Source organism: bacterium, assembly GCA_023382385.1.
In the GTDB taxonomy this organism is placed as follows: domain Bacteria; phylum Electryoneota; class RPQS01; order RPQS01; family RPQS01; genus JABWCQ01.
The window spans coordinates 57672-173014 of the sequence record JAHDVH010000003.1; the positions used below are offsets into that span (position 1 = coordinate 57672).

The 115343-nt window shown below is 53.3% G+C and carries 100 protein-coding genes, 2 tRNA genes and 1 other RNA gene (2 of these 103 cut by a window edge); 29 read left to right on the forward strand and 74 right to left on the reverse strand.

Annotated elements, in window-relative coordinates; all coding sequences use genetic code 11:
* The 22 genes from KJZ99_08500 to KJZ99_08605 all read right to left on the reverse strand — a co-directional run.
* Nucleotides 1-126, reverse strand: the start of a protein-coding gene (locus KJZ99_08500) for an aquaporin (protein ID MCL4305941.1). The gene continues 558 nt to the left of window position 1, outside the view; only the first 126 of its 684 coding nucleotides appear in the window; it begins with the start codon at nt 124-126; its stop codon lies off the left edge, out of view.
* Complete coding sequence (locus KJZ99_08505; GenBank protein MCL4305942.1) at nt 123-995, reverse strand: MBL fold metallo-hydrolase; 873 nt, start codon at nt 993-995, stop codon at nt 123-125. Before KJZ99_08505 ends, KJZ99_08500 begins: the two co-directional genes overlap by 4 nt.
* Nucleotides 995-1732, reverse strand: coding sequence for a hypothetical protein (locus KJZ99_08510; protein ID MCL4305943.1), 738 nt, complete (start codon nt 1730-1732; stop codon nt 995-997). Before KJZ99_08510 ends, KJZ99_08505 begins: the two co-directional genes overlap by 1 nt.
* Nucleotides 1733-1737: 5 nt before the next feature.
* Complete coding sequence (locus KJZ99_08515) at nt 1738-3411, reverse strand: 4Fe-4S dicluster domain-containing protein (protein ID MCL4305944.1); 1674 nt, start codon at nt 3409-3411, stop codon at nt 1738-1740.
* A gap of 1 nt (nt 3412) precedes the next feature.
* Nucleotides 3413-4894 (reverse strand): leucyl aminopeptidase, encoded by a 1482-nt coding sequence (locus KJZ99_08520; GenBank protein ID MCL4305945.1) that lies wholly within the window; start codon nt 4892-4894, stop codon nt 3413-3415.
* Nucleotides 4891-5271: an aspartate 1-decarboxylase gene (locus KJZ99_08525; protein MCL4305946.1), complete on the reverse strand. Its 381-nt coding sequence runs from the start codon at nt 5269-5271 to the stop codon at nt 4891-4893. The genes KJZ99_08520 and KJZ99_08525 overlap by 4 nt, the downstream gene beginning before the upstream one ends.
* Nucleotides 5272-5276: 5 nt before the next feature.
* Entirely contained in the window at nt 5277-6254 is a 978-nt protein-coding gene (locus tag KJZ99_08530) for a nitronate monooxygenase (protein ID MCL4305947.1), read from the reverse strand.
* Nucleotides 6255-6338: 84 nt separating this feature from the next.
* Nucleotides 6339-6890, reverse strand: coding sequence for an NADH-quinone oxidoreductase subunit I (locus KJZ99_08535; GenBank protein MCL4305948.1), 552 nt, complete (start codon nt 6888-6890; stop codon nt 6339-6341).
* 54 nt (nt 6891-6944) lie between these two features.
* On the reverse strand, nt 6945-8051 hold the full coding sequence (locus tag KJZ99_08540; protein ID MCL4305949.1) for an NADH-quinone oxidoreductase subunit H: 1107 nt from the start codon (nt 8049-8051) through the stop codon (nt 6945-6947).
* A 3-nt stretch (nt 8052-8054) separates the two neighbouring features.
* A complete protein-coding gene (locus tag KJZ99_08545) occupies nt 8055-9731 on the reverse strand; it encodes a (2Fe-2S)-binding protein (protein ID MCL4305950.1) in 1677 nt (558 codons plus the stop codon).
* 27 nt (nt 9732-9758) lie between these two features.
* A complete protein-coding gene (locus tag KJZ99_08550; GenBank protein ID MCL4305951.1) occupies nt 9759-11363 on the reverse strand; it encodes a DUF2142 domain-containing protein in 1605 nt (534 codons plus the stop codon).
* Nucleotides 11320-12579, reverse strand: a complete 1260-nt coding sequence (gene nuoF / locus KJZ99_08555) for an NADH-quinone oxidoreductase subunit NuoF (protein ID MCL4305952.1) — start codon at nt 12577-12579, stop codon at nt 11320-11322. Before nuoF ends, KJZ99_08550 begins: the two co-directional genes overlap by 44 nt.
* Nucleotides 12576-13118: an NADH-quinone oxidoreductase subunit NuoE gene (gene nuoE / locus KJZ99_08560; protein MCL4305953.1), complete on the reverse strand. Its 543-nt coding sequence runs from the start codon at nt 13116-13118 to the stop codon at nt 12576-12578. The genes nuoF and nuoE overlap by 4 nt, the downstream gene beginning before the upstream one ends.
* Nucleotides 13119-13123: 5 nt before the next feature.
* A complete protein-coding gene (locus KJZ99_08565) occupies nt 13124-14383 on the reverse strand; it encodes an NADH-quinone oxidoreductase subunit D (GenBank protein ID MCL4305954.1) in 1260 nt (419 codons plus the stop codon).
* A 3-nt stretch (nt 14384-14386) separates the two neighbouring features.
* Nucleotides 14387-14863, reverse strand: a complete 477-nt coding sequence (locus tag KJZ99_08570; protein ID MCL4305955.1) for an NADH-quinone oxidoreductase subunit C — start codon at nt 14861-14863, stop codon at nt 14387-14389.
* Nucleotides 14864-14866: 3 nt separating this feature from the next.
* The gene (locus KJZ99_08575) at nt 14867-15793 is read right to left on the reverse strand and encodes a hypothetical protein (GenBank protein MCL4305956.1); all 927 of its coding nucleotides are present in this window, start codon (nt 15791-15793) and stop codon (nt 14867-14869) included.
* Between the two features lie 5 nt (nt 15794-15798).
* Nucleotides 15799-18018, reverse strand: coding sequence for a hypothetical protein (locus tag KJZ99_08580; GenBank protein ID MCL4305957.1), 2220 nt, complete (start codon nt 18016-18018; stop codon nt 15799-15801).
* Between the two features lie 241 nt (nt 18019-18259).
* Nucleotides 18260-18730: an NADH-quinone oxidoreductase subunit NuoB gene (nuoB, locus tag KJZ99_08585; protein MCL4305958.1), complete on the reverse strand. Its 471-nt coding sequence runs from the start codon at nt 18728-18730 to the stop codon at nt 18260-18262.
* A gap of 34 nt (nt 18731-18764) precedes the next feature.
* Complete coding sequence (gene ndhC, locus KJZ99_08590; protein MCL4305959.1) at nt 18765-19136, reverse strand: NADH-quinone oxidoreductase subunit A; 372 nt, start codon at nt 19134-19136, stop codon at nt 18765-18767.
* A 219-nt stretch (nt 19137-19355) separates the two neighbouring features.
* Entirely contained in the window at nt 19356-21284 is a 1929-nt protein-coding gene (locus tag KJZ99_08595) for a DUF3857 domain-containing protein (GenBank protein MCL4305960.1), read from the reverse strand.
* A 37-nt stretch (nt 21285-21321) separates the two neighbouring features.
* Nucleotides 21322-22110, reverse strand: coding sequence for a hypothetical protein (locus KJZ99_08600; protein MCL4305961.1), 789 nt, complete (start codon nt 22108-22110; stop codon nt 21322-21324).
* Nucleotides 22111-22130: 20 nt separating this feature from the next.
* On the reverse strand, nt 22131-24023 hold the full coding sequence (locus KJZ99_08605; protein MCL4305962.1) for a transglutaminase domain-containing protein: 1893 nt from the start codon (nt 24021-24023) through the stop codon (nt 22131-22133).
* A gap of 766 nt (nt 24024-24789) precedes the next feature.
* On the opposite strand from KJZ99_08605, the gene KJZ99_08610 reads away from it, so the two are divergent.
* The 16 genes from KJZ99_08610 (at nt 24790) to KJZ99_08685 (ending at nt 39570) form a co-directional block, all read left to right on the forward strand.
* Nucleotides 24790-24862 (forward strand) — tRNA-Ala (locus KJZ99_08610).
* A 35-nt stretch (nt 24863-24897) separates the two neighbouring features.
* An RNA gene (ffs, locus tag KJZ99_08615) (signal recognition particle sRNA small type) lies at nt 24898-24995 on the forward strand.
* A 558-nt stretch (nt 24996-25553) separates the two neighbouring features.
* The gene (gene dnaX / locus KJZ99_08620) at nt 25554-27233 is read left to right on the forward strand and encodes a DNA polymerase III subunit gamma/tau (GenBank protein ID MCL4305963.1); all 1680 of its coding nucleotides are present in this window, start codon (nt 25554-25556) and stop codon (nt 27231-27233) included.
* Between the two features lie 10 nt (nt 27234-27243).
* Complete coding sequence (gene recR / locus KJZ99_08625) at nt 27244-27840, forward strand: recombination mediator RecR (GenBank protein MCL4305964.1); 597 nt, start codon at nt 27244-27246, stop codon at nt 27838-27840.
* A 3-nt stretch (nt 27841-27843) separates the two neighbouring features.
* Nucleotides 27844-28431, forward strand: a complete 588-nt coding sequence (locus KJZ99_08630) for a CDP-alcohol phosphatidyltransferase family protein (GenBank protein MCL4305965.1) — start codon at nt 27844-27846, stop codon at nt 28429-28431.
* Nucleotides 28432-28434: 3 nt separating this feature from the next.
* Nucleotides 28435-28950 carry a phosphatidylglycerophosphatase A gene (locus tag KJZ99_08635; protein ID MCL4305966.1) on the forward strand — a complete coding sequence of 172 codons (516 nt, stop codon included), beginning with the start codon at nt 28435-28437 and terminating at the stop codon, nt 28948-28950.
* Complete coding sequence (locus tag KJZ99_08640; protein ID MCL4305967.1) at nt 28950-30206, forward strand: competence/damage-inducible protein A; 1257 nt, start codon at nt 28950-28952, stop codon at nt 30204-30206. The genes KJZ99_08635 and KJZ99_08640 overlap by 1 nt, the downstream gene beginning before the upstream one ends.
* Before the next feature lie 3 nt (nt 30207-30209).
* Nucleotides 30210-30767: an RNA 2',3'-cyclic phosphodiesterase gene (gene thpR, locus KJZ99_08645; GenBank protein ID MCL4305968.1), complete on the forward strand. Its 558-nt coding sequence runs from the start codon at nt 30210-30212 to the stop codon at nt 30765-30767.
* 30 nt (nt 30768-30797) lie between these two features.
* A complete protein-coding gene (locus tag KJZ99_08650) occupies nt 30798-31268 on the forward strand; it encodes an SRPBCC family protein (protein ID MCL4305969.1) in 471 nt (156 codons plus the stop codon).
* Between the two features lie 37 nt (nt 31269-31305).
* On the forward strand, nt 31306-32367 hold the full coding sequence (recA, locus tag KJZ99_08655) for a recombinase RecA (GenBank protein ID MCL4305970.1): 1062 nt from the start codon (nt 31306-31308) through the stop codon (nt 32365-32367).
* A 25-nt stretch (nt 32368-32392) separates the two neighbouring features.
* Nucleotides 32393-32968 (forward strand): hypothetical protein, encoded by a 576-nt coding sequence (locus KJZ99_08660; protein ID MCL4305971.1) that lies wholly within the window; start codon nt 32393-32395, stop codon nt 32966-32968.
* A complete protein-coding gene (locus tag KJZ99_08665) occupies nt 32965-33468 on the forward strand; it encodes a recombination regulator RecX (protein MCL4305972.1) in 504 nt (167 codons plus the stop codon). The genes KJZ99_08660 and KJZ99_08665 overlap by 4 nt, the downstream gene beginning before the upstream one ends.
* A 55-nt stretch (nt 33469-33523) precedes the next feature.
* Nucleotides 33524-34159: a hypothetical protein gene (locus KJZ99_08670; protein ID MCL4305973.1), complete on the forward strand. Its 636-nt coding sequence runs from the start codon at nt 33524-33526 to the stop codon at nt 34157-34159.
* Between the two features lie 22 nt (nt 34160-34181).
* The gene (gene alaS / locus KJZ99_08675; protein MCL4305974.1) at nt 34182-36845 is read left to right on the forward strand and encodes an alanine--tRNA ligase; all 2664 of its coding nucleotides are present in this window, start codon (nt 34182-34184) and stop codon (nt 36843-36845) included.
* Nucleotides 36842-37492 (forward strand): SIS domain-containing protein, encoded by a 651-nt coding sequence (locus KJZ99_08680; GenBank protein ID MCL4305975.1) that lies wholly within the window; start codon nt 36842-36844, stop codon nt 37490-37492. The genes alaS and KJZ99_08680 overlap by 4 nt, the downstream gene beginning before the upstream one ends.
* A complete protein-coding gene (locus tag KJZ99_08685) occupies nt 37489-39570 on the forward strand; it encodes a BatA domain-containing protein (protein MCL4305976.1) in 2082 nt (693 codons plus the stop codon). The genes KJZ99_08680 and KJZ99_08685 overlap by 4 nt, the downstream gene beginning before the upstream one ends.
* 67 nt (nt 39571-39637) lie before the next feature.
* Here the strand turns inward: KJZ99_08685 and KJZ99_08690 are convergent, their stop codons facing one another.
* The 4 genes from KJZ99_08690 to KJZ99_08705 form a co-directional block, all read right to left on the reverse strand.
* Entirely contained in the window at nt 39638-41110 is a 1473-nt protein-coding gene (locus KJZ99_08690; protein MCL4305977.1) for a T9SS type A sorting domain-containing protein, read from the reverse strand.
* On the reverse strand, nt 41073-42050 hold the full coding sequence (locus KJZ99_08695) for an aspartate-semialdehyde dehydrogenase (GenBank protein MCL4305978.1): 978 nt from the start codon (nt 42048-42050) through the stop codon (nt 41073-41075). Before KJZ99_08695 ends, KJZ99_08690 begins: the two co-directional genes overlap by 38 nt.
* Nucleotides 42050-43015 carry a selenide, water dikinase SelD gene (gene selD, locus KJZ99_08700; protein ID MCL4305979.1) on the reverse strand — a complete coding sequence of 322 codons (966 nt, stop codon included), beginning with the start codon at nt 43013-43015 and terminating at the stop codon, nt 42050-42052. The genes KJZ99_08695 and selD overlap by 1 nt, the downstream gene beginning before the upstream one ends.
* Before the next feature lie 83 nt (nt 43016-43098).
* Nucleotides 43099-45297, reverse strand: a complete 2199-nt coding sequence (locus KJZ99_08705) for a lytic transglycosylase domain-containing protein (GenBank protein ID MCL4305980.1) — start codon at nt 45295-45297, stop codon at nt 43099-43101.
* Nucleotides 45298-45441: 144 nt separating this feature from the next.
* On the opposite strand from KJZ99_08705, the gene KJZ99_08710 reads away from it, so the two are divergent.
* The 7 genes from KJZ99_08710 to KJZ99_08740 are packed head-to-tail and all read left to right on the forward strand — an operon-like array spanning nt 45442 to nt 55549.
* Entirely contained in the window at nt 45442-48327 is a 2886-nt protein-coding gene (locus KJZ99_08710) for a hypothetical protein (GenBank protein MCL4305981.1), read from the forward strand.
* Nucleotides 48327-49247: a hypothetical protein gene (locus KJZ99_08715; GenBank protein MCL4305982.1), complete on the forward strand. Its 921-nt coding sequence runs from the start codon at nt 48327-48329 to the stop codon at nt 49245-49247. The genes KJZ99_08710 and KJZ99_08715 overlap by 1 nt, the downstream gene beginning before the upstream one ends.
* Complete coding sequence (locus tag KJZ99_08720; GenBank protein MCL4305983.1) at nt 49229-51805, forward strand: hypothetical protein; 2577 nt, start codon at nt 49229-49231, stop codon at nt 51803-51805. The genes KJZ99_08715 and KJZ99_08720 overlap by 19 nt, the downstream gene beginning before the upstream one ends.
* A complete protein-coding gene (gene rsmA, locus KJZ99_08725; protein ID MCL4305984.1) occupies nt 51802-52623 on the forward strand; it encodes a ribosomal RNA small subunit methyltransferase A in 822 nt (273 codons plus the stop codon). The genes KJZ99_08720 and rsmA overlap by 4 nt, the downstream gene beginning before the upstream one ends.
* 8 nt (nt 52624-52631) lie before the next feature.
* Nucleotides 52632-53324 carry a DNA repair protein RecO gene (gene recO, locus KJZ99_08730; GenBank protein MCL4305985.1) on the forward strand — a complete coding sequence of 231 codons (693 nt, stop codon included), beginning with the start codon at nt 52632-52634 and terminating at the stop codon, nt 53322-53324.
* A gap of 18 nt (nt 53325-53342) precedes the next feature.
* Entirely contained in the window at nt 53343-54758 is a 1416-nt protein-coding gene (locus KJZ99_08735) for a glycine--tRNA ligase (GenBank protein MCL4305986.1), read from the forward strand.
* Nucleotides 54759-54793: 35 nt separating this feature from the next.
* Nucleotides 54794-55549: a DUF1295 domain-containing protein gene (locus KJZ99_08740; protein ID MCL4305987.1), complete on the forward strand. Its 756-nt coding sequence runs from the start codon at nt 54794-54796 to the stop codon at nt 55547-55549.
* 79 nt (nt 55550-55628) lie between these two features.
* On the opposite strand, the gene rplI is transcribed toward KJZ99_08740, so the two are convergent.
* The 44 genes from rplI to KJZ99_08960 all read right to left on the reverse strand — a co-directional run bounded on the left by rplI (nt 55629) and on the right by KJZ99_08960 (nt 102098).
* Nucleotides 55629-56075: a 50S ribosomal protein L9 gene (gene rplI, locus KJZ99_08745; protein MCL4305988.1), complete on the reverse strand. Its 447-nt coding sequence runs from the start codon at nt 56073-56075 to the stop codon at nt 55629-55631.
* A gap of 13 nt (nt 56076-56088) precedes the next feature.
* On the reverse strand, nt 56089-56568 hold the full coding sequence (locus tag KJZ99_08750) for a single-stranded DNA-binding protein (GenBank protein ID MCL4305989.1): 480 nt from the start codon (nt 56566-56568) through the stop codon (nt 56089-56091).
* 76 nt (nt 56569-56644) lie between these two features.
* A complete protein-coding gene (rpsF, locus tag KJZ99_08755; GenBank protein MCL4305990.1) occupies nt 56645-57139 on the reverse strand; it encodes a 30S ribosomal protein S6 in 495 nt (164 codons plus the stop codon).
* A 58-nt stretch (nt 57140-57197) separates the two neighbouring features.
* Nucleotides 57198-57764: an aminoacyl-tRNA hydrolase gene (gene pth, locus KJZ99_08760; protein ID MCL4305991.1), complete on the reverse strand. Its 567-nt coding sequence runs from the start codon at nt 57762-57764 to the stop codon at nt 57198-57200.
* Nucleotides 57765-57795: 31 nt separating this feature from the next.
* The gene (locus KJZ99_08765) at nt 57796-58428 is read right to left on the reverse strand and encodes a 50S ribosomal protein L25 (GenBank protein MCL4305992.1); all 633 of its coding nucleotides are present in this window, start codon (nt 58426-58428) and stop codon (nt 57796-57798) included.
* 26 nt (nt 58429-58454) lie between these two features.
* The gene (locus KJZ99_08770) at nt 58455-59474 is read right to left on the reverse strand and encodes a ribose-phosphate pyrophosphokinase (GenBank protein ID MCL4305993.1); all 1020 of its coding nucleotides are present in this window, start codon (nt 59472-59474) and stop codon (nt 58455-58457) included.
* Nucleotides 59475-59539: 65 nt separating this feature from the next.
* Nucleotides 59540-59612: transfer RNA gene (locus tag KJZ99_08775), tRNA-Gln, on the reverse strand.
* Between the two features lie 16 nt (nt 59613-59628).
* Entirely contained in the window at nt 59629-59937 is a 309-nt protein-coding gene (locus KJZ99_08780; GenBank protein MCL4305994.1) for a septation protein SpoVG family protein, read from the reverse strand.
* Between the two features lie 33 nt (nt 59938-59970).
* Entirely contained in the window at nt 59971-60888 is a 918-nt protein-coding gene (gene ispE, locus KJZ99_08785) for a 4-(cytidine 5'-diphospho)-2-C-methyl-D-erythritol kinase (GenBank protein ID MCL4305995.1), read from the reverse strand.
* Nucleotides 60889-60961: 73 nt separating this feature from the next.
* Nucleotides 60962-63256, reverse strand: coding sequence for a polysaccharide biosynthesis tyrosine autokinase (locus KJZ99_08790; GenBank protein ID MCL4305996.1), 2295 nt, complete (start codon nt 63254-63256; stop codon nt 60962-60964).
* Between the two features lie 14 nt (nt 63257-63270).
* The gene (locus KJZ99_08795) at nt 63271-64392 is read right to left on the reverse strand and encodes a flippase-like domain-containing protein (protein MCL4305997.1); all 1122 of its coding nucleotides are present in this window, start codon (nt 64390-64392) and stop codon (nt 63271-63273) included.
* A 14-nt stretch (nt 64393-64406) separates the two neighbouring features.
* The gene (locus KJZ99_08800; GenBank protein ID MCL4305998.1) at nt 64407-65021 is read right to left on the reverse strand and encodes a hypothetical protein; all 615 of its coding nucleotides are present in this window, start codon (nt 65019-65021) and stop codon (nt 64407-64409) included.
* Nucleotides 65005-67356, reverse strand: coding sequence for a DNA translocase FtsK (locus tag KJZ99_08805; protein MCL4305999.1), 2352 nt, complete (start codon nt 67354-67356; stop codon nt 65005-65007). The genes KJZ99_08800 and KJZ99_08805 overlap by 17 nt, the downstream gene beginning before the upstream one ends.
* Nucleotides 67343-68080 carry a 2-phosphosulfolactate phosphatase gene (locus KJZ99_08810; GenBank protein MCL4306000.1) on the reverse strand — a complete coding sequence of 246 codons (738 nt, stop codon included), beginning with the start codon at nt 68078-68080 and terminating at the stop codon, nt 67343-67345. The genes KJZ99_08805 and KJZ99_08810 overlap by 14 nt, the downstream gene beginning before the upstream one ends.
* A 13-nt stretch (nt 68081-68093) precedes the next feature.
* A complete protein-coding gene (gene gcvT / locus KJZ99_08815; protein ID MCL4306001.1) occupies nt 68094-69179 on the reverse strand; it encodes a glycine cleavage system aminomethyltransferase GcvT in 1086 nt (361 codons plus the stop codon).
* Between the two features lie 63 nt (nt 69180-69242).
* Nucleotides 69243-70166, reverse strand: coding sequence for a substrate-binding domain-containing protein (locus KJZ99_08820; protein ID MCL4306002.1), 924 nt, complete (start codon nt 70164-70166; stop codon nt 69243-69245).
* Entirely contained in the window at nt 70166-70390 is a 225-nt protein-coding gene (locus tag KJZ99_08825) for a hypothetical protein (GenBank protein ID MCL4306003.1), read from the reverse strand. Before KJZ99_08825 ends, KJZ99_08820 begins: the two co-directional genes overlap by 1 nt.
* A gap of 184 nt (nt 70391-70574) precedes the next feature.
* Nucleotides 70575-71324: an energy transducer TonB gene (locus tag KJZ99_08830; protein ID MCL4306004.1), complete on the reverse strand. Its 750-nt coding sequence runs from the start codon at nt 71322-71324 to the stop codon at nt 70575-70577.
* Between the two features lie 36 nt (nt 71325-71360).
* Complete coding sequence (locus tag KJZ99_08835) at nt 71361-71936, reverse strand: biopolymer transporter ExbD (protein ID MCL4306005.1); 576 nt, start codon at nt 71934-71936, stop codon at nt 71361-71363.
* 10 nt (nt 71937-71946) lie between these two features.
* A complete protein-coding gene (locus KJZ99_08840) occupies nt 71947-72417 on the reverse strand; it encodes a biopolymer transporter ExbD (protein ID MCL4306006.1) in 471 nt (156 codons plus the stop codon).
* Nucleotides 72418-72452: 35 nt separating this feature from the next.
* A complete protein-coding gene (locus KJZ99_08845; GenBank protein ID MCL4306007.1) occupies nt 72453-73211 on the reverse strand; it encodes a MotA/TolQ/ExbB proton channel family protein in 759 nt (252 codons plus the stop codon).
* 47 nt (nt 73212-73258) lie between these two features.
* Nucleotides 73259-75172: a tetratricopeptide repeat protein gene (locus tag KJZ99_08850; protein ID MCL4306008.1), complete on the reverse strand. Its 1914-nt coding sequence runs from the start codon at nt 75170-75172 to the stop codon at nt 73259-73261.
* A 181-nt stretch (nt 75173-75353) separates the two neighbouring features.
* Nucleotides 75354-76979, reverse strand: a complete 1626-nt coding sequence (locus KJZ99_08855; protein ID MCL4306009.1) for a S41 family peptidase — start codon at nt 76977-76979, stop codon at nt 75354-75356.
* 3 nt (nt 76980-76982) lie between these two features.
* Nucleotides 76983-78281, reverse strand: coding sequence for a hypothetical protein (locus KJZ99_08860; protein MCL4306010.1), 1299 nt, complete (start codon nt 78279-78281; stop codon nt 76983-76985).
* Nucleotides 78268-79374, reverse strand: coding sequence for a DNA-processing protein DprA (gene dprA, locus KJZ99_08865; protein MCL4306011.1), 1107 nt, complete (start codon nt 79372-79374; stop codon nt 78268-78270). The genes KJZ99_08860 and dprA overlap by 14 nt, the downstream gene beginning before the upstream one ends.
* Nucleotides 79365-80414, reverse strand: a complete 1050-nt coding sequence (obgE, locus tag KJZ99_08870) for a GTPase ObgE (GenBank protein MCL4306012.1) — start codon at nt 80412-80414, stop codon at nt 79365-79367. The genes dprA and obgE overlap by 10 nt, the downstream gene beginning before the upstream one ends.
* A 137-nt stretch (nt 80415-80551) precedes the next feature.
* Nucleotides 80552-82597 carry a T9SS type A sorting domain-containing protein gene (locus tag KJZ99_08875; protein MCL4306013.1) on the reverse strand — a complete coding sequence of 682 codons (2046 nt, stop codon included), beginning with the start codon at nt 82595-82597 and terminating at the stop codon, nt 80552-80554.
* 109 nt (nt 82598-82706) lie between these two features.
* Nucleotides 82707-83519, reverse strand: a complete 813-nt coding sequence (locus tag KJZ99_08880) for an A24 family peptidase (GenBank protein MCL4306014.1) — start codon at nt 83517-83519, stop codon at nt 82707-82709.
* Between the two features lie 77 nt (nt 83520-83596).
* Entirely contained in the window at nt 83597-84850 is a 1254-nt protein-coding gene (locus tag KJZ99_08885) for a type II secretion system F family protein (GenBank protein MCL4306015.1), read from the reverse strand.
* A gap of 20 nt (nt 84851-84870) precedes the next feature.
* The gene (gene tadA / locus KJZ99_08890) at nt 84871-86574 is read right to left on the reverse strand and encodes a Flp pilus assembly complex ATPase component TadA (protein ID MCL4306016.1); all 1704 of its coding nucleotides are present in this window, start codon (nt 86572-86574) and stop codon (nt 84871-84873) included.
* Nucleotides 86575-86673: 99 nt separating this feature from the next.
* Entirely contained in the window at nt 86674-89355 is a 2682-nt protein-coding gene (locus KJZ99_08895; GenBank protein ID MCL4306017.1) for a hypothetical protein, read from the reverse strand.
* 114 nt (nt 89356-89469) lie between these two features.
* Entirely contained in the window at nt 89470-91131 is a 1662-nt protein-coding gene (locus KJZ99_08900) for an SLBB domain-containing protein (protein ID MCL4306018.1), read from the reverse strand.
* On the reverse strand, nt 91115-92542 hold the full coding sequence (locus KJZ99_08905; GenBank protein MCL4306019.1) for a hypothetical protein: 1428 nt from the start codon (nt 92540-92542) through the stop codon (nt 91115-91117). Before KJZ99_08905 ends, KJZ99_08900 begins: the two co-directional genes overlap by 17 nt.
* Nucleotides 92543-92623: 81 nt before the next feature.
* On the reverse strand, nt 92624-93163 hold the full coding sequence (locus KJZ99_08910) for a hypothetical protein (protein MCL4306020.1): 540 nt from the start codon (nt 93161-93163) through the stop codon (nt 92624-92626).
* A gap of 21 nt (nt 93164-93184) precedes the next feature.
* On the reverse strand, nt 93185-93745 hold the full coding sequence (pilO, locus tag KJZ99_08915) for a type 4a pilus biogenesis protein PilO (protein MCL4306021.1): 561 nt from the start codon (nt 93743-93745) through the stop codon (nt 93185-93187).
* A 14-nt stretch (nt 93746-93759) separates the two neighbouring features.
* Nucleotides 93760-94401 carry a hypothetical protein gene (locus tag KJZ99_08920; protein ID MCL4306022.1) on the reverse strand — a complete coding sequence of 214 codons (642 nt, stop codon included), beginning with the start codon at nt 94399-94401 and terminating at the stop codon, nt 93760-93762.
* A gap of 32 nt (nt 94402-94433) precedes the next feature.
* Nucleotides 94434-95525 carry a type IV pilus assembly protein PilM gene (gene pilM / locus KJZ99_08925; protein ID MCL4306023.1) on the reverse strand — a complete coding sequence of 364 codons (1092 nt, stop codon included), beginning with the start codon at nt 95523-95525 and terminating at the stop codon, nt 94434-94436.
* Nucleotides 95526-95768: 243 nt separating this feature from the next.
* The gene (locus KJZ99_08930; GenBank protein ID MCL4306024.1) at nt 95769-97292 is read right to left on the reverse strand and encodes a hypothetical protein; all 1524 of its coding nucleotides are present in this window, start codon (nt 97290-97292) and stop codon (nt 95769-95771) included.
* Between the two features lie 244 nt (nt 97293-97536).
* Nucleotides 97537-98391 carry a hypothetical protein gene (locus KJZ99_08935; GenBank protein ID MCL4306025.1) on the reverse strand — a complete coding sequence of 285 codons (855 nt, stop codon included), beginning with the start codon at nt 98389-98391 and terminating at the stop codon, nt 97537-97539.
* Nucleotides 98392-98401: 10 nt separating this feature from the next.
* Nucleotides 98402-98911, reverse strand: a complete 510-nt coding sequence (locus KJZ99_08940) for a hypothetical protein (GenBank protein ID MCL4306026.1) — start codon at nt 98909-98911, stop codon at nt 98402-98404.
* Nucleotides 98912-98960: 49 nt separating this feature from the next.
* Entirely contained in the window at nt 98961-100016 is a 1056-nt protein-coding gene (locus tag KJZ99_08945) for a type IV pilus twitching motility protein PilT (protein MCL4306027.1), read from the reverse strand.
* A 124-nt stretch (nt 100017-100140) separates the two neighbouring features.
* Nucleotides 100141-100569, reverse strand: a complete 429-nt coding sequence (locus tag KJZ99_08950) for a prepilin-type N-terminal cleavage/methylation domain-containing protein (protein ID MCL4306028.1) — start codon at nt 100567-100569, stop codon at nt 100141-100143.
* Between the two features lie 444 nt (nt 100570-101013).
* Entirely contained in the window at nt 101014-101505 is a 492-nt protein-coding gene (locus KJZ99_08955) for a hypothetical protein (GenBank protein ID MCL4306029.1), read from the reverse strand.
* A complete protein-coding gene (locus tag KJZ99_08960) occupies nt 101502-102098 on the reverse strand; it encodes a sigma-70 family RNA polymerase sigma factor (GenBank protein ID MCL4306030.1) in 597 nt (198 codons plus the stop codon). Before KJZ99_08960 ends, KJZ99_08955 begins: the two co-directional genes overlap by 4 nt.
* A gap of 178 nt (nt 102099-102276) precedes the next feature.
* Here KJZ99_08960 and KJZ99_08965 point away from each other — a divergent pair, with 178 nt between their 5' ends.
* Complete coding sequence (locus KJZ99_08965) at nt 102277-102696, forward strand: hypothetical protein (GenBank protein ID MCL4306031.1); 420 nt, start codon at nt 102277-102279, stop codon at nt 102694-102696.
* Here the strand turns inward: KJZ99_08965 and nadB are convergent.
* The 4 genes from nadB to KJZ99_08985 all read right to left on the reverse strand — a co-directional run bounded on the left by nadB (nt 102620) and on the right by KJZ99_08985 (nt 109553).
* The gene (nadB, locus tag KJZ99_08970) at nt 102620-104287 is read right to left on the reverse strand and encodes an L-aspartate oxidase (protein ID MCL4306032.1); all 1668 of its coding nucleotides are present in this window, start codon (nt 104285-104287) and stop codon (nt 102620-102622) included. The genes KJZ99_08965 and nadB overlap by 77 nt on opposite strands.
* 54 nt (nt 104288-104341) lie before the next feature.
* The gene (locus tag KJZ99_08975; protein ID MCL4306033.1) at nt 104342-107440 is read right to left on the reverse strand and encodes a T9SS type A sorting domain-containing protein; all 3099 of its coding nucleotides are present in this window, start codon (nt 107438-107440) and stop codon (nt 104342-104344) included.
* Nucleotides 107441-107555: 115 nt separating this feature from the next.
* Entirely contained in the window at nt 107556-108650 is a 1095-nt protein-coding gene (locus KJZ99_08980) for a pyridoxal phosphate-dependent aminotransferase (GenBank protein MCL4306034.1), read from the reverse strand.
* 24 nt (nt 108651-108674) lie between these two features.
* Nucleotides 108675-109553 (reverse strand): T9SS type A sorting domain-containing protein, encoded by an 879-nt coding sequence (locus tag KJZ99_08985; GenBank protein MCL4306035.1) that lies wholly within the window; start codon nt 109551-109553, stop codon nt 108675-108677.
* 156 nt (nt 109554-109709) lie between these two features.
* Here KJZ99_08985 and KJZ99_08990 point away from each other — a divergent pair, with 156 nt between their 5' ends.
* The 5 genes in view from KJZ99_08990 to KJZ99_09010 are tightly spaced (at most 16 nt apart) and all read left to right on the forward strand, a layout consistent with a single transcriptional unit that may run on beyond the window.
* Nucleotides 109710-110282 (forward strand): hypothetical protein, encoded by a 573-nt coding sequence (locus KJZ99_08990; protein ID MCL4306036.1) that lies wholly within the window; start codon nt 109710-109712, stop codon nt 110280-110282.
* Nucleotides 110275-111264: a KpsF/GutQ family sugar-phosphate isomerase gene (locus KJZ99_08995; GenBank protein MCL4306037.1), complete on the forward strand. Its 990-nt coding sequence runs from the start codon at nt 110275-110277 to the stop codon at nt 111262-111264. Before KJZ99_08990 ends, KJZ99_08995 begins: the two co-directional genes overlap by 8 nt.
* A gap of 8 nt (nt 111265-111272) precedes the next feature.
* Entirely contained in the window at nt 111273-111833 is a 561-nt protein-coding gene (gene lptC, locus KJZ99_09000) for an LPS export ABC transporter periplasmic protein LptC (GenBank protein ID MCL4306038.1), read from the forward strand.
* Nucleotides 111830-112909, forward strand: a complete 1080-nt coding sequence (locus tag KJZ99_09005) for a hypothetical protein (GenBank protein MCL4306039.1) — start codon at nt 111830-111832, stop codon at nt 112907-112909. Before lptC ends, KJZ99_09005 begins: the two co-directional genes overlap by 4 nt.
* Nucleotides 112910-112925: 16 nt before the next feature.
* On the forward strand, nt 112926-115343 hold the 5' portion of the coding sequence (locus KJZ99_09010) for a hypothetical protein (GenBank protein MCL4306040.1). 84 nt of this gene lie beyond the right edge of the window; only the first 2418 of its 2502 coding nucleotides appear in the window; it begins with the start codon at nt 112926-112928; the stop codon falls past the right edge of the window.

The window sequence follows — 115343 nt, forward strand, 5'->3', positions numbered from 1 at the left end:
TGCCAAAGCGATGCCCGTCAGACCAAGAGCCCCGTTGGTAATGCTGTCAGCTGTAACCGCTCCTACGGCAATAAACACGATTGCAAAGGTTCCGACGAATTCGGCTAATAATGTACGATAATTCATTGTTCGCTTCCAGACCAGAGGTCATCCAACGACCCTGATTGATCAATGGTTATTCTGTCCTTTGCATCCTTGGTAACCGTGATTGCCTCAATCTTCGGATCGTGTTCGAGAATGATAATCCAACGTTCACGCGCTGCACGCTCCAGCCAACGCGTTTTGTCGTTAAGCGTGGTCAGCGGGAACAAGTCATAGCCCATGATATAGGGCAACGGCACATGTGCCGCCATCGGGATCAAATCGGAAGGATAGAACACCGTTCTTGCGCGGTCAGTGATTCGCAGCATTTGGAGTGCCGGAGTATGGCCCGACGTCAAATGCAGATGCAAACCCGGAAAAAGTTCAATGTCGCCTTCGAGAAACTCAAGAAGACCTGCTTCCCGAACCGGCTCATAATTCGCATCTATGTAACTGGCTCGATCGCGCGGATTGCGGGTGAGTCCGTGCTGATACTGCGCGCTCTGCACATAGTGCCTCGCATTGGGAAACAGCGGGTGGGCAGATCCGTCTCGCATCACTGTCGTTCCGCCGGCGTGATCGAAGTGAAGATGCGTATAAATTACGTCAGTCACTTGTTCCGGCGAAACATCGTGTCTGGCGAGTTCTTCAATCACACTTCCACGCGGAAAAGTCATCGCAAAAATTTCGCGAAACTTTTCATCATCTTTATCACCAATGCCGGCATCAACCAGAATGGTTCGTTTAGCGTCCCTAATCAATAGCACGCGTGTCGTCATCTCAATGCGATTACGCGCATCTGACGGGCATTGTTTCTCCCATAACGGCTTGGGTACGACACCAAACATCGCACCGCCGTCCAGTTTGAAGTCTCCCGCGTTCAACGCTATAATCTCGTATCCAGCCAGCTTCATTAAGACATTTCCTCCAACTGTGGCCACGCTTCTCCGTTCCAAATGCGTCTCGGAGCATCCAAAACCATTTGCCGCGCTTTTGCATGACCGCAGATAACTGAAGCAGCATCAAGACCGGCCGCGAGACAGAAGTTCTGCCTGTCGTCATCATGCGCGTCACTTGCCAGAATCTCGATGTGTCCGGTCGCGATGATCTCTCGAGAGAGCTTCTGGATTGCGCTTCCAAACTGGCCGACAAGCGACCCTGCATCCATGCTCAGGATTGCACCCTCGACCCTCAGCTGCCTAAGCTGCTGCTCGTTACGGCAGGCCAATGTATAACGTTCGTGGTGTGCGATCACGGGAATGACACCCCAGCGTTTCGCGGCTTTGACGACGTTCAGAATTACCTCGTAGGGGGTCTGCCGTGGAAATTCGAGCAAGAAGTACTTGCCTGTAGCGTTTAGCGTTGCGAATGGCAGCGCCAGTACTTCTCTTAAGCTTATGCCAAACATGATTTCAGCACCCAAACCAATCTCTACCGGTAACTGGAGCCGAGCAACTTCTGACTGCAGGTTGTTGAATCGCTGGTAAAACAGGTCATTGGCCTTTGAGTCGGACCGATCGTTGGCGTGAGGAGTACATAAGACGTGTGTGATGCCTTGAGAAACCGCACTCTCAAGCATGCGGATCGAAACGCGCAGGTCAGGCGCACCGTCGTCCACGGCAGGCAGAACGTGATTATGAATATCGTACACGCCGCTTAGAGATCCGAATACTCCGGCCCTCCGCCTCCTTCAGGCGGAACCCAGGTGATGATTTTGTACGGATCCATAATGTCGCATGTCTTACAGTGCACACAGTTCGATGCGTTAATCTGCAACTTCACGCCGCCGCGTTCTTCGTCGGCCACCATTTCGTAGACGTTCGCAGGACAGAAAAACTCGCAAGGATTTCCGAATTCTTCGCGGCACTTGGTGCGGCAGATTTCGGTATCCGCCACATGGAGATGGACAGGTTGATCCTCTTCGTGGAGCGTCTTGCTCTTGTAGACGTCTGAGAGTTTGTCGAATGTCAGTACGCGGTCAAACTCGCGAGCCCGTGAAGCAAGCACTTCATCGCGATTCTTTAAGCCGAGTTCCTTGACTTTCGACATATGTGTGTGCGTTTCATCGGAGAGCAGCTTGGCCTTGAAGCCGCGGCCACTCGAGACAAATTGCGCCGCAACTTGAAACATTCCGCCAAAGAAACCGCTTTCAAACGCCTGATGAAAGTTGCGCACTTGCCAGAGTTCTTCCCTCACCCAACTGGCGTCCACGAGGTCTTTATAGATTCTCAGCGATGCCGACGAAGTATCATCACGTTTGAGCGCATACAGAATTGATTCGGCGGCGAGCATTCCCGACTTGATGGCAAGGTGAATGCCCTTCAGGCGTTGAGAGTTCAGAAAACTTGCGCTGTCACCCGCGAGCAGCAGTCCGTCAGCATACAGCTTAGGCATTGAGAACCAGCCACCTTCGGGAATAGTTTTGGCACCGTAGCCCAACATTTTCCCGTCGCGAAGCAGCTCCTTTATCCACGGGTGCTGTTTGAATTTCTGGAAATTGTAGTGCGGATCGGTGTAAGGATTCCGATAGGCCAGATCGGTGACCAATCCAATCGAGATGAGATTGTCTCTCATCGAGTAGATCCAACTGCCTCCGAACAATTGACCCAGAGGATATCCCAATGTGTGATAGACCGTACCACGAGTCGAGAGTGATTTGGGAAGTTCCCAGACTTCCTTGACTCCGAGCACGTAGGTTTGCGGCATCTCGCCGTGCAGGTTCAGCCGAGTTGTGGCTTCTTTGGTTAGCGACCCGCGGGTTCCTTCCGTGAGAACCGTGACACGCGACTCAATCAAGGCTCCGGGTTCGAATGAATTCTTCTGTTCGCCCTGCTTGTTTACTCCCTTGTCGCCGGTCTGCACACCAGAGACTCGCGTGCCATCGTAGGTCAGATGCTGGCCGGGTGTTTCAGTCGCAATCAGAATCTCTTCCGCTTCGCACAGTTCGCCAAGCCACTTCACCAGTCGATTTACGGACACGATTGGAAAGCCGTGATTGCGCAATGGGGGCGGCGTCCACGGAGCCTTGAATTTGCCGGTCTGAGTGAGGTAGTAGATACCTTCGTCTTCGACAAATCGCTCCACGGGAAAGTCACGTTCGCGCCAATCAGGAAGAAGCTCGTTCAGTGCGCGCGGGTCCATTACGGCGCCACTCAAGTTGTGTGCGCCGAGTTCGCGAGCCTTTTCGATGACCATGATCTCGATCTCGCCGGGGCCATTTCCACTGGCATTGGCTTGCTTGACGAGCTGCTTAAGGTGGTACGCGCACGCAAGACCGGCCGGACCCGCACCGACAATCAGAACATCTACTGGAAGAGTTTCACGTTGCATCTTACACCCCCATCGCCAACTCAATAAGCGTTTTTGTCGCAGTCCCGCTGGCGGTCATTCGCGGCGAGAGCGACGACGGAACGGCAGGGAATGCCGTTGGCGCAATGTCAATGTGCGCCCAAGGAGTGTCACCGACAAACTCCTGTAGAAATGCGGCAGCGCGGCAGGCGCCACCCCAGCGATCTGATCCGGCGTTCTTCAAGACAGCCGTTGCTCCCTTCATTTCCTCGCCATACTCTTCATAAAGCGGCATCGGCCACATACGATCAAAAGCCGCGTCCGCAGCAGCAATGACCTGCTTTGAGACTTGCTCAGAATTTGAAAAGACCGCATCCGCGTGATTGCCAAGGGCGATCTTGGCCGCACCGGTCAGAGTCGCAATGTCCACAAGAAGATTCGGCTGATACTTGTCCACAACGTAGGACAACGTGTCGGCGAGCACTAAGCGGCCTTCGGCATCGGTGTTGCCAATTTCGACTGTCTTGCCGTTGTAGGCGGTGTAGATATCCGAGGGGCGATAGGCATTGCCGCCAATGGCATTTTCACACGCTCCAATGACCCCAAGCACGCGATGCTTCGGCTTGAGTCTGGCGATGCCATGCATCGCCGCAAGCACCGCAGCGGCTCCGCACATGTCGCTCTTCATCTCGTCCATCATCGTCACTTTGATGTTCAGTCCTCCGCTGTCGAAGACTAACCCTTTGCCGACAAAGGCAATGGTTTTTTTCGCGCCACGAGGATGATAGTCCATCACAATCACACGAGGAGGCATTGCGCTGGCTTGGCCCACAGCAAGCAGAAGATTCATCCCGAGCTTCTGGAGCTGCGACCGCTCGAGTGTCGAGACTTTGACTCCCATTCGCGCAAGTTTGCGCGCCTCCGTCCGCAGGTAGTCTGTATTCACCACGTTTGCTGGATGCGTGCCATAGTCGCGTGCAAGATTCTGAGATTCCGCGAGAATCTGAGCGAGCGCGATGGGTTTTACCGCCGCTTTCTGTCGCGCTGGCGTGGCAAAGTAGATACTGACTTGCGCGACCGAGTCCTGCTTCGACTTGGGCTTGTAATGATCAAAGCTCCAATGACCGAGGATCAAACCGTCCGTAATTGCGCGCGCAGTCTTCCCCGCGTCGAGATCTCCGCCGTAAGAGTTCGTACTGAAGAGCGCGAGATTCTTTGCCGAATTACTCTTTGCCGCGCGAATCACGGACCCAGCCGACAGTCGCAGGCGGCGCCACGTAAAGTCCTGTCGCGACCCAAGCCCTTGCAAAATGAGCAGCGGAGCCTGAGCACCATCACTAAAGTGCACGACTGTCTCTGTATGCTTGCCCGAAAACCTCGACGCAGAAATCAGTTTTGCGAACGCTGAGACCGTGCGCCTGTCCAGCCCTGTGAGTTTCGGAGCCTTCAGCTCGTCGTCGAACAGACAGACCGCGATGGCATCGGTACGGCCCTTAAGCGCACCGGTTACGGGAGTAATCTTCATCTGGGCAATGCTCCCTTGTGCTCAATAACTCTGGAAATTTGGTTTCGATTGTCCACGAGGACAACTTTGGATCGATGTTTGGGAAGCTCTTCATCACTCACCTGAACATACGAGACAATAATCACTTTGTCACCCTGTTGTCCGAGGCGCGCAGCCGCTCCGTTCAGGCCGACTTTGCCTGAACCGCGTTTTGCAGGTATTGCGTATGTATCCAGACGCGCCCCGCTGGTGATATTATAGACGTGAACGCGCTCATAGCAAGCGATGCCTGCCGCATCGAGCAAATCGCGGTCAATGGCACAACTGCCTTCGTAATCCAGCTTTGTTTCTGTCAGTGTTGCGGAGTGGATTTTTCCGCCGAGTATCTCGCGTAACATTTCACTCACCTACGATTTCCCGCCACACGTTCCCGTGCTGCGCGATATTCTGCCAACATGCGATTCACGAGCGTCTCCACAGTCGGGACGTCATGAATTAGACTTGCTCCCATTCCCGCCTCGAATTGTCCCTCTTCCCAGTCTCCTTCGAAGATTCCGCGCTGCTCTCGCTTGCGACCAAGAAGCTCTTGCAGTTCCTCAGGCGTCGCACAGCGCTGTTCATACTCGATGCACTTAAGCGCGAACGGAGTCTTAATCATTCTCGTCGGCCCAATCTTCTTAAGCGAGAGAATTGTGTCCGATTCTCCGGCATCCACGACAGCTTGTTTGTAGCGCTCACTTGACGAGGATTCCTTCGTAGCGGCGAAGCGTGTGCCGATCTGAACACCGTCCGCCCCTAAAGCAAGCGCAGAGAGGATTCCTCTGCCATCGACTATACCCCCGGCGGCAATCACCGGAATGTTCACCGCATCACGAACCTGCGGCACAAGTACGAACGTGGGGATTTCGTCCACTCCGTTATGACCGCCCGCCTCTGTTCCCTCGCAGACCACTGCATCCACGCCGCGCTCTTCGGACTTCCTCGCAAGCTTTGCCGTTGGGACAACGTGAACAACCGTTGCGCCGGATTTCTTCAGAGTCTCGGTGTACAGCGCCGGATTGCCCGCAGAAGTGAAGACTATTTTCACCTCTTCGTCAAGGCAGACTTGAATCAGTTCCTTTACATCTCCGCGCAAGAGCGGAACGTTCACCGCAAAGGGAGTGTCCGCCGAGAGTGCTCTGCGCGCTTCGTGAATATGTTGGCGCAACAACTCGGGTTTCATTGATCCCGCGCCGATCATGCCAAGACATCCGGTCTTGGCAACTGCTACGCAGAGCTTCCAGCCGGACGTCCAGACCATGCCTGCCTGAATAATTGGGTGTTCAATCCCGAACAAATCAGTTATTCGGGAAGACGGCCATTGCAAGGAAAAGTCGCTCATCGTACCAAATGTCACAATAGCATAAGCCGCACGAATTTTCCTTCGTACGGCCCGCAAATTTCCGATATGACCGTTGTCTTCAGCTTAGTGCTGTTTGGCTTGTGCCAATAGGTCAACGCGGGTTACCACCACTCCGTCCAGCTCTCCGCGATACTGTGCATGAGTGGTCAGTGCGGAATCTTTAAGCATGAAGTCGCGATCCATATAGAACTCTGCCCGACTGTAGCCGCCCAAGTCTATGTAACCGGAATCCATGCGAATCGCATCCTCAGGACAGGCCTCAACACACAGTCCGCAAAAGCAGCAGCGCAGAAGATCTATTTCGAACGCGACTGGATATTTTTCGACTCTCCCGTCCAGCGCCTCGCCCGCAGTAATATAGATACACTTGTCCGGACAAGCGGTCTCGCACATCATACAGGCTACACAGCGCGGTGCACCATCTGGACGCAACATCAGTCTATGACGGCCGCGCCAGCGCGGTGCGATCGGACGCCTTTCCTCGGGATACTGGAACGTCACGAGGGGACGCTTTACCTTCATCCCAAGAGCGCGACCTACAAAACGATTGAAGTTCTGGAAGAAATGGCGAGACGTGACCCACATCCCTCGCAAAAGCTCAGGATAGTAGGTCATCTGCCAGGCAGACAGTTTAACTTCGCGGACAGGTCTTACAGTGATCATCGTATGTTATTTTGCCAGCCACAAGACAAGCAAACCCGTAACGGCGATATTCAGAAGTGCGATGGGCATCATTTCGCGCCACGAGACACGCATCAATTGGTCGTAACGGAAACGTGGGAATGTCCAGCGGATTTGCATCTGCAGCCACATCAGCACACTTAGTTTGACACCGAAGGCAACCATTCTCAAGATGACCACGGTCCACTCGCCGAGCGGGAAGTAGGCACCCCATGGGAAATGGAAACCCGCTTGACCAAGCTTTTCCGTCGCGTCAAATAGGAAGGGGATGTGATAGCCGCCGAAAAAGACGGTAGTCATGACACCGGCGAGCACGACGATTTCCGCAAATTCGCCTAAGAAGAACATCCCCCAGCGCATCCCTGAGTACTCAGTGGCAAATCCGATGATTTCAGACTCGCCTTCAGGTAAGTCGAACGGCGCTCGCTTGGTTTCCGCCATTGCGGCAGGCAGGAAGAGCAGGAAGGCAACCGGCTGCATAATGACGCCCCACTGCGGCAGCCATCCCCACAGGTAATTATTCTGCGCGAAAACCATCCTACCCGGTTCAAGCGTACCAAAGACGAGGATAGGACCAATCAGGGACAGGCCAAGAATGATTTCATAGGAAATCATTTGAGCAGAGGCACGCATGCCGCCCAGCAACGCATATTTGCTGTTCGACGCCCAGCCGGCAAGCATTGTACCATAGACGGCCATCGATCCGAACGCAAGAATATACAGCATCCCAATGTCGAGATCGAGAATCTGCAGCTTGACCTCGCGTCCCCACAATTCAATTGGCGGACCAAACGGGATAATTGCCATCGTGAAGAAGACAGGTGCCATGGCAAAGACCGGCGCCAGAAAATGCAGAACGCGCACACCTCTGGGGGGAACAAAGTCTTCCTTGAAGATAAGCTTGAGCGCGTCGGCCAACGAATTAACCAAACCGAGCAATTTGATGCCCAGTATCGACGCGCGGTTCGCACCAATACGATCCGATATCAAAGCGCTCTGTTTGCGTTCGACCCATGTCAAGATGCCGGCGCCGTTCAAAATATTGACCAGCACAAAGGCAATTTTGCCGACGATTATTCCAAGGTCTATAAACATATTTTAGTACGCCGGAAGTGGTCTTGACGTCTGTACCCGCCTATACTGCGGCTCCGGGGCGTTACTCAGCATCTTGCCACCCGTGCCTAAAGAGTCCCAAGTCAGGCCTTTAAATCCTTCAAAAGTCTCACCGATCGCATTAAACACCTCTTGAGCCTTCACATACGAAAGACTCAAGCCGAGCTTCGCGCTCAAAGATTGCCAAAGTTCCCACTCTGCAACTGCGAGACCCTTGGGATCAAACGGCTTCTGTGTCTTCTGTACGCGGCCTTGAAAGTTTGTATAAGTCGCTTCGCGCTCCGCCCACATCGCCAACGGCAGGACGTCGTCCGCAACCTCGGTCAAACCGTTTTCATGTGAAGCGACATACAGAACATAGGCCGTGTTTTTGCGAAGCTTCGCCAAGTCGCGGGCTGAAAGCACTGCTGATAAATCGTGACGAATCACGATAACGACTTCGAACTCCCCTTCTACGGCGGCGGAAATCAGATCGTCACCACCCTGACCATCCCCCCAGGGCCGAACTTTCAGTTCGAGCGCTCCGCGACGGTTCGGACTAAGATCCGCCCGTTTCAGAATGTCATCTTCCTTACCCTTCTTTTCAAAGCCGAAGGTGACGTCGATGTTCTGAATCCCCAATCTCTCGATGAATAGCTTGTTCAGGAGAAAGAGGTCTTCGTTCGAAGATGCGGCCGAACCAATAACTGCAACTGAGTCTGCGCCGTGTTTCTCGATGGCTCGTTCCACTTGAGCCGCTGCGCGGGCCAGGACTTCATCGACTGAAGGCGAGTGTCCGTTTCCCTGAGAATTGACACGTGGTACGAGCACGCGATTGGGAGCATCCACCGCGTGATAGCTGTAGCGTCCCTGATCGCAAATCCACCACTCATTGACCAAGCGATTGTAGCGCGGCTTCAAACGCTGGATACGCCGGTCAGGGTCTTTGTAGCGACGGTCGATTTCCCAATCCATGAAGATATTGCAGCCACGCGAACAGCCTGTGCAAACAGATGCCGTGCGCTTCATGTACCAAACCCTGCGCTTGAAACGAAAATCCTTGTCTGTCAGCGCGCCGACGGGGCACAAGTCCACAACATTGCCCGAGTAGTCGTTGTCTAACTGCTTGCCCGGGACATTCAGCAACTCTGCGTCGCGACCATGCCCGAAAATTCCCAGTTCATCACTGCCCACAACTTCTCTGCAAAAGCGCACGCAGCGAGAACAGAGCACGCATCGTTCGCTGTCCAACACAACGGTCGGCCCGACATCCACAACTTTATGCTTATGCTTCTTCTCTGCCAGCGGCATTCGGCTGTCGTGCAGACCGTGTTCCATATAGTAATTCTGGAGGTCGCATTCGCCCGCATCATCGCAAATCGGACAATCGAGAGGATGATGCTGCAAATAGAACTCAAGTACTGAGCGGCGTAGCTTGAAGACCTCTTCGCTCTTTGTCGTGATCTTCATGCCGTCGGCGGCCTTCGTATTGCAGGCGATCGCGACACTCTTACGTCCGCCAGTTTCTACTTCGACCTGGCACATACGGCACGAGCCCACAACAGTCAGCCCGGCATGGTAACAATAATGCGGTATCTCCACATTAAGCAGCCTTGCCGCCTCGATGAGGTTTACTCCTGCCGGTACTTCAACCGGTTTGCCGTCTACTTCAAGCCAGGGCATAATAGTCGTTAGTGATACTACTCGTTCTTACAATACGAGAGCCGGTTCAACATAAGAAAAAAGCAACGCCAAATTTAGCAGTGCGCCAGCACAAGCAATCAGAATAACCCATCCGTGTCTGCCAACCCTAAACACCACAAGACGTTGCAAGAGTGGCCGCGTTAAGAGTATCATCAAACCGATAACTGCAAGTGCCTGCAGACCACGCCGAAACACCTCAGAATAGTATGAAGCGTCATGCCGTAAGTTCAGCGCGCTGCCAATAGATTCCGCAATGCCGTTCAGTAAGCTATTTGGCAAGGCCAACAGTACAACTGCTGCGGACGCAGTTATGGTCACACTCTTAGAGAAGCGTGGAAGTCCGGCTATCCTCTCTACCGACATGTCGCGCGCGAACAAGGCCAAGCCCGCGAGCAGGCCCGGAACATATCCCAAAAGCAACCGGGCGTTCATGGTTTCGCCCGAGGCACGAAAACGAGCCGTAGTCGCGACAAGCAGAATAAGTAATGCAAGAAGTGATGCCGCCACAACAGTGTGGCGAGCCACAATCTCTTGGCAACGCGACCGGACACCACCTTCCTGTGGTCTTGCATGATTCATCAGAGCAACCAGGAACCCGAAGAACAGCCCATATACCCAACCGGGTAACCATACAGTCTGCGCACCAAGCACACCAACTGACGTTGCGAGTGACCAGTACACCATCTTGGCAAACGTCAACGGCCATGAGAGAGCTTGCCAGAGCGGACTGCTGTTGATCCATGCCAGCCGGATGGGATCAGGATCCATTACCGGATGCAGCGACAAAGAACGATAGGCGGCGGCTCCCCCGAGAAGAAGCGGAACTGCGCCGAAGAGAACTCGGGATAGCGTTGGCTTGAATCTTGGGGACCGTAGCACCTCGAGAAGCAACAGCATTACCCAGAGAATCAGCACCGTGCTCTTCGTCATGATTCCGAACCCGAAAGCAAGTGCCGACCAAAGAACAGTTATCTGCGATCCCGTGTTGCGATATCGCTGGTAGTACCATATTCCGCACACCGATAGAAGCGCAGCGAGGATGTCATTGGTAATGGTCGCCGCAGAGAATAACGTCGCAGGAACAAAGCACCAGACGACGACCAGCAGATCCCCTACGCGCTCCGCCCGAATCTCTTGCATCAGCTTGAAGCAAGCAAGAATCAGCAAAGACCCAAATAACACGTTCAACATCCGAAACAGATATACGCCTCGAATTGACGCGGAGCTGCTTCTCTCTAAAATGGCTCGGTGATCGAAGAGATTCAATTCCCGATTGGATCCCAAGGACTCATACCGCTCGTTCTCAACGGGGACGACCCCTGTTTGAACGACACCAGAACGAATCAGCCCGGCCAAGAGCGCATAGTAGAGCGGCGGCTGAAACCCTTCCCACAAGTTCTTGACGTCTTCGCCGTCGGGGAGTTTGCCGTGAGCGGCGATAAACTCAGCGTATCTGTAATGTGAAAGCTCGTCCGGCGCTTCAAAGAGCGGTACCGTCCGGCTCCAAATCAGAGCCGTCACAAAGAACAAGAACGCGGCGACTAAGTGATGTCGCCGGAAAATCCACTCAGTTCCTGCAGGCCGCTTCGAATTCGTGGCGGAATTTGACAAGGTAGCTCTTGGTTGGCCAGGCTACTGCGGCACCGAGCGCGCAGATGGTTTTGCCATCTATGTTGTCCGCCAGTTCCCACATGTCATCTATATCGCGCCTGCGTGCCGTCCCGTCAAGGAATTTCTTGGATAAACGTAAGAGCCAGTCAGTACCTTCGCGGCAGGGAGTGCATTGCCCGCAACTCTCATGCGCGTAAAAACGAACCATCCAGTGCATCAACTTCGGAATCGACACCGTCTCATCGATCACCATCACGGCCGCACTGCCGAGCATCGAGCCGCGTGCAGCAACCGATTCGAAATCAAGCGGCAGGTTCTCGCATTCTTCGGCTGTAAGAATGTGCGAGGACGACCCGCCAGGAATCACTGCCTTGAGCTTCTTACCGTTGGGGATGCCGCCACCAAACTTATCAATCAAGTCCATAAGCGGCGTGCCCATGGGCAACTCATACACACCCGGCCGATTGACATGACCGGACAGGGAATAGAGTGCAGTACCTCCGTTCTTAGGCGATCCGAGCGAAGAGAACTTCTCAGCGCCGATTTCGAGAATTCGCGGAACAAATGCGAGTGTCTCGACGTTATTTACGATCGTCGGCTGCCCCCATAGGCCGATTGCCGCTGGATAGAAAGGCGGCTTTAAGCGCGGCCAACCCTTCTTCCCTTCCAAAGACTCAATCAGTCCAGTTTCTTCGCCGCAGATGTATGCGCCTGCACCATTGTGCATGTGAATTCCACATGACCAGCCGCTGTTCAGTATATTCTGTCCAGCGAAGCCTTTGGCATAGGCTTCTTGAACCGCTCGGGCGGTGACCATCGTGGGATAGAAATACTCGCCACGAATGTAAATGTAGATCCGCTCGGCCTGAACGGCATAGGCGCAGATCAACGCGCCTTCAATCAGGAGATGCGGATCGCGTTCAAGGATGAGTCGATCTTTGCAGGTGCCCGGTTCGGACTCGTCGCCATTCACGGTGACGTATCGCGGAAACTTATCCTTCGGAACAAAGCCCCATTTAGTGCCGGTCGAGAATCCCGCGCCACCATGACCTCGCAAACCGGATTCCTTGACAACCTGTGTTACTTCTTCGGGCTTCATCTTCAGCGCGCGCTTGAATTGCTCGTATGCGCCGTTCTTCATGGCCACGTCGATCGAGGCCATATTATCCACGGCAAAGTTGCGAGAAAGGAGCAATGTGGATCCGTTACCGATCATGACACCTTCTCTCCTGCCACGTTCCCGAGCAGTGGTGTCGGATTGTCGGCAGGAACAGGTTCACCTGCCCGTAATCCATTGATGATGCGATCAACTTTCTCCGTGGTCAGTTGGAAATACTGATCTTCATTCACGAGTAGCATCGGCCCCCAGGAACAACCTCCAAGGCACTCCACACACTTTAGCGTGAACAACCCGTCTTTGCTCGTCTCGCCGGGATGAAGACCAAGCTTCTCTTCGATGTGACGCTGGAGTTCCACCCCACCCATCAAACAACACGAGATATTCTGGCAGAATTGAATCAAGTATTTCCCGGAAGGTTCTGCGCGCATCATCGAATAAAACGTGATGATCTCACGCACCTTGATCGCTGACACACCCAATGTTTCGGCTACCCAAACTTCAGATTCAGGTGTAATCCACCCCAGCTCGCGCTGCACCTCAAAGAGCAACGGAATCAACGCAGACTGCCGTTTGTCCTCCGGATAACGGAAGACAAACTCTTCTGCCTTCTTCTTAAGTGTCTCGGGAATTTGCATGTAGATTATCTATCCAGCTCGCCGCCGATCATGTTGATCGAGCCGAATGTCGGGACAATATCAGCAACCATATAGCCATTGATCATCTCCTGAAGGCTGGCAACCGTCGTGAAGCACGGCGGACGGCAACGCACGCGCCACGCGCGATCATTGCATCCGTCCTTTGAATGCTCATCCGGATGACTGACAATGTAAAACCCTAACTCGCCATTGCCTCCCTCGACCGGGAAATACACTTCGCCTTCAGGAACGCGAATGCCGTGGCCGTACATGATCAACTTGAAGTGATTCATCAGGCCTTCGATATTGCCGTAAGTATCCTTCTTGTCCGGCAACACGACGCGCTTGTTATCACAACTTACCGGGCCGCCCGGGATTCTTGCGACACACTGTTCGATGATTCGACAGCTCTGCTCCATCTCAGCCATGCGCACAAGATAACGATCGAGATTGTCTCCACGGCGACCGACAGGTACTTCCCAATCAAGCTGATCGTAAACCAAATACGGAAAGTCCTTGCGCACATCGTAGGCTACGCCGCTGCCCCGCAAACACGGTCCGGTCCAGCCCCAGGCGATCGCTCGCTCCGCGGGCATGATGGCGATGTTTTCCATGCGCTCCACGAAAATCCGATTGTTTGTCAGCAGGATATCACACTCGTTCAAGATTTCGCGGATCTCCTTAACGACCCACAAGCACTTGTCGAGCCAGCCTTCGGGGAGATCATAGGGCATGCCGCCGACCCGCGTCGTCATCGTGGTCACACGTGCACCGCAATACTCTTCAATCAACTCCCAAAGATACTCGCGGCCTTTGATCATGTAGAGAAAGACCGTGAAGCCGCCAAGTTCCATTGCCGATGCGCCGACACAAGTCAGATGGTCGCTGATCCGCGCGATTTCGCAGAGCAAAGTACGGATGTACTGACCGCGCGGGGGAAGTTCAAGGCCGAGCAGCTTCTCGACCGCCATGCAATAGCCGACGTTGTTGATTGGCGAAGAAACGTAATTCAAGCGATCCGTATAGATGATCGCCTGATTCCACGTGCTCTCTTCGCAACTCTTCTCAAACGCGCGATGCAGATATCCGATCTCGACTTCCGACTCCACGACCAGCTCGCCTTCGAGTTTGGTCATAATGCGGATAATTCCGTGCATGGCAGGATGCGCGGGCCCGATGTTCAGCAGCATCTCTTTCTGCTGAAACTCAGGCTCGTCCGGCGGCACCGCGGCTTTGATTTCGGAAAGTGCGTCGAGTTCTGGCATATCTTAGTTCTGCGGTCCCATCAGAGGTTGGCGCTTGGTCTTGGGATAGTCCTTGCGCAACGGGTGGCCTTCGAATTCTTCATAGAGCATGATGCGCTTGAGATTCGTGTGACCTTCAAATTTGATACCAAACAGGTCCCAGACTTCGCGCTCAAACCAGTCGGCAATCGGATATAGTCCGGTCAGCGTCGGAATGCGAGCGTTCGACTCTTCCAACTGCGCCTTCACACGCAGCCGCGTCTTGCTCTCGACGTTGAGGAAATGATAGACCATCTCAAAACGCGGGCGGCGCGGCAGGTAATCCACGCACGTCAAGTCCACGAGCATGTCGTAGCCGAATGCATCTTTAAGAATGCGCACGATCTCGACGATCTGCTTGGCTTCAACGATCATCGTGCGATCCCCAAACCGCTCGTGCCAATCCAGCACGGCCGTCGGGTGCGCTTTTTCGATTGCAATATGTTCGGGGAATTTAGACATAAACTAAGGGCCAAGAACTTCACGATTGTGGTTCAGCATTACGTGAAGCCACTTCAAGTAATTTTGTTCAGCGCCTGACAGAGGCCCTGCGGTTGAATCAGGAAGAAGCGGGTCTGTATTATTTTCAAGCCTATCAATCGCTTTGTCATATGAGTTTATTGCATCTGATGTATCGCCTTGCGCAAGCGAGGATCTTGCCCTTAACGTCAAACCAACTACAGAGTTCTCGTCTAAAGCCAATATAGAGTCAGTCCAAAGTTCCGCAGCTGTAAAATTCGTGTCCTTCATCGCGCGAAGAAAACACGCCTCATATGCGTTTATTGTGTCGGAAACAGATTGAGCTTGATAAAACTCAAAAACGTATCCCCCTGAAATCCCGTAAAAGTCCGCTGGTACCCTATCAGTCGGGGCGAAGCAAATTTGATATCTACCCTCAGGCAAATCCCATATATCAAACTGCGCAATATAATCAATAGAGGCAACTGGAATTTCATTGGGAGGAGGAGTGGGACCGATTCGTGAATACCACCCTCTAAGTCGGTATCCCAATTGACTCGCATCCCTAAAAACTGGACCATCTGCATCCACTACAAAAAGCTGGAGAACACGAGGCGCGAACCATTCAGCTACATCCTTCCCATCCAAACTGTATGCTTTGTTTGGTTGATTGTTGACAAAATTTATAGAGACCTCAAGAGTATCATTCACACCTTTAATCAGCGATTTATGGTATGGATACCCAATGCCTGGTAAATCACCGGAAAAGTACACGTGGTTATAGATGCTTGTATCAGGATAAGGTTGATACCATCTACATCCGGGCGCATCTTGTGAATACTCTACCCATTGGCGTGAAGAGTAAAACAATCTATCAAGCTCACCATCAGCCCAAGCAAGCCTAATTGTGTTCAACTCAATCAGAGTGAACATAACAATTAAAGAGCAACTTCGAATGTCAATCCTCTTCGCTTTCTTTCTTTGATGCTGATTTGAGCTTTGCTTTCATCAGAATAGGTCGAGTCAGTCGAAGTAAGGAAAAACCTACGTGTGGAGAGAAACTTGTACTTTGACATTATTGTGCGAATCACAATATTGTCAGATTGATGAAGCATTCCTACTGTGTGCCCAAATTCATGAGCAATTGTTCGACTGTACGCGAAAGGGAAGTCAACTTGCCAAAGTGAATCAGACACATATAAGTCACGATAATTCGCATAGGCATTTAAGTTTACTATCGATCGTGCAGTGTTGTTCGGTATTGATGCACCGTTATCTGTGGTACCAAAGTCAGTAGCTCCTTGCCACGTAATTCCTAAATCTGTTTCAGGGTTCGCGTTTCCTCGAATCATCTCATCATATTCTACGTCACGTCGCCACGTCCAAAATGTGACAGCACGTACAGTATCTGTTTTTGACATCGGATATGGAGATGGATAACCAAGTCCAAAGTACCATAAACTCGCTCCAACACGGTTGAAGTTGATATCACGTCCATAAACGTCTGTATCACCAATCATAAGCCTTACGTTCTCGATTGTCGCCTGGTCATCGATGCGGTACTTCGTTGGACTAAATCTTATTGAGTCTGTGAACAAGATTTCGAGTGTATCTATGCGATTCACTGTATCAAATGCTGCAGTGTCAGTGAATGACTTATAAATGAAACCGGGCATAAGATCAAGAACTTCCCGATTATTAGGATCCTGGCCCATATCATTGCGAACATGTACAATGACCGATTTCTTACGCGGGTCCAGTCTTCTGTGGCTATTACCTGCCGAAGTATCCGTGCTATCGTCTGTTATCATCAATCCCCGATACTCAGCGAAATTGCAGAGACTATCGCCGTCGATTAATCGCCCTTGCGGTACTATGTCGTAATCGGTAATCCCCAAGAACGGCGTCACAAATGGCCTGAAATATCGAATATCTATTGGCACCCATGATGATCCTTGCCAGTATTTTGCAACTCTTGATTCCCACGCATCTGACATGCAGTCGCCATAGTTAACACCGGCATCATAATACCCATCATAGTCAAATGGAACAGTAATCGACCATAGAGAATCTACAATATATGCAGAATCCGGATGCCACATTTTCATTCTTCGGTCTTTGCCGGGACCAACCTCGGGAGTCACAATGGAGTGCGCGCCGTAATCGAGCGCCTTGAGCCACAACGTATCGTACTCAACATTTGCCTGAGCAATATAGGCAATAATATCGGTCTTGAATAGCTCTCTGCCGGCAGGGAATGGGTAGTTTGGTTGAGGATTGACCTGTATTGTATCACCGGGCAGGAACCAGTAGTTACCGGGAGCCGAGGCAATCGTCTGAACCGTGTCGAAGACATAGTATCCATACTTCTCGGGGTAGCCTACAGTGTAGTCCCAATACCGAAACTTATCCAGTGAATCCCAGGGCACAGGTCCGGAGAAGCCCATTGTATGCGGCTCAGTGTCGCGCTGACCAAACCGAGTTGAATCATCAAATCTCGGCGAATTCATACACTCGCCCTGCCACATCGACATATCCCAAATGTGGTATCGGATATCAAAAACGCCCAAGCTTGAGTCCGGAGAAAATTGGAACACAAGTCCTATAGAATCGCCGGGCGTTGGGAGCCAACTACGGCCGTCATTGCCCTGAGAGTCAATATAGCCAAGAAAATCCGTTTTCACTTCGCCTGCAAATGGTGGATATTCTTCACATTCGCCTAAGTTCACGTCAAGAGACATTTGCATCACTGTGACATTCTGAAGATATGCCACAAGATTAGTATCGATTCCAGCACAGTCGTCATCCTGTAAACGGGGCTGAAACATAAAACAGCGCATTGCTGTGACCCCGTACTCGGGATCATTGTTGCCGCCGCAAAACGTAAACCAAGGGTTACTATCTACAACATACCAAATCCGCCATCTTCCGCACGGACCCAACGGGGCCTTCAGTAAAAGCTCGCCACTCGCGGTAACTCGGACGATTGCCGAGTCACAGAATCCGGAAGGGTCGTCTTGATCTCTATAGCAGTTGAGAACTTCTTCACGATACCAATGCTGGCCAAGCCTTGGGTAATTATCCTCGTTTAGAACTGCTACACTTTCTTCCGTAAACGCACGCCCTTTGTCATCGGGATCGTCGAGGTTCTGAAACACTATGGGTCCCTCGCGAAACGCGGAGGGCCAAATTCCAACCCATCATTCACTCTGAAATTGTAAAACGTATCGGTATAGGAGTAGCTGTAAGTCAAGAGCAAGCGAACGCCATACCATCGGCCTCCGTCGTTCTCGTGAATCGGACCACCAGACATGCCGATTTGAAAGTCTGCGAAAGAGGCGGTTGTCGTGACGAGAAACAGTGCGAGACATACGGCTAATCGTCTTGACGTCTTGCCTTCTACTTCCACTCGTGCTTTTGGTTTTGAATCAGCTCTTGGAGCTTCAAGAGGCCATCCAGCACGGCTTCGGGACGGGGTGGACAGCCGGCAATATAGACGTCCACAGGGATGATGGTGTCTATGCCCTGCACGGTCGCATAGTTGTCATATGGCCCGCCGCAGCTTGCGCAGGCACCAAAACTCACCACCCACTTCGGATCCGCCATTTGCTCATAAATTGTTTTTAGAACCGGAGCGATCTTATGACTGATCGTTCCCACCACCCAGAGCACATCCGCCTGACGTGGTGAAAAGCGCGGAAACGCCGCGCCGAAGCGATCCAAGTCATAATGCGAACAGGCCGTCGACATGAACTCCATGCCGCAGCAAGCAGTCACGAACGGGTACTGAAACAGTGAATACTTGCGCGCCCAGCCCAGCAGCTTGTCAAACCTGGTGGTCATCACGTTGGCCGACAGCGAACGCGTCATATCCATGGCGGGGCTTTGCATCAATTCGCTCATCTTATTTCCACTCCAGCACGCGCTTTTTCACGGCGTAATACAGCCCAACGGCAAGGATGGCCAGAAAGACCGTCATGGAGATCAACCCCAGCATCCCGACTTCGCGGAAACTTACCGCCCAAGGATACAAAAAGGCCACCTCAATGTCGAACACGACAAACAAGATGGCCACGAGGTAATACTTGATGGGGAACGGCTGAGTCGCATCAGTCTTCGAGACGAACCCCGACTCAAATGGGGCGTTTTTGATTTCGTTCGGGCGCTTCGGACCCAGAAAAACGGTCAGAGCCACAAACAGTCCAACCACCGCGGCAACGCCGGCGGTCAGAACGAGGAAGACGATGAGATTATTATTGTGGAGGACGTCCGGCATGGCGGGCGAAGGACGGGACGCTTGCTACGTTTTTCACGAGATGGCAATATCTTGAGCCAAGCGTTGCATTATAGCATCCGGAATCACGGTCATCTCAAGTGAACATAACACTTTACGCTGACACGCTCGGAAGTTTGCTTCACTGCCCAATTGTGCGTTAAACTACGGAAAACTTTCGGCTTTGTCAATAAGCGAATCAGCGGCCCTGCGCCTTTCCCCCTACTTTTTTCGCTCAAGTACCAGCAGCCTGTTCTTGGTGTCGATTAGCTCTTCGAAGGCATCCCGCAGAGTCTGGTACTCTTCAACTGGCACAACATCCTGCTTAAATCGCAGACTTTGGCTCCATTCGATCCTATCCGATAGCTGCTTGGGGACCAGCGTCAGAGAGACAAACGGGTTCTCTACAATTAAGGGCGGAGGCAGATAGGACACACGATACTCTGCCGGGTAAGACAAGAGAACGGTGGTCGTAGTTGTTCCTTCAGTCGGCAAGTCGACCGGATACTTCACCTCAGGCATTGACGGGTAAAATCCCGAAACTGCGAAGGAAAACGGCGTCACTGGAAGTTCAACCAGAATCAAGTCATCTTGATGTACTGCGTAATCTTTGCACTCGAACTCGAGACTCACGCGCATCGGCTGCGTCAGAATCTCCGGACTTGAGACTTCACTATTGACGACCTTCGCGCCCTGGCCAATCCGCGACACAGCACGTTGGAAGTAGATGCTCCTTTCCTGCTCTTTCTGGTCAGCAAAGATATTGCGGGCACTTGCAGCATAGTCTCCAACGGCCTCGCAGTCAGCCCGGCCGGACAAAGTTCCTTCTCGGTCAAGCTGAACGGACATCCGCGTATCGACATGCCGATCCATGTGAACGAGATCTCTCGCCAGCGACACAAGCGGCGCACCGAGCACCATTTGACAGGCCATGCCCTGCGTTCGTGAATAGGAAATTTCGTGCGGAGGCAAGTACCGCGGCGTGGGATCCAGAAAGAGAGTGTCTTCGGCCATCGGAACGGCCAGTATCATGTGATTGAATTGCGCAAGCGCGGGCAGCATGCTGAACGGTGTGTTGGACGACTGCATCAGCACCGGATAAGAGTTAAGGCCGTATCCTCCCAACAGCGCGGAGAGTAGCACCAGCTTGTCCCGCACGTCGCCGTATCGATTCTTCCATACATTGTCCGCGTCATTCGGCTCATAGCCTACGGCTCCGAACGACAGCGGCACAGTGCGAATGTGCTGCTGCACCCAATAGGCAATGTTCTGGGCGATCGGACGCGCTGTTTGGCCCGGTACGGTTGCCACCTTGGAAAAGTCGCTTATTGCCTGATTGCCTGCTTCTACCGCCTTCCAAAACCGCTCGCCGACATACAGCCCGCAGTCACTCCACTCTTCGAACGACGTGTAAACCAGTCTCGGCATCAGGTGTGAACTTGGCACCATATTCGGTTCCTGCACAAGCTGCTCGAGATCATTGAACTGCCAGACAAGTCTCCTTCGCGAACCCTCGAAGCTTTCGTCGGGCACAGCAGCGGAATTCTGCATCTCGTATCGAATTCTTCGTGATGAACTATTCACAATCTCAAATCGTTGCTCCAAGACCGGCTCAAAGCCGCCAAACTCCATCGTCCCGTCTTGAAAGTCATCCGGCCAGGGCGTGCGGCCCGTCTTCGGCACAATCCGGTATTTCCAGAAAATCACAGCCCCCGCTGCAAGACCCGGAAAGCTGACGTTTTGCTGTTTCAGCTGCGAATAGGCCGAAGCCCACTGCACTTCCGGAGCACTGGTGATGGTAAAGGCGTCGGACTCCGGCTCAATCCAAGTTCCATCCGCCTGGCGGGTCCACACCGCATCGAATATCACCGTGTCGCGGGTGTCTTCAAATCTAATCGAGCGATCTCCCTGATCATCTTTTGCCCGATCGTCCAAAAGCTTAATACATTGATCAACACTCATGGTGGCCGCTCCTGAGGAGTCGATTTCCAGAGTGTGCCGATCCCAAATCACGAGGATTGAGGCTTGGGGATATCTTTCCGGTCCCGGCGCTGAACTAATGGCGAGTTCTACTTCTGCAGGAACTTCGGCAGCGATAAGCGAGGCTCGTGCAAAAAGCACGGCACACGCCAGCAAGATGAATTGCAGCATGGCAGTTACGAAGGGATTGTTGGGAGAGGAAAGGCTGCTACGTGTGCAGCCGGTACCGATGCAGTGCGCGCCCTGCCATGCTCCCGATGAGTGTCGGGAGAACCGCGATGGCCACTGCGAGCGAGAGTTCAATCGGAAAGAGGCCGTTGGCTTCGGGATAGTGATAAAGTTCAAGCGCTGTTCGCAAGAGTGCAACGGCCGGGATACCGTATCCCAGCAGTATCACCCATCGCCACAACCTGTCGCTGTAGTGATAGCCGAGATAGGCAGCTGAAACCAACAGCAGCGCGCTGGCCAGAAGCAGGCCCCCCTTGCCGGGAATCTTGATGAAAATGACAGCAGACGACGCACCCAAAGCTAATGCGGCGATGCGGGCGACGCGCGGTGTTTCCATGCCTGACCAATGCAATCTGCCACGCGCAAGCTTGCGAATCACCGCACCCGCATAGGAGCCAATCGCCGCCGGAATTGCAAGCGTCGCGCCGAGCTGCAGACGAATCAACATGGACTTCCAAGAGTCGAATCCACCCAACAGCAATCCGACCAGCGTGTAGCCCAGAGCGAGCATCACCGGAAAACGCCACGGGGCACGCGAGTTCAAAAGACCAAGCAATAGGCCTGATACGGAGAGACCGATCGCCCAAGCGACGGTTCCCGCTTGATCAGCCAGCATGAACGGAGCGATAACACCTGCGATGCTGCACGCAATAGCCAGAAACCACCACAGAATCCTGCGCTGGCGGACCTCGTCCTGGTCTTTCTGATAGAGGGTGTGCAAAGGCAATTCCTGAGGCATGGATTTCGTCACTGCAAGAATCCCGCCCATTGCGAAACTGCGCCGTTTTGCTACGATTGAGTGGTCAGCACAATTTTCCCCCGCTCCAGCCCATCCAGCCTGTTGACAAGTTGCAACAGATCCGCGTATCGGGACAACGGGATGTCCAGTGCCCGGAGTTCAAGTGCCTGCTTCACGGTTACTTTTTGACCAGCGGCGCTACACGTACGCGATAACCTGAACTCATCCTGCCGAAGGTCCACGGAGTCGGGAAGGCTGCGAACCTTTAGACTCTTGGGGAACTCCAAAGTCTCTGTCATCTGCAATGCAAAGGTAGAGGACAGGCGAAGGGGATAGCGACGCTCTGTTAGCTCAGAACCCGAAAGCAACCAGCTTGAGAGAAAATCGAGGTCGCGCCCCTGCGCGACTGAGTTCATCAGCCAGAATCCCCCTGCCATAATCACATACTTCTCTGCAGCAACCTTCAGATTGATGTCGAGCGGCTGATCAAGATTCGTGAAGTCGGTGAAAGATAACTCTTCCAGCCTTGCACGCGGGGAGAGGCGCTGTACGATGCTCTTAAAAACCATTTCACGCTCCTGCGGCGAAATGGATTGCATGTAGGAGCGCAGCGCCAAGTCCGGGAGGCCGCGAGTCGAAATCTTGATGGTCGATGTAAATCGCCCATCTTCATCAACCCTGCTCTGTGCCGCTACCTGATACAGATTTTTGCTCGGGTCCTCCACCGGCGTCCAGTCAAGGTCCATCCCTTCACTCGTGCACGTCAAAACCGCGCGGTCCTGCTCGTTGGCAGCAAGGAACTCGGTTGTCTTTTCGACCGTCGGATCGATGTAGATTTCCTTCCTGCCATCCCAAACTGTCACGATGGCATGATTAAACTGGTCTACCGCGAGTTCACCATCGATCTTCCACGAGGGATTCATCAATGTGATGTTGGAATTTATACCCGCTTCACGTAACATCGTGACCATCAACGCCGCTTTATCGCGACAGACGCCATACTTGTTGCGGTAGGTCACGGCGGCCGGTTCGGGCTTGTAACCCGCCTTGCGGCCTGTCAGAGCTGTATCGACATAACGAATCCGATTGGAGACGAATTGAAAGATCGCACGAATAGACTCTTCCCGATTCTTGCCTTTCGTCAACTCTGCTACTTCCGCCTTGATCGAGGAATCCGCAACCATCTCAGGTTCCGCGAGGCCGTGATACCAGCGTGACCAAGTTTCCCAATCAGGAATCGTCGTCGCTAAGAGCTGTCGCGATACTTCAGGAAACGGCGGCATTCCGGGTTCCGGGACGACCTGAGGAACATCCTGAATTTGCCACTTATGCACCTTGCGTCCTTCGCGCGTCGACTCGCTGTGAACCACGCCCGACCCCCGAGTTTTCCATTTTAGCGGCATCGTGGCAGGCAGAGAGGCTTCCACAACCTTGGCCTGCATCGGATCTGTATGCTCAAAATACTCTGAAAGGTTGAATTGACCGTCCATCGGCGGTTCTCGAGTGATCTCGCGCAGTCTCACTTCAACTTCAGCCCCCTTTTCAAGGGCCGGGAATGTGATGATTTTCTCCCTGACGTTCTGCAGATAGAACTTCCCATAAGCGGGTAATGGAACATCTTTGATGGCAGCCGGGTCAACCTCAACCACTTGTCCATCGGGAAGGTAAACCTTTGCCGAGATCACCTCGACAGTGTCGTATCCGAGATTGTATACCGTAATGTCCTGCGCATACTCGCGCAAAGCACGATCCGACAGAAGAGCAACACGGTAGCGGCGGAGCGTCTCACCCGAGCCGTCCTCGTTCACCCACACGCTTGTGCAGTCGTATCGGACCACAGCGTTGGCCTGGTCAAATGGAACAGATGGACGAGGTGTCGGGACCTCCTGTGCCCAAGCATGCGCTAACATCAACAGTGTAGCGGAAAAGAAAGCTGCTCTCATCGCATATCCTCTTGCATTGTCACAGAGTATAGTGTTTCCAAGCCGGAATTGCAATACCCAGGCGAAAGACCCCGATAGGTTATGTACGAGGTCATTTCCAGCAAATTCCTGCAAGCCAAGGAGTCCTCTTTGACACCAGAGCTTCCTTGATCGAAGTGAAGGACTTTGAGGTCAGGCTGCAGAAGTATGCCCAGGACGTCATCGCAAAGGATCAAATGCGCAGAACTCCACGATAGCCATAGGTCTGGAGGAATTTCCATTAAAAGCAATGCGGCTCTCCGCGGCACAGCAGTTCGCACCAATGACTCACAATATGGTTCGCCGCATCACGTACGAAGTCCCGTACGGGCAACGCCTAACGTGGGATATTGTAAGCTGTAACGCGTGCTCTGTTTTGTTCACATGCAAGGCAGTCTCTCCGATCTGAAAACGAATCTTCTGCGGGTCGCGCCGTCGACTCGAGAACCGGGTCAATCCAAACATCGAAAATCGCATGGCTCGGTTTGATCACGTTAGTCGAGTTGCTTCAACCTCACCTGCACTTGCAGAGTCATTGCAGCGATATCGCCTCGAGAAAGAGGGTGCACGATTGGCAATCTTCAAAAAAAACAAGGGTTTCGATGGTGTAATCCCAAAGTATTGCCTCAGAAGTGCCGGGTCAACGCCATTGAATCGTCTAAACATAATGAAAACAAGCTCGCGGGTGATAGATCAACTTTGATTTGCTTGACAATCCGCCTGATGCTCGTTATATTGCGAGTCTTTCGGGGCAGTAGCTCAGCTGGGAGAGCACCACGTTCGCAACGTGGGGGTCGGCGGTTCGATCCCGCTCTGCTCCACTACCGCAGTTTGCCCGTTATTTCTCGGCAGATCTCGCCGGGCCCCGTGCAAGAGGTGGCCGCCCAAACCCGCCAGGACCGGAAGGTAGCAACGGTAAGTGGTTCATCTTTGTGTTCGGACCGCCTGGCGATATCTGCCGAGCTTTTTTTGTGTCCACATGTGATGAAATCGGTTATTCTGAAGCTCTTCAAATTACATCTTCCCGCACATAAGCATTCAAGAGCATCATCCCAGAAGCCTGTGCATGGGAATAAGAGTCATGCCAGCCCTGCGTAGCAAGCGCTTCAGGTAGTGTCACTTCAGTCGTCATATCTGATGGGTAAACTTAAAGAAATTAACGAGTTCAAATTGGAATCAACTGTTGCTTCTCGCCCGAGCGCAAGCCTCGGAGTTTTCGGCGATAGTGATGCCTCTTTGAATCATTGCACTGTCGTAAGCTCAGGCCACAGCGGTGCTTTGGAAACAGAACTGCTGCGCCCAGAGGTTGCGAGCATGTTAATAATGGGTCCATGCTCGTAAGTAAGTCTTTATGAAATACTTAGATATGAACATGTGTGCAATTTTCTTGTGCTGGACGTTGACTTTCCAGCGAAAAAAGGCTACTTTCAAAGTTACGTCTATGGCATTCCCTGTCAGCGGACCTTGACATATTCCTTCTAATTCCAGACTCCTTTTCAAGCACAACCCAGTATGACCTATCAAGTTCTTGCCCGCCGCTGGAGGCCTCAGCGATTTGCTGATGTCATCGGCCAAGAGCACATCACCCGTACCCTGCAGAATGCCATCGCGCAGAATCGCTTGGCGCACGGCTTTCTGTTTACCGGGCCGCGCGGCGTGGGCAAGACCTCTACGGCCAGAATACTCGCACGCGCTATCAACTGTGAGCGGGCAGGTCAGATTTCTCCCGCCGAACCATGCAACGAGTGCGAGACTTGTCGTGCATTGCTTGAAGACAGAGAATTGGACGTGATCGAGATCGACGGTGCAACATACCGTAAGATCGAAGACATGCGCTCGATCCAAGAATCTGCGCGCCTCTCCCCCATCGCGGGATCCAAGAAGGTCATCATCATCGACGAAGTGCATATGCTCACGAAGGAAGCATTCAACGCATTTCTGAAGACGCTTGAAGAGCCGCCCTCACATGTCATCTTCATTCTGGCCACGACGGACGTGCATAAGGTTCCCGCTACAATTCGCTCTCGAGTGCAACGCTTTGACTTTCGTCCCCTTTCTGCGGCTGAAATCTCACAGCACTTGGGATACATCGCTCAAGCTGAGGGATGGAAGAATGAGCCGGAAGTACTCTACCAGATTGCTCGTGCAGCTGACGGTTCCTTGCGGGATGCCGAGGGACTGCTGGATCAGGTCGTGGCATTCTGCGCGGACGTCATTACGCTTGACGAAACGCGCAAAGTACTTGGTGCATTGTCACATGCAGTACTGGAGCGGGCGACCGAGCTGATCGCGAGGCAGGACCTGAGCGGGCTGCCCGAATTCTTTGACCTGTTAGCAAAGCAGGGGACAGATTATAGCCTTCTGCTCCGAGAGTTGCAGAGCTACTGGACGGACGGCGTATTTCTGCTACAAGGGCTTACTGTCCCGGGCCGGTCCCAGGAGGAGTGTGACGCACTCAAAGCCTCAATGGGTGAGTTGCAGGTCGAAGACATGTTCAGGCTGATACGACTTGCCGCCACACTTGAAGATGATATCAAATGGTCGGTATCACCGCGCACGCGTTTCGAGATATCGCTGCTGCGTTGGGTTACTCTTGATAGAGCCGTGTCCATCAAACAACTGCTCGAACAGCTTTCGTCAGGTAAGACCGCAACTGAAAGCCGGCTTGCCGCAACGGTGACTCCGCAGCCTGTAGCTCCGAAAGCTCCCGTGCAAAAGGCGGTGTCTGCCGCACTGACACCCAAACCCGCAGCGGCAATCACTCCACCTGCCGCTCCTCCCAGTCGCAATTCGGCGTTGACGCTGGACGAATTAAATCAGTCTTGGCAGCAGATTTGTGACGCGCTTGACAAGATCAGCAGCGCCGCAGCAGCATTTGCACACAATGATTGGGAGATCATCTCGCTTGACGCGTCAACTCTCGCACTACGCCCGAAGCATTCCGGCAAGTTTCATTTTGAACAACTTAAGATGCACGCGCAGTCTCTCGAGCAAGCCGTGATGCAAGTCACCGGCGCGAAGGTGAAAGTCAGCGCATCGCAGGCTGCAGAGAATCCTGCACCAGCAAACAAGGACCCAGAGAGTCCCGCGACGGAAGGCAAGCAGAAAGCGCCAGGTGATCTATTCAGCAACGTGATGTCGCAGTTTGGCGGAGAGGACGTGACCTCCAGAATGAAACGGCAGGGGAAGTAGCGTGGCTCAAATGTCCCCCACCTTACAAAGACTGGTGGATGAGATAGCCAAGTTGCCCGGGTTGGGGAAGAAGTCGGCGATGCGACTTGCCCTGCATATCTTAAAGCAAAGTGAACCCGAAGCGCGCGCGCTTGCCGAAGCTATTATGCAAGTGAAACTGCGACTGCATCTCTGTGCGCGCTGCGGAAATTTGACCGAAGCAGAATTGTGCGTGATCTGCGCTGATCCCAAACGTGACTCAGCGATGGTCTGCATTGTCGAGTCACCTCAGGAGATACTGCGTTTCGAAAAAGCGACCGGCTATCGCGGTGTCTATCACGTCCTGGGCGGCAATTTGAGTCCGTTGGACGGAGTCGGCCCGGCTGACCTGCGTATCGCTGAACTCTGGAAACGTGCCGACGCGGAGAAATTTCGCGAGGTAATCCTTGCACTGAGTCCGACCGCAGATGGAGATGCTACTTGTTTGTATCTTTTGCGGGAGCTGAAGCATCGGGGGATTCCTGCCACGCGTCTGGCACGCGGTGTACCGATCGGTGCCGAAATTGAGCATGTTGATGAAGTCACGCTGGCACGAGCCTTAGCTGAACGAACGAGAGCTGACGGGTAAAACATGATTCCCGGATTCAATCTTGCAAATCAGCTCACGCTATCGAGACTCGCGCTGGGGCCGCTGTTTCTGGTAGCCTATTTGGGTGAATTCAAGTATTCCATCGAGCTTGCGCTGGCCGTTGCGGTTCTCATTGAAGCAACGGATGTCGCGGACGGCATCGCTGCTCGATCCCGCAGCCAAGTGTCTGATATCGGCAAACTGCTCGACCCGATGAGTGACACTATTGCCCGAATGTCCTACTTTATCGGATTTCTGGTCATGGGATTTGCCGCAGCATGGATGGTTGCAATTCTCGTTTACCGTGACGTCGTTGTGGCATATTTGCGCGTCTTCTCCGCTCTGACAGGCACGGCGATGGGACGACGCACAACGGGGAAATGGAAAGGGATTCTGCAGGGTGCTGTGTCGCTGACTATCCTCGTCTTGCACTGGATTCACGTGCGGCTGATGCCATTGCCGTATTTTGCGCACATTGTCTATTGGATTCTGGCGGGTGTCACAGTTTACACTCTATTCACCCTGATCGAGTATCTGCATGCGAATCGAGAATTGCTGAAGGAAATTCGCCATCGAGGACGCCCGATCTAAGGTATGACCAAGTTCGAGGAATCAATCACAACCGTATTGTGGACAGGCTACTCGCCGGTTGCACCGGCTACGGTCGCGTCGGCAGTCGTTTGCGCAGTCTTTTGGTTTATTCCATCCGCACTTGATCTGTTGATGATCGTTCCGATCGTTCTGTTGACGTTTGTCGGAGTGTGGCTTTCCAATCGTTACATTGACGGCTACGAAGTGCGTGATCCCGGTAAGTTTGCGGCTGTCCGCAGAAAGAATCCCAAACGCGATGACCCCGATCCGGTGGTGTTCGACGAACTGATTGGTCAATGGATTACGTTGCTTGCAGCGCCGCATAGTATTCTTGGATTTGGTGCAGCGTTCGTTCTGTTTCGAGTCTTTGACATCACGAAGCCGCTCGGCGCCGGACAATTACAGCGTCTTCCTCGAGGGTGGGGAGTAATGCTGGATGACGTGCTGGCGGGAGTTTACGCCGCGCTTGTCCTGTATGGCTTGAACCGTTGGAAGCCTGAACTATTTTCAGCATTCTAATGAACGAAACTCCGAGCAGCGAGATTATCACAGTTGGCGACGAACTCCTGCTCGGACGCACGATCAACGGCAATGCGGCATTTCTTGGAAGGAGGCTCGCCGAGTGCGGCATCCCTGCGCGCTGGTCGTCATGCGTGGCGGACAGTATCGAAGACATTCAGGCTTCGGTCAGTTTAGCCATGAATCGTGCGGATGTCGTCGTTCTATCAGGGGGCCTCGGCCCAACTCCTGACGACTTGACACGCGATGCTATTGCGGCTCTCTATGACTTGCCGCTCCTCGACTCCGCAGAGCAACGCGAACACGTGAAACAGATCTTTCAGAAGTCCGGGCGGGATGTCCCCGCACAATCGATGAATCAAACTCTCGTGCTGGGCGGGACACAAAGACTGCCTAATCCGCTTGGCACTGCGGCGGGCATTTACCTTCAATGGAAGCATCGCCATTTGTTCGCGCTACCCGGAGTGCCTCCTGAGATGGAGCGGATGTTTGATGAACAAGTTTCTCCGATTCTTGCTCAAGCGTTCGGGGAATCAAAGTACTTTGCGCGAACGCTTAGAATGGCTGGAATCGGAGAGTCGACGTTGCTCCAAAGACTTGGGGATCTTGATCCGCTTTCCCGTCGAGTTTCGCTCGCTTATCTGCCGCACCAGGGATTGCTCGACGTGCGTCTGACATCGCGGGCGATGGACAATTTGGAAGCGGACGCCGACATCGCCTTCGCGGAACACTACATACGTGAACGCGTCGGAGAGCATATCTATGCGACAGGCCGCGACACATTGGCGCAGGTTATCGGCGACATTCTGCTGAACAGAGGCCAGTCGCTGACCACTGCGGAAAGCTGCACGGGCGGACTGGTCGCATCGCTGCTCACAGATACGCCGGGCGCTTCGCGGTGGTTTGCGCGCGGCCTGATTGCCTATGCCAACGAAGTTAAGCATGAATTGCTTGGCGTGCGCGAGGAGACTTTGCGTGAGCACGGAGCTGTATCAGAACAGACGGTAAAAGAGATGGCAGAGGGCGCGCGAGCAAAGGCGAGAGCTGACTGGGCAGTTAGTCTATCTGGAATCGCTGGACCCGACGGAGGCTCGGCGGAGAAGCCCGTTGGAACGGTCTGGATTGGAATTGCATCTGCGCACAGGACTCTGGCACAGAGGATTCAAGTTGGCAGTTTGAGCCGCGAGCTGGTCAAGCTGCGCGCGGCGCACAATGCGCTCTTTCTGCTCTACCGCGAACTGGTTCAGGCGCGATAACCCTTGCGACTGTTCGTGGCCATCATGCTGCCTGATGATTGGCAGCGGATACTCAAACTTCCGCAGGAGAAGATCGGCTGGCTGGGGCGAGGTGTAAAGTGGGTCGAACCGGAGAATCTGCATCTGACCCTGAAATTCCTGGGGGAAACGCCGGACTCTCTACTGCCGCAGATCACCGATGCCCTGATGGAGTGCGGCCGCGCGGTTGATTCCTTCAAGATTGCAATTCAGGGTGTGGGAACGTTTCCCAACAAGCAGCGACCGCGAGCGTACTGGGCAGGATTGTCTCAATCCAAGGCCTTAACGGATTTGCAACAGATCGTGGACGATCGCATGAGCGACTTGGGGTTTGAGCCTGAAGAAAAGAAGTTTGTCCCGCACCTGACCGTCGCACGCATCAAGGAACCGATCGGCAAAGAACGTATGACCAGCGCGTTTCTGAGCTTTGATTTGCGGAGCGAATCATTTTCCGTAACACATTTCAGCCTTGTGCAGAGTCTGCTTCGTCAGGAGGGGCCGGTGTACACCGTGCTCAAGGACTTTCCACTTGGCGTCAAATAGTATCTGTCACTAACGAGACTGGAAAGACTCGTGCCAAAAGAAATTGTCACCACCGAGATTGAGGCTCCGATGGAGCACGTCTGGAACTTGTTAACCGTTCCCAAGGAGGTCGAGTTCTGGGCGCCGAATGTCAGAGAATTGCGAATAGAGCCGAACGGCAGCTTCGCGAAAGACTCAACGCGCCACTTTCAACTTGACATTGCCGGCAAAGACGTGACGCTCGACACTGTTATCACACACTATGTACCCGGCGAACTGTTCGCCGAATCTGTCACGGGAGGCAGCGCGGGCGTTCATGAGAAGACTGAGCACGCGAGAATTGTGTTCCGTCTGATCTCTTTGGCAGAGAAGCGCTGTGCTGTGAACTTTACTATCGACTACGAAATGAAGGGCTTCTTGAACAAAATGCTCGAGAAGGTCGTGATGGGCGGCGTCATTTCGCAGTATAAGCTGTGGTTCGAGAGACTAAAGACATATGCCGAGACCGGACGACCGGTCTGATCCACCTAACGCCTGCGAGGGTCACATGAGCAAACCGATAGATGCTGAAAAGCAGAAGAATCTCGATCTGACGTTGCAGCAGATCGACAAGCAGTATGGAAAAGGCTCGATTATGCGTCTGGGCGACAGCGGACCGATTGCGAAGCTGGACGTCGTTTCTACCGGGTCGCTTTCTCTTGACGCTGCGCTGGGCGTCGGTGGTGTTCCGCGCGGTCGGGTCGTGGAAATCTACGGCCCGGAGTCGTCAGGTAAGACGACACTGGCACTGACGATCATTTCGGAAGCCCAGAAAAAGGGAGGAAAGGCGGCAATCATAGATGCCGAGCACGCGCTGGATCCAAGTTATGCCCGAGCGCTTGGCGTGGACATCGATGACCTGCTGGTGTCACAGCCGGACACGGGGGAGCAGGCACTGGACATTGCCGAAATGCTGATCCGTTCAGGCGCGTTGGATGTCATTGTCATTGACTCTGTGGCGGCTCTGGTTCCCAAGGCCGAGATTGAGGGTGAAATGGGCGACTCGCTGCCGGGACTTCAGGCGAGGCTCATGAGCCAGGCAATGCGCAAGTTGACGGCAGTGGTCTCCCGCTCCCGGACTTGTTTGATTTTTATCAACCAGCTGCGCATGAAGATCGGCGTGATGTTTGGTAATCCTGAGACGACTACCGGAGGCAACGCACTGAAATTCTACAGCTCCGTGCGCCTCGAGATCCGCCGAATGGCTGCTATCAAGGACGGTGACACGATCATCGGGAACCGAACGAAGGTCAAAGTTGTAAAAAACAAAGTCGCACCTCCATTCCGCGAGGCTGAATTCGACATCATCTACGGACAGGGTATTGAGCGGGTCGGAGATTTGCTCGATCTGGCCTCAACGCTGGAAATTGTGAGCAAGTCTGGAACGTGGTACTCTTTCAAAGACGACCGTCTTGGTCAGGGCCGCGAGCGCGTCATCAGCATGCTCAAGGAAACCCCTGACATGCTGGCCGCTATTGAGACAGAAGTACGCCGTGAGATGGGCTTCCTCCCCACTGAAGTCACAACACCGGCAGAACCGGAAACTGAAAATTCGAAACCAAAATCCAAAAAGTCTGCGTAGCTTTGTCGGCGGTTTCATCCTGCTCTTGCTGTTTTCCTTCAGCAACTCGCAGGCGTACCACCTTATTCTGTCCACGGGCTATGCCAATTCTGCTACGCCGAAGACAGGCACAAACGTGGAACGAGGCGGGCTATTCAGGGCCGGCAGTGGCTATGTAGGCAGCTTTCGCTTTGAAACAGTCAGTCCGCACTTCTTCTGGGGTCCCTCCCTGTTGTTCTGGAACAACGTCACGGGAAACCCGACGCAGTCGTCTCGTACCAACTACTTGCAACTTGAGGTAGGGGGTCGAGTGATGTACCGAACCGCCACAGTTCCCGATTTTTACGGCGGTGCGGGTGTGGGGTACAGTTTTGCGCAGGGGAGTTACCGAGAAAGGTTTTTCGATGCTCCGACCTATACAGTCGACGGGGACTTTCCGACAGCGTCTGTACTGCTGGGTGTCAAGACCGATGCCAGAAAGAATGGTGTCGGCGTGCTTGGCGAATTGTCCTACCATTGGGGACTGGACGAACCATCTGCGCCGAGATCGATAGGCCCTGCGAACGCGTACCTTGTGCAAATCGGTGTATTTTTCGACTCGCAAGCGATGATGGGCAAATGACAACGTCTGAGCGAAAACCTCCCCGTGAGCCGGTGCTTCCTTATGCAGTAAAATTGCTCGCTGCGAGAAACTATTCGACGCGCAAGCTGCGAGATAAGCTCAAGTTGCGCGGCTATGATATCGCAGAGATCGAGTCTGCGATCGAGAAACTCCGTGAACGGCGTCTGCTCGATGATGAGCGTTTTGCAGAAGGCTTCGTGCGCACTCGAATTGAAACACACCCGCGAGGCAAGGATGCCCTCGTAAGAGATTTGGTTTCACGCGGCATTTCGGCGTCATCCGCAAGAAAAGCTGTCTCAGAATCGCTTTCGGAAGATCAGGAATTGCAGTTGGCGAAAGACCTGATCGCACGCAAGGGCAGGCAATACGCCGGGCTTGACAAAGTGACGCGAACTCGGCGCTTAACCGCCTTGCTGTCGCGGAGGGGATTCAGGGTTGATACGATTCGAAAGGCGTTACAACTTTCTTCCCTTGCGGAAACTCCGGAGGAAAATTCCTGAACCTTGTCAGCCGCTTTCTTTCATCCTTGTCGATTGATTTGGAGGGACCCGCTGCATGAGGTTTCCGATTCTTCTCTTGATCTTGCTCGTTTGCACGCCTTTTGCTTTTTCGGCGGAGATTGACCGTCTCTCGTATGCCGAAGTGCAACTCGGATTCGCCACAACGACAGGTCTGACTGTCTACAAAGATGTCGAAGGTGAGCGTGTTGCACCAGGATCAATCGGTACTACCCTGCAGTTCAGCGGTTACTTTCCGCTGATTGGCGTGTTGTCGTTTAGTCCGCACTTCACCCTCTTGACGACGGATGGACGGGTGACCGATGATCCGTCGCCGCCGCCGTCCTTCGATGTCAGATTTCACCAGCGGGAATTGGGTTTGGATTTGCTTTTTCGGCCGGGAGACTTGCGAAAACTGAGACTTGGAGCGGGATCTTCGATCGCATGGTGGACAGCGGCAGAAGACAATGCTCGGCCTGTAATAGACGGGGAGTATTTGCGGGGAAGATCGATTGACGGACAGGCGTTAATGGGTCGCGGAGTGATCCACCTCGCGCTGCGAAATCCTGAAGTCTCAGGTGCCTCGCTGAAGCTCGTCGCCGCCTGGCCGCTCGCCAATCTCATTCGCGTCGAGAACACCGCCGCCACGGGTTACATCGGCCTGCAGTGTGGTTTTTCCATGATTCTGAACTAACCTAACACAGATAACGCACCTTATGACCGCCGCCGAAATTCGTCAGCAATTTCTTGAGTTCTTCAAAGAGCGACAGCACTTGATTGTTCCCTCGGCTCCAGTCGTTCCGCAGGACGATCCGACATTGCTATTTACGAACGCAGGGATGAATCAGTTCAAACCTTATTTCCTCGGACTTGCCAAGCCTGAAGCGACACGCATTGCCGACACTCAGAAGTGCATCCGCGTTTCAGGCAAACACAATGATCTCGAAGAAGTCGGTGTGTCACCGTACCATCATACCTTCTTTGAGATGCTCGGCAACTGGAGCTTCGGCGACTATTTCAAGTATGACTCGATCCGCTGGGGCTGGGAATTGATGACCGATGTCTTCAAGCTTCCCAAGGATAAGCTCTATGCCACTGTATTCGAGACCGACGATGAAGCAGAGGCCCTCTGGCGCAACGAAACGGACATCCTCCCGTCGCATGTTTTGAGATTTGGAAAGAAAGATAACTGGTGGTCTATGGGGGACACCGGTCCATGCGGCCCTTGTACTGAAATCCATATTGATCGCGGCCCTGAGTTTGACAGCGATCCAAATGCCTTCGTGAATACCGGTTCGCGCAGGTACATTGAGCTTTGGAATCACGTCTTCATACAGTTCGACTCGCAGCAAGACGGCAGCCTCGTACAGCTTCCTGCCAAGCATGTGGACACAGGTGCGGGCCTCGAACGATTCGCGGCGGTGCTCGGCGGGTACCGCTCCAATTATGACACCGATTTGTTCCAGCCGTTGATTCGCGAGATTGTCAATTTGACCGGCAGGGAGTATGCTCAGGAAGATTCAGGTATTCCCCATCGAGTGATCGCCGATCACGTGCGCTGTCTGACATTTGCAATCGGCGATGGAGCGATGCCGGGGAATGAAGGACGAGGTTACGTGCTGAGACGCATTCTGCGCCGAGCCGCACGCTTCGGTCGAAAACTCGACCTGCATGAGCCGTTCTTACACAAACTCGTTCCGGTCCTCATCGATACGATGGGTCAGGTCTTTCCGGAAATCAAGGATAGACACGCACACATTGCGCGAGTGATCGAAGCGGAAGAATCACATTTTGGCAAGACATTGGATCGCGGCTTAGAACAATTTGACGCCGTGCTTGTGGAAGCACGCAAGACGAATGCCGCGGAGATACCCGGTGAAGAAGCTTTCAAGCTCTACGACACTTTTGGGTTTCCGCTTGACCTTACACAGTTGATGGCAAGAGAAAGCGGCTTGACAGTTGATGAAGCGGGATTCCACCAGGCTATGGAGCGTCAGCGGGCACGCGCAAGAGCCGCAGGGAGTTTCAAGACGGATCGCGATGATTTCATACTGAATGGCGAGCTGCCGTCGACAGAGTTCGTCGGTTACGACACATTGTCTGCGGCGACACAGATCCTTCCAGTTCACTTTGATCCCGAAAGCGGCCGATTCCTCTTTGCCGCAACACGAACTCCCTTCTACGTGGAGTCGGGCGGGCAAGTCTCGGATACAGGATTTGTCGAGTTCATGCTCGGTGAAGACATATTTCGGTCGAAAGTGGCGGGCGCATCGCGTCGAGATAAAGCTATACTCCATACTGCGATGCTCGATCATCTCGTTCCGGGTTTGCTGGAGGCTGTGTCGCAGAAGCAGTGGCTTAGCGCCGAGCTTTCTGTGGCGCGAGACCATCGCCTTCCTACCCAGTTCAATCACACTGCGACTCATCTGCTGCACGCTGCACTTAGGGCGGCATTCGGCGAGCATGTGCATCAGGCAGGTTCGTATGTCGGACCAGATTACTTGCGTTTTGACTATACACACTTTGACAAACCAAAACCAGACGAACTCGCACAGATTGAACTTCAGGTCAACGACTGGATACGCGGAAACTTCCTCGTGAATCCGGCTATTGTACCATTGAAACTAGCACAGAACCTTGGCGCGATGGCATTGTTCGGTGAGAAGTACGGTGATGAAGTGCGAATGATTGAGATATCTGACGACGAGCAGATAGTTTCACGCGAACTTTGCGGTGGATGTCACGTGCGGAGAACTGGCGATATTGGCGTATTTGTAATCAAAGCAGAGACCTCCGCGGCAGCGGGAATTCGCCGCATTGAAGCGCTGACAGGAGAGTCGGCGTGGAGTTTTCTTGCACAGCAGCGCAATAAGGTCGATGAGTTCATCGACCTGCTTGGCAGCGCCGGAAGTGACCCTGCGGAGAAGTTGAGGCTTACGCTCGAAGAAAAGAAGAAACTTCAGAAGGAGCTTGATCAGCTTCGCGCGCAGGTGGCAGGAAACGCCATGCAGACTCTCGCGGAGCAGGCAATCCCGGTCGGCGGGATCAAACTTGTTTCCAAGCGCGTCAGTGCTCAGAACCTCGATCAACTCAAGGAGATGGGCGATGCGATTCGGGAACAGCTTGGAAGCGGCATTGGAGTGCTGGGAATGGTTGCTGAAGACAAACCTTCACTGGTAGTGGTAGTTACTCCAGACTTAGTGAAGGCGGGGTGGGACGCGGTGCCCATTGTAAAAGAGCTTGCCAAACTCATGAAGGGCGGCGGTGGTGGTAAAGCCCACCTTGCCACCGCAGGAGGCAAAGACGCATCTGCGCTCGATCAGGCTCTCTCTGCCGCAGCACAACTGATTCAAAATCTTGCGACAGCGGCCGCAAAATGAGCAAGCCCGAACACCTCGCTTCAGTTCACGACCCTTTGATGGTTAAAGCCATCGAGAAATTGCAACATGCAGTGCAAGAAGCTGCAACGATGCACAGTCAGCTTTCCACGACTTGTTTTGCTGAGTTGACAGCCATTGCCCAAGCCTGCTCAAGTACCCTGCGTCACGGCGGCAAATTGTTTTTTTGCGGCAATGGGGGATCGGCTGCGGAGTGCCAGCATCTTGCAACCGAATTTGTCGTCAGGCTCACAGCCCAGCGCGAACGACAAGCACTTGCAGCCATCGCCTTGACCACCGATACATCACTTATCACTGCGTGCTCCAATGACTACGGATTTGATCGTGTTTTCTCCCGGCAGGTTGAGGCTTTGATGCACGCCGGCGATGTCCTGTTCCTTTTGTCTACATCCGGTCGCTCTCCAAATCTCATACTTGCTGCAGAGGCGGCGGCTAAGATCGGCGGTAAGCGAGTGGCCATGCTGGGGATGGACCCCACTCCCTTGGATCGTCATGCAGATTACGTGTTGCATATTCCATCAGCGTCCGGTCAGCGTGTGCAGGAAGCTCATTTGCTCTGCGGACACATGCTGGTTGAACTCATTGAAGACTTACTTTCGAGCGGCGATAACCTCCATTCGACTCGATGACTTTTCTTAATTCTGCGCTGCTTGCCGCTCTCTCACTCGGACTGATCCCGATACTTATTCACCTTCTGAACCGTCAGCGGTTTAAGGAGGTGGACTTTCCGACGCTACGCTTCTTGCAGGAGATGCAGAGGCAAAAGATGCGTCGTGTACGGGTACGCCAATGGCTGTTGCTGGTGCTCCGCACCCTGGCAATTCTCGCTTTGGTGTTTGCGATGGCCAGACCCGTTTTGCGTTCTGAGACCGGATTTTTGGGAACCGGCGAAGCGAGGGCGAGCGTTGTACTTGTCCTTGATCGCTCAGCTTCAATGCGCGCCGAATCTCCAAATGGCACACGCTTTAGAGAGCTACAGACGCGTGCGCAAGAAGTAATCCAGTCTCTCGGCTCCTACGATGAGATACAGATCGTCTGGGCCGACCCTGTCCCGCAGTTGTTCCCCGACTCCCCCACGCAACACAAAGCTTTGCTGCGTGAAGCGATAGAGGCTGCCACAGCACAGGAGTCCGGCGGCACGTTGTCTGATGCTGTGGGTCAAGCGAGAAGCATCTTAGGCAAGTCGCAGAATCTGCTGAAGGAAGTATACGTCATTTCCGACTTCAGTGAAAGCGCATGGCTCGAACGATTGCCCGATGCTCCTATACTTCCCAATGACGTCCGTCTCTACGTCGTCCCCATTGCCAAAGACGATGTGCAAAATGTAGGGATTGTCCATGCGGAAATCTCATCCAGACTAATTGCCCCGGGGCGCACAATAGAGCTAAGCTTTTCTGTGGTTAACAGTGGCAGCGATGCGGTTAGTGATCGAATAGTTTCCGCCTATCTGGATGGTGCTCGCGTAGCACAGTCACGACTTTCTCTTAGAGCTAGTGAAGCGCGAACAGAGCAGCTTCGATTTGTTCCTGAGAGCGTCGGAGACATGGCGGGATACGTGAGGCTCGAAGATACGGATGCCTTCGCTGATGATGATGTCAGGCGATTTGTATTGCGTGTGCCTGCCCGTCTGAACGTCGCCATTGTCGGGGCGATTGGGCCGGCACGCAGACTGACCGCCTTGGCGATGGACCCTGCTGCAAGCGCAGAGTCTTTCGTGCACGCAGTGGAAATGACGACCTCTGAGTTTGAGTCAGCGGATTGGTTGAGCTATGATGCGGTATTTGTGGTTGACGCACCCGCGTTCTCCGGTGGTTTTGCAGAACGCGCGCGAAGCTACCTGCAAACAGGACGTGGAATCTTCGTCGCAGGTGGTCCAAATTTTGATCTGAGATCTCATGCCGTATGGATGCAAGCATTGGGTCTGCCGGCACCGCTCGGTGTTGACGATGCGGGAGACGGCCGTACGCGTTGGAGCAAGGTTGATCTGGAGCATCCTCTTTTTGAAGGCGTCTTTCAGGAAAGGCCTGCCGACATTTCACCTGAGTTCGCGCGAACGCTTGCGATATCCCGCGATGCCGCAGCCGCCACGGTAATCGAAGGAGCTGGAGGCAAGGTCTATTTGTGCGAGGCGACTCAGGGACGTGGGCGAATTCTCTTCTTTACGAGTTCGCCTGATCCGGAATGGTCGTCCCTGTTTCGCGCAGGTATCTTTGCCCCGCTGATGACGGGAAGTGCGGCTTACCTGGCTGGCTCAGGACGAGCGGGCGTTGACTTGACACAGACGGTTGGTCAGGGAGGTGAACTACTGCTACGTTCAACGGATGCCATACAGTATGATCTTTCGTCCAACGAAGTCTCCCTGAAGTTGACAGCTTCACCTGTTGCTGGCGGGCAAGTTTTGCGCATTCCTCCCCTAAGTTCCAGTGGCGAGTTTCGATTGCGCCAGGCAGAGCGCGACGTGCTGCCAATCGTTGTCAATATCCCTGCGAAAGAATCTTTCTTGAAACCTATGACCGACGATCTGCACTTGGAAAGTCTTGGGGGACAGCTGCAGCGATTGGGTCAGACAGCAAACATGGAGACCGTGATCAGCGAAGGCAGATACGGGCGTGAACTTTGGAGACTCTTTCTAATGCTGGCGCTGTGCCTGCTAATCGCTGAAATGTTCATTGCGCGAACACCGAAGAAGGAAGCGATTGCGACATAGCCGATCCAGACATTTATGCAAAAGAGGCTCCCGCGAGGGAGCCTCTTTGTTGGCCCCCAAATCACTATCAGCGAAGAAGAGTTACACGGACGGACGAATGAGCGTCGCTTGCACGAAGCCAATAGGATCCGCTGGGCAAGCCGTCAGGCAGTTTCCAAGTCCGACTCATGTTTGATCCACCTATACTTGTAATCTCTCTTCCTAAAATGTCGTACAGACGAATCTGTGACGACTCGCCAAGAGGAGCGATCGTCACCCAACCGGTCGTAGGATTGGGAAACAGACTTAGTGTAGGCGAGGGACTTCGGGACTGATCTTCACTTGCAGTACCTCTCCATGAACCGTCGAAAAACACATCTCCGTCGTCACCGATCAGACGACCACTCCAGACGACCGCGAAGCCTTCTTCATCGGCGGCACATCCAAAACCTTCAGAAACTACAAGCCCGTTCAGATCCGAGACCGGTTCTTCCAATTCCCATGCCCAAGGTTGGTTGATACTGGCACGGCGAAACAAGAGCTGTCCGGTCTGGTTTTGTACCTGAACACGGGCATAGCAAATGCCAATCTCACCTGCCGCTTCCATCAATCGCGGGTTTACGTTATCGAAGGGGCTATCCGTAAGCTGAAGGGGGTCTGACCACGACACGCCGTTGTCCGGGGAGTACGTCGCGTAAATCTCACGGGCGACAGAGGCATTGTTCCGTCGCTGATATGCAAGCATGATCGTACTCTCACGGGAGATAAGAGTGGGCCTTGTCTGAGCGTAGCTGCTGATATCGGGAGTTAATTGAGTGCTCCAGTGACTGCCAAGGTCATCTGAGTAATACAATGCTATCTGCTCGCCGGTTGAACCTGGCCGGTCAATCGCGGTGGCAACCCAAAGCCTCTCATTCTCACCTTCCCATGTCACTGCGGCTGCGATACTCGCCGAAGAATCCTGCATGGGAAGGCCCGATGCGAACCAGCCGCTACTAAACCAGTCCTGACCGTAGTTCATCGCATAGAAGTGACCAAGCGTCCCCATGCCATTTGAAGAAGCTGCCAGCACAAACAAGTGAACATAAGGATCCTCGTTGGAAAAGTCGAAGTCTGAGAGCAATACTGCGTCTTTCAGCACCGTATTCTCGGGGACAACCAGAGGAGAGGAAGGTTCCGGCCAATTTGACGACGTATGAGATATTCTGCGATAGTGTATATCTGAGCCATCGCGAGCAAAATTCGATATATACGCGTACCGGTCGTCACTGGCAGTTGCGAACTTTATGTACTCAGGAGTCACTGTCCTGTCAGTAAACGCTTCCCAAACTTCGCCGTACAATTGCGAGGTTCGCATGCTCAGGACATTTGATTCGCGCACACAAAAGGCTCGAAACTGACCGTCACCGATCGGGACTACTTGCGGACTCCATTCGTGTTGATCCGTACCAAAAACTACCACATCATGACTCCAGTCCAGCTGCGCACAAAGCACACCCGGCAGTAGCAGGATTGAGAAAAGACTAAAGGTCTGACCAGAGTTGAAGTATCTGAATCGCATTGGAGGCCGCGCCTTTTCGCAAATTGTCACCTACGACCCAAAAATGCAGCCAATGATTATCGTCCGGGTCGATTCGCACACGTCCGACATGCACATCCTGCTGACCGCTGACTTCGAGGGGAGTCGCGTAATCAGATCCGTCACAAATGAGTCCTGGAAAATCAGAAAGACATTTCAAGACATCGGCCAATGATGTCCCCTGCAGCAACTCCACGCTGACGGAGGCCGCATGCCCAATTTCGACAGGCACACGTACAGCCGTCGCACTTACGTGAACGTGCTCTCGGTTCAGAATCTTCTTGATCTCACTGACTATCTTGGTTTCTTCCGCACTATAGCCACTACTCTCCCAGTGTCCGACTTCTGGGAAGAGATTTCCGGCAATCCGCCGAGGTAGAACTTCAGGCTTGGCGTTAGCGTCACGATTCTGAGCTCTCATTTCTTCAACTGCGGCCGACCCTGCACCCGATACGCTTTGGTATGTCGAAATTAGAGCACGACGCAAGCCGAATCGTCGATCAAGCGGTGCCAGGGCCATGACAACCACTGATGCCGAACAATTCGGATTTGCGACCACGCGAGTTTGTGATGTGATTCTGTCGGCATTAACTTCCGGAATCACTAAAGGCACGTCGTCGTTCATGCGAAATGCGCTGGAATGGTCAATCACCCGAATCCCACGCGCCTCTAACTGCGGCACCCACACTCTCGAATGTTCTGCCGAAAGAGCGAGAATGGCATACTCTGCGTCAACTTCGTCGCCTTCCATCGAGCGGACTTCATGAAGCTCTCCGTTGCACTTCATCGTTTTACCGACCGAAGACGTCGACGCATATAGACTTAGCTCTGCCAATGGGACGCCCCACTCTTCCAGGACTGCAAGCGTTGTCTGGCCTACCAATCCGGTTGCCCCTAATACTGCAAGTCGCACAGGTTTCACTATTGAGTCACCACGATTCCAGTGCCTTCAACGACTTCGCCAATCTCCGCATAGTAAATATTCTGTGTACCGAGGGATTGCTGCGCCAGTTCAAATTGTCCTCGAGGAATGGCGACCAGCAGTCCCCCGGACGTCTGGGCGTCAAACATTATCCACTGCATTGCGCTCGACACCTCCGAAGCGAACTCCACATAACTCCCGAGGTACAGCTTGTTCATCTTTGTTCCGCCAGGGACCTTTCCCTGTTCTGCAAGTGGGAGAGCGCTTTCCAGCACAGGTATTGAAGCCGCATGCATCTTGAACTGAACGTTTGATGCCTTGGCAATTTCGGCGGCATGACCGAGCAGCCCGTTGCCCGTAATGTCTGTGGCAGCCTTGATCCCACAGTCACGCAAGGCAAGCTGTGCGTGCTTATTCAATGTTTGCATCCATCCTACTGCAGCACCAATCTCCTGCGCAGTCAACAGTTCATTCTTCAACGCAGTCGTGAGAATTCCCAACCCAAGCGGTTTAGTGAGAATCAGCACGTCGCCCGGCCGTGCACCGTTGTTACTCCACATGTTTGCCGGGTCAACCAATCCTGTGACGACCATGCCATATTTTGGCTCTTTATCGTCAATCGTGTGCCCGCCTGCGACAACGATGTCTGCTTCCGCCGCCTTTTCGGCACCGCCGCGCAGCACTTCACGCCAAATGTCCGGCGAAATTGCCTTGGGAAAAGCACAAATGTTAAGAGCAAAGAGCGGCCTGCCGTTCATCGCATAGACGTCGGAAAGGGAATTAGCCGCTGCAATTGAACCATAATCGTAGGGGTCGTCGACCACAGGAGTGAAGAAGTCCACTGTCTGTACAATCACCTCACCCGAAGGGAGGCGATAGGCTGTGGCATCATCACGATGGTCGAACCCGACAATCAGGTTCTTGTCGCGTGCTGCAGGAAGCCCGCCAAGAATGAGATCCAGCACCGCCGGATCCATCTTAGACGCTCAACCAGCACAGCTTACCAGATGCGTCAGCTTGGTCAGCTCTTCTTTTGTGTAGGACATGGTTACTGTTCTGAATCCGGCGATGTTAGATTCAAATCCGGATAGACACGGCGGTAGGCCGCAATGTGCTGAAGGATGTGCTTGACATAAAGTCGTGTTTCCCGATAAGGGATCAACTCGACAAACACATCAGGTGGAAAGTTGCCAAATTCGGATTGCCACCGCCTGGCTGCGTTGATGCCGGCGTTATATGCGCAAAGCGTGAGAATCACGTCTCCATTCAGACTGCGCTGCAAATCCGCGATGTGCGCAATCCCGATTTCGAGGTTTCGCGGGCCATGATAGAGTTCTTCTTCTCGCAAAACCTGCCCCATGCGCTTGACCTGTAAACGAGCGGTCTCCGGCATCAGCTGCATCAATCCAATAGCGCCGGATGGACTTACGATTTTCTCATCAAAATGGCTTTCCTGACAAATCACGCCAAGGGCAAGATACGGATCCACTTCGTAGCGGCGGCACATGTCCAACAGGAGCGGTTCGTAATCAAGCGGATACCACAGTTCATAGAACTCAGCGGGACGGCTCCCTACGGACGAAGCTTCATTGCGAAACTCCTTGATAATCCACTTCCACGACTCGAAACGATCCCCATTCTTCCAGTAGAGCAGTGGTCTCCACCAAGCGAGATCTGCGCGCTTTCCACACTCAGCTTCGACTTGAGGCCATTCGCGTAACGCAAACTCCCATAGACCAAGCGCCGTTAGCTGAGCGAAGGCGCGAGAGTGTGATCCACCCAGCGCATGGACTTCATTTAAGCTCAGTACTCGCATGTCACGCCGAACAGGAGTTGGCAAGTCACTCAGCGAGCATGATAACAGAGCGTAGTATGAGAAAGGAAAGCGGCTGAGAAGCTCAGAGCACAAGCTGTCGCGCATATCCCTTCGGCCGATTTCGCTGAAGCTCCTGGCTGCCCAGTAGAGGCCGATGGGAACATAACCGGACTCGGGATAACTGCGCACAAGGCGTACGAAATCGGAGGATGCGCTCTCATACTTTGCAGAAAGATAGCGAGTCCAACCGCGCATCCAAAGGGCATCGTCCGCCCCTCCGGCACCTTGCGCAGCCTCATACCACTTGCTCGCGGCGTTGGCTGCCTCTGCAAGGTTGTTACGGTCAATGTGCAGCAAGGCAATCAGCCGCCAGGATTCTCCGACTCGCGACTTATCCGTGCCGGTTCTCGCAAGCTCTTGGGCCGTACTAATCGCCAACTGATCTTGATCTTTCAAGTAGGCTGATCGCACAATGCACCAACGCATTTCATCCCGAAAACTCGACTCCGGAAACTGCTTTATGTGCTGTTGAGCAAACTTAAGCGCATCGTCATGCCTGCGAAGTGCTACTGAAAGTCTTGCCTGCATTGCTATCATTTGCTCGTCGTACGCCGCGTAACGGCCACGACTTCGCAAAGCTGACAGTCGGTCAAGCGCATCATTTTTCATCCCCGCACGCTCAAGGCGCTCGACCTCGGCCCACTCGCCGCTCCAGCCAGGATCAGGCGGAGTGAAGCCGTAGGTTACAGCATAGGAAGACAACCTTCGCTTCGCGTCCTTTCCCTGCGACGAAGCGGGAGCATCGAGATACGTTGACCGAAGCAGAGTGGTCGCGTCGGAGTGTTTCCCGGAGAGCGAAAGGAATTTGGCAATCTCGAGATTGATGGCCTGTCGAATCCCGACCGCCACTTGATTTGAGCGAGCAGCGCTGGCGAGGCTGTTCAACGTGTCCAAATTGCCCTGTGCGCGGGCATCTTCAAACAACTCCTTTGCCGCAAGATCACGATAGTCGGGCAGTGATGAGGAAAGGAGCCTTCTCCAATAGATTCCCGCAAGATGAGGCTGGCCAAGTTGCGTAAGTGACTTTGCTCGCAGCCATGCGGCATGATCCTCAAGGTCGGGTGGAACCCCGAGATCGAGTATGGTGGGGACTAGTGCAATGTTGGAATCTGAGTATGCGAAACAAGCGGATAGGAAGTTTGCGAGACTTTCCCACTCCGGCGAAGATGGTAAACTGCGGGATGCCAACAAGGACTCGGAGGCAAGCGTGTCTCCTGCCAATCGATAGCCCCAAATCTGGGCAACTCGAGCAGAGTCATCCGCAAGAGTTGCCGCCAGTATCGGATATGGCGCGAGAAGAATTGCCAAGAGCGTGCTAAGTTGGCGAAGCATGGACGCAAAGTAAGCAAAAGAACCTCGAAAAACAATCATCTTAATAGTCTCATTCAGCTGCTCATGCTATACTTACAGTCATGGAACCCCCTATAGATCACTTGTGTTTCCGGTGGAGTTTCGTTATTTTACCAAGTCTTGTCTAATCCCCCTTCCGATTCTCAACTTTCCACCCCAATTCGTATGCGACTTCAGGCGGCAATCGCTCTTAGTGTTTTATTATCAATAAGTTATGCACTGGCAGACCCGATTTCAGTGTACTCGATTCAGTATACTGATAACCCTGACGGGTCATCTCCACTTGTAGGCCAGTCGGTAGAAGTAACAGGGCTTGTTTCCGGGGTGCGATTCGGCACCTCCCGGCTGCAGTACTTCCTTTCGGACCCGGGCGGAGGACCATGGAGTGGCATTCTGGTTTTCGACACTCAGGAACGCAATTTTCAGGTCGGCGATTCCGTAACTCTTCGCGCGACCGTGGCAGAAAGCGCCGGCCAAACAAGGTTAAATAGCCCTGAATTACTTGCAGGACCTTATGCCGGGCCGAGGACCATCGCCCCACATCTCTCCCTCTCTGGCAGCATCGAGGAACGGCACGAAGGGGTATTCGTTGAGCTGAGTAATGCCGTCGTGACAGAGATTACCGGCAGCACTTTCATCGTGAATGACGGCAGCGGACCACTGCGGGTGCGCGAGGGATTCGAGTTCGGATACGAGCCGTTCGTCGGCGACACACTGCAATACTTGCGCGGAATAGTTTCCTATCAGAGTAATGAGTTTGCGATCAACCCGCGTAATGACGCTGATTTCGGTTTCTTCTCAAACCGGCCGCCGATTATCACGAATGTCGGCCATACACCCGATCGTCCCACTGGGGTACAGCCTGTAACCGTGCGTGCGTCGATTAGCGATGATAATAACCAAGTCGCTGAAGCATTGGTGTTCTACAGATTCGGCCAAGCTGGTGACTTCTCAGCAGTGATGATGTACGACGACGGGCTTCATGGGGACGGTGCCGCACAAGATGGTGTATGGGGCGGCATTCTGCCTGCGGGGCCGGAGCGTTCCACCGCATACTACTATCTTTCCGTCCGCGATGCTGAGGGAGCACAGGCTCTTTCCCCTGCAAACGCACCAAGCCAAACTTATTCATATTTCGTGCGTTCTATCACGCTCTCGATTTTCGATATTCAGTACGTCGGCAGTCCGACGGGAGGTGACTCACCCTATAACGGACAGATAGTCACTTTAACAGGTATTGTTACGGGTTCGGGTTTTGACGGGGGAAGCTTTTTCATGAGTGACCCGGGCGGCGGACCTTGGTCAGGGGTGCTTGTGTTCAATCCCTCTTTGACTCCGGCGCAAGGTGACTGTGTTTCCGTCACGGCACGGGTGCAGGAGTATTTTGGGTTAACGGAGCTGTCCAGCGTATCGAATGTCACCGTGCTCGGAACCGGAGTAGTGCCGCCGCCGGATACTCTGTATGCGTCTATGCTGCCAGATTCTTCCGAGGCTTACGAAGGCGGGTTTGTTTACATCGGTCCATGCGTGGTAACGAACATCTCGAGTTTCGGGAGCTTTAACCAGTGGACCGTACGCGACGCATCGGGTGAAGGAGTCATTCTTGGCGATTTCGGACTGGAATATGTTCCTGCGCTGGGTGACAGCTTCACCTATATTCAAGGGTGTGTCGGCTTCAACAGCAATCCCGGACATATGATCGCTCCCCGATATGATGAAGACATGGGCATCATCGACCGCCGCGCACCGCAGTTGGTGAGTGTCTCCACCGTGACAGAGTATCGAGTGAATGTAAGATTCAATGAGCGGCTTGCGCCTTCCGTCGTGGATAACCTTGATCGATTCAGGATCGTTGAGGTTACCAATCCTGCTTTCCCCACCTTGCACGTACTCTCTGCGCAACTCTTTTCAGACAGCAAAACCATTCAGATCGAGACGATAGAGTCGATGCCCGCAACGGCCGCGTACGAGCTGACAGTCACGGAAATTTCTGACTTGGCCGGAAACGTGCTCGCGAGCGCCTCGTTTGGGTTTGGAGGCTACTTCCCAAATGAAGTCGTTGAGATCGCCGACATCTATAGCAACTTTGCGGCATTCAATCAGACGCGCGTCACCCTGCGCGGGGTTGTAAACTTTGTTCAAGATGTTACCACAAGCTCAGGTTCGCGGCGAATCTCAGCTTTCATACAGGATAACAGCGGCAGAGGCTTCAGCCTTTCGCAAACCGGCGCGGCAGGTACTTTTCCCGGAATTCGCCGCGGTAATCTAATCGAGATCACAGGGCTTGTCAATGAATTTGGGGGTGCCATCCAATTAGGTGAATTTGCGAGCGGCGCGAACTCTCCTGATGTCCGAGTGCTCTCAGAGAACATGCCCCTGCCTCAGCCCATCGAACTCCGCACAGGTGATTTGCGTGCACAAGCCGCAGTAGTTGCCGTCTCGGATCCAAATTTACGCGGTTCAGGAACATGGTGTCTGGCCACCGGCACCGTCTATCAGGTTGACGAAAATGTTGGTGGCGGGACGAACATCTTTATTGATGATGGCAGTGGAAATTTGACTGTCCGCGTCTGGAACTCCATGGAGTTAGACAGCGTGTATGACGACGGCCAGTGGATACCGCTTGGCGAGCTTGTCGGACATCGCGTGAGCATTGCAGGACCGTCTTCTACTTTCAATGGCGACTTCCAAATGCTCGCGGGCTACTCTGAGGATTTTACGGATCCGGATGCTACGGGTGCGCCGAGTGGCAGACTAATTCTGGAAGTTCCAAATCGACCGTTTGCACCTGACATTGGACAGACGCTGGAAATATTTTACGATGCGCCGCCGTTGGGAGCAGTGAGGCTGCGCCTATTCAATTTACGAGGACAGCTTGTGCACACTTTTGTGGACAAACGGGCCGGAGGCCCGCAATATATCGTCTGGAACGGGCGAAATGATCTTCGTGAGATTTTGCCTCTCGGCACGTACATCTTGCATCTTGAGTCCATCGAGAACGGGAGAACAGACTCCGTGACAAAACCTGTGGTTGTGGGGACACGCCTGTGATGCGAATTTTGATCACACTGTTCAGCGCGTTTTTCGCTTTGTCCTTACCTGCATTTGCGCAGTTAGTCTCGAATCCGCATCTTCCGACACCAGCCGCACAAGGCATGGGTGGTGCATTTACAGCCGCAGCTCGTGGCAGTGACGCAGTGCTGTGGAACCCCGCTGGTCTCGGGATGAGTCACGGAACAGGTGGTCGGCTCGCTTACCATCAACCCTACGGAACCGCCTTTCTTTCGCATCTTGCGGCGTCCGGATACACTTTTTTGCCCCGTAAGGCAGGGTCAATTGGTGTCGCCATACAGTCTTTGGGAACACGGCTTGGCGGAGAAACAATCTCAAGCGAAACGGAAATTTCTGTGGCTCACGGAGTCTTGCTGCAGGAAGACATTCATTCTGCGCTTAGCTTTGGCTATGCGCTTAAGCTGATTTCATGGGGATTAGGAGAGTCGGTGGAAGGCCCGTCCGGCAGTTATGATCTGGGAAGCTCGACGGTCTTCGGACTGGACGTCGGAGCCACAGCCAAGCTTTGGGATCGATTCTATCTCGCGGGAGCCTTTCACAACATTAATCATCCCCAGATGGGCGAATATTTGAAACGCGATTTGCCGCGCACAATGACGGCAGGTGTTCAGTATGAGCCGTACTATGGTGTGCGCACAACGTTTGACATTGAGCGCCGCCTTGATGCAGGAGCAGTGTTTAAGGCGGGTGGAGATCTTCAGGTTGTCAAGCCTTTCCACATTCGCGTCGGAGTGATGTCCAATCCGAACATCTTTACTGCCGGCTTCGGGCTTAACTACCGCGACTTGATAGTCGACTACGCACTGCTTTATCATCCGATACTCGCTCCTTCGCATACTTTCAGTGTTGGTTTCGACGTTCCAAGGAGTCTTGGCCAAATTTGGAAGCCAGCGTCGTGATGTCCATGCGATGGTTATTGTGCATTCTACTCGTTTGTTCGAGTATCGCAGCCGCTGACGAGCTGCTGGACTTGAATTTTGCGACCCGTGAGCAAATCGTCGCTTTGCCTATCACTCCAAAGCAGGCGGATGCGATTTGGGAACGCCTGCTGTATGAAGGTCCGTTTAAGAACCTCTACGAGCTGAATGATCTGCCCGAAATTGACGCAATCACTCTGAAGAAATTGCGATCACTCGTGCGGATCAGCCCACCTCGCCCGGGCGACGACCGCATGGACCGAATCGAGGACGCGTATTATCGTATCGAAACCCTCGGCACCGAGGAAGGTACGAATGTAGGGTTGGTCGATGAGTGGATCGACCGCATGCTGGAGCCGATGAACGTCAACGAAGCGACGCTCGATGAGTTGATGGACTTGCAAAATGTCTCGCCTGCAGACGCTGTGGCGATCCACAATCAAGTGAAATTGCAGGGCGGGATTCGTGGCGCGCGCGATTTGCGAGCGGTTCCGGGTTTGTCCTCCTGGGGATATCGCAATGCTCGAAACTATCTCTCTTACGACACAAGGGAGCTGCGCCGCGAATGGCACGGAGCCTACACATTTCGGGCATACGATACGCCGTTTTTCGCCGACGAGGAGCTCGCCATTGATCCTACGCTGCTGGTCGATCCCACCCCCGATGTAAGTCACAAACTACGTCTTAATTACGCAAGAGACTTCAAGGCAGGCGCGCTCTGGCACCGAAGCCTCGGAGAGAAGACGTCGTACTGGGATGTTGGTGGTGCACAGATTCCACAAATGAAGTGGTTCGCCGGTCTCGAAAAGAAGATGCTCGGGCCAGTGCGAATTGACCGTGCATATATTGGAAGCTACCAGATTTCGCTTGGGCAAGGCGTTGCGCTAGAGAGTGGCGATTACTTCAATCCCCGATACTCCGGCTTTGGGTTCGACAAGCGTTTAACGGGAATTGCTCCTGATCTTTCACGCTCTCGTGAGTTCACATTGAAGGGCGCGGCAGTTGAAGCGAGCTATGGGCGGTGGAAGGCTGTTAGTTTCTTGTCAAGTCAGAGAAAAGATGCGATATTGAATCCGGATGGATCGTTGAATCGCCTGATCACATTGGTACCACGTGACGATCAAGACATCTATCCAACGACGCAGGTTCTTCCCAGCGGCGACACAGTCCAAGTTTCCGCATTCGACGGCAAGCAGTCCATGCTTGACGCCGTTCGGGAAGTTGCTTACGGTGGAGAGCTTTCTTATCGGCCATTCGCGGGAACTTCGCTTGGTGTCATCGCGTCTGAGTTTGCGTATGATCGTCCGATCAAGCCTGATTTCGGGCAGGGCTACCAAGTGAACGCAACAACCAGCACGGGAAGAGACACCGTAGTTACTATCTATCCCGTCATCCATCCACTCGAGCGAGACGAAATTGCTGACAATCGGATCAACTCCGAGATTCTCAATGCGCATCGTTCTGACGTTGATGGATCGTTGTGGAGCGGAGCGCGAGGAGTCAGGCGGGTCTTTGGGATTGACTTGATGACGGTTGTCAGGAACTACACTTTTCAGTTTGAGTATGCGGAACTCGAGCAGTCAGGTGGCGTTCTTGGCATAGGTGATGATCCGCACGGCCTTGTCGCATCAGGTCACGTGCAATGGAACTCGCTGACCATGTTGGGTGTGTTTCGCGACTATTCGATCGGGTTTGACAATCCGTACTGCAGAAGTTTTGCAAATTACTCTCGTTACAACGGCACAACTTACGAAGACGAGTTTTATCTTGCTACACCCACATTTGCTCAGTTAGAGAGAAATTCGGCAGCTCCACAAGCTGAGACAGGTATCTATTTCGAGGCTCGCTACCAGATCTCGCGCCCCTTGCTTGTGGTCGCAGAGATTGACAATTGGACACGCGTGCCGGATCAAGCTGACTATTACCGCTGGGTTGGGAAGTTTACATATCGTCCCGTTTGGCCCATCGTGCTGAGGTTGAGGCAAAAGCTGCAAGGACGTTGGAATAGTGCTCCGACACAACCTGCAGGCTTCCAGACCTACGAGAATCGAGTCAACCTTGAGTATCGTTTGTCACGATTTAATGAGCTCGAGCTTATGTACGCCAGCGGATACACGAGGTTCACACCGCGACCACGTTTAATCGGTGAACCTGATCCCACCGGGCAGAGTCCGATCGACGCACAAACGGCTTCTCCGCAGGAGGCAGTCGGATTGGAGCTTACACACAATTTTTCGCATACGCTTAAGTTAAAGACTGCATGGCTGATGTACGACGGTTTTCTCTGGAACTTCGAGGACACAGAGTTTGTTGTCGTGGATGGCAAGTCTACACGCTGGTGGGTTTCACTGACAAATCGCTTCTCGAGCGCACTTACAGCCAGACTTAAGATCACTGGCGACAGCCCCGTCACAAAGACGTTTGTTCAAGCACGAGACGGAAATAGCTATCCGGATCCGATACCGGGGCGTGAATTCGCAGGGGACAACATCGTAAAACGCGCGTGGTCCTTCCGCGTGCAGCTTGACTATCTGTTTTGAGTGTTCCACCGCTCCCGAAGAAGAGCCTTGGTCAATGCTTCCTGACTGAACGGCGTTACGCTCAGGAAATCGTCGCGGCACTGCAGATACGTCCCGGAGATACGGTAGTAGAAATCGGTCCAGGTCGCGGGGTGCTCACCGAATTGCTAGTAGAATCACCCGCGCGAGTTATCGCGATCGAGATTGACGACCGACTGCAGGACTATCTTGCAAAGAAGTTTGGTGCAAGCGAGAACTTCTCTCTCGTTCATGCAGACTTCATGGATTTTGACCTTCAGTCAATTCGTGAGTTCGAGACTCTCAAGGTTGTCGGGAATCTGCCTTATCACCTTTCGAGCGGGATCATCTATCGGCTGCTTGAGCACAATCGACACGCTCGATTGGATACATCACTTCCATGGTTTTCGCTGGCGGTGATGATGATGCAACGCGAAGTCGCCGAAAGAATGGTTGCCCGTTCAGGGTCGCGGGTCTACGGAAAGCTCTCCGTCTTTGTGCAGGTTGAGGCTCTTACCGACCTTCACGTTATCGTTCCGGCGAGCGCCTTTCGGCCGACGCCGCAGGTTGACGGGGGTGTAGTTCGATTGGAATTTCTCAGAATCCCAGAAGTCTATCCGACTAACTACAAACTCTTTGAACGAATTATTCGCTTCGTGTATTCGCAGCGGCGCAAGATGCTCAAATCGACCCTTTCTCAATTAGCGGGCATCCATCCAAGCTGGCAGCGTGTCGAATTTGACTTTACGCGCAGACCGGAAACACTATCCGTTGAGGAGTGGTGCTCACTGGTCAACGCAATATCCCGAGAGTTGGAATAGTTGACACAATGAGCGAGCTGATACGCGATTCTGTCCTGGTCTTACGCGTAACACCCTTTAGCGAAAGCTCGGTTATTCTGAATGTATTCAGCAGGCTTCATGGCAAGCTTGGACTGTTAGCCAAGGGGGCACGTCGCAAAGTCAAGAATGGTTCAGCACTGGCAATCGAACCGTGTTATGAGCTGGAAGTCGTTTGGGGGCATAAATCTTCGCGTGAAGTTCAGATCGCGCACGAGATCACACTACTTCGTTCAAGGTATGCGCTACGCAACTCCCTTGAGCTTCTGGTGGTTGCTCACACAATCGCAGAGCTATTGCTACGATGCTTGAAGGACGAGGACCCGCATCCCGAGCTTTATGGCATCTCCCAGTCCGCGTTATCAATGTGTGAGTCGCGGGTGTTGAGGATCATGCCAGTCCTTTGGAAGTTTGAGCTGGAACTTCTGACGCAAATCGGTTTCACGCCGACTGAAATTGACATCAAAAGTGAATTCGGTTCACATTTGAGCTTGGAATCTGTCGCCATTTTGAGGAAACTACGGGATTCATCCATAGAGATGGCGGCCCGACTAAGGACTTCGCAACTTGCCGAACAAGAAATCACGATATGGTTCCGAAACTACTTTACTCGACACTTAGCTTTTCCTGCACAGTTGCGGTCGCTTGGTGCATTGAATTGGGCAAGAGTCAAACTTTCATGACAAACAACTAACATAGCGATGGCCTCTCAGAATCTCATGGACAAAGTCGTTAGCCTTTGCAAGCGCCGCGGCTTTGTCTACCAATCCTCAGAAATCTACGGCGGTCTGGCCTCGATATGGGACTACGGCCCACTCGGGGTCGCTCTGAAGAATAACATAGCCAACTATTGGTGGCGCGAGATGACCCAACTTCACGAGAATATCGTGGGCATCGATGCGTCCATTCTCATGCACCCGCAGGTCTGGAAAGCCTCCGGACATGTTGACGGTTTCGTTGATCCTTTAGTCGACTGTAAAAACTGCAAGGCGCGGTTTAAAGCCCAGGACCTCATCAAACAGTGGCGGACAAAGAAGAAACTCGGCGCGTTAATGGAGGGAGAGATTCGCGAGGGCGGAGAAGGAGATCTTCACGAGCTTGTCAAAGTCCGCTGGGCTGAGGCAACCTGCCCAACCTGCGGCACGACTGGGAATCTGACATCACCACGCTTGTTCAATCTAATGCTCAAGACGTTTCTGGGTCCTGTGGAAGAAAGCGCAGCAGTCGTTTACCTACGCCCGGAAACAGCCCAGGGCATTTACGTCAACTACTTGAATGTCCTGAATACTTCGCGGCTGAAACTGCCGTTCGGTATCGCACAAATCGGCAAGGCATTCCGAAATGAGATTACTCCCGGCAACTTCATTTTCCGCACGCGCGAGTTTGAGCAGATGGAGATGCAGTTCTTCGTTCGTCCTGAAGAGGCGACCGAATGGCTGATGAAGTGGCGCGACAAACGTTTCGACTATTACAGGAAGCTGGGCATTCGAGTTGAGAAACTTCGCTTGCACCAGCATACGCCGCAGGAGCTTGCCCATTACGCCGCTGATGCGTACGACATTGAGTATGAATTTCCGTTCGGCTGGCAAGAGATCGAGGGAGTCCACAATCGGACGGACTTCGACTTGAAACGCCATAGCGAGTTTTCCGGGAAAGATTTGAGCTACATGAATGAAGAAACAAAAGACCGTTTCACACCATTCATTGTCGAAACTTCTTCCGGCTTAAATCGAACTCTTCTTACCTGTCTTGTTGACGGGTACTACGAGGATACACAAGACGGGGAACCTCGAACCGTCCTGCGACTCGCTCCGGCCATTGCGCCTGTCAAAGCTGGCGTCTTCTCGCTTGTGAAGAAGGATGGGTTAGCGGAAATTGCGGATCAACTGGCAAATGACCTGCGAAAGGTCGGCACTGTTTTCACGGATCATTCTGGATCCATCGGCCGGCGCTACCGCAGGATGGACGAAATCGGGACGCCGTGGGGAGTGACGGTTGATTATCAGACAAAAGAGGATCAAACAGTCACCTTGCGAGATCGTGATTCGCTCGAGCAGCTGCGGGTTCGTATGGCCGAACTTCCTTCATTGCTCGCCACAAAGCTGGCCGCCAACTGATCAACCAATTCGCGCGAGTATCTAAGACTACCTACATGCTGTACGATGAAATGTGCCGACAAGGCAACTCGCTTTTCCGCTACAGGAGTTACCTGCCGCTGCTCCTTGTACCCCTGGGAATTTGGAACATTCTTCACTACAAGCGATACATTAGCGATAGTCACAATGTTGACCTGATGTTCGATCTTGCTTGCCTTGGACTCGGATTGATCGGTAGTGCAATTCGATTTGTATCCTTGGGATTTGCGCAAAGCGGCACTTCTGGAAGGAATACGCGAAGCGGTCAAGTTGCCGATGCCTTGAATGTGAAGGGGATGTATTCGCTGTGCCGTCATCCTCTTTACCTTGGGAACATGATTATCTACACGTCTGTCCTATTGTTCACAAAGTCGCCGTGGTTTGCGTCGGCAGGAGTGCTCGGACTCTACATCTACTACGAGCGAATCATCTCGACCGAAGAGTCATTCTTGCATAAGAAGTTTGGGGAAGCATACCGTACTTGGGCAAATACCGTCCCTTGTTTGATTCCGCGGTTTCGGGGATGGATAGCTCCCAGCCTGCCTTTTTCCTTTCGTGCAGGGTTACGGAGCGAAGCGTATTCACTGGCCGGGCTTGTCGTGACTTTCTATGTGCTGGATGCAATTGAGCACTATGTAATCGAGGGCCGCTTCCGAACTGATCTTGTCTGGGACGTGCTGCTGGGTTTGTCGCTCTTCATGTTTCTCGTCGTTCGTTTCATGAGAAAACATACACGCATTCTAAGTGAACCAGATGTCCGAATAGAAGCGTAGTTGCGCCTCGAATGCAATTGATGATAAGCAGAAGCCCGACCATTGGCCGGGCTTCTGCTTTTGTTTATCCGAGTCTGACTTACAAGTTGGGAACGACGTCCACCGTAACCGTCGCGATAACCTCGCGGTGCAGCTTGATAGGAACATTGAACTCGCCCAGATGTTTGATCGGCTCTTCGAGCTGAATTTTGCGGCGGTCTATTTCGTAACCCCGCTCCTTAATCAGCTCAGCGATATCAGCGGAGGTCACAGCCCCAAACATCCTATCTTCTTCGCCCACTTGAACGCCCTTGAGAAGCCGCAGTCCGTTGATCTGGGCATAAACGTCTCCGGCCTTTCGACGTTCTTTCAGGTCCCGCATCTGGAGTGTCTTGCGCTCTTGGTCAAGGCGCGCCAAATTTGATTTTGTCGCGGCAAACGCAATTCCACGCGGAATAAGGTAGTTTCTGGCATACCCGGGCTTGACTTGCACCAGATCGCCGATCTTGCCTAACGACTCATAATCTGTTCGCAAAATAACTTGCATGTGTCTATCTTGGTTATGGCTTGTTTAGTACGTAGTTCTGGAACGTGAAGTGTGTATGTTCACGCTCATCTTCGTCGTGCGGATGCGGGTGTTCTTCATCTTCATAGGAGTCAACATGCGCATGGTGCTCACTATCACCGAGATGATCGCGGCGGTTAAGGAATTGAATACGGCGCGCCTTTATCTCAACCCAGCTTCTCGTGGTGCCGTCCTCGTTGGCAAAACTTCGGCTTTGCAATTCTCCTTCAACCAACACAGCGCTGCCTTTGTGCAAATTCTCCTTGCAGCTTTCTGCAAGTTTGTACCAAGCGACAATGCCGATGAAACACACGTCTTCTTTGATCCGTCCGCTCGAATCCTTGAATTTTCGGTTCGACGCGATTGTAAAGTTCGCAACCGGCACGTCGGAGGTCGTCTTGCGAAAAGTGGGGTCCTTAATCAGGTTGCCCGCAATTATGACACAGTTGATATCCGGCATTTTGAATTCCGCCATACTCTCTCCCTCTTATTGCCACAAATACGTTTACGTGATACCGCGCCTCTCCCTGAAGGCGAGGATCATCATTCCGTTACGCCGGCTTATCGGCAGTAGGGTCTCCCGCTACGCCTGCCGTCTCCGTATCTTCATCCACAATATCCTCAATCTCGTCATCGATGGTTACATCCAGCACATCTGCTGCCATAGATGGCGTCGAATCCAATTCCGGTTCAACCTGCTTCGCTGCGCCCAAAGACGCGACCGATTCATCATCCACTTCAGGAACCCGTTCGGGATCAACGACTGTGACTAAATGGCGAAGCAATGATGTCGTCAAGTGTAACAAGCGGTCAAGTTCATGAGTCTCAGACGTCGCCAAATCGTAGACCGTCAGAACATACACTCCGTATTGGCGGTGACGGATTTCATAGGTAAGACGGCGCTTGCCCCAACGCTCCCAGCGACGGAACTTTCCACCGTGCGACTGCACCAAGTCGTGAATCTTTCGCAGATCATGCTCGATCTGCTCTGCTTCGACGTTTGAGTCGAAGATTAGAACAAGTTCGTAGGTCGTTATACGGCTCATTATGCTCCCTTTGGTCTTTGCGGCTTGCTGTGTTGCCTCCAACAAGCAGGGTTTATTATTAGTTTTCGGACGCGTTAAAGCGATTCATCGCTGCGTCCAATCCATATTCCAGCCAGTGCTCAATTGCATCCGCTCCGCGCGCAGCAAGTTCGTGAAAGGCGTCTAACTCCTTGCCGCGTAACTTGCGCAAAACCCAATAGGCGACATCCGCACCCGCTACACCACCCCCTACCCCGAGACGAAGGCGAGGAATGTCCTCCGTACCAAGTGTCTCGATAATCGAGCGTAACCCCTTCTGGCCACCTGGACCTCCTGCAGCGCGAATGCGCAACTTGCCAGACGGCAAATTGACATCATCACAAACCACTATCAACTGCCGGGGCTCAAGCTTGTGCCAGCGCAAAGCCGCAGACACAGGACGCCCAGAGAGATTCATGTAAGACAGCGGCAGAAGCAGCATTGCGTCGCGTGCCGGGAGGTTGGCAGACATGCTCTCAGGCACGGGTCCGCGCTTGAAACCAACTCCGACTCTTCTCGCAAGTTCTTCCGCAACGGCAAAACCAATATTGTGCGGCGTGTTGTCGTATTCGGAACCGGGATTGCCAAGTCCAACTACAAGCCGCATCATCCGTCAAACAGTCGCAGAGCGCGAGGAACTACTCCTCAACCTGCTTCTTCTCGCGAATTACTTCCGGTTCAGCTGCTGCACCTTCAACTCCGGCGCCAGCCTCCGCTTCCAACTCGGCCTTCTTGCCGCTCACGTGCGCTATGACCGATTGGGGGTCTCCATGAACGGTGATTCCCTCGATCGAGATATCCTGAATACGCACGGCGTCGCCGATATGGAGGTTTGTCACATCGACGTCAATATGACTGGGCATTGCATCAGGAAGACACTCTATCTCAAGTTCATATAGAATGACGTCGAGGATACCGTTCTCGGTCTTGACGCCGTAAGACACGCCGACGGCATGGACCGGAACACGCACTCTGATGCTCTGGCTCAAATCAACGCCCATCAGGTCAACGTGCAGAACTTCTCCAAACACCGGATGGCGCTGCACTTCGCGAATGACGCACGGCAGCGTCTGGCCGGAGACTCTCAAGTCAATCACGGCCGTTTCCTTACGAAGCAAGCGACCAAGCTCGATCGAGTCAAAAGACACGTGCTTGACTTCGTGCTTGGCGTTATAGTATACCCCGGGGATACGGCCACTTTTGCGAAGCTGGTGGCCTTTAGGCTCGCTCGGCTTGCGCGGTTCAGCGGAAAGAATTGCGTGCTCTGACATGGTTTGCTATAGGTGATTTTGAATGATCAATCGGTTGTACTGGATCCAGCCAACGCTTCAATTTCGCGTTGGTCAACCATTAGTTCACGCTCCTCGTCATGCGAGTCGAGGAACAGATGACTGATGGACTCTTCTCCGTGAATGCGGCGAATAGCTCCCGCGAACAATTTCGCGGTTGAGAGTTTGGAAATCTTGTGAAACTGATGTTCGCGTGGCGTGGGAAGCGTATCACATACCCACAAGCGAGTGATCTCGCTGGCTTCAATACGATCCACAGCGGCACCGGACAATACAGGGTGGGTTATCGCGCCGTAGATGTCCAGACATCCACGGTCTTTGAGCATCGCAATTGTCGCGGCAAGCGTTCCGGCAGTATCGACAATGTCGTCAACGATCAGGCAGTTCTTGCCGCGAACATCTCCAATCAGATTCAGTGCGACAGCTTGATTGGGTCCGGTCCGGAACTTGTCGACAATCACAAATTCCGTTTTCAAATAGTTGGCGTAGAAGCGCGCAAGCTTTGTAGATCCTACGTCAGGCGCAACGATAACGAGATTGGGCACCGGCTGAACCGAAAAAAGATCGATGAACAGCCGCGAAGCCATCAGATGATCAAAGGGAATGTTAAAGAACCCCTGAATCTGTGGTGCGTGCAGGTCCATCGTCAGAATGCGATGTATACCAGCGGCCTGCAAAAGATCGGCGACGAGTCTTGAAGTGATGGCGACACGGGGGCCATCTTTTCTATCCTGTCGTGCGTAACCGTAGTAGGGCACTACTGCCGTGATGCGAGCCGCGCTAGCGCGCTTGGCGGCATCCACCATGATAAGCAACTCAAGCAGGTTTTCAGCAGGCGGACATGTCGGCTGAATCAGAAAGACATCTCGGCCTCGGATGTTCTCCTCAAACTGCACTCCGATTTCGCCATCGGAAAACCGGCTAATCTTCACTTCGCCCAACGGCTGGCCTAGTCCGGCAGCAATTCGTTCGCCGAGCGCACGATGGGCCGTTCCGCTGAAGATCTTCAGTTTGTAGCTATCCGGCAATCACTCGCTCCGGGTTTGCGGCAGCGACCGTCGTTGTCATCACTCTATTTACCAAGCCCAACTCGCTGGGGCGGAAGGACTCGAACCTCCGAATGGCAGGACCAAAACCTGCTGCCTTACCAACTTGGCTACGCCCCAATACTTTCACTAAAACTCAATCCCTGGTGCTTAGGTGTCCATGCCCCGGAGCTACCGGTCTGACAGCTGCTTCATCCGAAAGTCGTTTGAACTCTTCCAGAATCTGCGTCTCAATCTGGCGGCGAAACTCATTGGTGATTGGATGGGCAATGTCCTTGTACGTGCCGTCTTCGAGTTTGCGGCTTGGCATGCACACGAACAATCCTTCCTTGCCTTCAATAATCTTCAGCCCTCGAACGACGAAGACATCGTCAAACGTAATGTTCACGAATGCCTTCAACTTGTCCTCGTCCCGAAGGTTAATGTGAATCTCCGTAATGGTCACAACACAACCCTCTGCTTCCCATGCGAGAATGACCTATCCCAATGTCTTTCGAGTGCGAGCCACGGCGCGGCTCATCGTGACACGCACTTTCTCACGGGCAAGTTTGTGAGCAGCCTCACTTGCCTGTTCTTGGCTTTCAAAAACCCCGAAAACGGTAGAGCCGCTTCCCGAGAGCAGGGCGTACCTTGCCCCCGCCTCAAGAAGCTGGTCTCGGATTAGCCGGAGTGCCGGAACCTTGTGGAAAACTATAATTTCCAAATCGTTAAGAGGGGATGTTTCAGGGTATACCCCGCCCTTTTCGGCAAGCTGCAGAGGACTAAATATAACATTCTTCTCCACTTCTGTCAAGCGCTGCTGAAACTCGGCGAAGACGTGGGCTGTTGACGAACCGTAGGGGGGTGTGACGAGAAGGAACACTCCTTCAGCGCGCCCTTCCAGTGGTGTGACAATATCTCCCCGTCCATTTGCCCTTGCCAGCCCGCCTGTCAGGAAGAACGGGCAGTCCGCTCCAAGCTCCCGAGCAAGAGGCATCAGGCTTGAGAGTGGCCAAGAAAGTCCCCAAAGGTGATTCAGACCGATAAGAGCTATGGCGGCATTAGACGACCCGCCTCCCACCCCACCCTGGATTGGGAGGCGCTTATGGAGCACTACTGACCCCGTCAAAGGCAACGATCCAGCCCTCGCAAGCAGCCGCGCAGCCCGAACCACAAGATTTGAATCGTCTGAGGGCAGATCTGCGCCCTCCGTTCTGACGGTGAACTCACGCGACTGGCGGAATTCGAGCTCGTCGTACCAGTCCAACTCCTGAAAAACTGTCTCCAGCTCGTGGTAACCGTCTTCCCGCTTGCCGAGCACGCGCAGCGAAAGGTTGACTTTTGCAGGCGATCTCAGAGCAAAGCCATCTGAGAGTTCCGTGTAATCAGGATACGACAGTGTGAACGGGGGCGTCATGCGGATGAGGTGAAATAAGACGGCTCCGCACATGATTCTGTACGGAGCCACTTTGTGAAAGCAGAACTTTGCGTCAGGTCATCTCGGAAACATCAGAAGAAGAGCGCTGCGTGCTGTGATCCCGCGATACTTTGCGCTTTTTCTTCTTTGCTCCGGATTCTGAACCGTAGTAGTAATAATACTGGTAATAGTGGAAGTAGTAATAATAGGACCCGTACATCTTCTTAATGTCCAGTCCATTCAACACCACGCCCAAAACATGTGAACCAACATTCTGAATCAGGTTGATCGCCCGCTTCAACTCGGAACGACCAGTCATCCCGGAACTTACGACAACGATAGTCGCGTCGGCACGTGTGGTCAAAATTGCTGCATCAGTAACAGCGACGACGGGGGGGCTATCCAGCAGCACAATATCGTACCGCGCGCGCGCCTCATCCAGAAATGCCTTCATACGCTCTGAACCAACCATTTCGGCAGGATTTGGAGGAATATCGCCTGCCGTAATCAAATCCAGATTCTCAACCTCCGTACGCTTGATCACATCGTTGAATGACAAGGATCCTATCAATACGTTCGTGAGGCCATACATCCTGTCAACATTGAAGAAATTGTGCAGCGTCGGCCTGCGCAGGTCGCTGTCAACAAGCAGAACACGAGATCCCATTTGCGCAAACGTCGTCGCCAAATTGACGCAGGTTGTGGACTTTCCTTCCTTCGTCGCCGACGACGTCATCAATATCACACGTTTCGGGTTGTCTATATCGGAAAACTGAATGTTGGTCCGCAAACTCCTGTAAGCTTCGCTGATTGGCGACTTCGGCGAGAACTTTGTGATCATCTTCGACTCTAACCGAACTTCGTCGGCTCTCGTCAAAGACTTGCCTTTGCGCTTCATGCGACGGCGAATCTCGTCAACGTTCACTACAGGTATCGTTCCAAGCGGAGTCAAGCCCATTCGCTCAAGCTCTTCAGGCGTCTTAATTGTATCATCCAGAAGATCGATCAGCAACGTTATGCCAACTCCGAGCGCGAGACCAAAGAGCATCCCGAAGAGAATGTTGAGTTTCTTGCGCGGCTTAACCGGCTCTTCCGGCGGCTTGGCAGTATCCACGATCTCTACACCTGCAGACTTAGCTGCCTCGCTGATACGCGCTTCCTCATACTTCTCGTTAAGAATCAAATATAATTCTTCGTTAAGCTTTCGGTCACGGGTCAGCCGAGCCAGCACGAGAGTCTTTTCGGGCAATTGCTCAAGCTGGTAGTCAATGTTCGAAATTGCAGCGCGAAGTGCTTCGGCCCGGGCCGTCAGCGCTTTAATCTCAACTTCGCTCTTCAGAATATTGTCAAAGAGCTCCTGCGATGTCTTCAGCGGCTGAATTGACCCGCCAGATCCGGCAATCTTGCGAACTTCCTCAACGAGTTTGCCTTTGATCGTCTCGATCTCGTTCTCGAGAGCCTGAATGGTAACATCGGTGCCCGGCCCTGGATTGGACACGAGCGAAGCGAGACGGCTTTGCTTGTCTGCAATTTCCCGTTGAAGCGTTTCAATAATCGGGCTTGTGACGTTAGTCATGTCCTCGACCAACGCCCCGCGAACATCCTCAAGCTGACTTTTCAGATAGTCTTTTCTTCGAAGCTCGGCATTCAGGTCACTCTCAGTGGCGTTGTACAAAGCATGCATATCCGCGGACTGCGTGACCAAGTTTCTTGATTCCTCGTCCAAGGCGGCGACGCCACGACTCTCTTTATACGATCGCTCCAGTTCCTCGGACTGGGAAAGCTGATCGCGAACGACTTCAAGCTGCTGCTCAAGAAACTGCCTAATTTCGGAGACTTCACCACGAGCACTACGTAATTTGTAACGATAATACTCTTCAGCAATCGCATTGGCAAGGAATGCCGCTTCAAAGGCGGAGTGCGCTCGAACCGATACACGTAGAATGTCGGTATCCTTCAAGTTCTCCACACTGGTATTAAACCTCAGCATTCGAACACGATCATCAAAAGTTATCGTGTTCCCTTCCATATCAACTTCCCGCATGATTTCGAGTTCGCTGCGATACGGAGAGTCTGCCAGCGAGCGAAGCACATCCTCGGCTATGCGCCTGCTGCGCAGCAACTCCGTCTCATTCAAGTTTCTCGTCTTTCGATATGGAAGCGGCTCAGTATTGAGTATTGACGCGTCTACCGGATCCACATCCAGAATCAGCATGCTTGCCGATGCAGTGTATACGGGCTGCATTCGATACGTCAGGTATGTCGTTGCGGCGACGACCGCAAAAAAGCAGCCAATGATAATCCAGCGGCCACGGAACAAGACGCGGAAATACTCGGAGAATCGATTCTGGGATTCCTGAAAACTCAAGTTTACCTCTATTCTTAAGGCGAACTACCGCTAACGGTTCTAACTTCGGTGACTCCCGCGCTTTGGTGATCCACGTCTACAGGAGTCTGAAATGACAGTCCATATTTCCAGAAGAATGCCAGTCCCATGATTGTCAACGGCAAGTAGTTCAAAGCGTGAAGCAGGACGGCAAACGCCGCTGCGCGGTCACCCGGTACCTGAAAAAGACTAAGTCCCAATACCGCAACACCGTGATACGTCCCAACGGCGCCCGGTGCACCCGGAATTACAAACCCGATTGTAGTGACTACCAGCATGACCAGCACCGAACCCACCACGTCTTTATAGATCAGCGGATACTCCGGGCCAGTCAGTCTGACAGCCGCCATCACCAGATAAACCATGATTGCGTACATCGCCCATAGCACCAGTGAAGAAATCGCAAGCTTCCATGCTAACTCCCTCCGCCCCATCACGCCCAAACCAGCACTGAACGTGGAAAGAACAGTGAGAATCTTGCTGCCAAGTCTTGAAGGCAGAACGCTCAGCACTTTGCCTGTCCACTTCAGTGCGCGAGTGCGGTCAACTCCCAGCCACACACAGAATCCACCCAGAACAAACGCGGCGGCCGACAGTAAGTACGCAGCACTCCGCAATCTATCAGGGAGCGGATAAATAATCAGTGCGGCGCCAATATATGGCACCATGTACACAAGATCAATCAGTCTCTCGGCGACAATCGTTCCAAAAGCTGCCGACCGTGACATGCCGGTCAATTGATTGACGACTTGCGCGCGGTAGACTTCCCCCAGTCGCATTGGAAGAAGATTGTTTGCCATGTAGCCAATCGTCATCGTGCCAAAAGTCGGAACCAACCTTATGCTCGTCAATGTATTCAAGGTCAGCTGCCAACGCCAAGCACGGATAAAAAGCGTCGTAAAAAAGAACACCCCCGCGATGAGGATATACTTCCACTCCGCATGAGCTATTGCGCTACCTAACTCAGCAAGGTTGAACCGAGGGTAGCCAAAGAGCGCTTCGGCAATCCCCATCTTTCCTGTCAACAGATCCCCGAACTTCGGCTTGAATGCCGTCAGAAAGAGAAAGAATCCACTGATGCCGAGGCTGACCAGAATCCGAGTTAGTTTCTTATTCATGCAATAATCAGAAGCTATCTGGTTCTGAAGTCAATTCGATTTTCGGCTGGAACCGCGGGTGGAGAGAATAACGACGTATCCAGCCTCACAGACTCCTGCCACATGAGAATTTCGTAACGGCTGCTCACACCATCCTCACCCACAAAGCGAATCTCCTTGGGTACACGCTTGCTTCCAGAAAATACCATTTCGACTTCCCCCGTTACTTGCGGAGACGCAGCATCAAGAACAAGAATTGTGTCACCACCAGCTTCGATCAATCGATGCGGCAGCAGTTCCCGGTCAAGACTAAGGAGTATTGCCTCGGGAGACCACTCAGAGCGTCCCAGTGCATCCTCAATCAAGAGTGTCTGCTGTCCCTTCAAGAGTCTCCACTGCATGCTGCCAACTTCGCAGTGAGTCCACTCCGGCGTGTCATGATAGAATGCGTCAGGTCGACGAAAAACCAGCCGACCTTCAAGTCCTCCTTCCGGGAAATCCGATCCAGTGGCACGGTATCCGATTTCCAGCGAAGGCAAAGAACGCAAATGCCGTTCCACGTCGGCGTAGAACTCATTAGCTCGAGTGTCCGCCCAAACGGGAACGGCCAGGGTCAGGAATAGTACTGTCAGCTTATGAAAGTTGTTCAAGGTCCATCAAGGTTTGTTCATCGGCTAGCACTGCGCGTGCCTTTGATCCATCGAAGGGGCCGACGATACCGGCGCGTTCGAGCTGATCGATCAAGCGAGCAGCTCGGCTATACCCAACTTTTAGCCTGCGTTGCAATATCGAAACACTTCCTTGCCCAGTTCGCACGACAATCTTTGCCGCTTCAAGGAAGAATGGGTCGCGACCTTCCAGAATGGGATCGGAAGTATCAGAACCTTCGCGATCCTCCTGCGGATCCTGAGGGAGCACCAGTTTGTTTCTCGGCGATGGCTGCATTCGGATATGCGAAATCACACGTGCTATCTCTTTTGATGTAAGAAGCGCGCCCTGCACGCGTTGCGGTGCCGGTTCTTCCGGATGCTGGAACAGCATATCCCCTTGACCCAGAAGCATTTCCGCTCCATTCGTATCCAGAATCGTGCGAGAGTCAACCTTCATGGCAACTCTAAAGGCAATTCGCGCAGGGAAATTTGCCTTGATCACACCTGTAATTACGTCGACGGAAGGCCGCTGAGTTGCGACAACAAGATGTATTCCTACAGCGCGAGCAAGCTGTGCGAGGCGCGCGATTGGTTCTTCCACTTCCCGCTGCGCAGTGACCATCAGATCCGCAAGTTCGTCAATAATAACGACAATGTACGGAAGGATTCGGTCCCCTTCGCGTGGGGCTTCGCGTACCATCGAGTTATACTCAGCTAAGTGACGTGCTCCGCGTTCTGCAAGTAGATCGTAGCGTTGCTCCATTTCAACCAAGCAGCTTCGCAGCACTTTGACGGCTTCGTCAGGCTTTGTAACGACGTACTCGCTTAGATCCGGTCGGTGTGTAAGATGGTGATTTCGAAGCTCGTTGTATGCCGAGAGCTCGAGCTTCTTCGGATCAATCATCACGAACTGAACCTCTTCTGGCGTTGCGCGGAGGAGAATCGAAGTGATAATTGCGTTTACACAAACCGACTTGCCGGAACCAGTTGTGCCGGCTATCAGCAAGTGAGGGAGCGCGCCAAGGTCGGCTGTCAAAATCTCACCATTCACAGTTCGACCAAGAGCGATCGTCAGTTTCGAAGGCGATGAATGGAACTGCGGCGATTCAACGACTTCTCGAAACGTCACGAGAGCCGGCTTAGGATTCGCCATTTCAATTCCGACGGCCGCTTTGCCGGGGATGGGAGCGAGGATTCGCAATCCCCGAGCCTGCAATGCCAAGGCAATGTCATTCGCCAGTGCTTCGATTCGTGAGACTTTCACGCCGGGTGCCGGCGCAAGCTCAAACTGAGTAATTACAGGTCCGGGATTTACCTGAGTGACACTTGCTTTGACACCAAATGTTTCAAGGCTTTTTTCGAGCAAATAGGCGTTATGCTGTTGCTCTTCCTGAGACATCCCCCCTACCCGATCGGCCGGCGGACTGTTAAAACAATCTGCTGATGGATAAACGTATCCAGTCAAGTCATCCATCGGCATGACAAGCTGAGTTGCCGGCCTCTCGACCGCCCGTCGCGCACCAGTGAGCGGGTCAATCTCTTCGTTGAGATTATGAGCTACTTTGCCCGGACGACCGTCGGCCTGTGCAGATTGCGGCAGTATCTCACCATCACGCTGCGGGATAGGAAGCTCAATGTGACGATCGATGTCGATTTCTTGAACGGACGGTTCACGATTGCTATGTTTGCTCAGGAGTGATCGAATCCAGCGCCAGGCAGGAACAACAGAAGGCAAGGGTAGGTTTCGCGCTCGGCCAGCTAATTGAGCAGTCTGCTCAGCGCGACGCTCCACCCATTCTGCAAACCCTGCGATCGTCATCGACAACCCAACAAACAAGAGTACAAACATCAACAGGAAGGCGCCGATGCGTCCAGTCAACAGGATGAGTTGACCTGTAGCCCAGTAGCCAAACTGTCCAGAATGAACATAATAAGTCGAAGGAGAATCACGATGAATGAACTCACCAAGCACTCCGATACTCGTTGAGCTCCAAAGGCCCAAAGCAAATAGCCAAACAGATAGAATCAGTGCACTTCGTGCCGAGTGCCGACGTAGGATTGTCCAGCCCCAAATCAAAAGAAGCAGCGGGAATACCACTGCGGGCCACTGTCCCAGAAACAATGGCCCCATCAGCGCAGACATGTACTCGCCAAAGCGTCCGGCTGCATTCTCTGGATGCGAGCTGAAGTCACGATATGGGTAGTCATTCATCGAGTGACTCGCCATCGCAACAAACAAAAGCACACCCAAGCATAACAACACCAGTCCGCCTACCACAGGAGCGGCGGACCGAGTTGGCTCAGCTTTTTGGCCAGGATTCCTACGTACTGCCATTTGTCTTCGGTAACCTGATTTTGCCTTCTATGAGTACCGGCACGACTTGATGAGAATCCACTTTCGCGCAGTGGTCAAGGTCATCAGCATATCCAATTGACGCTAAATACCTTCCGTGAAAACAACTGCGCACGACTTCACGGATTTGAGATCTGTAGTATCGAAAGAGATCGAGCGCGGCCTGCGAGCCGTCGTGATCCTGAGCTGCGCCCGGCCCAGACACGCCCTCAACGATTTTCCCCGCACAAACAAAGTCTTCGAGTGAGAACTTGCCATGTCGCCCCGAGCAGATAATGGACACATCCCTTTGGAGGCCACGCGCTGCGGCAACCGCAGACGAAAAGTTGTTGAACCCAGCAACCAGCACATGGTCGGCGGTCTTGCATCGAACCAACGCCGGCGCGCCGTTTGTCGAGGAAAATACAATCGTGCGACCACCGATTCGTTCGGGCGTGTACTCAAACGGCGAATTCCCGAGATCAAATCCCTCAATAAGCTTGCCGTCGCGTTCACCCCCGAGAACCAAGTCGCTTCGACCGGCTTTGATCGCAAATTCGCCTGCTTCCGCAGGTGATGTAACCGGAACAACTTCTCGCGCACCGTTGCTGATCGCTTGGATGATCGTCGACGAGGCTCGGAGCACATCAATGACGATTGCAGTCGTGCCGCGGACATCATCTTCGCTCCACTCGCGCGGAGTGGCAAAGACCTTAACCTTCAGCATGTGTTTCCACCGTTCAGTAAGGACGCTTGTAGAACGGTGGTTTCACAATTGTGGCTGCGGCTGGTTTCCCATGGCAAGAAACTGCGACTCTCGTGCCGATAGAACTGAACTCGACCGGCACATAGCCTAGTGCAATCCCCTTGTTTAGCACAGGAGAGACTGTGCCGGACGTAACGTTGCCGATCACAGTGCCGGAGTCATCGAGGATCGGGTAGCCGTGTCTTGGAAATGCCGATTCGGCAAGCTCGATTGCGACGAGCTTTCTGCTGACTCCTTGCTCCTTCACTTTCAATAGTGAGTCCCGCCCGAGAAAGTCGTCTTTTCCCAGCTTGGTTATCCAGCCTAAGCCTGCTTCCAGAGGATTGGTCGAATCATCTATGTCATTGCCATAGAGACACATCTTCATTTCCAATCGAAGAGAGTCCCGTGCGCCTAATCCTATTGGTTCGATGTCAAAAGGTCTACCCGCTTCGAGAATCGCGCGCCACACCGGGACTGCGGCATCGTTACCGAGATAAATTTCAAAACCATCTTCTCCGGTGTAGCCGGTTCGCGAAATCACAGCATCGTTGCCCATCACTTTGCCTTGCGCAAAGTGGTAGAACTCTATCTTCGCGAGATCAATATCGGTCAACTTCTGCACGACATCCTGCGAGTTGCGGCCTTGAACGGCCATCAAAGAAATCGCGTCCGAGCGATTCTCAAGTTGTACGTCCCCTTTGACGTGGCTGCTGATCCAATCCCAATCCTTGTTTAGATTGGCTGCATTGACAACAACCATCAGATGATCGTCGGCCTTGTAGATTAGTAAGTCATCCACAATCCCGCCATCCGGACGACACATACAGTTGTATTGCGCCTGCCCGGGTACCATCGACAACACATCATTCACGGTAACATAATGCAGGAACTTTTCTCTATCTTTCCCCTTTACCACGAATTCGCCCATGTGCGAGACGTCGAACACACCGACAGTGTTTCTGACGCGTAGATGCTCAGCGCGAATGGAATGGTATTGAATTGGCATTTTATAGCCGGCGAATTCCACGAGCTTTGCGCCCAAAGCTTCGTGCTCGGCTGTCAGCGCCGTCGTTTTCAAGTATTTCTCCAAGAATAGACTAAATCAGAAATTCTTTGTGTTTATAGAAAGGCGAGCGCCTTGTCATGGCCTCGCCTGTGATAGTGTATCCGCCGTAGCCTCGAGTTCTTCTTCCGGGGGCGACTTGAGTTGAATCACTCGAACCGGAATCGATGCGGGCCGATAGCCTTCCTTCATGACCATCTTCTGTCCGTCGTTCGAGACAAGGAAAGTAAGGAAACCTGCCGCGACGTCGCTTTTCATGCGCGTTGTTACATATGTATACGTCGTCATAAAGGGCCAGCGCGGCGATTCCAAGATCGTCTTGGCGTTTGCGGGGATCCTTAATTCACCTTGCGCCCAACGAAGTTTCTTGAATCCTTTGGCGTCGGCCGGCTTGTGGGAAAAGATCAGCAATGCACCGGGGTCATCTGCTGACAGTTCCAGCATTCGCGTGGCTGACGAACAGATAACAGCCGCTACCGAATCCAATTCTCCATAGAAATTGAGAAGCGAAAACCACGAACCAACTCCTTCCAAAGGAGCATAAGGCGTAATTGCGACATTCGGACCTCCAATCTCTTTCCAATTCGTTACCACACCTTCCAAAACTCTCTTCAAGTTCGTGCTGTCGATAGCGTCTATGGCAAGACTCTCAGGAACAAGCAAGTAGGTTGGATAGTGGGCGACCGGATAGGTAAAGAGCTTCAATTGTCGCTGAGCAAAGGATGCGGATTCTGCGCTCGTCACGACACGATCTATGAACACCTCGTCAACCCGCTGGGACAATAGTGAGTCCAAGAGTGGCAGTGTTGAATGCCTTTCAAAAGTAACAAACGCCTGCGGGTAGATACGATTATACTCGTAGGCCACATACGAAGCCATTTCAAAGACGGCATCGCTTGCGCCAATTCGCGCGGATCCCTTCGTAAAAGTCTCATCCGGTTCACTTCTCTTGCAACCCAGCAGAAGAGCGACTATCATCAAAAGCTGACAACACTTAATCATCACTTCTCATTTCCCCAAGGCCGCGAGTGTTCGCCGCCATATCGCCGATGCTCTGACTTCGGAGTTCTCGAAACCACGAATCGATGCACACCCAAGAGTATGACGACGACGCCAAGTAAAGTGCGAAGACCAGTCTGTGGCGGGATTTCCTTTAGCAGCACACCAGATAGGATGAGAAGTCCCAGAATAAGAAATCCAATAGGCAATACCCAGCGTGTCAACATCCCTTGCTCATCTGTCTATGATAGGATTACAATTCTGCGGTCGATACGCTTCTCGGCGATACTGCACGATAAACATTCAAGTATGACATTGTCTCGCCGTTCAGCATTCGATCCTCTCGTGAAAGCTATCAGAGCGCAAGACCGCACGACCTGAGCCGCGCGGTCTGGAGGTATCGCGACTATGCTACTGAACCTTGAAGTTAAAAGGAATCGCGATCCATACACCAACCGGATTCCCCTGCTGAATCGCCGGGGTAAATCTCCACTTAGGCAGGATCTTCTCGACTTCTTCCTCAAATCCAAGTTTCTCTGGTTTGGCCTGAACGATGCGCCACTTCTTCACCATGCCCTTGGCATCCACATAGACTTGTGCAGTCACCTTTCCGGACACACCGGCTCGTTGCGCCATTTCCGGGAATGCGGGCTGCGGGCTGAAATCCGGAAGCGGCTGAGGCGGCACTTCGAAAGGAATGAACGTGTCATAGCTCGGGATCTCGCCGTCGCCCAGACCATCACCGAACACCAGCTCAACGCCTTCCCCGATTTCGAGCGACTCGTCGCCATACTCTTCCACGATGGCCTGCACGAGTTCCTCCTGTTTCATCATCTCAGGCTGTTCCTCGGGCACTTCCTCTTCCTTGACGGCAATCGGGATTGCCACCTTGGGTGGTGCAAGTTTGGGACGAGCGATTTTTGGTGGCGCCTTGCCCGGATCCAATTGCTTGAGCTTTTTCAGAATCGACGGATCAACCACCATGACCCTGTCAGGTGGAGGAATCTCCTCTTGAAACAGGGTCGCGATGTACGGGGACGCTACAACGACGGTATGAATCAGTGCGCTGATCACCAGACCGCGCAACAGATTCTTGCCGACGTACCTCTTCAGCTCAATGGAGCCGTATTTGCCTTTTTCAAGCTCTTCAATATAATTCATGTTCCTCCGCCTTCCTGATTGCGGTCCAGCGGTCGGTTAGAGCTGTTCCGATTCAAAGAATGTGCTTTCATCGGGCCGCGCAAGACCCTCTGGCCCCGCAGTTACAAATCCGGCTGCACGCAAGAGCGAGTCTTCCCACGTCGTGTAGCGATCTATCGAGAAACGAGTCGTTCCAACCAGATTAAACTCATCGACCAAATTTACAAGTGACGAATATCGCGCCTTCGGATGAATCCGGGCCACAACTGTCACTTTGTCGCCGAATGCGTCGTAGCGTGTCTTCAGTGAGTCGCGCAAGTGTCCCCACTCGAGCGGCTTGGGACCAGCATTTCCGACCTGCATGGCCAAAGAATCATTATTCAACACAAAGAATGTCAGGAGTCGCTCTTCCTGAACCTTTACGATTGATTCTTCTCCGGTGTCCGGAGGTAGAACCATCTCCATCGCGGTCGGCAAACGGAATACCGTAGTCACCATGAAGAAGATCAAAAGGAGGAAGGCAATATCCACCATCGGGGTCATGTCAATTCGAATGGCGACTCGCGGTCGCTTCCAAGCCTGACCGCCTGCACCACGTTTCGAACCACCACCGCCAACATCTACAGCACCCATTTTGTTCCTGTTATCCTTCTTCCACTTCCGTGACCATGTTCACGAAAAGGAGATCGTTTTTCTGCAATACTCCCAATACCTTCTCTACCGTGCCGTAGTCGGCGTCTCGATCAGCCTTGAGAACGACTTTCTCAACGAGTCGCTTTAGCATTAGACGCTCGATACGAGATGCGATAGAATCCGGTGGAAACTCAATACCCTTCGTAGCTCGACCCACGATTTCCGCGAGGCCGTTCTCCACGTCGAGCGCGGCGTTGTCGAGTGTCATAAATACCTTGTTGTCCTTCGGGATCGTGATGACAATGATATCCGTTTCGGGCAACTGGCGTATTGAATGTGAAGAAGGTGTTTGCACAGCCACCTCTTCCGGCTTTTTGAACACCGTCGTGGACATGAAGAAGATAAGCAAAAGGAACGCGATGTCCACCATCGGCGTCATGTCAATGCTTACCGGAATGCGGCGTTTCTTCGGAGCAGCCATAGTGCGTCCTTGTCGTTTAGCTTACCCTGTACCGCTTAGTTCTCTTTGTCCTTAAGAATCTCTACCATCAAGTAGGCCGCTTCGTCAATCTCATAGTTGAATTGGTCAACCTTGTTCACAAAGAAGTTGTAAGCAACGATTCCGAGAATCGCCGCAAACAGCCCGAGCGCCGTATTCACGAGCGCTTCTGAAATACCGCGGGCGAGTTCTGCAGCGTTCGGCGCACCTTGAGTGGACATAGCCGCGAACGCGCGAATCATGCCGATGGTCGTTCCAAGCAGACCGACCATTGTGGCGATTGAAGCAATCGTGGAGAGTGCAATCAAGTTGCGTTCAAGGAACGGAACTTCCAGCAATCTCGCCTCGTTAATTGCTCTCTGAGTGTCGGCGATCTTCTTCTCATTGTGCACCGACTTGTCAGAGGCAACGCGTACCCACTGCTCAGCTCCGGCTTTTAGTACAGCCGCCGCCGATCCGCGTTGGCTGTCCGAAACCTTAATAGCGTGGTCATACTTGCCTTCTCGAACGGCCTTGGTAAACTCGGAAAAGTAGACCGGCAATGGACGCGCGCCGCGGGCACGGCCCAAGGTAATGATGCGTTCAGCCACAAAAGTAATCAGCATCAGAGTAAGCGTGATCAATATCGGCACGACGGGGCCGGCCAAGCTAATCTGGTGAATCAGCGGCGTCAACTCAACGCCTTTGTCCAAAATCGGCAGGATGACCCAATAGAAAATCGATGCCAGTGCCAGTGAAAGGACCAGCGTGATGGTCGTGAATGTGCCTTGCTTCATGCGAAAGTTCCTCTGCCCAAATCAGGTGTATTAAAGAATTCTAAGATCTATCGTCGCCATTGGCTCAGAATCTGGCCAATCTGTTCGCACTTTTCGCGTCCCACCGGACTGCCCAGGCTGCCTGCTTTGCAGTAGGCTTCCTTGGCACGCTCGACAGTCGCTTTGTCCTCTTCATTGGAAAAGTAATAGCTGTCCCCTAAGAATACCCAGAGATCTGCGTTGTTCGGACAGGCCCGTACCCCCTCCAACAATGCCGAGACGGCAGCACCATATCGTTCGCGTTTCAGATCAATATAGGCATTCAGTTGATGAGCGTCACAATTGCGCGGGTCTCGTGCAATCACCTTCTGCACCGATTCGCGAGCGAGATCATACTGTTTTGTCTCGATGTACGCATTCACCATGATTAGACCGTAGCGATCGAGGAAGGCAGTATCTGCGGAGAGTGAACTCAAATAGGATGCAAGTTTGGACTGGTCATCCATTCTTTGCAACAGGCTGATCTTCCGTGTGACATCACTTGACGAACCGGGTGTAACTTCAAGCTGCTTCTCAGTGTATTGCAGCGCGGATTCCAGATTATTGAGCTTGTCATAGGCACGGGCAATATTTGCGTAAACGTCTTGCTGCTTGACAAGCTCCGGCGTGCTGAGAGCTGCGGCCCGCATCACGACAATCGATAACTCAAGCAAGTCGCGGCGCAAGGGATGCTTGTCGTTCAGAACTGCATCCGGCTGTCGCAGCGTCGCGGCTGCAGTGCGGTAGCGGGTCGCTACATCCGCATAAAGGGTCCGGAATTCAGACTCGGGAATCGTCGGAGCCGGCGATGCGTCTGGTACGACTTCTCCGTCTACCGAGACAGGGGGAACGGGCGGCTTGGGAGGAATCGGTGCGCCCGTGGCAAGACTTTCATACGCTTCTGCCTGCTTGTCAAACTCTTCTGCTAGCCGATCGCGTGAGTCCTTCGACATTGAATCCTGCTGCGCAGCATAGAAGGTCGAGCGACCGACGAAGTACTCCGCCTCTGCAAGTGAAAGCCGGATGTCATCGCGAGTCGGTTTCAGGGCAAGTGCGCGGCGCAGGGGAGAAATTGCGGACGAGTAGAAGTTCTTCTTTTCCAGCTTTGACAAGTCCACATAACTGCGGCCTAGCCAATAGTTCGCAAGAAAATTGTCAGGGTCCTTCTCGACTGCTTTCTGAAACTCCGCCGCCGCTTCCGCGTATCGTTTTGCTGCGTAGCGCAGTCGTCCGCGTAAGTAATCGACCTGCTTGTTATCGGGATCGCGTTCCTGAACAATCTTGAAGAGCTTGTCCGCATCATCGTACTTCTTCTGTGTCAGAAGCGTCTGACCATACTCGAAAGCGATGTCAGGATTTCCTTCATCCAGATTCCAGGCTATGTCGTAGTTGTCTGCAGCAAGCTGTACCACATTCGCATTGCTGTAAATGCGAGCCAACATCAGGGGATAAAGAGGATTGTTCGGATTCTTTGCGGTCGCACTGGCAAGAATTGGAGTTGCTTCACCGATCTTCCCCTGCTTACCTAAGATCAAGGCACGGGAAGCTTTGATCTCGTCAAGCTTGCCTTTCTTGTCCTTGGACTCCGCATTTGAGACAACTCGATTCGCATCGTCCAGTCTATCCATCGAGACATAAAGGGTCGTCAAGTCCACGACCGATTTGGTGTCTTTTGCATCAAGCGATAGCGCCTTCTCATAGTGTCCGATTGCGGAAGACGTGTCTCCCAAGAACAGACTTGCGCGACCCCAAAGGTGCCATGCGTCAACGCTTTTCGGATCAACTTGGGCGGCTTGTTCCGCGAGTCCAACGACATTCTCCCAGTCGCCGCGCTGTGCCAATTGTCGGGCGCGGTCGAGAGGTTCATTCGGCGCAGCAAAGGCGACGCCGACACACGAAAGAACCAGCAACGCCAAAAGCCGATTGTAAATTCGAGAAATCATGAGGATTGTGCAACGCCCCAGATTGCCGGGGTGCCGAATAGAGGTCTGGAAATGTCAAGGCAATATAGCCAACCGAAGCAAAAAGAGCAAGTTAGCGTTCTGTTAGTCAGTGGTTTCGCTTGGTAGTTAGCCGACACTGCCTGCCTCGACTTTCTAAGGCATGTCTTTATTTTACAGTATTTTACTGCTTGTTTGGGCGATTGGGTCTCGAAGAGGACGAGGCAAGTGCCTTAGCCTGATCGAACATCCCAAGTGCTGCCTGAACCTGTTCGTCGTCTTGCAGGCGAATCATGTGGTAAAGATTGCGGTCGTTAAACAGAAGACCTGCAATCTCGCCACGCAACTGCGTTTTGGTGAAATGCAGATCCTGTTCCCAGCGAGGCTCATCGATCTCGATCTGGCTCTTGATGACACGCTCTTTGAAGTCTCGAAGCATCTCGTCGGTCACTTCGAACTCCTGAGAGAATCGGTCAAAGCTCTTGCCCCATTCGGGATGCTTGGCCACATAATCCGTCGCATAGTCAAAGTACAAACGCTTGCTGAAAATTTTCGCAGTCAGCGCGTTGGTTCGACTCGGCACCACTGTACTATCCGGTGAAATGCCGCCGCCACCGTAGACAATGCGGCCGCCATCAGTACGAAACGCTTCGCGAGGTGTTGTATCCTGAACGGCCTCTTCGAGTGCATTCGGGTCTTCATCGTCGCGGCCCTCCATCACATACTCTGCAAAGCCCTTGTCATAGGGACGTTGGATCAGGCGTCCCGCCGGCGTATAGTACTTGGCTGTCGTAATTCGTACCACTGAGCCGTCAGGCATTGGGTAGGGCGTTTGAACGAGCCCTTTGCCGAAGCTGACTTGCCCCACGACCAGTCCACGATCATGATCCTGAACCGCTCCCGCAACGATTTCGGACGCCGACGCGCTGCCATGATTGATCAGCACGACTAACGGCATATCGTATTTCGCACCGACTCCTGTCGATCGAAACTCTGAGTTAGAGCGACTCGTGCGGCCTTGGGTATAGACCAAAAGCATATCCTTACGCGGCATGAACAAGTCGGCGACACGCCACGCCTGATCGAGATAGCCGCCCGGATTCCCTCGCAGGTCTAACAGCAGCCGCTTCATTCCTGCAGTTTTCAGGCTATCCAGTGATTCAATCACTTCGTCCGTCGTTCGCGCTGTGAACTGATTGATACGAATATACCCGGTTTCTTTGTCCGGCAGCATGAATGCGGCACCCACAGAATAAATGGGGATTTTGTCCCTGAAAATTTCGAACTCGAGCGGCACTTCAATGCCCGGCCTATTTATCGTGATTCGAACCGCAGAACCCTTCTCACCTCGGAGCTTTCCGAACACCTCTTCGTTCGTAATTCCATATGCCGAGATGCCGTCAATATGCGTTATCCTGTCACCAGCCCGAATGCCGAGTCGGTCAGCCGGAGTTCCCGGAATTGGAGAAACAACGGTCAGCCAATCACTCTGAATCGAGAATTGGATACCAATGCCTTCAAAGTCGCCTCGGAATTGCTCTGTGATCTTCGCCTGCTGGTCAGCCGGAATGTATACCGAGTGAGGATCAAGTTCCCGGAGAAGACCGTGAATTGCTCCTTCCAACAGTTTCGCAGCATCTGGTTCTTCGACGTAGTTGTCTCTTACTGAGCGCAAGATGTAGTTCAGCTTGTTAAGCTGCATGTTCACATCACCGGGATTGTCGGCAAACAGAGCCGGACCCCACAACAACCCTGACACCAAGACTGCTAACCCCAGGACCATCATCGCGTAATACTTACGAGTCTTCAACACTCACTCTCCTGAATTAACGACTGTTTCATAGTGCCGCCGAAGCAAAGCTTCTTCAGTAGAAGACAGATCGCGCCCGCGTCGACTCATTGCAATGCGCGCAGTTCCCAATGTTCGAACAAGTGGCTCGACCTTGAAACCGCGCTTTCCGCCCCAAGAAAAACTCTGAATGGCTCGCGGTGGATAGCCTTCACCAAAGACATTCGCCGCCACCCCAACGACCGTTCCAGTATTGAACATTGTGTTGATGCCGGTCTTGGTATGGTCACCGCACATCAACCCCACAAATCGATTACCCGAATCCACCAGCTTCTGCCCAAGTTTCACCTGCACATCACCATAGTCATTCCGCAAGTTGGAGACCGTAGTATCTGCGCCAAGATTCACCCATTCTCCGAGGTGGCTATTCCCCAGAAAACCAGCGTGCTGTTTGTTGACATAGCCCTGCAAAATCGACCCGCTGATTTCCCCTGATACGCGGCATTGCGGCCCGATGCTTGATCCCCAGTAAAGTACCGTACCAGCTTTGATGCGGCAATGGTCGCCGATGCTGAGCGGACCTTTAAGATAGCAATGAGGCTCGATTTCCACCCCTCGGCCGAGCCAAATAGACCCAAGCGAAGTGTCGAAGACAACGAGCGGCGCGACTTGGGACTCTTCTCCCATGTACAGGGGATTGTCGCCAATTTTGTGAACACCCGCTGGAAAAGTTTCGAGTACGGTTGAGCCAAGCAGTTCGTCCGCACAGCCAAATCCTACAGTCAACAATCGCTCGTTGTAAGCCATGTAGTCCCAGACGTAGAGTGCGGACAGCACACCCAACTCCGCTGACCGCACCCCCCCCTTTACTGCTTTAACGAGTGAATCGGCAATCTCAGTTCCTGAGAATCCCTGCCAATCCCTGATTTCTGCGCCCGCCATCTTCGCCCATAATACATTTCCTAAAGAATCGTAGACAGATGGTGGTAAACTGCCCTGTTGAGGAGGCATGAGCAAAACACGACCGTTCAAGAATGTCACGTCTGCCGAATCAGAAGGCCATGGGTCGTTGAAACCGGCGAGCTCGCTGGCTATGGCTTCCATGTGGCCCCGAGGTCGCAAGGTGACGGTGTGCCCCGACTGACGCAGTACCTTCATCCAGCCCTGCAAACTACCAAGACCCGCCCGAATCTCCCAGCAGGGCCTTAGCACATTGAGCGGGAACAACTGCCCTTCCGAGGCTTCGTCTTCAAAGAGCACAATGTGTTTGGCCTGAGTCCAGGCCGGTGCTAAGAGACGGTGAACAAGGTCAAGCGCGGACAAAGAATTTCCCCGGTAGTTGTTTGACAAAACCCTTCAATTCGAGAAGCAGCAGCCTGCTCAAGAGTTCTCCCGGCGGCTGCGCAGCCTTTTCTACTAAGCTGTCGATATGAATTTTGTTGTCTGGAGGAATCAGAGTCCACAGACCAAGTTCGGCATCAGCCAAGTTTGGCTGAGGAACTTGAACTGACGGTTGAATAACTGTGCTCTTTAGTTTCAGCAAGTCAGCAATATCCTGAGGGGAATCGACAAGGGCGGCACCCTCTTTGATTAACTCGTGACAGCCGGCCGCCTTTCCTCCGACAATAAATCCGGGGACAGCTCCGACTTCACGGCCAAATGATGCGGCCAAACGGGCCGTTATCAGAGCACCAGACTTCTCCGGTGCTTCAACCACTACAGTAACTGCAGCCAGCCCGGCAATAATGCGATTTCGTTGCGGGAACGTGTAGACAGATGGTTGTGTGCCCATGGGGTATTCGGACAATAGCGCACCGTCCTCCGCCAGTATTCGCTCGGCGAGTGGTTTGTGGTGGTCGGGATAAATGATGTCCAAGCCGCACCCGAACACCGCCTGCGTCGGGATACCGCGCTCCAGTGCAGCCTGATGAGCAACTCCGTCAATTCCACTGGCCAGCCCGCTAATGACGTGCACTCCTGAGGATGCCAAACCACCAATTAGTTCTCTGCACGCCCGTTTGCCATAATCACTGGCTCTCCGAGTGCCGACAATTGCCACTCTGCGCGCATGTGGATCGAAGTTCCCCTTGACAAATAAGAGTGCGGGGGAATCCTGCTCAATTTCTCTCAATCCCTGAGGGAAGTCATCGTCCCAGAAGCTCATCAAGCGGACTTGCGCCTGCTCAGCAGCCGCAAACTGTGTGTTCCCAAGTTCCCCATCAGGTTTAGTCTTGCGAATGCCATCGATTACTTTCTCTCCGATGCGCGGCACAGCACGCAAGGCACCGTCGGCAGCTTCAAAAACGCGCGAAGGCAGACCAAATTCCTGAACCAGACGGACAGCTCCCCACGCGCCGATACCCGGGACACTTAGCAGGTTCAACAAAGCAACCTTTTCGAAGCCGCTTAATCCCACTCGTCCTCCTCCAGAGGTTCCCCGAGCTTGCTTATCGGCCCTGGAAGTTCATCCGGCTCCCTGAAGATTCGAGGTATTGGTGCGGTCTCCAAGAGTGACCAGAGCTTCTGAATCAACTCTTCAATGCCCTGATTCGTCGCAGATGAGATAGCGTGTTTCCAGGGACCCTTGGGCAACTTCTCGCCTGCCGGCAGGAGGTCGATCTTCGAGAGAACAATCAGGGCAGGACGCTTCAGAAGATCCGGATTCCAGCTCTTCAACTCTGATTTCAGCACTTTGAGTTCCGCCTTGGGGTCGCTGCTTGTGCAATCGAGCAGGAAGAGCAGTACGCGAGTTCGCTCGACATGCCGCAGAAACTCGTAACCCAATCCCCGGCCGTCCGATGCGCCTTCGATCAGCCCTGGCAGGTCTGCAAGGACAAAGCTCGAGTATTCGGTAGGGCGCACAATCCCGAGATTCGGAGAGAGTGTCGTAAACGGGTAGGGAGCTATCTTGGGACGGGCTGCGGTCAGGACGGAAAGCAGGGTTGACTTGCCGGCGTTCGGCAATCCGACCAGCCCAACATCGGCCATTAATCTAAGCTCGAGGAGCAGGTTTCGCTCTTGCGCGGGCTGACCGGGGGTGGACTTTCGAGGTGCCTGATTGCGGGACGTCGCAAAGTGTTGATTGCCCTTGCCGCCGCGACCTCCTTCTGCTACACAAATTCGTTGGCCCGGTTCTGACAAATCTGCCAGCAAGCCGTCTTCTGTGTAGACTTGTGTGCCGACCGGAAGCCGGATTTCGATATCCTTTCCGTCACGGCCAGTACACTGTTTTCTCCCGCCCATTTCGCCATCTTCTGCCTTGAACTCGACTTGATGGCGGAAGTCCATCAGCGTGTGCAATTGCGAATCTGCAACCAGGTAGACAGAGCCGCCTGCTCCTCCATCGCCGCCGTCCGGGCCACCCAGCGGACGAAATGCTTCGCGCAAAAAGGAGACTCGGCCGTCACCGCCTTTGCCGGACCTTACATAGATTTTTGCACGATCTACAAACACAATTTACTCAGTATTTGAGTTGCGAGTGAGGTAAGACGATCCAAGTAACATTTGGTCTGCGACAAATACAAGGGCCAGGTGCGGAACGATTCACACCTGGCCCTCGCGATTCCGAAAGGACTAACTGCGGGGCAGTTAGCTTACTTCATCAACACCATCTTGCGAGTCGAGGTAACGCCATTGGCTTCGAGGCGATACATATACACGCCGCTCGACAGCTGCGAACCGTCGAATGAAATCGTGTGAGTACCGGCATTCAGTGCCTGGCCATTCACCAACGTGGCAACTTCTTCACCCAGCACGTTGAACACCTTCAAAGTCACACGCGACGAATTGATCAAGTCGAACTGGATATTCGTCGACGGGTTGAACGGGTTCGGGTAGTTCTGGAAGAGCTGGAAGGCCTGCGGCAATTCGTTGCGCGAACCCACAGACGTGCCGGCGCACGGATCGGTCGGGTCAAACGGAACCGCGCCGGTACCGGTGTGCTGGCTGCCGTTGATGTGCATCGTCGGCGAGCTCCAATCGCGCATTCCCTGAGCCACGAAGTCGAGGTCTGCAAGCGGCACGCGCAGGTAGTAAATCGGATTGTTCGTCGCAACACCTTCATCCTGCGGGACGCCACCGACATCATAATCCAGTTCGTACTGAACGTGCAGATAGCCGACGCCGCCATCATAAGTCACGACCTTGTTGACCGTCAAATCACGCTCGTGATTGCATGATCCAGCCGGGGCGTTTGGAGGCGTCACCGTGCTGGTCAGGTTGATCGGGTTATACCATGTGCGGCCCATATTGCAGGAACCGGCCACCCAAGCATCAGCACTCATGCTGTAGTTCGCCGAGTATTGCGTGGAGTCATGGCGAATAAACGTGCAATACATCCAATTGGTGGTCGGATCATAGGCCAAGCAAGGACGCTGAACCATCAGCTGCCAGGCGTCGTCCACCAGCAAGCTGTCGCCATTCGAGAAATAGGCGAACTGATTGTGATTCACGATGCAGGAGAATTCATCGGTGTCCTCACCCCAATGCCAGATGCTCGACAAGTTGATGTAGGCCGTCGTATCCGGCAGAGGATCAACGCCGCCCGGCAAGCCGTATTCATACAGCGTGCGCGTCGTGAAAGCCACATGAATCAGGTCATTGTCGTCAATCAGGATTGAGCAATCCGTGTAGGGACGTAACGTGTCGCCATTGCAGGCCATCGTGTCCTGCGACGGGCAGCTCTGGTCTGACGGAATCCAGCTGGTCAAGTCAATCGCCGTATTCCAGTTCAAACCGCCGTCTTCCGAAATCGAAAGCATCAGGTCGTTGTTGATCTGACCGAGACCACCTGTACCGCCGCGTGAACGTGTCCACGCCACCGCAACACGATTTGATCCGGGAACCGGCGAAGCCGCGATGTCGGGAGAAATCGTGCGGCCCTGGCCAAGCGTCCGAACCTGCTGTCCGTTGTTGAACGTTGTGAAGTCAATCTGGATTCCGAAGCCGGAATCAAACAGCGGGACGCCACGCCAGTAGTGATAACCTTGCAGGTCGGCACCGTCGTCAGTAGAAATTCCGTGCAGAACGCCGTCTGAACCCACTGCGATTTTGGGCCAGATAACCTGAGGCTCTACGTTATCTGTCGGCCAAAACGGCGTGAAAGCGCCAGCGTGCGGCTGGAAATCGATCGAAACATTGGAGAACAAAATTGACTCGCCGGGAGGAGTAGCGTGATATGCAGGGAAACTGAAGCCGTCCGGAGTAACCGTCTGCGCAACATAGCCGGCACGCGGCGCGTTGTCAATGGCAACACCGCCTTGGGGAATCAGCGCCTCCCAAGTCTGGGTCGAAGGATCCCAGCAATTGTAGAACACGTGGCGTTGCGCACTTCCTTGATCCTGACCGTTCATCCAAACGACGTGCACAAAGCCCATGTCATCGACAGTGACCATTCGGCCGGCAGTGCCGTTGTGCTGGTAGTCATACCATGTGCGGCCAGCTTCATACTGCGTACCGATCAGGTCCAACGAACCGGATGACGGCGTGCGATAGACCGCATCCGTGCTAATCACTTCACCAGCCGTCCCGGCAAACGGGGTCTTCTGACTGGTGTCCATGCGCTTACTAGTTGTTGCGCCAGCATAAGCCGTGGCAACTAGAGCAAGCATGAGGAACAAACCTATGCTTTTCTTGATCATGAGAACTCCCTTTCTTTGCACCTGCGTAATGCGCAGGTTGTCTATGCAGGAATTGGGTAATTTTGCTACTTGCAATTTCGTAACAACTTACACAGCAAACACTAAAAAGTCAAGAGTTGGGGGCGCCAATCAGGCGAAGGTACCACGAAATCATGGATTGGCCCCATAGCAGGCAGATAACGAGCGCTATAGCGAGGAACGGGCCGAAGGGGACTGACCTTCCCGCCACATCCTTCTTTAACATTAATAAAAACAACGCGTAAAGAGTCCCCAGAGCTGATGCTACGAACATCATCAGCAGGACCGATTGCCAACCCAGAAAGCTGCCAGCCATCGCCCCAAAGACCACGTCTCCCCCGCCCATTGCTTCTTTCTTGAATATCCATTGTCCTCCCAGCAACAAGAGGAGGAATACCCCAAAACCGACCGCGGATCCAATCAAGGATTCGCGTAAAGGGATTGTGTCGAAAAACGCAGCCCCAACGATGCCGATTATCGTCAGAGGAACCGTTATGGCGAAGGGCAAGAGCCAATGACGCAAATCGATGATAATTAAGGCAAGCAAACCGATAAACAACAGGCCGTAAGCAAGACCTGCGTAACTTAATCCAAACTTCCAGACGGCAAGGCCCGCGAGAACCGCAGATGTTGCTTCAATCAGCGGATACTGGACGGATATTGGAGTCTTGCAATTCCGGCACTTTCCACCCAACAACAGCCAGCTCAGAATCGGAATATTGTCAATCCACGAGATTCGCTGCTCACATTTGGGGCAACGGGATGGCGGGCGCACGAGCGACAATTCGGCAGGCAAACGATAGATTAAGACATTCGCGAAACTGCCAAAACAGGCACCAAGGAATCCAACGACGAGATAAACGGGCAGTGCCGGAAGGCCGCCCCACGGCGTGTCTATAGTCACATACACCTCCGAGAAACTAAACGGGTGACTGCACTAACAATATGCAGTCACCCGCAGTAATTTGCAAGCCTTGTGCCTTATCCTGAAGCTTGAATTGCGCGGCCAAGCATGAAGACGGGAAGATAAATTGCGATCAAAATGATACCGATAACGCCGCCGATTAAAATGATCAAGAGCGGCTCAATCAAAGACGTCAGTCGGCCAATTGTCGCGTCCACCTGTTTGGAATAGAATTCCGAAACCTTTTCCAACAGCTTATTGATCTCACCGGTCTCTTCACCCGTCTGAATCAGCTGAACCATGATGGGCGGGAAAACACCCGTCTTCTTCATTGCCACGGAAATCGCGTAGCCGTCTTTAATCATGTGCTGTGCATCGCGGAGAGCGTTTCCGATCACTCGATTCTCAACGACGCGAATGGAATGACTGAGAGACTCGAGCACCGGGACACCTGAGCCGATCAAAATACCGAATGTACGGGCGAACTTGTCCATAAGGGAGGACATCAGCAGATTTCCAAAAACGGGAAACCTGAGCTTCATGTTGTCCCAAACCAAGCCTCCCCGCTTGGTTTTTGTCAGAATCCAGAGGCCGGCAATAACCGCCAGCGCCACTGCGAAGACTAACGGCGCCTGATTAACCATCAACTTGGAAATGTTCATCAGGACCAGTGTTGCAAACGGTAATCGGGCAGAGAATTTGGAATAGACGTCCTCGAACATCGGCACGATGAAGACCATCAGGATCGTAATAACAATGGTCAAGAAGATTACGGAAAATACCGGATACGACATTGCTGAAATGACTTTTCGCTGCGTATCCGCGACCGATTCCAAATAGTCGGACAATTGCTCTAAAATAACGTGCAGGTTACCGGAAACTTCGCCGGCATGAACCAATGCCACATAGAGGTTGGAATACACACCGGGGTGCTTTGCCAGTGCCTCGGACAACGCATAACCCTTTTTAAGATCCGTCGCAACCTGTACGAGAACTTTCTTGAAGCGGTAATTGCGTTCTTCAGCCAACAGGTTCTGAATAGCACGCTCGATGGTCAAACCGGCAGAGAACATCGTGGAAAGCTGGCGAGTGAAGAACACCAGTGTTTTGAGCGGTATTCGCGTTCGCCAACGGTAGATCGCAAGGCCGATCTGTTCCCCGACGCTCATTTCATCGAGCGCAAGTCCGCCTTTGATTTCGCGCACCGAGACGATCTGCGCAGCGCCACGGCGGCGCAGAGCTTCTACGGCGGCTTCGTAGCTCGCCGCCTTGAGATTATCTTCCTGACGGTTTCCCGCGGCGTCTTTGATGACGTAACTGTATGTCGGCATCGCCTCTTGTCCGTCGCTTGTTAGATTTCTTGAACGGTCACGCGCAACAGCTCGTGGCTCGTCGTAATCCCTGCAAAAATCTTCTTAAACGCCGCGTCACGCAGCGTCACCATGCCGTTGGCAAGAGCGGCATTACGAATCTCATCCTGATTCGCATTGTCAAACACGAGAGAGCGGATGTTCCTGCGCATTTCGAGCACTTCGAAGATACCGGTTCGTCCCAGATAACCGGTGTTACGGCATTGCGCACAGCCACGTCCGCGATAAAACTTCCGCCCCTTCAAGAAGTCTGTGTCAATGGCAAGACTCTCAAGTTCCGACGCTTCCGGTTCATACTCGTGCTTGCAGTGTTGACAAATTCTGCGTACAAGTCTCTGAGCCATCACAAGGTTGAGCACACTGCCGCACAAGAATGGCGGAACACCAATATCCAGCAATCGGGTGATCGTGGAAGGAGCATCGTTCGCGTGCACGGTCGAGAATACCAAGTGTCCGGTCAATGCGAATTTGACCGCGATATCCGCAGTTTCTTCGTCTCGAATTTCACCGATCAGCAGCTTGTCAGGGTCCTGACGCAGAATCGATCGCAGCGCAGCAGCAAAGGTCAAGCCGATTCTTGCTTTGGTCTGAACCTGATTGATTCCCGGGACGTGATACTCTACCGGGTCTTCGACAGTCGTGATGTTGTCTTCAACGCTCTTGATTTCATTCAGTGCGGCAAACAACGTCGTGGATTTACCGGCGCCGGTAGGACCGGAGATGATTACCATTCCGTACGGCTGGCGAATCCAGCGGCGGAAAATCATACTGTCTTCATCGTCGAAGCCCAGCGTCGCAAGACTGAAAGCAAATCCGGATTTATCGAGCAGACGCATCACAATCTTTTCACCCGTCACGAGTGGCAGGATCGAGACACGCATGTCAATCTCTCTGTCGGCCGCACGAACCGTAAATCGGCCGTCCTGCGGCAAACGTTTCTCAGCAATGTTCAGTTTTGAGAGAATCTTCACACGGGACACAATACCTGCGTGCGACGCCTTGGGGGGCCGCATAACTTCCATCAGCACGCCGTCGACGCGGAAACGCACAACCAAGGCATCTTCATACGGTTCGATGTGAATGTCCGTTGCGCGCGACTTAATGGCGTCAGCAAGCATCAGATTGACAAGCTTGACCACGGGAGCATCCTCTGTCCCGCCGGTCTTGCTCATATCTACGAGGCTTTCGTCATCCTCATCGGAAGTAGCGAAAAACTGCAGGTCACCGATCGCCTCAGTTACTTCACCTTGCTTGCGAATCTTCTCGTAGGAGTTCTCAATTGCATTAAGGATCGCGCTGGGTGACGCAAGTTTCGCGTCAACTTTCTTGCCGGAAAGCTTCTCAAGGTTATCTACCGCGACAATGTCGTCCGGATCGGCCATTGCCACCACAATCATATTTCCGGTCAGCTCAAGCGGAACAAGCAAGTGCTCCTTTGCAAACGCTTCCGGGACCATTCCCAGCGCGTTGGCATTCTTCGCACTTAAGTTGTCGGCGGAAATAAAGTCCACACCCCACTGTTCGCCGAGTGAGCGGTACACGTTGTCCTCGGTCACCATTCCGAGGGAGATCATCGTCTCGCCGATCTTCTTACGCTTTTCTTTCTGGCGCGTAAGAGCTTCATTGAGCTGCTGATTATTGATCAGACCCTTGCGGATCAGAATCTCGCCAAGTTTCTCTCTCATATTCCTACTTTAGTCGTCCAAAGCGTTCCAATACGGGCCGGAGCCGGTTTAGTTCCGGCTCCGGCCCACTTGTGTCATTCTCGATAATTCAACCTTGCCTTAGCGGCGGAAGTTGATAACCTGTGAATCCTGAGCATTCTGGAAGCCGACGACTTCCACACCCACTTCGCCCGGAATCTCAGGTGTCAAAGGATCGGGGAAGATGAAGGCTTCCGTTTCCACCAACCAGAGTGAACATTCACCGCTGAAGAACAGGGGGTTATACTCGGGGCCTGTTACCGAAATACTCACGGCCTGGCCGGTACCGCCCTGGTTGTTATACATGCGGCCACGTGCTGAGCGGTAGTAGACTTCCTGCCCATTGATGCGGACGTCATGCCCATCGCGAACGATCGAGCGTAGTTCGATGCGGCACGGGGCGGCGATTCCAAAGTGCCATGAAGACGGCTGAGCGTACAGCTCAATTCTCGGCTCTTGAATCGGGAGGATGAGATCAAACGTCTGAGTGATGCCATTTGCCGTAGAAGCCGAAATCTGAACTAACCTATTCGTCATTTCTGATGTGAAACGCAGCGTCGTAAATGCAACGCCCGGACGAACATCTCCGTCGGAGTTTTCATTACCAACTACCACGGATTCGGAAAGAATCTGAGCGTACTCCTCGGGGATAACACTGAAGAATACGGCGGTGCCTGCAATGACGTTATTCTGCACAGCATCTTTAACAAGCGCACTTATCTCAAGATCCCAGGCAGCACCACCAGCATCCTCGCCAAGCTCATTGACACCGAGCTGGATGCGAGCCGGTGGACCAGCGACGACCGTACCTGTGGCCGGCGCGCAAGCCTGACCAGTTTCGGTGGTGACACAGCCCTGAACGAAGACTGTTCCAACACCGGTTCCGGCGTTCAAGGTTGCCACGGCAATACCGTTTGACGTCTGCGCAGAATCGGACAGTCCGCGGTTGTTAATATTTGCACCCGTCGGGATTGAACCTTGCAGTTGGAATCTCACCCATGTTCCGTTTGGAACCGGGTTTCCGTTCGCGTCAAATGCCGTGGCTCTAATTTGTGACCAATCCTGACCACCTGAACCGCGCACGAGCATGCTGGGCGGCAATAAGGCCATGGATAGCGAATTAGCATTTCCTGACTGAACAAACAGAGCTGTCGAGTCTATTGCGCCATTACCCAGTCGAGCTCTGACCACACCATCACCTGCAGTGGTTCCGGTACTTAAGCTGGTTGTAGCGAGGCCATCAACATTTGTTGCCGCAGTTGACGGACTAACTGTTCCGATTGTGGTCTCGAAGAACACAATCACACCAGCTCGGACGGGGTTTCCAAAAGTATCCGTCACTGCGACAGAGACGTCCTGCGCAGTGTTGGTGCTTAACACTCCGATGGGAGTCGGGAATCTTACATAGGTTGCCGGTCCCGGATTGATCTGGATATTCAGCGGGCTTGACACTACCCCGCCAACACTTACTGTCAACTGTGGCGGCATTGCAGGAATCTGCTGGCAAAGGCGGTAGAACTGCACCGTGTCCAATGTTCCATTCCGCAAGCGAACCGAGTCAAATAAAAAGCTGCCACACTCTGTAAACCGGAAGTGAGCGTAATAGCCATTAACTGGAGCACCATTTTCATAGGCAGCATTGACAAAGAGCTGGATTGAATCCTTACCAGCAGTTCCGCTGGCCGTCGTGGCAGACAGAGTGACATTGGTGATTTCAGAGGCAGGGTCAATGCGAATATAGACTGTGTCGCGCAATCCCCACTTCTCATAGCGGGCCACAACGAATGATGAATCCGCAGGATCTTCGCCGTTAGGGACGCCCATTCCACAGAAAGTGGCAAAGGCACGCCCCAGCGAATCGGTGACCCCGATCGGCTGGATCGCGCCGCCATAAGGAGCACCGAAGCGCACTGTGTCATTGCGAATCGCTTCCCCGAACTGGTTCTGCAGAACAGCAGTAATGTTGGCGGCGGTTACACAGCCGTCTGCCTCTACCTGCAGTTTATTCGACGTCACCGTCAAGAAGCCTTGGCGAGACTCAATCTCTTGAACATGAACATTCTGCGAGCGGTTAAAACCACTAACCTGAACGCTGATCGTGAATGTTCCAAATTGGCCGTTATTGAACCAGTACGTTTCTGTCCGACCACCATCATCAGTCGGCGGTGGTACGATCATACGGCCGCCGGTTGCTCTCAAGTCAAGAGACACACCTGAGATTCCGCGCGCGTCGCAGTCCGTGAGCGTAAGTACTACACGAGTCGAGTCTTCCACATATTGGTTTGCTTCCAATAGTGTGTCCGCGATCGTCATGGACACGTTGCAGACCACGTTGGAAGCGGGCAGAATGGCCAGAATCGCGTTATCAGTCAAACCACCTGTGGACGCTGAGATGATCTGGTTTCCGGCACGGGCGTACGTTCTAAACGTCGCATTGACACGGCCCACTGAGTTGGTCGTATCCTGCAAGTCAGTATCCGCCCACTCGATGTAACCGAGGTTATTATTGGACAGGCTGACTTCAACTTTCTGCCCAGCGAGCGCACGACCCTGATCATCAGACACAATAATCGTGACCGACGTTGAAGCCGAGTCACCCGGCAGGAACCGCAGCGTATCATTGACGGTACCAAGCACGATTTGAATGGAACCGACATTGCGTCCGGTCTGATTTGTGCCGGTGGACTTCTCGTCACAACCGACGCCACTTAACAGCACAGCGATTGCCGCCAATAAAATAGCTGTCCAGCGGATAAATTTCATTCTTGCCTCCATAAGTCCCTCCAGGTCCTGGATTGTTTGAGGAAACCGACCGGAAATCTCCGATTTGCGAAAATCTCCGATTGATTCCGACTGCTTAGACCCACGGGAAAAGTGTCACTTACTTGCACTATCGATGACCAAAACCACTGTCGCGAGTTGTGCGACAACGGTAATTACGTCCTTGATGCGATCCCAACCTGTTGTGCGGGGGCGCTGAGGCACGAACACAACATCACCCGGGTCAATTGAAACTTTACTTGAGTAGCGGATTTGCGATCCGTTCCGCCCTTTGATCAACACCGCACGACCTTTCCACCCTGCCTTGTTCTTGCCTCCGGCTTTCTCAAGATAGTGGCTAAGATCTCCCCCCTCGATCCACGGCACTTCTCCGGCGTGGTTCACGTAGCCAAGCACACGAACACCGAGGGGCTGTTCCGGAATCTCAAGGCGATCGCCGTCTTGCAGACGAACGTCTCCGGCCCATCCGGGTGCTTTCTGTTTTGCCGATAAGTCAAGAACGACAGTACCGTATTCCCATCGTGAAAACTCTGCCGACAATTCCTGATCGGCGAGCATCCAAGGGTCGTCCTTGGACAACGTCTTGATAGGATTGTGAAGGAGCCGCAACCGCTCAGCTGAAGTCCTGTCATCATTCCGTCGTTCAAGTCGTGCGGATCGTATCTCTGCACCTGGGAGCAAACCACCGGCCATGTCTAGCAATTCTTGGACGGTCGTAACGCCCGGGGTAACCATGTATGCACCGGGCTTAGCAACCTGCCCGGATATCATCGCTGAACCGGAAACTCGAGAGTGAGGTTTGCCCCCAACATGCACACGATCTCCTGGTTCCAAGCGCGCAGTCAGTCCGCCTGCAGCAAGACTGATCTGTTCAGTGCTTCCCGCCGATCGCTGAATCGTAACTCTTGCTGAATCGGCGCTCGCTGTCAATCCTCCGGCGAGATTCAGGATCGTTTCAACATTATCGCCGCTTGCGAAGATATAGAGATCGGGATACTGCACCTCGCCAAACACCCCGACCTTGGGGCCGTCGGCGAGCGGTGGAACATAGATCACTGCTCCGTCCAGAAGCAATGGATTGCCTCGCAGATCTCCGCCCCTGTAGAATCGCAACAAATCGACTGCGTGAACCCTGCCATCCATCCCGCGCATCTCGATGAGACGCAGATTGGCTTGCGGAACTGCGATTGTGTCGCCGTTCTGAATACGAAGAAACGATCTAATCCCGCCGCCTTCAAGGATCGCATCCGCAACACGCGACGTGGCTCGCAACTTGTACGTGCCCGGAACCAATACTTCACCCGTAACATGCACGCGAAACATCCGAGGCTCTAATAGGGAAACCGATACCCGGCCACGCTTCAGCGCGCGCTCAAATTCGGCAGCAATCAGCCGTTCAGCCTCCGATAGAGCCGTGCCGGCTACCTGAACCGGTCCGGCATACGGCACGGCAACACGTCCATCGCCGGACACCAGAATCGGCACTTCTTCATACGCCGGACTCCAGATCTGCAGGATCAGTTTGTCGCCGGGACCGACGAGATACTGGTCTCTGTCAACAACGCCCTCATACGCCGTTACGCTCGATAAATCCGTTGGCAGTGACTTCGCCGCATCAAGATACTTTGACTTCAGTGGATCGGTTGTGCGGTTTACCGCATCCTGCGCCGACAACGGAAGAGTGCCACAGAGCAAACCTAACAGTAACGCGAGAGCCGCGGCCTGCACCCGCGGAAGCCGCTTATTCTTTTGACTCACCTGACTCCTGCGGCAAGAACTTGCCTTCAACCTCGCGCACGCGTTCCGGAAGTTTCAGCGAGTAACCCGTGCCCAGGATGTGCGGTGTCACCTGAATGATCAGGTCTGTTTTGCGTGTGCTGGTTGTCTTGTGACGGAACAAGCTGCCCAGAAACGGGATATCTCCCAAGAACGGGAAGCGATGCTCGGTCTTTGATGATTCAACGCCCAACAAGCCGCCGATGATTACAGTTTCGCCGTCTTTGATGCGGATCGTCGTCGAAGAAATCCGGCGCTTCACCCAGGGAAGCTGAGTGTCGGACGACTCCAGAAACTGGAAGATTGAAGAAAGTTCAGGTTGAATATCCGTTGTGATGTAGCCGTCTGAGTTGATTTTCGGGGTCACATTCAACATCACACCAACTGTCACTTGGTCAATCTGCACCTGACCGCCCACACCGCCGCTGCGTGCGACATACGGGATCTCATCCACAACTTGAATCCGCGCCGTCTTGTTGTTCAGAGTTGCGACCGACGTATTGGCGAGCACTTCGGCACGGCCCGTGCGAAGGAGCATGTCCAGCGCCACTTCAAAAGCGGTCGCCTGCTTCGACCAATAGCCTATGCGGCGAGGTTCCATCGGAAAGAACGGCAACTGTGACGGAACTCGACCGCGAACGGACGGGTCGATTCCGCTTAGCGCGGGATTACCGTCCTGATCCACAGCGTTGCCAAGCGCGTCCACCGGTGTCTCTGCGATCACGGTCTGCAGAGTGGAAAGTCTGTTCCAGTCAATGCCAAGAGCCTCTTCGTTCTCCACGGCGACTTCGATCATCCTGCATTCCAGCACGATTTGCAAAGGCGGCACGTCTACTTCCGAGACGACACGATGGATGTCAGCGAGAACTTTCGGACTCGTCACGACCAACAGCTTGTTCCCGATACTGTCCACAGTGATGTCAGCGTTGAGCTTTTCCAGCATCTTACGGACGACAGGGGCCTCTACGTACTGCAGATCAACCACGTAGGCGTTCAGTCCAACCTGCTCGCGCAGCTGTTCGCGAGGTGCGACCAGGAATGACTTGCCAACGATTTCATAAGACAACCCCGCCGCGCGGACAACGAGATTCATTGCCTGCTCGATGGGTGTGTCTTTAAGATGAATCGAGATGCGTTCTTCCTGATTGACTTGCGGACCAGTCACGATGTTGAATCCACTTTCCGCGGCAAGAATGGCCAATACCGACGGCAGGAACGCATCATCGGCATCAATCGTCACCAGCCGTTGCAGCGCGTCATCAGTTGAGTTTTGCGCATACACGGCGGTTTGGGTAAGGAGCGTCATGGCCAAGACGGCCGCCCACAGGGCACGGCACCGCGCGAACGAACCAGTCCGACGCACGGCCAGCCCCAAAGAATTACGGAGATGCATTGCCAGTTTCAAAAGCCTGTTCCTTATATCTCGGCTAAAAATTGCTTACTTCGTAAGAGTAGTCCAGTGACCAGCACCGGTTTAGAAATTCGATCCTTCAAGCGAAGTCTTGCCCTCGGACAACTCCCCCTCGGGCGCCGACTCATTGATCAACACCAGACGTGAACCGCCCTTGGTCATCACCATTTGAGCAGGTTCGATGGCCGCCACCCGAAAACCGTTGAGTTCGTCGCCCACGCGCAAGACATGACTTCTTCCCATGAACTTGACAATCGCAGACGGAGTCTCACTCATGACCGTGCATGACAGCCGCATGCGCCCGCGCTGCTCAAGCGTCTCACGCAAACCAAGACTTGCGAGAAATGCTCGCGTCTGGATCGTGCGAGTAAGGTCGAGCGGATCGACCGTCACCTGAGTCTGGTACGCAATTCGATCATTCAAGTCCTTCTCAAGCGTATTGACGGTCTCTTCAAGCTGCTGGTCGGTTCCCAGCACAATCTGCTTGTTCCGCATCACCTCGATGCGTTCCGAAATCTTGTAATTTGTCCAGCCCATCCAGACCATCGTCGCCACCAATAAGGTGAGCAGGATTCCCCAGAGGACGTTTACTCGTTGCGTCATTTCGCGATTGCCTTATCCGGCTTATTTCTGCTTTATGAGGGTAAGTGTGGACAGCTCAATGCTCATGGGGCGCTTCGTCGTCAGCCCCGTCTCCTGCTTTGCCAAGGCCTGCACCTGCTTGACTTGGCTCGAAAGATCAAACTTGTCCAACGTCACCAAACGATTGCTCTTTTCTACATCATTCAGGAAATTGACCAGTGACTTGTAGCTCGTGTTCACTCCCAATACGTAGGGCGTTGCAATATACGAGCTGTAGGTCCTGCGTGACTTTGGTTCAATCACCCGCAACTCAATATCATGATCGCGCAAGATATCCGTCAATTGATTCATGAACGGAAGCGACGCATCCTCGGCGAGCGAATCGCGCTGCGACTGGGCTAAGTTGCCCTCGATTAAGCGTGTCACTTGCTTCAGTTCATTGGCAATTATCTGTGCTGCAATCAACTTCTCGTTCTCGCGGCGGATGGACTCGTCAAGCTCCCGAATTCTTGCAGGCTTTGTCTTATAGACGTAGGTCGTATAGTAATAAAAGCCGCCGGCGGAGATCACAAGGAGCAGCAGTGCGAAAATACTCTTTCTCATGTTGCTGTATCTCCTTATGAGGTTGGAACGTTAGTACCGGGGGTCGTTGCCGGTGCCGCCGCTCGGCTGCGCCGCTTGCCGCGATCCGGGTCTCGCGTCACGCATTCCACGGAGAACATCAGACAGTCCTGACCCTCAAGATTCTTGCGCAGAGACTTGTCAAACTTGATCTCATACATGCCCTGTCGAAAATCCGGTGTCGTCTTCAGCAAATCAACGAACCGCGAAATGATGTCAAATTCCTTTTCCGTGGAATCAACTTTCGCGATGCAACTAATCAGTAGCCTGTTATTCTGAAGTTCGAGTCCCGTCATTGACATGCCCTGCGGCAGAATGTCTGCAAGCACTTCCAGACGACGCGCCCACAAGAAGCGCTCCTTCTCCAAGTTCGCGAGAGCCATGACGTCGTCTTTTGAGACGTTCGTGCCTTCGCGCTTTAAGCTGTCCAGCTCAAACTGAATCCTGGCCAGCTTTTGTTCACGAGACTTGATCACGTCATTCATGGCCTCGTTTTGTGCCCAGGTGATCCCACCAAGCACCACGAACACGAGCGCGAGCAGTCCAAGCAGCAGAAAACTGCGCCGTTCCTGGCGCCGTTGCCGCAGGACGAGTTCACCTTCGCCCTTGTTCAGATTGATTGCAAATAGTCTAACCATGCGCCTTTAAGTAGTGCCTTGCGGCGGTTTGCTTAGTAAATCGCCTGTGCTCGCAGTGCGAGACCAACCGCAGCGGCAAATTGAGGAGGATTCTTCACGTTCACGGTGCCGTCCACGACTTCAAACGGGTCGTAAGATTCCACAGGTACGCTGAAACGCTGGGCCAAGAAGTCACACAAATCCTGCGAAGCCGCGCTGCCGCCGAACAGGATGAACTTCATGATTCCGCTCTGTCCCGTCTCCTTCACGTAGTAGCGAATCGAACGGTTGATTTCATCGTATAGCTTTTCAAGTGGCGCCTTGTCAGATAATGCAAGGCTTGCGGCTAACGACGCACTTGTTGCGGTAGACGCCATTGGTTTCAAGTCCTTGGCTGCTATCCCTTGCCGCTTCTTGATCTCCTCTGCCTCCATATAGAGACAGTTCAGACGGTTCATGATGTCTTCGGTGAAACTCCACCCCGCCACCGGAAGGTCGCGGCTGAAGTACATATCCTTGCGACCGAGAATCAGCAGGTTCGTCCGACGCGCGCCGATGTTCAGGAAGCAAACGACGCCCTCATCGGGCAACTCGTGGCGACAGATGTAGGAATTCAAGCACGACAAAGGTTCAAGATCGACCACGCCGGGCTTTAGTTCAAGCTCGCGCAAAACGTCAACATGCGCATCAAACATGCGCTTGGTTGTCACGGCAATCAGCACTCGGAGCTTGTCCACTTCACGCGGATCGTCGCCGATGACCTGATAGTCAACAAGGGACTCGGAGCCATCCAGCGGCAAGTGCTTGCGCGCTTCCTGCGTGATCGCCGAGGCCATTTCGTCATCCGGCATGCTCAAGGTGCGGATTTCCTTGGTGGCCATATTCAGTCCCGAGAGGCACGACCCCAAGTGCGAGACACGCTTGGGCCTGATTCCGGCTTCGCGGAACATTTCCAATACGAGCGGCACGACAGACCCCTTTTTGGGTCCGTCCAAATCATACTTCTCGTTGGCCGCAGTGTAAATATCACGCTGCCAGGCACCAATCACACGATGCCTGTCACCATGCTTCTCGGCAACCACCAATTTGATCGCGGACGAGCCAATATCGAGGCCCACGCGAAGATTAGATTTTAGTCCAAACACGGAAACTCCAAGGCGGGAGAGTAGTTCAAGAAGGTCTCTGCACTAAGTTGTTCAGCAAGTCTGCGGCAGACAATAGCAAGGTGGGCAGGCCGCGGCATGCAAGGCGACCCCGCGGGCAAAGCATGTTAGTTGCTCCGCCCGCGGCGGGTCGAAATTCTTTGGGAACAGATCAATGAGCGTATCTAAGTTCACATCCTAAAGGCCACAGGACCTTTCAGACGTAGAAGCGCGCAGCGAAAAGGCTTAGTTATAACGAACGCGTTTCGGCGGTTCCGTATTAACATCCACCGAAGATTCAGACGCCTGACCCCACTGGACAAGGTTGAACAAGGCACGGCCTTCATCATCCGTCGCGTCAAGGAAACAGGGCGGGCGGCGCGTCTTGAAGCGGTTATCGTAGTGATAAACCTTATTGTAACCGGTGCCGCCGCGATTCGATCTGTGAACGTAACCGCGATTGTACTGAGTAATCGATCCGGTCATCACGATATTGCCGCGCTCGTCCGGCTGACAGGGACAGATGTAGTTGTCACCAATGTCATTCATCTGCTCGAGCTGGAAACTGCCGCGCAGTGCCACAATTGCCGCCGTGATGACGATGTTCTGGCCCTGTGCGCGATTCTCGCGTCCGTTTTCCCACGTGTTCGCGATATAGATCCACTTCTCGCCGACGATTCCGATGATGCTCCCGTTATCTCCCATCGCCGCGGCGGGAAGTGTGCCGTTGATCTGATTCGTGCCCTGAAGCATGATGTTATCAATCAACCGGATGTCTTCCTCGCAACCAATCGTGATTGCGCAGTTCTGTGGAGCCATTTCCCCCTTCAGATCCAGCTTGCCCTTCACGAACACACAAGGCTTCGGGGTGGCCGCGCAGTTTACCTGAATCAGAATCGCGTGGTCATAACTGAACTCCGTGCCTTCTTCGTAGTGATAGAAGTTCGCGGTCGTTCCGTTGATTTCGCAGCGCCATTGATGGCCGGGCACCTCGAGGATCCAGCCCTGCTGGGCCGCACCACTCCGGATCGGGTCAGCAAGTTCCGGCAAGTTCACAGGAGGCGCATTAAAGATCGGCGCACCACCCAAAAACTGCCCGGCGGGATTCGGGGAACCGGGCCGGAAACTCGGTTTTGTCGTGGAAACAATGTCATAGAACACTGGAAGGCCGTACACATTCTGGGTCGCAATCCAGTCATTCGAGTGCGTTCGGCCCCAGAGCGTGTCGCGTCCGAAGAAGCGCACAATATCGCCCGGGAACGTAATCGAGGTTTCGTAGTTCGTAAGGTACATATAATCTACGAAACTTCTGACTTGAATGTAAAGAACCGCTTTGCGCTTGACCTGTCGGACTTCATCGCGCGACACCGGGACTTCAACCACACCGACCGCGGAGATTCGGTACTTGGTCGAATATCCGAAGTTGCTTTGGTCGTTGAGACTGCCAAACACCGGAGCAATCCTGACGTCCTCAAACGTGCCGACCCCGACAATCTCACCGGAGGACTGCTGTGCTTGGACCTCGCTGCCCGGAAGAAAAGCTAACTGTAGCCTGTCCATGTGATTCAGGCCCGATTCAATCACGGCGGTCTGCGCGATGTAGTAAGCCTTCATCGCGGCCTCGGTCTGTTTGATGTCCGTCAGCTCATCGGCTGCCCACTGCATGAAGGCAAGGCCGGTGCCCAGCAATGCAGCCACCAGCGCCATCATGGACATCAGAATGTAACCGCCGTCGCGGCGGCGTGCGGATAGGATTGTGGTCCTGTTCATGATCTGTTCCCTGTTTGATCCTTGAATGGACTAACTCTTACGCGGGTGGCCGGGCAATTGCCGGCGAAGCTCCCGCTCTCTGACTCATGCGAGCCAGAAAGCAAGACCTCTCGCCTTGTCCGATGCTCCGCGTGTGGTCCATTCAATTCCACTGGAACAAACAGCTGTAGGCCGGGTTGCCGCGCCCTGCGGCGCGGCAACCACACGGATTTCATAAACTAAAAGAACACAAGGCAGGTCGGGCTTAGGATCCCGTCAACATGCCCTGAACGAACTCTTGATAGTATCGGTTGTCGTTGATCGACTTTCCGAAATTGAGAGGACTGACACTCGTTTCATAAACACGCTCGCGAATGTAGTCGTCTCCATAGAGGCCGATCCCGTTGGCCGCGCGATATCGATACTGCATGACCAGCTTGATCCGGATAACCGACTGTGCGATCGTACGGCGCTCAACCTCATTGCTCAAGTTCGCCAAGACCGGATCTGTGCTCAACGGAAAATCCAAACTGAATGACTTCACACTCATCTGGTCCCTGCGGTCAAAGGCAGCAAGTTCGTTGTTCCGGGAACGATTACTACCGCGCCAAACGTATTGGCCGGACCGGTTATTCGCCCATTCGGGCTGAGTCCGATTAAACAGAATCCCCTGGTCCGAACGATGCGAGAGCAGAACAAATCCGCCAAGCATGTTGGGGTCATACAGCGCCCAGGTATCCGTAAAATATCCGTCATGGCGGTATGGGAAGTGACCAGATCCGGCATCCATTCCGGCATTGAAACCACCATTCTCACCGACATACTCACCCATCGCAATGCGCCACAGAGGATTGCGGCCCCCGGCCAATTGATAGGCGCCCATGGACCACTGCAGGACATTTATCATTTCTGACATGGCTGCCTGCGCGTACTGGTCCATCTGTCTTTCGGCGTTGGTCACGCGCCACTGCATCGAAAAGTCGCGATACGCCGTCCATCCGCCCAGCAATCCGATGGAACCAATCGCCACAACGACGATTTGCGACATCAGCGTGAATCCGCCAGCTCGAGTCAGGCTGGAGAGTCCTACCTTCCGGAGGACAGAATTGAGTCTACTCATCTTGGCCTCCTTAGCGGGGTAGGGTGAAAGTTGTACTGAGCGTAATTCTTCGGTCAGGACCGAGCATGGCACGGGCCGGAGCACGCGGCATGCCGGCGACTGCCGGTTCCTTCCATTCCGCATGAGCAGTGATCCGCCAGTAATCCGGTGCCATTCTGGTAACCGGATCGTCAACCCATTCCATGGCATCGCGGTAGATGTACGAATAGGTTTCACGCAAGTCTCCGTCGCGATCTGTCGGACTGTCGAGGTTGAATTCCTCTAAATCGTTCGGCGTGCCCCACCAGCCCTGATTGTCCTGATACCAGGCTGAGAATTTCATGCGGGCCATCTCTTCTTCCATAAAACCGCGCAATTTGTACAAAGCGGTCCGGTAGTGCTCTTGTTGAATTAGAGCCTGCCGCCCGTACAAGAGAGAGTAGGATGTACCGACTGCGGTTATGGAGATGATGGTCAGTCCGATGGCAATTGAAAACAGGTCAATTGCGCCTCGTTGCAGCTTACGTAGACGATTGCTCATGTGTGGCCTCATCTGTTTCGTTCCAGTGGTTCAAGGCCTATCCCCCGGATTACTCCGAGAGATTAACCTCGAACAACTTGGAATTCTCTGCCACGTGAGCCGCAGTCTCTCTGCTGATCATGCCCTTATGCAGCAAACGCATAAGGTCCTGATCGAGGCTCTGCATGCCCGATTTGCCGCCCGACTGAATGACGGAGGGAATCTGGTAAATCTTATCTTCGCGAATCAAATTGCGGACAGCCGTAGTCGCAACCATGATTTCAGCGGCGACGACCCGGCCATTCCCGTCTTTTCTCGGAAGCAGTTTTTGTGCCACCACCGCTTCCAAAGACTCGGCAAGCATCGAGCGCACCTGGGTCTTCTGGGCGGCAGGGAAAATGTCAATAATACGATCAATCGTCTTTGCCGCGCTTGAAGTGTGCAGCGTCGCGAATACAAGGTGACCCGTCTCAGCCGCAGTCAGCGCAAGCGATATAGTTTCGAGGTCGCGCATTTCGCCGACCAGAATGACATCCGGGTCTTCACGAAGTGCCGCACGAAGCGCGTTCGCAAAACTGTGTGTATTCGCACCCAGCTCGCGCTGGTTCATCATGCAGTTCTTGGAATCATGGAAGAACTCGACCGGGTCTTCAATCGTGATGATGTGAAGCTCTTTATACTCGTTAATCCAATCCACCATCGTGGCCAGAGTCGTAGTCTTGCCAGACCCAGTCGGACCGGTCAAGAGCACCAAGCCTCGGTCACGATCCGCCAAGTCCCGCATGACTTCCGGCAAACCCAACTCTTCAAATGAGCGGATTTCCGCGGGAATCGTCCGGAATACCGCGCCGTATCCATTAATCTGCTGGAATACGTTGACACGAAAACGGGCGATATCCTCAAGCTTGGCAGAGAAGTCGATTTCCTTCATTTCGAGGAATCGCTCCAACTGCTCACGAGTCAGCACCTGCTGAACGATATTCTCAAGGGTTGCGTGAGCCATACGCGGCAGGTTCAGCTTGCGCATGCGACCATGCACGCGAATCATCGGAATAGATCCGCTGGACAGGTGCAAGTCCGATGCGCCCTGATCCACGGCAAACCGAAGCAGATCAAAGATGTTAATATGCTGTGCCGTTGCTACTTCCGCCACTTCGCTCCTCGCTTCCTGAATCCTGTCTATCGCCCCTAATTCATTACACGGAGCAAGTGCGGAGCAGACTTTGCCGCTCCGCACCACCCCTAATCACTTAGTTCTCGTCGGGTTCCGGCAGGCCGTACCCAAACCAGCGGCCTTCCTTAATCCGGTATCTGACTTCCTTGCCGGCGCCGCCGCGCATTTGGTCGGTCGACGTGGCAATGATTTCATCCGGTGGTGAACCTGTGAAGTTAAAGGTCCACTGAAGTCTTGTTGCCTCCGAGAGATCCAGATACTTCGTATCCTGAAGGTCTTCAACAGCACCCGGCCACTCGCCGCGGTCCTGATAATAGATCTGAGCTGCTTGCCAGATCGAGTTAATTGCGGTCTTGGCATCGCTGGCACGAGCACTGTTCACATATTCAAGGTAGATCGGTACCGAAATCGCGGCGAGAATGGCCACAATGACCACCACGATCAGAATTTCGATAAGGGTAAAACCCTTCTGGTTCTTCCGCCGACGAATGAGTCGGTTCAACATAATACGTCCTCCAATAATGGCTTACCGTTGCAGATTCCCCGTGCCTGAATCCAATCACTTGCACGGTCCTCCATGAACTTAATGACTCCCAACTTACAACGAGAGGCTCAATTAATCAAGTCCTCAGAGGGCCGTTCTGCAATTCAGGTTCCTTGCAACTCAATGACTTAGGGCAACAATTACGCCCGGAATAGTGAGCTGAAGCACCATTTAACTTTAATAATTACAGTATCTGGACGCGCAATCTGCTGTGCAAAGCGTGCAAATGATGCATATTGTGCACTCGGAGATTTCCGTTGGACATTTCTCCTATTTATTTATTCGAGAGTCGAGAGGCACGACTGGATTAGGAGGACTGTCACGAACTTCCCCATGGTGGCGGTATACAAAACCGAAAAGAGGCGGCCACCAGCCGCCTCTTTTCCCAATTCCTCAACGTGTAACTTAGATTTCTGCGCGCCAGCTGTCCTGCAGAGTGGGGTACACAACTGCAATGACAGCAACAGGGATAAGCAAAGCCAGCAACATGAAAGGCTGCTCGGAAAACAAGTTCGTTCCGAGCAATTGGTCAAGCCAGCCCGCACCAAGCGAGAGATCCGAGACTGCGCGATTCCACAAATCGCGTCCCCAAATCAATGCAACGATTGCGATGCCCAGTGCCGGCGCAAGACCCACTATCCAGTCGTAGATGACTGAGCGCTCTTTTACTGTTTCGATTGCCGGATGGGTTCGCCTGAGCACGGCTGATGTGAACCCAGCAGAAGGCGTCAGAGCAGGAAGCGAGCTTAGCGCGTGATCCATACGCTTGACTTGGCGAAAGAGTCGAGCTGCACGGGGATCTGACGCGACCAGAGCATCAAGCTGTTCCGCTTGTGCCGGTGACAATTCGCCCTGCAGCCTTTGGCAAATCAGTTCAATGAGTTGTTCTTGATTCATTCTGTCCATTCCTGCCCCTCCAAACTATCCCCAAACATCTGCTCCCGTAGCCAGGCTTTTCCTCTAAAAAGGTAGCTCTTCACGGTTCCCACAGGCACTTCCATTATTTCGGAAATCTCACTGTATGAGTATTGTTTCAAATAGAAGAGAACAACCGCAGTTCGATGCTTTTCCGGCATCTTTGGAAGTAATCGAAGCATCTGCTCTTTGAGGAGGATCTCTTCGGCATAGGGATTCTCCTCATCCTCACTCACAAACTGCGGACCGCGTTCCACCGCCGGGTCATTAATATCATAGAATTGTGACTTGGAACGCGAAGTCTTGCTCTCTGCAATCGCTAAGTTCAAGGCTATTCTGTATATCCAAGTCGAGAGTTTGCAGTCTCCGCGAAAATTATGCAGACCCTTCCAAACCCGAATGAACACTTCCTGGGCAAGGTCCTCCGCATTCTCCACCTTCCCGGACATGCGGGCAACCAGATTCAGAACCAGTCCTTTGTACTGGTCAACCAATTCACCGAAAGCTCGCTGATCGCCTGACCGGATTCTCTCGATTAATGCGAGATCCTGATCATCTGACTGCGGAGATGACACCCAGTCCCCTGTTTTTAATATCTGAGCCGGTTCTCGTCCAGAATGTTGCAATCAGCTGCTGCAACATTCTCACGCCTGCCTTGCTCATACAAACTGAAAGGGTCCATCCGGGGCCTCCTGCAGATTGGCCAGCATGCAAAAGGGATTTCAGCATCGGCTCAAGTTTAGGAGAAATAAAATGTTAGATGATGTGATTGGCGCGCTCATCGGATTAGTGACGGTTTCAGGAATCCTGCTCCTTGTCCTGATTGTTGTAATCATGGACAACCGAACTCGTCGAATGAGGGTGAAACTGTTGCATGAGGAACGAATGCTGGCCCTCGAAAAGGGCTTGCCTGTGCCGATGGACTATCAGGACGGCATCCGGCAAAAGCGCCGCCCGTACGTCCGAGGGCTGGTCTTCCTGGGGATAGGTATTGCCATGCTGAGTTGGTCGGGCTTTGCTTCTGGTGACGAGGATCTGGCCGGCATGGCAATGGTGCCGACGATGATCGGCATTGCGCTAATTCTTGGGGACTGGCTCAACGAGCGGAAGGCTCAGGCAAAGACGAAAGTCGAGTCAGCCTCGTATGCTGCGGAGCCTGTGAAGTATCCATAGAAGGATAGTCTGTGATGTAGTGCAGTCCCCGGCTCTCTTTGCGAGAGATTGCTGAGCGCACGATTAGGTCGGCCACGAGTACCAGATTGCGGAGTTCAACCAGATCCGAGTTTATGCGGTTTCTGCGATAGAATTCCGCAATTTCTTTTGTCAAGAATTCCAAGCGTGCCTGCGCTCGCTCAAGCCTTTCTGTAGTTCTCACGATTCCCACAAAGTCCCACATCAAGCGGCGGATCTCATCACGATTGTGTTTGATAAGGACGGCCTCGCGCTGGTCATGTGTTCCTTTCGCTGACCATGGGTCGGCGGGAGGAAGATCCTTGCACTCGCTCAACCATTCACTGCAGTCTTCCGAAGCGTTTGCCGCATACACGACCGCCTCCAGAAGGGAATTTGACGCCAAACGGTTTGCGCCGTGCAAACCGGTACTGGCCACTTCTCCGACCGCATACAACCCTTGAACCGTGCTGCGACCGTTCAAATCTGTTTCGACACCGCCGCATTGGTAGTGAGCGGCTGGCACGACCCAAATGGGTACTGCCGTGAAATCGAACCCTTTGCGTTGACAGGTCTTGTCGATATTGGGGAAGCGTGCACGCAATGCGTCTGCATCAAGATGTGTACAATCCAAGAGAACGTATGGATCGCCTCTGCGTTTCAGCTCCGTGTCAATGGCTCGGGCAACGATGTCACGCGGGGCAAGCTCTTCCCGTGCATCATAGTGATGCATGAAGAAATCACCAGACAGAGTCCTCAGACGCGCGCCAAACCCGCGCAGAGCTTCCGTTATCAGGTGATTCTGCCCGGACTGTTCGTGGTCATACATCGTCGTAGGATGGAACTGGAAAAACTCCATATCTGCAACCACCGCGCCAGCCCGATAGGCAGCGGCAACACCGTCTCCCGTCGCAATGGTCGGGTTGGTCGTGTGCTGATAAACCATGCCGGCACCACCTGTTGCCAGCACAACGGCACGAGCACGAATGGGTTCGATTGAGCCGTCCCTGGAATCCAGCACATAGACACCGAAGCACCTAATTCCGTTTAGCGTTTCCGGAGAAGAAGGCCTTGGCGTGACCAGCAAGTCCACCATCACATGATGCTCAAGAATCCGAATCCGCGGATTCTCGCGCACCCGTTTTAGCAGCACACTCTCGATTTCCTGTCCTGTTTTGTCTTTATGGTGCAGGATTCGGGCGCGGCTGTGCCCACCCTCGCGGGCGAGTTCCAATTCGCCGTCTCGCTTCGTGAAGCGGACACCGAGTTCCGCAAGTTCAGCGATCCGGCGCGGCGCTTCACGAACGACCATTTCCACAACTGACAGATCACAGAGTCCCCCTCCCGCTCCCACCGTGTCCTCCACGTGCAGCTGAAAGTCATCGTCACGTGCAGTAACTGCGGCAATTCCTCCTTGAGCCCAGTTCGTCGCAGACTGCGCAGATTTCTTCTTGGTAATCAGTACAATGTCGGCAAAGCGTGCGCATTTCAGGGCCATAGAGAGGCCGGCAATGCCACTGCCAACGATGACGATATCTGTTTTATCTGGGAGTGTGGACACCTGGAGGCAAGAAAATCTGATAGGTATGTTCATGGGATCGTTGTCCCTTGAACAACTGACTACTACGTGGCTAAGTTCTGAAGCCGCTTAGCGAATCAACAGTACTTTTTGTGACGCGTCGAATCGCCCAGCGGCGCGCAGATGGACGATGTAGACTCCCGAGGGGACATGGACTCCCGTATCATCGGTCGCGTCCCATCGAACACGGTAGTTCGCAGGCGCCAACTGAGCACGAACAAGGTTACGGACAGGATGACCAAGGATGTTATAGATCTTCAATTCAACCACTTGACTAAACGGGGCCACGAACTCGATATAGACTTCCTGATTGAACGGATTCGGGTAGATTCTGCGCAAGTCAAAATTATCGGGAGCGACGGCTGGCGTACCGCTGGCTTGCAATCCCACGGGGTATGTTGTCAGACCATTCATGCCGATAGCGTCGATCCGATACGTGTAAGTGACTCCGGCTCGCAGTCCTCTGTCCACGACACTGTATCGTTTTGAGGTGGCAGCGCTGCCACGACCATATAACTCCGGATGGTCAGCATAACTCGCAACGATCCGCTCTGTTTCCGTGTCAGAATCGAATCGCCAAAGTCGGAAGCCAAGCGTATTGAATTCAGACTCCACAATCCAAGTCACCACCAGGGCACTGAATGTCGTATCCGGCCCGACGGAGAAGCTGGACACCTCAACTGGAAGGGCAAAGTCCGGGATGCCAATCGGACAGACCGCACAGAATACCGGATCGCCGCCGCAATCCGCATATGTCCCATCCCGAAACACCAAATTTGCCTGATTTGCCGGATTCGCAGTTCCAGAAAATCTGCCGCCAATGATGACGTATCGCTCTGTATCAGATATTGGGAAGACCAGCGAGTCAAAGATCATGTCTCCCGCGAACCAACTGTCTAATGAGTCGAGCGGTGAGTCGAGGTCGGTTTGAAGAATCGAATCCGCACTCGACCAAAGCACAAACTCACGAGCTATTATGTCCGAAGGCTGCAATCCACCCTCAACAGCCAATCGTAAGCTGCGGAGCGCACTCTCACCTTCCGCTCTAAACGACAGCTGCAGCAGCGGGACATTGCCCGCGCCTGGAATGACCGTGCTGCTAATCGGATTGCCCTGAACGGATACCGCCGAGCCACTCGGGAAGATCAATTCATTGACGGAATGCGAGGCTTCAGCGTTGAGTAAAGCATCACGATAGGCGAAGGTCAATCGATAACGCCCGCGTGAAACCAGCGAACCGGCGTTTTGAACCGAGTCAATGCCCGCGCCCGGCCCGAGAAAACTCGCGTTGAAGAAAACGGACTTTACTTCCCCCGAATCTGAATTGGACAAGTACAGAGTATGTGGCGACAACGGATCGGCAACAGGTCCACCGGTTTGCTCAATGATTAATTTGACCGTTCCCGGCGAGCCTCGCTCGGGCTGGCGAAATGTGACCTCTGTCCCAGTAAATCTAAATGTGTCAAATGAGACCGGAGAAAACATGAAGGGTGCTTCGGTTGCACCGTCATAGGTAGCCGTTCGAGGTGAAGAACCCGCTTCGGGATTGCCGGAAATGTCGCGATAGAAGACGCGAATCACATAGCGAGAGTTGTGCACGAAGGAGTTTCCTCCCTCAACACGCGTCACCGGCGGCCCGCTCAGGTTGAGAGCCTGTGCATTCAAGAACAATCCACGAATTCCCGCTGAATTCAGGTTATCCAAGTAGATGGCATGGGGAGAACCGGGGGCGGGTGGGATTGCTGTGAAGAGCAGGTAGACGCTGCCGGGAAGCGGCTGTTCGGGCAAGTCAAACTCCACCCAGAAGGAACTGTTGTCTACTCCGCCCGGGACGGGTGCGATCAATCTTGGAGGAACCGTCGTCAAGTCCTCGGGCCAAATATACCCGAAGTTTGTCGCGGAGGCGATGGGATTGCCGACACGATCCCTGTATGAGAGTGTGACGTTATAGAGAGTCTGCGAGACTAACGCATCGAACGACCCATTGTTGTTCTCCAGCACGAACGGCCCGCCCGTTCCGATGTTTGATCCGTCCAAGACAAAGTAGTGTTCCTGTGCTGAGTACAGACTTGAGACGAGCGTGATAATGTGCGGGCTTAGGGGATCCGGCACGAGTGATGCGCTGTCCGCGTCAAAGCGCAATTGGACGATGCTGGCTTGTTCCGGCAAACGATATATAACGCGAACTTCCGGTGAAGGAGACTCGGAACCCAGACGAGGTTCAATAAACGTCGGAGATTCCGTCTGTAAGTCGGCAAATAGATTTTGGACTCGCGCAGTATCGGAGCGCGCGCCGTTGTCTCGTCGGTCATAGTACATGCGCAGTTCGAGACGCGAACGATGGTTCAGAGAGTTCGTCCCCGCCAAAGAATCGACTCCAGGCGTTGCCAGCAGATTCAATCCGTTCACAAGCAGCTGTTTTCCCAAGCCGGCCGCAGTATCTGTGAGAAAAAGCCTGTGGAGCAAAAGTCCCCCTGTTTCAGGCGTCTCGCGGATCTCGAGTTGAAGTGTACGGCGACGTGCATCGAGCGGCTGATCATACAACACCAGCATGCTGCGGCTCACTGTGTCGTTCTCGACAGGCTGGTGGATTGTTGGCCGTGAGACGCTCACGGGTTGCACGCGCAGGTATGTCATGTGCTGCGCATCGGGAGTTACCGCAAGTCCATTATACTCTTCCACGTCGATGTGGCTGGCCAACGCTTGAGTATAGTGGATATTCTCTTCATCATCGATGCTGATGACTCCCAGTGCGAACTGCAGCGATCGTATCTGCAATCCAATGACTTCAGGCAATTTGACTCGAAACGAAACGCGTTGCGGTTCCACGCCGGAATTGACTACGAAGCTCGTAGAATCAACAAGCAGGTCTCCTGCCGCCGATGGCGTGCCTGTGGGAACGTTTTGCGAGTAATAGTATACCCTGACCTCGAAACGGGAGCCGCCTTCGATTCCCACGCCATTGATAGTCCAGCCAACAGGCACTTCTACCCCAAGCACTATATGGACATACTCCCCCTGCTCTACGATGGAGTCAAGTGCTGTAGGCTGCCCGGACAGTCCGAAGCTCCGGATGTCGAATTGAGCCTGCGCCTCCTGAGTACCGAGAAGCAAGAATAGCCCGGCAATAATTGCGGCGAAGTTGATTTTTATGTGCTTAGAGATCATCTTATGTAGTGGTAGCAACCCTCGTGCCGGACAAGTCAGATTCGAACCTTAGTATCATGGAGGTAACGGCCCAGCCAAGTCCCAAAATTTGAACGTGCGCCAAGGTGTAAAGTTGCTATATAGACTCTCGAATCATCTCACCCAAGAGTCCAAGATGCTGGCGCGTCTGTACCGGGTCGCAGCCGATGCTGACGCGAATGACTCCCGGCATTTCAAAAAGAGAGCCGGGGAACGCAGTCACTCCCTTCTCTGCAGACAATTTCGCGATGAACGCAAGGTCGTCAGCCTTTCCCGGAAGTTTCAAACAGGCATTCACTCCACCGCTCGGCGGAATCAGCTCAGCGGATGGAACGCTTCTCAAGAAGCTCGTTAACAATGACATTTGCCCGCAAGATGTCTGTCTGCGCTGGCGAAACCAGTTAAGTGCAGTGTCGCTCCGCAGAATCTGGTCGGCCAAGTCTTCTGTGATAAAGGGTTGCATAACCCCCATCAAGTTGTTCAAGTGATAGGCACGTCTGATGACTTCCGCCGGACCAACCGCCCAGCCGACTCGCAACGGATCCAGCCCCCACGCCTTGTCAAGACTGTTTATCGAAATTGCACCGTATGTGAAGCCATGTGTACGGAATTCCTCACGAGTGAAGGACAAGTAGACTTCATCTATCACGAGTTGGGCACCGACATTCCTACATGCAGCAGCCAAGTCTTGCACCAACTGTGAATCCATCTCACGCTGCGTCGGATTGTGCAGATTCGTCAGCCAGATAAGCTTGACGTCCTTTGAAAGCAAACGGCGAAGCTCGGAAACGTCTGGGAGAAAGCTCGTCTCTGCACGGCGAGGAATGCGAATAACCTTGTCCGCAAGCATTTCAATCCCGCGCAGCACAGGTTCATAGACCGGAGTCTCAACGATCGCAGTGCCGCCAAATTCAAGAAGTGCGCCTGCTATCAAGTAATTAGCTTGAGAAGCACCCTGCGCAATCAGCACTTCTTCTGAGGAGGCGTCGTATAGCTGTGCCAAACGCGAGCGTAAACCCGGATGGCCGTAGGGTCCGCCGTCACCGGTGATGCGAGGCACAAACGGTCCGCCCGGGATTTCGCCAAGTGAACCCACCAGCGGAACGGCGCTCCTTGCCAACGATGGTCCTTGTCCCGAATGAGCACCCTTCGCCCACTCCATCAAGCGCGAACTGTTCCACAAAGGTGTCATCGTCGAAGTCGGCTCCAGATTGTGCTATTTCAAAAGTATAAGTGGCATGGAGACGAGGTCATCGTGTAAGACCAATGACAAGTAGTAGCGTCCGGTCGCAAGCCGGGAAGCATCTATCAACGTGCTTGACTGAATTGGTGAGACGCGCCAATTTCCAACGAGCCGTCCGGTAATGTCGATTAGCCTAAGTTCACCGTCAATTGCCGTTGCACCTTGCCATTCGATTCGCGTGAAAGAATTGAACGGATTAGGGTACGCACGAAGCGCTATTGAGGATGGGATCACGACTTCTGGCGAACCCAGCGAGCTGTCCCGCACATACATTGCTCGGATGAACAAGTTACATCCCCGCCAACTCTCGGCAAGGAATCTGAAGCGACCGTCTCGCCATTCGCTCGCGAAACTCGTCTCCGGACTGCCGCGATCTGCGAGAATTGCCAGTGAATCGCCGGGCGACGGACTTTGGAGAGAGTATCCAAGATGGAACTCCTGTCCGGCATTGAATCTCAAGTCTTCAGAGGTCAAGTCTACTTGAAACCAGGGGACGTTGGAGTTTTCCCAGCTTGAGTCAAGGTGGAAGTAGCTCACCACAGGACTAGTTAAGTAGAGGACGGCCAATTCCACCTGTGGGTCCGGCAATCCTTCAGCTGTCGTCCCCCAAACATGAATCGTGGGTTGCGGGGATCCTGTCGTGAACTGACCCTCTCTGCCGCCGAAACAGAACAGCGCACCCACCAATTGACCACTCTCCTGGACGGCAAAACGCTGATTTCGCAGATCGTTTCCGAATGCGTCCGGATACCGAAAGACATAAAACGGGTCTGACCGATCCCTGGCGAGGGTGTCAGGAGTCTGAGCATAGGCAAAAGAAACCAGCATCAAAAGCAGGAAAAACGGGAGCATAGCGTTGCAAGGTAATGGGAAAGCGGGAGATAATCAAGGGCTTTGAGGCACTTAAGTCGTCCGGAGGACAAGCTTGAGGGTTGACAATTCTCGTAAATTGCCCTATCTTTCAAAGCAAAAATTATACCCCAACTCTATACGGTCTTGAATCAACGCTTGAAAAACAACGTTCTGGCTTTCCGGCCTGAACTTCCGACCGAGTTGCACGACAAAATCGCACGAATCAAACTCCTTTTGGTCGATGTGGACGGTGTGCTAACGGACGGGACAATATCTTTTGGGGACGACTTGCTGGAGGCAAAAGGTTTCTCGACAAAGGATGGCCTCATTCTTGGCAGGATCCGAAAGTTCGGGTTGCTGACTGGTGCCATTTCAGGCCGTAGTTCGACGGCCACGGAAGCTCGTCTGTCGGCTCTTAGGTTTGACGAAATCCGGTTAGGGTTTCTGGCAAAGTGGCCGGTCGCGCACGAGATCATCGGGAAACACGGTCTCAAACCAGAACAAATGGCGTTTATTGGTGACGATTTAGTGGATTGGCCTGTGATGGCTCGCTGTGGTTTGTCGGTCGCACCCTGTGACGCCCATCCTGCCATCATCAACGGTGTGGACTTGGTACTTAACAGTTGCGGCGGGCAGGGTTGCGTCCGCGAGTTCCTTGATTTGTGGCTATGGTCCACCGGCCAGTGGGAGGCATTTGTGAACAGTTTCGACGAAGGTGGCGATGAGTGATCATCCGACAATAGCTGATGCCTTGAATGCCGCCCGCAGGCTGCTGGACATCGAGGCTCGCTCTGTCCTGGAACTCAAACCGAGGGTTAACGGTGAATTTCAGCGCGCAGTTGAATTGCTCTTGGGGATAAGAGGAAGAGTTGTCGTGACAGGAGTCGGCAAGAGCGGGCATATCGGCAGGAAGATCTCCTCTACCCTCGCGTCCACTGGCACTCCGTCTGCCTATCTTCACCCTGTGGAAGCCGCACACGGAGATCTCGGTATGGTTACTCGCGATGACGCAGCAATCATCATCTCCAAAAGCGGCGACACAGAGGAACTGTGGGCAGTACTCCCTTATCTCAAGTTGATTGGTATACCTGTGATCGGTCTCCTTGGCCACACCCGCGGAGCTTTGGCAGACAAGTGCGACGTCGTGCTCGATACGGGGGTCGCCGAAGAAGGCTGTCCGATGAATCTTGCGCCGACCGCTTCGACAACAGCCTCTTTAGCCATGGGTGATGCACTCGCCGTAGCGCTGCTGACTGCAAAGGGATTCACTGCAGAGGACTTCGCTTACCTGCATCCAGGCGGGACTCTCGGGCGGCGGTTACTGCTAAGGGTTGAAGATGTCATGCATACCGGGGAGAATGTCCCAACGGTTCGCGTTGATGACGACTTAAAGACCGCTGTGCTTTGCATGTCAAAACGCAGATTGGGTGCTGTATGTGTTGTCAATGATGGAGGGCGTCTGGAAGGGATTTTTACCGATGGAGATTTGCGGCGCGCATGGCAACAGGACATTGATCTGACAAGGATCCGCATCGGCGAAATTGCTACTCGCAATCCCAAGACAATCTTGCAGGATGAGCTGGTGACAAGAGCCGTCAATCAGATGGAGCGGCACAACATAATGGTACTGCCGGTCGTGAACCGCGACGGAGCCCTTGCGGGTATCGTACACATGCACGATCTGCTCAAGTCTGGAATCGGCCGGCCGTGAAGTTTGTATTGCCAATAGTATTGCTGGCGATCATTATAGGGTGCAGCACTTCGCAACCACCACCGGAGACCGCCGCTGAAGAGGAATTTCCGGAGCAAGAGCTGTTCGGCGCAAAGATCTCGTTCTATACGGATGACAGATTGGCGACTTTGATCGAGGCGGGGCATGTGCTCCAATATGACAAGCAGAATCTCATCATTCTAGACAGCGGTGTCGTCGCGGATTTCTTTGACGAACTGGGTAGACAAAGGACTCGCATCTGGGCTGACTCGGGAACAGCGACAGAAACTACCCGGAACCTGAACGCCTTCGGGAACGTGGTTGCACGCTCGGACAGCGGAGAGCAGCTTGAAACAGACTGGCTTCGTTATGACCATGCTCAAGGGATGATCTACGCAGACGGGCGAGTGAAGATATCGACACCTACGGACACGATCTATGGGACGGGATTTCGTGCGGATAAGAATCTGCGCAATTGGACAGTAGACCGTCCGACTGGCCGCACATTGCGCGATCGACCGGCCCGTACTGCGACTGAGTCCTCAGTCCAAGACACGCCACTCCCGTGAATCGCTGTTTTGTCATCGCCTGTCTGTTCGTCGTTGTGACGTCTGCGCAAGGTCAGCGCGAAGCAGTTGAGCTTCGGCGGGCGGACGAGTTGCGCTACGGAGAAGTTAATGGCGCGAAGTATCAAGAGCTGACGGGAAATGTCGAAATCGGGAAGGATAGTTTGAGCATCACTTGCGAGAAAGCTATCTACTTTCCAGACTCAGGCAAGCTTGACTTTCGAGAAGACGTCATCGTGAATGACGGACATCGCAAGATGTTCGCCTCAGAAGTCACATACTTTGATTGGCTTGAAGAGGTTCATGCCAAGGGTGGAGTGCGCATCTATCAGGACTCCATCAGAATTCACTGTGACCGGGCAGTCTATCGCGAGCGGCTCGGCAACGGATATCTGTATGACAACGTGCGCGTACGGTACGATTCCCGGGATGTCACATTGACCGGAGGGCTTGGCTACTTTGATCACAAGAGCGAGGCTGCGTGGATGACTCGCAGTCCGGTTCTCATTCGTAGAGACAGCACGGGTAACGCATTCACAGAGATAGTTGGTGACACAATAGCTTACTTAGATGCAGAAGGTCTGGCGACGGCTCGCGGGTCCGTCAAGATTGTGCGGGACAGCTTGACAGCCTTCGGAGATCTCTTGACTTTTGTCACCGACTCTTCCTACGCCGTATTGACAGGTAAACCACTGGCTGTTTCGAGTGCCGATAGCATTCTCGGCGACAGTATGCGGCTCTATTTCGATGGCGAAGCGCTCGAACGTGTCGAAGTTCATGGACATGCTATCGCTTCGAGTCCCTCTGACAGCTTGCCAAGTTCGCCGAGACAGGTATTGACAGGACAAAGCATGACTCTGTGGATCGAGGAAGGACTGCTTTCGCGTGCCTTAATTGAAGGAACCGCGACTGCAAATTACTTTGTTCGGGACGAGCAGGGCGACCAAGGACTGAATGTAACCTCAGGTGACCGCCTTGCCATTAGGTTTAGCAACCGGAAGATTTCACACATCCGCGTCGAAGGCGGCACGAAGGGAAAGTATACGCCTGAGTCGCTGGTCAACGCAAAGTTCAAGTAACCACACGGAGCAATTCGTGACCGCAAAGCCTGCCAAGGCGGTTCCCGCCCCACATGTTGTGAAGAAGCCTATGCCGCACTGGCTGCCCGATGTCCTCGGTGTGCTGGTGCTCTATATCGCTGTTGTCGGCCTGTTTCACGAGATTGTCCTTAGCAATAAAGTGTTCTCGGCAGGTGATGACACAGTGGCATCGATGTCCTGGAACACTTTTGCAATTCAGGAGGCTGAAAAAGGCAAATATCCGCTCTGGTGTCCGGAAATCTACGGCGGATTCCCCTCTTTTGCGGCGGGCGCATACTCCAATTTCGAACATGTCGAAGCGCCATACGCATTCGCATATCGCTGGGCTAATCCGCGCTATTGGGCGGATATGTTCACGAATTACGTCTTGCTGCTGGGGAATTACTCCGGCCCAAATCGAGGTGAAAAGTGGCTCGTCGCCTTGATGCTCTATGCGGGTCTGCTCGTCTTTTATGTCGTGCGAAGGCTCAAGTTCGCGGTGCCTATTGCAGTGCTCTGCGGACTTGTGCTCGCATGGAATCCCTATTTCATCTCGCTAATCACTGCATCTCACGGCGGTAAACTTGCTACCTTCATGTACATCCCGATTCTGATGTTTCTGAGTTGGCAAATTTTCGAGAAGCGAAGACTGCTTGACTTAGCGCTGTTTGCCATGGTCTTTGGGTGGCAGATTCAGCACGGGGGACATACGCAGGTTCTATTCTACAGCGGGGTTTCGGTGGGAATACTCTTCATCACTTGGGCGATTCACGAAATCCGCTCGGGAGGAGTTTTGTCTGCACTAACGGCCGGCGGACAGTTGGCAGTCGCGGTGGTGCTGGCCGTATGCGTCGGATCTCTTTGGTACATCCCTTTGCTGGAGTACGTGGAGTACTCAATACGTGGAGTGGGTCCCGCGATTGGCACCGCAGGCCAAAGCGGTTACACAATGGACGACGCGACGGCATGGAGCATGGCCCCATCGGAGTTGATTACATTCGTCTTTCCATCATGGTACGGGCTGAAGTCCCCAACCTACTGGGGGGACATGCTCTTCACATCATCGAGTTTCTATTTCGGCATTGTGCCTCTGTTGCTCGCGATTCTCGCGTTGTTTGGCAAGAAATCGCGCTTCATCTGGGCTTTGATCAGCCTATCCGTATTTTCAATCCTGCTTTCCTTTGGCAAGCACTTTGAGAGCTTCTACTCAATCTTCTTCAACTATGTTCCATTCTTCGACAAGTTCCGGACACCGTCACTGATCCTCCTATTGGTTATGATGTGTGCTGCAATCCTCGCAGCGTTTGGTTTCCGCAAACTCGAAGAGCAGCAAGACAACGAGAAGTGGAAGAAGACGTTCCGCTACGTTCTAATTGGCTGTGCCGTGCTGTTGGTCATCTCGCTTGTGGGCGGCGAAGGCTTGGCAAAAGGTCTGGCAAGTCTAACTAAGGACGGAGAAGCACAGCGCTATCAGCCGCAGCAGATAACCATGCTGGTGAACGAGCGCGCCTCTATGCTTGCTGGTGATCTCACGTGGCGTCTGTTACTTTTGACGTTGGCCACTGCGGCCATTTACTTATTCATGCTCAAGAAACTTGCAAAGTCAGCTCTGATCGGCGGACTGCTGTTGCTGACCGCGATTGACCTTGGAAGTTTTGCGGGAGAGTTTTTTGATCCTCAGCCAAAAGCGCAACAGGCCGCACTATTGCAGACAAACCGCGTCGTGCAACAGCTTCAGCAGGACAAAGAACTCTTCAGGGTCTTTCCAGCTGGACGGCTGAATCAGGACAATCGGTGGGCGGCATGGGGAGTTGAATCTCTGGGCGGCTATCACGGCGCGAAGATGCGGAGTTGGCAGGACATGGCCGACTATTTGTTCTATAACGGCACGAATCGTTCCTTCCCGCTCAATCTCGAGTTGTTTGCATCGCTTAATTGTAAGTACATTATTGCCGAGGGCCTCTTACCGCCCGAGTTTGGGTTGCAATTGGCTTATGAGGATGGTAGTGCTAAGATGGCTGCTTACCGCCTGCCCAATGCTAAGGAACGCGCCTATTTCATTGACTCGGTGCTCGTGATTCCTGACAGGCGGAACGCATTTGAAACGATGCGGCGCCCGGGCTTCCCATTCACTCAAATTGCTGTGATTAACAATGACTTGCCGGGACGTTTGGGCAGCGATCCCACGTCTGAAGTCAGAATACTAAAGCATGAAGCACACCGCGTGGAAATTGAAACGCGCCGAAACGAACCCGGCCTGCTTGTCCTTGCAGATGCATACTATGAGCCAGAGTGGGTTGCCAAGGTGGACGGGAAACAGGAGAAGATATTTCTGGTGAACGGGTTTACTCGAGGGCTTTACCTGACTGCAGGTCAACATCAGGTCGTCTTCGAATACGCGGGAAATCGCGAGAGACTGGGCGTCAATGTAGCG

Coding starts and splice junctions, on each gene's coding strand:
- dnaX (MCL4305963.1), top strand. CDS start 25,554: ATGACCTATCAAGTTCTTGCCCGCCGCTGGAGGCCTCAGCGATTTGCT.
- recO (MCL4305985.1), top strand. CDS start 52,632: ATGAGCGAGCTGATACGCGATTCTGTCCTGGTCTTACGCGTAACACCC.
- ispE (MCL4305995.1), bottom strand. CDS start 60,888: ATGACGCCCCCGTTCACACTGTCGTATCCTGATTACACGGAACTCTCA.
- KJZ99_08705 (MCL4305980.1), bottom strand. CDS start 45,297: ATGATTGTTTTTCGAGGTTCTTTTGCTTACTTTGCGTCCATGCTTCGC.
- pilO (MCL4306021.1), bottom strand. CDS start 93,745: ATGAGAAAGAGTATTTTCGCACTGCTGCTCCTTGTGATCTCCGCCGGC.
- KJZ99_08965 (MCL4306031.1), top strand. CDS start 102,277: ATGTTAGATGATGTGATTGGCGCGCTCATCGGATTAGTGACGGTTTCA.
- KJZ99_08985 (MCL4306035.1), bottom strand. CDS start 109,553: ATGCTCCCGTTTTTCCTGCTTTTGATGCTGGTTTCTTTTGCCTATGCT.
- nuoE (MCL4305953.1), bottom strand. CDS start 13,118: ATGCAAATTCCCGAGACACTTAAGAAGAAGGCAGAAGAGTTTGTCTTC.
- nuoB (MCL4305958.1), bottom strand. CDS start 18,730: ATGACGCGTTCGCTGTCGGCCAACGTGATGACCACCAGGTTTGACAAG.
- KJZ99_08820 (MCL4306002.1), bottom strand. CDS start 70,166: ATGATTAAGTGTTGTCAGCTTTTGATGATAGTCGCTCTTCTGCTGGGT.
- KJZ99_08535 (MCL4305948.1), bottom strand. CDS start 6,890: ATGACCTACTATCCTGAGCTTTTGCGAGGGATGTGGGTCACGTCTCGC.
- KJZ99_08980 (MCL4306034.1), bottom strand. CDS start 108,650: ATGACACCTTTGTGGAACAGTTCGCGCTTGATGGAGTGGGCGAAGGGT.
- rplI (MCL4305988.1), bottom strand. CDS start 56,075: ATGCAAGTTATTTTGCGAACAGATTATGAGTCGTTAGGCAAGATCGGC.
- KJZ99_08875 (MCL4306013.1), bottom strand. CDS start 82,597: ATGATCAAGAAAAGCATAGGTTTGTTCCTCATGCTTGCTCTAGTTGCC.
- KJZ99_08665 (MCL4305972.1), top strand. CDS start 32,965: ATGACAACGTCTGAGCGAAAACCTCCCCGTGAGCCGGTGCTTCCTTAT.
- KJZ99_08845 (MCL4306007.1), bottom strand. CDS start 73,211: ATGAAGCAAGGCACATTCACGACCATCACGCTGGTCCTTTCACTGGCA.
- ndhC (MCL4305959.1), bottom strand. CDS start 19,136: ATGCCGGACGTCCTCCACAATAATAATCTCATCGTCTTCCTCGTTCTG.
- KJZ99_08520 (MCL4305945.1), bottom strand. CDS start 4,894: ATGAAGATTACTCCCGTAACCGGTGCGCTTAAGGGCCGTACCGATGCC.
- KJZ99_08935 (MCL4306025.1), bottom strand. CDS start 98,391: ATGAGTAGACTCAATTCTGTCCTCCGGAAGGTAGGACTCTCCAGCCTG.
- KJZ99_08805 (MCL4305999.1), bottom strand. CDS start 67,356: ATGGCAGTACGTAGGAATCCTGGCCAAAAAGCTGAGCCAACTCGGTCC.
- KJZ99_08895 (MCL4306017.1), bottom strand. CDS start 89,355: ATGAAATTTATCCGCTGGACAGCTATTTTATTGGCGGCAATCGCTGTG.
- KJZ99_08840 (MCL4306006.1), bottom strand. CDS start 72,417: ATGGCTGCTCCGAAGAAACGCCGCATTCCGGTAAGCATTGACATGACG.
- nuoF (MCL4305952.1), bottom strand. CDS start 12,579: ATGATCGGTAACGGATCCACATTGCTCCTTTCTCGCAACTTTGCCGTG.
- KJZ99_08735 (MCL4305986.1), top strand. CDS start 53,343: ATGGCCTCTCAGAATCTCATGGACAAAGTCGTTAGCCTTTGCAAGCGC.
- nadB (MCL4306032.1), bottom strand. CDS start 104,287: ATGAACATACCTATCAGATTTTCTTGCCTCCAGGTGTCCACACTCCCA.
- KJZ99_08795 (MCL4305997.1), bottom strand. CDS start 64,392: ATGAATAAGAAACTAACTCGGATTCTGGTCAGCCTCGGCATCAGTGGA.
- KJZ99_08525 (MCL4305946.1), bottom strand. CDS start 5,271: ATGTTACGCGAGATACTCGGCGGAAAAATCCACTCCGCAACACTGACA.
- KJZ99_08940 (MCL4306026.1), bottom strand. CDS start 98,911: ATGAGCAATCGTCTACGTAAGCTGCAACGAGGCGCAATTGACCTGTTT.
- KJZ99_08910 (MCL4306020.1), bottom strand. CDS start 93,163: ATGACGCAACGAGTAAACGTCCTCTGGGGAATCCTGCTCACCTTATTG.
- KJZ99_08885 (MCL4306015.1), bottom strand. CDS start 84,850: ATGCCGACATACAGTTACGTCATCAAAGACGCCGCGGGAAACCGTCAG.
- KJZ99_08640 (MCL4305967.1), top strand. CDS start 28,950: ATGAACGAAACTCCGAGCAGCGAGATTATCACAGTTGGCGACGAACTC.
- KJZ99_08570 (MCL4305955.1), bottom strand. CDS start 14,863: ATGTCTAAATTCCCCGAACATATTGCAATCGAAAAAGCGCACCCGACG.
- KJZ99_08685 (MCL4305976.1), top strand. CDS start 37,489: ATGACTTTTCTTAATTCTGCGCTGCTTGCCGCTCTCTCACTCGGACTG.
- KJZ99_08690 (MCL4305977.1), bottom strand. CDS start 41,110: ATGCGATTCAGATACTTCAACTCTGGTCAGACCTTTAGTCTTTTCTCA.
- KJZ99_08605 (MCL4305962.1), bottom strand. CDS start 24,023: ATGAGAGCAGCTTTCTTTTCCGCTACACTGTTGATGTTAGCGCATGCT.
- KJZ99_08595 (MCL4305960.1), bottom strand. CDS start 21,284: ATGCTGCAATTCATCTTGCTGGCGTGTGCCGTGCTTTTTGCACGAGCC.
- KJZ99_08715 (MCL4305982.1), top strand. CDS start 48,327: ATGCGAATTTTGATCACACTGTTCAGCGCGTTTTTCGCTTTGTCCTTA.
- KJZ99_08575 (MCL4305956.1), bottom strand. CDS start 15,793: ATGTTCACTCTGATTGAGTTGAACACAATTAGGCTTGCTTGGGCTGAT.
- KJZ99_08750 (MCL4305989.1), bottom strand. CDS start 56,568: ATGGCGGAATTCAAAATGCCGGATATCAACTGTGTCATAATTGCGGGC.
- KJZ99_08600 (MCL4305961.1), bottom strand. CDS start 22,110: ATGGGCGGGATTCTTGCAGTGACGAAATCCATGCCTCAGGAATTGCCT.
- KJZ99_08995 (MCL4306037.1), top strand. CDS start 110,275: ATGAGTGATCATCCGACAATAGCTGATGCCTTGAATGCCGCCCGCAGG.
- KJZ99_08505 (MCL4305942.1), bottom strand. CDS start 995: ATGAAGCTGGCTGGATACGAGATTATAGCGTTGAACGCGGGAGACTTC.
- KJZ99_08530 (MCL4305947.1), bottom strand. CDS start 6,254: ATGAGCGACTTTTCCTTGCAATGGCCGTCTTCCCGAATAACTGATTTG.
- KJZ99_08830 (MCL4306004.1), bottom strand. CDS start 71,324: ATGAATTATATTGAAGAGCTTGAAAAAGGCAAATACGGCTCCATTGAG.
- tadA (MCL4306016.1), bottom strand. CDS start 86,574: ATGAGAGAGAAACTTGGCGAGATTCTGATCCGCAAGGGTCTGATCAAT.
- rpsF (MCL4305990.1), bottom strand. CDS start 57,139: ATGAGCCGTATAACGACCTACGAACTTGTTCTAATCTTCGACTCAAAC.
- alaS (MCL4305974.1), top strand. CDS start 34,182: ATGACCGCCGCCGAAATTCGTCAGCAATTTCTTGAGTTCTTCAAAGAG.
- KJZ99_08905 (MCL4306019.1), bottom strand. CDS start 92,542: ATGCATCTCCGTAATTCTTTGGGGCTGGCCGTGCGTCGGACTGGTTCG.
- KJZ99_08825 (MCL4306003.1), bottom strand. CDS start 70,390: ATGTTGACACGCTGGGTATTGCCTATTGGATTTCTTATTCTGGGACTT.
- KJZ99_08740 (MCL4305987.1), top strand. CDS start 54,794: ATGCTGTACGATGAAATGTGCCGACAAGGCAACTCGCTTTTCCGCTAC.
- KJZ99_08710 (MCL4305981.1), top strand. CDS start 45,442: ATGCGACTTCAGGCGGCAATCGCTCTTAGTGTTTTATTATCAATAAGT.
- recR (MCL4305964.1), top strand. CDS start 27,244: ATGTCCCCCACCTTACAAAGACTGGTGGATGAGATAGCCAAGTTGCCC.
- KJZ99_08975 (MCL4306033.1), bottom strand. CDS start 107,440: ATGATCTCTAAGCACATAAAAATCAACTTCGCCGCAATTATTGCCGGG.
- KJZ99_08630 (MCL4305965.1), top strand. CDS start 27,844: ATGATTCCCGGATTCAATCTTGCAAATCAGCTCACGCTATCGAGACTC.
- KJZ99_08950 (MCL4306028.1), bottom strand. CDS start 100,569: ATGTTGAACCGACTCATTCGTCGGCGGAAGAACCAGAAGGGTTTTACC.
- KJZ99_08670 (MCL4305973.1), top strand. CDS start 33,524: ATGAGGTTTCCGATTCTTCTCTTGATCTTGCTCGTTTGCACGCCTTTT.
- KJZ99_08515 (MCL4305944.1), bottom strand. CDS start 3,411: ATGCAACGTGAAACTCTTCCAGTAGATGTTCTGATTGTCGGTGCGGGT.
- KJZ99_08635 (MCL4305966.1), top strand. CDS start 28,435: ATGACCAAGTTCGAGGAATCAATCACAACCGTATTGTGGACAGGCTAC.
- KJZ99_08920 (MCL4306022.1), bottom strand. CDS start 94,401: ATGGTTAGACTATTTGCAATCAATCTGAACAAGGGCGAAGGTGAACTC.
- KJZ99_08835 (MCL4306005.1), bottom strand. CDS start 71,936: ATGGGTGCTGTAGATGTTGGCGGTGGTGGTTCGAAACGTGGTGCAGGC.
- KJZ99_08955 (MCL4306029.1), bottom strand. CDS start 101,505: ATGAATCAAGAACAACTCATTGAACTGATTTGCCAAAGGCTGCAGGGC.
- KJZ99_08850 (MCL4306008.1), bottom strand. CDS start 75,172: ATGATTTCTCGAATTTACAATCGGCTTTTGGCGTTGCTGGTTCTTTCG.
- KJZ99_08680 (MCL4305975.1), top strand. CDS start 36,842: ATGAGCAAGCCCGAACACCTCGCTTCAGTTCACGACCCTTTGATGGTT.
- KJZ99_08930 (MCL4306024.1), bottom strand. CDS start 97,292: ATGAACAGGACCACAATCCTATCCGCACGCCGCCGCGACGGCGGTTAC.
- KJZ99_08810 (MCL4306000.1), bottom strand. CDS start 68,080: ATGCTGAAGGTTAAGGTCTTTGCCACTCCGCGCGAGTGGAGCGAAGAT.
- KJZ99_08565 (MCL4305954.1), bottom strand. CDS start 14,383: ATGCCAGAACTCGACGCACTTTCCGAAATCAAAGCCGCGGTGCCGCCG.
- KJZ99_08765 (MCL4305992.1), bottom strand. CDS start 58,428: ATGTCAGAGCACGCAATTCTTTCCGCTGAACCGCGCAAGCCGAGCGAG.
- KJZ99_08545 (MCL4305950.1), bottom strand. CDS start 9,731: ATGCCCTGGCTTGAAGTAGACGGCAAACCGGTTGAAGTACCGGCAGGA.
- pth (MCL4305991.1), bottom strand. CDS start 57,764: ATGCGGCTTGTAGTTGGACTTGGCAATCCCGGTTCCGAATACGACAAC.
- KJZ99_08540 (MCL4305949.1), bottom strand. CDS start 8,051: ATGTTTATAGACCTTGGAATAATCGTCGGCAAAATTGCCTTTGTGCTG.